A 112,954-nucleotide genomic window follows, 5' to 3' on the forward strand; every position below is an offset into this window, starting at 1 on the left:
GAGGTCAGTGGCGACGGGCAGTTCACCGTCAGTAAGGTCGACGGCACCGGTGGGTTGATCAGCGAACTCAGCGTCGCCGAACAGTTGCTGTATGAAATCGGCGACCCGCGCGCCTATCTGCTGCCAGATGTGATCTGCGACTTCAGCCAGGTCAAATTGCAGCAGCAGGGCAAAAACTGCGTGCGCCTGCATGGCGCCAAGGGCTTGCCGCCCACCGATCATTACAAGGTCAGCGCGACCTACCCGGACGGCTTCCGTTGCACCGCCAGTTGCCTGATCGCCGGAATCGATGCGGTGGCGAAGGCCGAGCGGGTCAGCCAGGCGATCATCGACAAGACCTCGGAGCTGTTCAGCCAACGCGGCTGGGCGCCGTACACCGAGGCGAACATCGAACTGCTCGGCAGCGAAGCGACCTACGGCGCCCACGCAAGGCGCCAGGACTGCCGCGAAGTGGTGGTGAAACTGGCGGTGCGTCACCCGAGTAAACCGGCGCTGGTGCTGTTCGCCCGAGAGATCGCCCAAGCCGCCACCGGCATGGCGCCGGGCCTGACCGGGATCGTCGGCGGACGACCGAGCGTGTACCCGGTGATCCGGCTGTTTTCATTCCTGATCGACAAATCCGCCTGCGAGCTGCTGATCGACTATCAGGGCGAACGCCACGCCTGCCCCCTACCAGTTGCCGACGCCCCCGCCCTGCCCGAAGCACCGATTGACCCGCCCAAACCCCAAGGCCGCGCCGACGCCAGCGTGCCGCTGGTGAAACTGGCCGTGGCGCGCTCCGGCGACAAGGGCAACCACAGCAATATCGGCGTGATCGCCCGCGATCCCGAGTATTTGCCATGGATCGCCGAAACGCTGACCCCGGAAGTGATCGTCGACTGGATGAGCCACGTGCTGGACCCCCTACACGGTCGCGTCGAGCGCTGGTATTTGCCCGGCAGCCACAGCCTCAACTTCCTGCTGGAAAATGCCCTGGGCGGCGGCGGCATCGCCAGCCTGCGCATCGACCCGCAAGGCAAGGCCTTTGCCCAGCAACTGCTGGAAATCCCCATCGCCGTGCCGCAGCACATCGCAGATTCACTCACCTGACAGGAGCCTTGCCGTGGCCTTCGACTCGATCTTCAAAGCCGACCTGTTCCACGGGCGCACCGTGATAGTCACCGGCGGCGGCAGCGGTATTGGCCGCTGCACAGCCCATGAACTGGCGGCCTTGGGTGCCACAGTAATCCTGGTGGGACGCAAGCCGGAAAAACTGCAAAACGTCGCCATCGAGATTGCCGAAGATGGCGGCAGCGCTGCGTGGCAGGCCTGCGACATTCGCGATGAAGAGGCCGTCAAAGCGCTGGTCAAACACATCATTCATGAGCACGGCCCGATCCACGGCCTGGTCAACAATGCGGGGGGCCAATATCCGTCGCCGCTGGCCGCGATCAATCAAAAAGGCTTCGAAACCGTACTGCGCACCAACCTGGTCGGCGGTTTCCTAGTGGCCCGCGAAGTGTTCAACCAATCCATGAGCAAACACGGCGGCGCCATCGTCAACATGCTCGCGGACATGTGGGGCGGCATGCCCGGCATGGGCCACTCGGGCGCCGCGCGCGCCGGCATGGATAATTTCACCAAGACCGCCGCCTTCGAATGGGGCTACGCCGGCGTGCGGGTCAACGCCGTGGCGCCGGGCTGGATCGCCTCCAGCGGCATGGACACCTACGAAGGCGCGTTCAAGGCGGTGATCCCGACCCTGCGCGAACACGTGCCGCTCAAGCGTATCGGCACCGAGTCGGAAGTCAGCGCGGCCATCGTGTTCCTGCTCAGCCCCGCCGCCGCGTTTATCAGCGGCAGCACCCTGCGCATCGACGGAGCGGCCAGCCTGGGCAGCCGCGCCTGGCCGTTGCACAAGGCGCAGGCGCCGAGTGAGCCCTTCAATGGCTTCCACCGCGCCTACCTGCCGGATGTGCTCAAGGCGGAGCAATAAACCATGCCGGTGATTGAATCCTTGATCGACGCCCACAGCGCCCAGTTCGCGCAAAACCGCGAGGCCATGCTGGCGGCCATCGCCCAGCTGCACCAACTGGAACACAACCTGCTCGCCAAGGCCCAGGAAGCCAAGCCCAAGTTCGACAAGCGCGGCCAACTGCTGCCCCGCGAGCGCCTCAACCGGCTGCTGGACCCCGGCGCGCCGTTCCTGGAACTGGCCAGCCTCGCCGGCTACAAGCTGCACGACGACAAGGACGGCAGCGGCGCCGGCGGTGGGTTGATCGCCGGCATCGGCTACGTCAGCGGGGTGCGCACGCTGGTGGTGGCCAATAACAGCGCGATCAAGGGCGGCACCATCTCGCCTACCGGCCTGAAGAAGTCCCTGCGCCTGCAACAGATCGCCCTGGAGAACAAGCTGCCGGTGGTGACCCTGGCCGAAAGCGGCGGCGCCAACCTCAACTATGCCGCCGAGATTTTCGTCGAAGGCGCGCGCAGCTTCGCCAACCAGGCGCGGATGTCGGCCATGGGCTTGCCGCAGATCACCGTGGTACACGGCTCGGCCACGGCCGGCGGCGCGTATCAGCCGGGGCTGTCGGATTATGTGGTGGTGGTGCGTGGCCGGGCCAAACTGTTCCTCGCCGGGCCGCCGCTGCTAAAGGCTGCGACCGGTGAAGTAGCGACGGATGAGGAGTTGGGCGGCGCCGAGATGCACGCACAAATCGCCGGCACAGCCGAATACTTGGCGGAAAACGATGCGGACGGCGTGCGCATCGCACGGGAGATCGTCGGCCTGTTGCCCTGGAATGATCGGCTGCCAATGACGCCAAAACGCACCTACGCAGAGCCGCTCTATCCGATTGAGGAACTGCTGGGGCTGATCCCCGAGGACCCGAAAAAACCCTACGACGTCCGCGAAATCCTCGCGCGCCTGGCTGACGGCTCGCACTTCCTCGAATTCAAAGGCGAGTTCGATGCCCACACCGTCTGCGGCCACCTGCACATCCAGGGCCGCGCCGTCGGGGTGATCGGCAACAACGGTCCGATCACGCCCAAGGGCGCGAGCAAGGCCGCGCAATTTATCCAACTGTGCGACCAGAGCCGCACGCCGCTGCTGTTCCTGCACAACACTACCGGTTTCATGGTCGGCACCGAGTCGGAGCAGCAAGGGGTGATCAAGCACGGCGCAAAGATGATCCAGGCGGTGGCCAATGCCCGCGTGCCTAAACTGACCATTGTGGTCGGCGGTTCTTATGGCGCCGGCAACTATGCAATGTGCGGGCGCGGCCTGGACCCGCGCTTTATCTTCGCCTGGCCCAACAGCCGCACGGCGGTGATGGGCGGTGCGCAGGCGGGCAAAGTCCTGCGCATTGTCACCGAGGCCAAGCAATTGAAGGACGGTCTGGTGCCGGATCCCAAGGTGCTGGACATGCTGGAACAAGTCACCGCGCAGAAGCTCGACAGCCAGTCCACCGCACTTTATGGCAGCGCGAACCTGTGGGATGACGGGCTGATTGATCCACGGGATACGCGAACCTTGCTGGGCTTTCTGCTGGATATCTGCCACGAAGCCGAAGTGCGTGAGTTGCAGGCCAATACCTTCGGTGTAGCGCGTTTTTAGGAGAACCATAAAAATGATCTTTACCCAGGAACACCAGGAACTGCGCCGCACCGTCCGCGCCTTTGTCGACCGCGAGATCAACCCCCATGTGGACGAATGGGAAAAGGCCGGACGCTTTCCCATCCACGATATTTTCCGCAAGGCCGGCGACCTCGGCCTGCTGGGCATTTCCAAGCCTGAGAAATTCGGCGGCATGGGCCTGGACTACAGCTATTCCATCGTCGCCGCCGAAGAGTTTGGCACCATCCGCTGTGGCGGCATCCCCATGTCCATCGGCGTGCAGACCGACATGTGCACCCCCGCCCTCGCCCGCTTCGGCAGCGATGAACTGCGCGACGAATTCCTGCGCCCGGCCATCAGCGGCGAGCAGGTCGGTTGCATCGGCGTCTCGGAAACCGGCGCCGGCTCCGACGTGGCCGGGCTCAAGACCCACGCGCGCAAGGACGGCGACGACTACGTGATCAACGGCAGCAAAATGTGGATCACCAACTCGCCCAGCGCGGACTTCATCTGCCTGCTCGCCAACACCTCCGACGACAAGCCGCACATCAACAAATCGCTGATCATGGTGCCGATGAACACCCCCGGCATCAGCGTCAGCCCGCCCCTGGAAAAACTCGGCATGCACAGCTCCGAGACCGCCCAGGTGTTCTTCGACAGCGTGCGCGTGCCCCAGCGCAACCGCATCGGCCACGAAGGCGCGGGGTTCATGATGCAGATGCTGCAGTTCCAGGAAGAACGCCTGTTTGGCGCGGCCAATATGATCAAGGGCCTGGAGCACTGCATCGACAGCACCATCGAATACTGCAAGGAGCGCCAGACCTTCGGCAAAGCGCTGATCGACAACCAGGTCATCCACTTTCGCCTGGCTGAACTCGCCACCGAAATCGAATGCCTGCGCGCGCTGGTCTACCAGGCCACCGAGCAATACATCAAAGGCCAGGACGTGACGCGCCTGGCCTCCATGGCCAAGCTCAAGGCCGGGCGCCTGGGCCGCGAAGTCAGCGACAGTTGCCTGCAATATTGGGGCGGCATGGGCTTCATGTGGGACAACCCCGTGGCCCGCGCTTACCGGGACGTGCGCCTGGTCTCGATCGGCGGCGGCGCCGACGAAATCATGCTGGGCATCATCTGCAAATTGATGGGCACCTTGCCGGGGAAAAAACCATGAACACCCTGCTGCTCGAACCCCATAACGGCGTACTGCACATCACCCTCAACCGACCGGAATGCCGCAACGCGATGAGCCTGGCAATGGTCAATGAACTGCGCAGCGTGCTCGCGCAGTTGGACAGCCAGACCCGGGCCGTGGTGATCAGCGGCGCGGGCGGGCACTTTTGCGCCGGGGCGGATGTGAAGGACCTGGTCACCGCAGGCAATCAACTGCAAGCGCTGAACCGGGCATTCGGCACTTTGCTGCAGGCAGTGGAAGCCGTGCCGCAAGTGGTGATCGTGGTGCTGCAAGGCGCGGTGCTGGGCGGCGGTTTTGGCCTGGCGTGCGTGAGCGATATCGCCATCGCCGATCACCAGGCGCAATTCGGCCTGCCGGAAACCAGCCTGGGCTTGTTACCGGCACAGATTGCACCCTTTGTGGTGAAACGGATTGGCCTGACCCAGGCACGCCGCTTGGCGCTGACCGCCGCGCGCTTTGATGGCGTAGAAGCCGAGCGACTGGGCGTCGTGCACTTTACCGAGCGCGATCCACAGGCGCTGGCAGAACGATTGGATGAAGTATTGAGCCAGGTCCTGAAGTGTGCGCCAAGCGCCAATGCACGGACCAAAGCGCTGCTGCTTGCGAGCGTGGATGAGCCGCTGGAGGCGGTGCTGGATCGCGGAGCGCAGTGGTTTGCCGAGGCGGTGAGGAGTGAGGAAGGGATTGAGGGGACGCAGGCGTTTGTGCAGAAGCGGAAACCGAAGTGGTGCAGATGACGCCTTCGCGGGCAAGCCCGCTCCCACATTTTGAACCGAGCACACCCCATACAACACCGGTCGGCTACCAGGCCGCCGCGCTTTTGATTTTGGGCGCCCCGTCAAACACGCTGGCCGAACGCAGGCTTGAATCCGTGGGTAACCCGGCAGGACGCCGGGTTAGCCGTCCTGGGCCAAGGATGGCCCATGACGGCGGCCCACGGATTCAAGCCGGAGTGAGGGCACACCGAGCCTAGGCGAGGTGCCGAGTGTTGGGGCGAAGGCCTTTTGGTTACTTTTGGCTGGGCCGGCATTCCGGCCTTTCCAAAAGTGACCCGCTGTAAGAGCGGAACCCATAGCAGCCGTTACCCAAACAACGGATATGTACCCGGAGCAAGAAATGCCAAAGCTCACCAAAATCCTGATCGCCAACCGCGGCGAAATCGCCTGCCGCATCCAACGCACCGCCCAGGCCTTGGGCTATCGCACCGTGGCCATCTACAGCGACGCCGACGCCCAGGCCCTACATGTGCAAATGGCCGACGAAGCCGTCCCCATCGGCCCGGCCCCCGTCCACCAGTCATACCTCAACATCGAAGCCATCCTCAACGCCGCCAAACGCACAGGTGCCGACGCCATCCACCCCGGCTACGGCTTCCTCTCCGAAAACCCCGACTTCGCCCGCGCCTGCCAACACGCCGGCCTCACCTTCATCGGCCCCAGCGTTGAGGCCATCGAACTGATGGGCAGCAAACGCCTGTCCAAACTCGCCATGCTCGACGCCGGGGTACCCTGCATCGCCGGCTACCAAGGCAACGCCCAGGACGACGCCACCCTGCAACAGGAAGCCGACCGCATCGGCTACCCGCTGATGATCAAAGCCAGCGCCGGCGGCGGCGGTCGCGGCATGCGCCTAGTCCACCAATCGAAAGACCTGCTGGACAATTTGCACACCGCCCGCTCGGAAGCCAAAAACGCCTTCGGCAGCGACGAACTGATCCTCGAGCACGCCTTGGTCGACCCGCGCCACGTCGAAATCCAGCTGTTTGGCGACAGCCACGGCCACCTCATTTACCTCGGCGAGCGCGACTGTTCGATCCAGCGCCGCCATCAAAAGGTCATCGAAGAAGCCCCCTGCCCTGTCATGACGCCCGAGTTGCGCCAAGCCATGGGCGAAGCCGCGCTGAAGGCTGGACGTGCGGTGAACTACGTCGGCGCCGGCACCGTGGAATTCCTGCTCGACCGCCACGGCCGTTTCTACTTCCTGGAAATGAACACGCGCCTGCAAGTGGAACACCCAGTGACCGAACTGATCACCGGCCTCGACCTGGTGGACTGGCAGCTGCAGATCGCCGCCGGCCAGCCGCTGCCCCTGACACAGGCCGACGTCACCCTCAGCGGCCATGCCATGGAAGTGCGCCTGTACGCCGAAGACCCGGCCCAGGGCTTCCTGCCGCAAACTGGCGATGTAGTGCGCTGGGAGCCAGCCCCTGGCGTGCGTATCGACCACGGCGTGATCGAAGGCCAACGCATCAGCCCGTTCTATGACCCGATGCTGGGCAAGCTCATCGCCCATGGCGCCACCCGCGAAGAGGCGCGTCGCAAATTGCTCCGGGCGGTGGAAGACACGGTGTTGCTGGGCGTCGCGACCAACCAGCCGTTGCTGGTGGATTTGCTCAAGCATCCGGACTTTGTTGGCGGCGATTTCAGTACCGGGTTTATCGCTGAGCACTTCAGCGATATCCCAACCCTGACGCCGTCACCCGAACAACTCGCCCTGGCCGCCGCGCTGTTTTACCAGCACAGCGCCAACCAGCATCCCCAAGGCCTGGCGGGGTGGCGCAACAACGCCAGCGCACCTTGTATTTATCGCTTGGAGGTCAACGGAGACATCCACACCGTCAGTGCCGCCCCCCTGCAACTCACCACCGACGGTCGCCACGTCACCCTGGTGTTCAACGGCATCCGGCGCCGTATCGCCTATCATCTTGACGCCGACCAGTTGTGGCTGCCCGGCCTGAAGGTGATCAACCGCACCCAGCAAGTCGCCAACCGCCAGGCCGACGCCAGCAGCGGCACGGTCAAGGCGCCGATGGACGGTGCAATCGTCGATGTGCGGGTCAGCGCCGGCGACAGCGTGACCAAAGGCCAGCTGCTGCTGGTGCTCGAAGCCATGAAAATGGAGCATCCGCTGACGGCCGGTATCGACGGCGTGATCAAAGGCGTGCAGGTGATTGCCGGTGATCAAGTGCGCAATCGTCAGGTTCTGCTGGAGATCGTCTGACCCCTAGGCGGAACTACAGGGCCGGGCTACGCTCTATCCCCAACAGAAAGGGAAGAGTACGGGAACCTGCACGATGCCTCATTGGCTGATTATTGACCTTGAAGCCACAACGGATGAAGGCGGCTGGCCCGTGACGGAGATGGAAGTCATCGAGATCGGCGCGAGCCTGGTCAACCGCCAGGGCCGCGAGCTGGACCACTTCCAGCGCTTTGTGCGACCGCTGCGCCGGCCTTTGCTGACGCCCTTTTGCCGCCAACTGACGCACATCACCCAGGCCAACATCGATGGTGCGGCGCCGATTACCGAGGTGTGGCCGCTGTTCGAGCGCTGGCTGGGCCAGCATCAGCCGCGCCTGGAAGGCTGGGCCAGCTGGGGCGACTATGATCGCCGGCAGCTGGAACTGGAATGGCAACGCCATGGCCTGGCCAGCGCCCTCGCCACCACGCCCCATGTGAACCTCAAGCAGCGCTTCGCCAAGGCCCGGCGCCTGGACAAGCCCCTGGGGCTCAATGGCGCCCTGCAATTGGCGGGGATGCAGTTCCATGGCCAGCAACATCGGGCACTGGAGGATGCACGCAATACGGCGCGCCTCCTGCCGCTGATATTGCCGGTCTAGGCAGCTTCCCTGCCCTTGGGCATACTGGCCGACCTTTCCAGACCCTTTTCCGAGGAATCGCCCATGTTTAAAGTCAACGAGTACTTCGACGGCACCGTCAAGTCGATCGCTTTCGGCACCGCAGAAGGTCCGGCGACCATCGGCGTCATGGCCCCCGGCGAATACGAGTTCGGCACCGCCCAGCGTGAAATCATGCACGTGGTGTCCGGCGCCCTGACCGTCAAACTGCCGGATGCCAGCGAGTGGGAAACCTTCGCCGCCGGCAGCCAGTTCAACGTGCCGGCCAACAGCAAGTTCCAGCTGAAGGTTGCCGTGGACACCGCTTACCTGTGCGAATACCGCGGCTAAGGGTTTCCCGGAAGCAAAAAAATGCCCGTCTCGCAGGAGACGGGCATTTTTTATGCGTGAAGAAAACTATTCCAGGATCGTCACCGGCATCCCGACTTCCAACCGCCCAATGCCATCGTTGACCAGGTTCTGGCCGAAAATCGCGCCGTCTTCGGTCTTGCGGTAAGCCTCCAGCGTGGCGAAGGGTTCGCGGTCTGCGCTGCGCTCGCCGGTCTGCGGGTCGATGGTGGTGAGGATACAGCGCGAACACGGCTTGACCGCGCGGAACTCCACGTCGCCGATACGCAGGCGTTTCCAGCCATCTTCGGCGAAGGCTGCGCTGCCTTCGATGACCAGGTTGGGACGAAAACGCAGCATTTCCATGGGGCGGCCGATGCGCTGGGAAAGGTCGTCCAGCGACGCCTGGCCGATCACCAGCAGCGGGTAACCATCGGCAAACGCGACCTGGTCGTCGTCCTTGCCGTAACCGGCCTGGGTGGTGCGGGCACGCTCGACGGGGATCTGCACCAGGCGCGTCGGCTTGCCGATGAAATCGCTGACCCAGGCCGCCGCCGCGTCGCCCGCATCGGGCACGCGCAAGGTGTCACGCCAGATGGTCACGCCACGCAACTCGGCGTCGTTGCCGGGCAGCGCCACGTCCAGCGGCGTGTAGCCCGGCGAGCTCAGGGTGAGGCCGCCGCTGCTGTTCCACAGTGCCGACAGTTGGCTCATCTTCGCCACGGCACGCTGCGTGAGGAAACGCCCACTGCCTTCATCCACCAGCATCCAGCGTCGGTCCCCGTCCACCCCGAGCTTATCCAGGCCGACCTGTTGCAGGGTTTCGGCCTTGCCGGACTTCAAGGGGTAACGGTACAACGCGCTGAGACGAAGCATGGGCCTGCATTCCTGAGGGGCAAAGCCATCACCCTAAGGTCAAGCGGGCACTTCGTCCAGCATCAGACGCTGACGCACCACATCCACCAGCTTGTCGGGCTGGAATTTGGACAGGAAGTTGTCGCAGCCGACCTTCTTGACCATCGAGTCGTTGAAGCTGCCCGACAACGAGGTGTGCAGCACCACATACAGGCCACGCAGGCGCGGGTCGTTGCGGATCTCGGTGGTGAGGCGATAGCCGTCCATCTCGGGCATTTCTGCGTCGGTGAAGATCATCAGCAGCTTGTCGGTCATCACCTGGCCGCTGTCGGCCCAGGCCTTGAGCATGTTCAGCGCCTTGAGGCCGTCGCTGGCGATGTGCATCTTCACCCCCAGTTGACCGAGGGTGTCGCGCAGTTGCGAGAGGGCCACATTAGAGTCATCCACCAGCAGCACTTCGCGGCCACGGGCACGCTCCAGCACCGGGTCTTCGAGTTTTTCACGGGAGACCTTGGCGTTGTACGGCACGATCTCGGCCAGGACTTTTTCCACGTCGATGATTTCCACCAACTGGTCGTCGACTTTGCTGATGGCCGTGAGGTAATGCTGGCGACCGGCGCTGGTCGGCGGCGGCAGGATGGCTTCCCAGTTCATGTTAACGATGCGGTCCACGCCGCCCACCAGGAACGCCTGCACCGAGCGGTTGTACTCGGTGACGATAATGGTGCTGTTGGGGCCCGGCACCAGCGGGCGCATGCCGATGGCCTGGGACAGATCGATTACCGGCAAGGTCTGGCCCCGCAGGTTGACCACGCCACACACGAACGGATGGCGCTGTGGCATCAAGGTCAGCTTGGGCAGTTGCAGCACTTCCTGCACCTTGAACACGTTGATCGCGAACAGCTGACGCCCGAACAGGCGGAACATGAGGATCTCCAGGCGATTCTCACCCACCAGTTGCGTGCGTTGATCTACCGTGTCGAGAATGCCGGCCATTAAAAGCTCCTGATGCGCTAAGGGATTGTGCAGCTCACTTAAGGCTTGTTATCGGCGGCAAGCGCCAGACCTTGACCCGTGTAAAATGCCACGTAAATTCATTGATGTCACACTGACATCATGGTTTACTGCGCTGGCCTCTCCAGAGAGGGGTACAGCGACGTTGCGCGACATTCAATTCGACGCAAGGTTCCGCCATGTAAGGGATTCCCCTACGCACAATCAGGCCCAACCTGATATTCGCAATATCTAATAGCCATTAATGTGACGCCATTCTCAATGCATGAATGGAGTCAGGCTTTTGTTTGCCATCCCAAGCCCTCGGCCCACGGGCCTTCCAGACATTCAACTGTCGGCAATTGAAGGTGTGCAATTGACCCCGCTCATAAGGGCCGCGCACAGCCGTCGCCATCACTCTAATAAGCTTCCTACTGATTATTCAGAAGCGACCTACAGATTCCAGTCATATTTCAGCGCTAGTTTTAAGCCATTCACCCGGTGCGACATCTCATCACCCGACCTTATGTTGTGGAGACTTGCATGATGAACGACGGTAACGAGTGGCAACTTGCACTTCCCGAATTCCTTCAGGAAGCTGAAAAGCTGCTGATCAAATCGGAAGAGTGCCTGAGCCACCTGCATTTGATCCGAAACGACAGTGACGCTATCGACTGCATGAAAATCAGCCTGATCAAGCTCGCCGAAAGAGCAGATTGCCTTGCCCTGCAGGCCATCAGCGAATTCTCGCGGCACATCCAGTACCTGATCGCCAATGCCGAAAGCCCGCTGCAACTGCATGATCAAGCCTTGGACGCCTTGGAAGAATGCCTGAAGTTACTGGCCTGGCAGTTGGAGTTGATTGATGTAAAGACAGGCCAACTGGCATTGGATGAAGCGGAGCAAACGACATTGATCGCCACAGTGACACTGCATATTCCGCAGAAAGACTTCGCCTTTAAACCGCAGCAGCGGGTGCATCACGTGTCTTGAGCGGATATCAGGTCGCATTTAAATCAAAAGTTATCTGAAAACGACTCATCCAGTGGAATTGAATCACGCAGGCAAAGATATCAATTAGCCATTAACGGTAATAACGATACAACCGAACAGAAATAATATAACTACCCCACTCCATGAACTCTGGGAATACCGCCCGGAGCATTTGCGCGGCTAATAACCCAGTCGGACACAGCACCAGGCGACCAACGGTAATAGTGGTGGTACTATGCCCCGCTCGAAGTGACTCAACTTCATCATGCATAAAAACGATTCGATAACGCATTCCAAACAGAGCCCTGTCAGCCGCCGTGACCGGACTTCCCGCAGCGAACCTTCATTGGCTCCATCCGCTATGTACGCCTACCTCAAGACACTCATCGCAAGGTCCGCGTCCCGCAGTAATGCACGCCGTCTGATCCTCGCCCTGTGCCTTGGCTCGCTGCTGCTGAGCCTGTGGGCCTACAGTTTCTCCGCCGCCTTGCCGTTGCTGGTGCTGCTCAACCTGGCCACGCTGCTGGTGGTTGGCCTGCAACAGTGGCACTCGCGCAAATCCATCAAGTTCCAGCCTCAGGAACTGGCCGATCGCCTGTTGCAAGTGCAGGAAAACGAACGCCACCGCCTGAGCCGTGAGCTGCATGACGATATCGGCCAACTGCTCACCGCCGCCAAGCTGCAAAGCGAATGGCTCAAGCGCCGCCTGCCCGAAGACCTGCAAAGCCAGTGCACAGTGCTGTGCAACACCCTGAATGAAACCCTGGCCAAGGTGCGTGACGTCTCAGCCATCCTCAACCCTCGCCAGCTGGCCAGCCTGGGCCTGGAAGCCAGCCTGCGCGCGCACCTGCTCAAGACCCTGGAAAACACCCCGATTCACTGGAGCCTGGAATGCCAACAGCGGCTGACCGGCATCCCGGAAGAAATGGCCGTTGCGGCCTTTCGCATCACCCAGGAAGCGGTGACCAACATGCTACGCCACGCCCAGGCGCGCAATCTGTTGGTACGCCTGCAACGCCTACCCGAGGGCCTGTCGCTGAGTATCTGCGATGACGGCCAGGGTTTTTCGCCGGCCATCAACCCGGGCCTGGAAGGCCAGCGGGGCATGGCCGGCATGTCAGAGCGGATTGATCAGCTTGGCGGTTCGTTATCCGTCAACAGCCAACCAGGCAAAGGGACACGGATCGACGCGCTTTTCCCCTGGGCGCCACGCGCCCTCGAACGGGCCAGTTCCCCTAAGGTTCTCGAGTGACCTGCACATTACTCCTGGTGGATGACCATGCACTGATCCGGGCCGGCGTACGCGCGCTGGTCCAGGACATTCCCGGCTACACGGTGGTCGGTGAGGCCAGCGATGGCGCACAGTTGCTGGAGCAGTTCAGCGCCCTGCTGCCCGATATCGTGCTGTTGGACCTGTCGATGAAACACACCGGCGGCCTGGATGCCCTGCAGCAACTCAAGCGCGCCTACCCCAAGAGTCGCGTGCTGATCCTGTCAATGCACACCGACCCGGAACTGATCATGTGCGCGCTGGAGTCCGGCGCCCATGGCTACCTGCTCAAGGACACCACCGCCAACGAGCTGGAACACGCGCTGTTGGCCCTGCGCAACAACGAGCGCTACCTGAGCCCGGCGATTGCCCACACCGTGATCAACCAGGCGCTGGTACGCAGCCAGGGCCCCACTACCCCGGCCGGCCACAGCCACAACCTTACGGCGCGGCAGTTGGAGATCCTGCGATTGATTGTGCGCGGCAAGTCCACCCGGGAAATCGCCCACGGCCTGGGCCTTAGCATCAAGACCGTGGAAGCGCACCGCTCGCAGATCATGAAGCGCCTGCAGATTTTCGACGTGGCCGGCCTGGTGTTATTCGCGGTGCGCGAGCAGATCATCAGCCTGGACGACTAACGGCGAATCCACCGGCAAGTGCACACGCAAGGCCTTGGGCAGGGCCTCGAAGTGCAAGTCATCGCCCTCCAGCGGTTCGCCATCCAGGTTGATGTAAAGGCCCTGTGCGACCTTGATATTCACCCACGGCAGGCGCGCACGGACGAACATGGTGTCCAGGCCCCAGCCGTTGTTCATCAGCCCTCGCAACGTCCCCACCACTTCCTGGGGCGCGGGCAGGATGCTGACATCCAGCAAGCCGTCATCGGCCATGGCGCCGGGGCATAGCTCATGGCCGCCGCCCGCTTGGCGACCGTTGCCGATGCCCAGGGCGAGCAGCTCGCCTTTCCAGTGGAAATCGGGGCCATCGAGTTCGGCGTAGGCAGCCTTCAGCTCGCTGAAACGGGTCAGGCCGGTGAACAGGTAGGCGGCGCCGCCCAGGACTTTCTTCAAGTCTTCGGAGGTGTTGGCGGTGACTTGGCTGCCGAAACCGCCGGTGGCCATGTTGAGGAAGATTTGCCCGCCGACCTGGCCGAGGTCGATGGCCCTTGGTGGCACGTCCAGCAGCGCCAGGGCCGGGGCGGGTTCGAGCGGCACGCCGGCGGCCTTGGCGAAGTCGTTGGCGGTGCCCAGGGGCATCAGCACCAGGCTGGCGTCGGTCTTGGCCTGGGCCATGGCTTCGGCGACGTCGCGCAAGGTGCCGTCGCCGCCGCCGGCGATGATATGGGTGTAGCCGTCTGCCAGGGCTTCGTTGACCAGGCGTTGGGCGTCGCCGCCTTCCCATGTGACCCGCACCGCCAACTCGCCGCCCTGCTCGCGCCGTGCCTGCACGGCGGTGCGGACGTCCTCGTTGAGGGCTTGCTTGCCGTGGAGGATCAACAGGGCTTTGGGGGTGGTCATTGGTGGGTTACTCCAGGATTCAAAGGTGCTTGGAGGATGGGACCTTTGGGGAGGGGGTTTGGTTTACTTGGGGCATATCCATTTTTTTGGCAACGGCTGATATTGGTTCCGCCCTTACGGCGGGTCACTTTGGAAAAGAGCCGGAATGCCGGCCCAACCCAAAGTAACCAAAGGGCTCTTGCCCCAACACTCGGCACCTCGCTTAGGCTCGGTGTGCCCGTAATCCGACAGTGATTTGGGGGGCCGCCTAAGATCAAAATCAAAAGCAAAAGCACAGCGGCCTGACAGCCGGCTTGAGTGGTGTAGAGCATCTGGATAAACACGGCGTCTTCACGTTTTTCGCCGGCAAGCCGGCTCCTACAGAGGACAAAAAACGTATCCACGATGCGAAGCGAGTCGCTCTTGATCTTGATTTGAGGCGCCCCGTTAAACACGCTGGCCGAACGCAGGCTTTGGAGCGTGGGTAACCCGGCAGGACGCCGGGTTAGCCGCGCTGGGCCAAGGATGGCCCATCGCGGCGGCCCACGCTCCAAAGCCGGAGTGAGGGCACACCGAGCCTAGGCGAGGTGCCGAGTGTTGGGGCAGAGACCTTTTGGTTACTTTTGGGGCGTTTGCCAAAAGTGACCCGCTGTAAGAGCGGAACCATAGGCAGCCGTTACCTAAATAACGGATATGTACCCAGTCAACTCTTGTGAAGCTTACTCATCAGTTGCGCCTCAGCCTGAGTCAACCCACAAGACTGCGTCAACTCATCCACCGTAGCCCCCATCCCCACCAACTTGGCAGCCTGGGCAAACGAAAGACTCGAAGGATCCCGCTGCTCAATCTGCGCCAACTTATCCGGCAACGGCGCAAGAATCGCGCGCAATTCATGCACCTCGTCCCCGACCTTCACCGCACTCTGCTGAAAGTGATCAACCCGCTTGACCAGCTCCAACACACGCCGATCACGCACTGCATCACGCTCAGCCTGCTGCAACAACAGTTCACGCTGCTGACGCACATAGCGCAACAGAAATGCCAAAGTCCCGGCCCACAACAGGGCCAGGACAATCACCGCGGCCTCAAGGAACAATCAGATGCTCTCCAGTTCCGACCATTCTTCTTCGCTCATCATCTTGTCCAGCTCAACCAGAATCAGCAGCTCGCCGTTCTTGTTGCACACGCCCTGGATGAACTTGGCGGACTCTTCGTTACCCACGTTCGGCGCGGTTTCCACTTCCGATTGGCGCAGGTAGACCACTTCGGCCACGCTGTCGACCATGATCCCGACCACTTGCTTGTCGGCCTCGATGATGACGATACGCGTGTTGTCATTGACTTCAGTCGGCACCAGGCCGAAACGCTGGCGGGTGTCGATCACCGTCACCACATTGCCGCGCAGGTTGATGATGCCCAGCACGTAGCTCGGCGCACCCGGCACCGGGGCGATTTCGGTGTAGCGCAGCACTTCCTGCACGCGCATCACGTTAATGCCGTAGGACTCGTTGTCCAGTTTGAAGGTCACCCATTGCAGGATCGGATCATCCAAACCTTGTGCGGACGCTGACTTGTTCATACCCCTGACCCCTTCAAATGCCGTATGACACGGCGTGTGTGCTTCACTGACCGCATTCGCATGCGGCCCTTATTGTTCAATCAACTGTGTTTGTTCAGTGGCATCGACTTGACGGCACCGCTGGCGATCAACTCGGCCAGTTCGGCAACGTCGAGCAACGCGCACATGTGTTCGATCACGGTGCCCGCCAGCCAAGGCCGTTGGCCGCGGTGGCTGCGCCATTTGATTTCGTTCGGGTCCAGGCGCAACGAGCGGCTGACTTGATGCACCGCCAGCCCCCACTCGTAGCCCTGCACCGAGATCACGTATTGCAGGCCCTGGCGGAAGTCATCGCGGTAGCGGTCGGGCATGACCCAGCGCGCGGTGTCCAGGACTTTGAGGTTACCGGCCTGGCTGGGCAGGATGCCGAGGAACCACTCCGGTTGCCCGAACAACGGCGTCAGCTCCTGGCCTTCCAGCGAATAGATCGAGCCCAGGCACACCAACGGCACTGCCAGGGTCAAGCCGGCGACGTCGAACAGCAGGCATTCGAACGGCTCGGCAGCCCAGTTTGGGCGGCCATCACCGGTCACCGGCGGCGGCGTGATGCTCGGCGGCAGATGCACTTCCACCACGGGCTCGACCACGACAGGAGCAGGGGCAACCACCACAGGCGCCACCACTACCGGCGTAATCGGCACTACGACCTGCGCATCACGGGCTTGTTCTTCCAGCACCGCCAACTGGAATTCATCCAGCGCGGCTTCGGGTTCGACAGCCGGTTCCAGCACCAGGATCGGCTCCGGCAATTCTTCGGCGGTCGCATCTTGCAGCAGGGCATCCAGGTAGGATTCCAGCGCCAGTTGCGGCCGGGTCTTGAGTTCGACAGGACGGTTCATCACGCCACCTGCGCCACAAGCTGTTGCGACAACAGGTGCTTGAGCAGCGCCCGGTAGGCGAGTACGCCACGGCTCTTGCCGTCGAACTGCGACGGCGCAAGGCCCGCACGGCTGGCGTCACGCAGGCGCGTGTCCACCGGGATGTAGCCGTTCCAGATGGTGTCCGGGTAGGCATCGCGCAGCACGCGCAGGGTGCCAAGGGACGCTTGGGTGCGGCGGTCGAACAGGGTCGGCACGATGCTGAACGGCAGCGCTTGTTTGCGCGAACGGTTGATCATCGCCAGGGTGCTGACCATGCGCTCCAGGCCTTTGACGGCCAGGTGTTCGGTCTGCACCGGGATCACCAACTGCTGGCTCGCCGCCAAGGCGTTGACCATCAACACGCCGAGCAACGGCGGGCTGTCGATGATTGCGTAGTCGAAGTCCTGCCACAGTTGCGCCAGGGTCTTGGCGATCACCAGGCCCAACCCGCTCTGCCCCGGCGACTGACGCTCAAGGGTGGCCAGGGCGGTGCTGGACGGCAGCAGGGAAATGCTTTCGTTGCTGGTAGGCAGCAGCAGTTGCCCCGGCAGATCAGCCGGTACGCTGCCCTTGTGCAGGAACAGGTCGTAGTTGCTGTGCTCCAGCGCGTCCGGGTCGTAGCCGAAATAGCTGGTCATGGAGCCGTGCGGGTCCAGGTCCACCACGACCACGCGCTTGCCCGCCTCGGCCAGCAAGCCAGCTAAGGCGATGGACGTGGTGGTCTTGCCGACCCCACCTTTTTGATTGGCAACTGCCCAGACTCTCATTCGGTTGGTTCCTCCCGGCAGGCACAGGCGCGACCGAGACATTGCATAAGGTTATTGAGCCGGCGACGGAGAATTGACGGCGCTCTGACGAACCGGCGGTTTTACAGGGGGCGGTGCAGTTTGTGTGCCAGCCCGCTTCAGGGCCGCATCCGGTGTTGCATTGGCGGTGCCGGTGCCGGTCAGGCTGCGGCGCACATCCAGGTTGCGCGACACCACCAACACCACTCGACGGTTCTTTGCGCGGCCCTCTACCGTGGCGTTATTGGCCACCGGCTGGAACTCGCCATAGCCTACCGACGCCAGGCGACCTGGGTTCACACCCTGCATCGCTAGCATGCGCACGATGCTCGCGGCACGCGCTGACGACAGTTCCCAGTTGGTCGGGTACTGCGCCGTGCTGATCGGAAAATTGTCGGTAAAACCTTCGACGTGGATCGGGTTCTCGAACGGCCGCAGAATCGCCGCCACCTTGTCGATAATGGTGAACGCCTGGTCGCTGGGCATCGCATCGGCACTGGCGAAAAGCAGGCTGGAATTGAGCTCGATCTCCACCCACAACTCGTTGCCGCGCACGGTCATCTGGTTGGAACTGATCAAGTCGCCAAACGCGGCACTGATGTCGTCGGCGATGCTTTTCAGTGGATCGCTGGTGCCACCCACGCCGGCAGCGGTTTCATCGCTGTCGTTGACCAGCGGCTTGGCCGGCGTCACGGTCTTGGGCCGCTCTTCGCCGATCGGGATCGGCTTGAGCGCGCGGTCGGCGTCGTTGAACACGCCGATCAACGCCTGGGAAATAACCTTGTACTTGCCTTCGTTGATCGACGAGATGGAGTACATCACCACGAAAAACGCGAACAGCAAGGTGATGAAGTCCGCGTAGGACACCAACCACCGCTCGTGGTTGACGTGTTCTTCAGGCTCGCGACGGCGACGGCTCACAATGAATACCTCCCATCAATCCATGAAGCCCTGAAGCTTCAATTCGATGGAGCGCGGGTTCTCACCCTCGGCAATCGACAAGATGCCTTCAAGCAACATCTCGCGGTAACGCGACTGGCGCATGGCAATCGACTTGAGTTTGCTCGCCACCGGCAACAACACCAGGTTGGCACTGGCCACGCCGTAGATGGTGGCGACAAACGCCACGGCAATACCGCTGCCCAGTTGCGAAGGGTCGGCCAGGTTGCCCATCACGTGGATCAGGCCCATCACCGCACCGATGATGCCGATGGTCGGCGCGTAGCCGCCCATGCTTTCGTAGACTTTCGCGGCGTTGATGTCGCGGCTTTCCTGGGTGTAGAAATCCACCTCCAGGATGCTGCGGATCGCTTCCGGTTCGGCACCATCGACCAGCAATTGCAGGCCTTTGCGTGCGTAGCTGTCGGGTTCTGCATCGGCCACACCTTCCAGGCCCAGCAGGCCTTCCTTGCGGGCGGTGAGGCTCCAGTTGACCACACGGTCGATGCCACCCGGCAAGTCGACACGCGGCGGAAAAATGATCCAGATAAGGATCTGCATGGCGCGCTTGAACGAGCTCATGGGCGACTGCAACAACGCCGCGCCCACGGTGCCGCCGATCACGATCAACGCGGCCGGACCGTTGGCCAGGGCGCCGAGGTGACCGCCTTCGAGGTAGTTGCCGCCAATGATCGCGACAAACGCCATGATGATACCGATCAGGCTCAAGACATCCATTAGAGGCAGGCCTCCACCAGATGCTTACCGATGTCGTCCAGGCTGTAGACGGCGTCGGCCAGGTCGGCCTTGACGATGGCCATGGGCATGCCATAGATCACGCAGCTGGCTTCGTCCTGGGCCCAGATGGCACTGCCGCCCTGCTTGAGCAGGCGCGCGCCTTCACGACCGTCGGCGCCCATGCCGGTGAGCACCACCGCCAGAACTTTGTCGCCGTAGGACTTGGCCGCCGAACCAAAGGTGATGTCCACGCATGGTTTGTAGTTCAGGCGCTCATCGCCCGGCAGGATTTTGATCGCGCCACGGCCGTCCACCATCATTTGCTTGCCACCCGGCGCCAGTAACGCCAGACCAGGACGCAGGATGTCGCCATCCTCGGCTTCCTTGACGCTGATGCGGCACAGCTTGTCCAGGCGCTCGGCGAACGCTTTGGTGAAGGCTGCGGGCATATGCTGGATCAACACGATCGGCGCCGGGAAGTTGGCCGGCAGTTGGGTCAATACCCGCTGCAGGGCCACCGGGCCGCCGGTGGAGGTGCCGATAGCCACCAGCTTGTAGGCTTTGCGTTTTGGCGCAGGCGAGTGGGCAGCCGCAGGCGCAGCGGCGCGAACCGGTGCGACGGCAGGCCGTACAACCGGCGCAGGCGCTGGGCGAGCAAACGATGACGTCGGCGCAGCCGGTGCCGCAACCGGTGCAGGCGTCGGCGCGGGCGCGCTGAACAGGCTACGACGGTTGCTGCGCGAAATGCTGTGCACTTTCTCGCACAGCAGTTGCTTGACCTTCTCGGGATTGCGCGAGATGTCTTCGAAATTCTTCGGCAGGAAGTCCACCGCACCAGCGTCCAGCGCATCCAGGGTGACCCGGGCGCCTTCGTGCGTCAGCGAGGAGAACATCAATACCGGGGTCGGGCAGCGTTGCATGATATGCCGGACTGCGGTGATGCCATCCATCATCGGCATCTCGTAGTCCATGGTGATCACGTCCGGTTTCAACGCAATGGCTTGATCAATCGCCTCTTTGCCGTTGGTGGCCGTGCCGACCACCTGGATGCTTGGATCGGCGGAAAGAATTTCCGAGACGCGGCGGCGGAAGAAACCCGAATCGTCCACCACCAGGACCTTGACTGCCATAAACACTCCGTTAGGCGGGGCGGGCAATACCGCCCTGCCCCACCAGAATCAAATACGCCGAGCGGCGTAACGCTTGAGCATGCTCGGAACATCGAGAATCAGCGCGATCCGACCGTCACCGGTGATGGTCGCACCCGACATGCCCGGGGTTCCCTGCAGCATTTTGCCCAAAGGCTTGATGACCACTTCTTCCTGGCCCACCAGCTGATCGACCACAAAGCCGATGCGCTGGGTGCCCACGGAGAGAATCACCACATGGCCTTCGCGCTGCTCTTCATGCTTGGCCGAGGCCACCAGCCAACGCTTGAGGTAGAACAGGGGCAACGCCTTGTCGCGCACGATCACCACTTCCTGGCCGTCCACCACGTTGGTGCGCGACAGGTCGAGGTGGAAGATCTCGTTGACGTTGACCAGCGGGAAGGCGAACGCCTGGTTGCCCAGCATCACCATCAGGGTCGGCATGATCGCCAGGGTCAACGGCACCTTGATCACGATCTTCGAGCCCTGGCCCTTGGTCGAGTAGATGTTGATCGAGCCATTGAGCTGGCTGATCTTGGTCTTCACCACGTCCATGCCGACGCCACGGCCGGACACGTCGGAAATCTCGGTCTTGGTCGAGAAGCCCGGGGCGAAGATCAGGTTGTAGCACTCGGTGTCGGTCAGGCGGTCGGCGGCGTCCTTGTCCATCACACCACGCTTGACCGCGATGTTGCGCAGGATGGTCGGGTCCATGCCTTTGCCGTCGTCAGTGATCGACAGCAGGATATGGTCGCCTTCTTGCTCCGCCGCCAGGATCACTTTGCCGCCACGGGACTTGCCCGAGGCTTCGCGTTCTTCCGGGGTTTCCACGCCGTGGTCGACGGCGTTGCGCACCAAGTGGACCAACGGGTCGGCCAGGGCCTCGACCAGGTTCTTGTCGAGGTCGGTTTCTTCACCCACCAGTTCCAGGTTGATTTCTTTCTTCAGCTGACGCGCCAGGTCGCGGACCAGGCGTGGGAAGCGGCCGAAGACTTTCTTGATCGGCTGCATCCGCGTTTTCATCACGGCGGTCTGCAGGTCGGCCGTCACCACGTCGAGGTTCGACACGGCCTTTTGCATGGCTTCATCACCGCTGCTCAGACCCAGACGCACCAGGCGGTTACGCACCAGCACCAGTTCGCCGACCATGTTCATGATGTCGTCCAGGCGTGCGGTATCAACCCGTACGGTGGTTTCGGCTTCACTGGCAGGCTTCTCGGCCACCGGTGCGGCGGCGGCACGTGCCGGAGCAGGCGCCGGAGCAGGCGCAGGCTTGGCGGCCGGAGCCGGCGCGGCTGCCTTGGCAGCGACCGGTGCAGCCGTGGCAACAGCAGCAGCGGCCGGGGCCGCTTCGCTGAACTTGCCCTTGCCGTGCAATTCGTCCAGCAGCGATTCGAACTCATGATCGGAGATCAGGCCGTCGCCAGCCGGTGCTGCACTCGCGGCGGCAGGCGCTGCGGCCGTGGCGGCGACTTCCGGCAAGGCGTCGGCCACGAAGGTGCCCTTGCCGTGCAGTTGGTCGAGCAACGCTTCGAATTCGTCGTCGGTAATATCGGTGTTGGCTTTAGCAGCAGGTGCCTCGGGCACAGCGGCAGGTGCCACGGCGTCGGCCGCGAACTGGCCTTTGCCGTGCAACTGGTCGAGCAGGGATTCGAACTCAGCGTCGGTGATGTCTTCGCTGGTTGGCGCAGCGACAGGCGCCTTTGGCGCGTCTGCCTCGGCCTTCACGGCACTGAGGGAGTTGAGCAGTTGTTCGAACTCGCTGTCGGTCACATCCGGTTCGGCCTCGGCCACAGGCTCGGGCGCGGCCTCGACCACAGGCGCAGCCGAGGTGTCCGCCGGTTCCGCCAGGCGCGCCAGGGCGGCCAGCAGTTCCGGGGTGGCGGCGGTAATCGGTGCACGGTCGCGCACCTCGCTGAACATGCCGTTGACCGCATCCAGTGCTTCGAGAATCACGTCCATCAATTCCGAATCAACGTGACGCTCACCCTTGCGCAGGATGTCGAACACGTTCTCGGCGATGTGGCAGCACTCCACCAGCTCATGGAGCTGGAGGAAGCCGGCGCCCCCTTTTACAGTGTGAAAACCGCGAAAAATTGCATTGAGCAGGTTCGCATCATCCGGTCGGCTTTCCAGCTCGACCAGTTGCTCGGACAACTGCTCTAAAATTTCGCCGGCCTCTACAAGGAAATCCTGAAGGATTTCTTCATCGGCGCCGAAGCTCATGTGGGTGCTCCTTAGAAGCCTAAACTGGATAACAGGTCATCGACATCATCTTGACCCGATACAACGTCTTCACGTTTATCGGCATGAATCTGCGGACCTTCACCCTTGGCGAGATGTTTTTTTGGATCTTTTTCCGAGAGGATCGCTTCGCGGTCATGTTCAATACCGGCAAAACGGTCTACCTGGCCTGCCATCAGCACTAATTTGAGCAAGTTGCTTTCCACTTCGGTGACCAACTGGGTCACACGCTTGATCACCTGACCGGTGAGGTCCTGGTAATCCTGGGCGAGCAGAATGTCGTTGAGGTTGCTGGAAACCGTGCGGTTTTCCTGCTCGCTGCGTGACAAGAACCCTTCGACCCGACGCGCCAATTCACGAAACTCTTCAGCGCCCACTTCGCGGCGCATGAAACGGCCCCAGTCGTTGCTCAGGGCCTGGGCTTCGTTGGCCATGCCGTTGACCAGGGGCGTGGCGTTTTCCACCAGGTCCATGGTGCGGTTGGCCGCCGCCTCAGTCAGCCTGACCACATAGGACAAGCGTTCGGTGGCATCGGTGATCTGCGAGATTTCCTCGGCCTGGGGCATATGCGGGTCAATCTGGAAATTGACGATCGCACTGTGCAGCTCGCGTGTGAGCTTGCCCACTTCCTGGTACAGGCCGCGGTCACGGGTCTGGTTGAGCTCATGGATTAACTGCACCGCGTCGCCGAACTGGCCTTTTTCAAGGCTGTCGACCAACTGGTGAGCATGCTTTTTCAGGGTCGACTCGAAGTCTCCCTGTGACGTTTCTTTATGCTCCATAGCTCCCCCGCGATGGCATTAGCCGTGGATGCGTTCGAAGATTTTCTCGATCTTCTCTTTCAAGGCCAATGCAGTGAATGGCTTGACCACGTAACCGTTTACCCCGGCTTGGGCGGCTTCGATGATCTGCTCACGCTTGGCTTCGGCGGTCACCATCAACACAGGCAGGCTGCGCAGTTTTTCGTCAGCGCGCACGTGGCGCAGCAAGTCGATACCGGTCATGCCCGGCATGTTCCAGTCCGTTACCAGAAAGTCGATGCTCCCGCTGTTGAGGATCGGAATCGCCGTAATGCCGTCATCCGCCTCGACCGTGTTAGTGAACCCAAGGTCACGCAACAGGTTTTTTATGATCCGCCGCATCGTTGAGAAGTCATCAACGATGAGGATTTTCATGTTCTTGTCCAATTCGACCTCCAAGCAGTCTTAAACGCGCCCAGCACCTGGACGCGCCATTTCAATCAACAGGCATTACACAAAAAGGACTGCCGGGGCACCACGGGTCGAACCCGCAAAGGCTGGTTGCCCTCGCGGTCTCGTCTGCAGTGTCCCCACACTGCCTGTCAGCGCGCTCGCCACTCTCCCAAACGCCCCCGCAAGCGGGCTGCGCACTGGCTGTGCAACTGGCTGACCCGCGACTCGCTGACCCCCAGGACCTCACCGATTTCCTTGAGGTTCAGCTCTTCGTCGTAGTACAGCGCCAACACCAGCCGCTCACGCTCCGGCAAATTGGCAATCGCGTCCGCCAACGCCCCCTGGAAACGCTCATCTTCCAGGTCACGCGATGGCTCCATATGAGCGCTCGCGCCATCCTCGTGCAGCCCTTCGTGTTCGCCGTCCTGCAACAGGTCGTCGAAACTGAACAGGCGGCTGCCCAAGGTATCGTTCAAAATCCCGTAGTAATCGTCGAGACTCAATTGGAGTTCGGCCGCAACTTCGTGATCTTTAGCGTCGCGACCGGTTTTTGCTTCAATTGCGCGAATTGCGTCACTGACCATGCGCGTATTGCGATGCACCGAACGCGGCGCCCAGTCGCCTTTACGCACCTCATCGAGCATCGCGCCACGGATACGGATACCCGCATACGTCTCGAAACTCGCACCCTTGCTCGCGTCGTACTTGGTCGACACTTCGAGCAGGCCGATCATGCCCGCCTGGATCAGGTCTTCGACCTGGACGCTGGCGGGCAGGCGTGCCAGCAAGTGATAGGCAATGCGCTTGACCAAGGGCGCGTAGCGCTCGATCAACTCGCCCTGACTGTCACGGGCAGACTTCTTGTACGCGTTGTAGCCAGTCGCTGTCATAGCACGGGTCCTGCGCTCGTCTGATGCACCAATCGCTCGACGAAAAACTCCAGATGCCCACGCGGGTTGGCAGGCAACGGCCAGGTATCGACCTTCTGGGCAATAGCCTTGAACGCCAATGCGCATTTGGAACGAGGGAACGCTTCGTAGACTGCACGCTGCTTTTGCACAGCCTTGCGCACACACTCGTCGTAGGGAACTGCGCCGACGTATTGTAAGGCGACATCGAGGAAGCGATCCGTGACCTTGGTCAACTTGGCGAACAGGTTGCGCCCTTCCTGCGGGCTCTGGGCCATGTTGGCCAGGACGCGGAAGCGGTTCATGCCGTAGTCACGGTTAAGCAGTTTGATCAGGGCGTAGGCGTCGGTGATCGAGGTGGGTTCATCGCAAACCACCAGCAACACTTCCTGCGCGGCGCGCACGAAGCTGACCACGGACTCGCCGATCCCGGCGGCGGTGTCGATCACCAGCACGTCGAGGTTGTCGCCGATATCACTGAACGCCTGGATCAGGCCGGCATGCTGCGCCGGGCTCAGGTGCACCATGCTCTGGGTACCCGAAGCGGCCGGCACGATACGGATGCCACCGGGCCCCTGCAGCAGCACATCGCGCAGCTCACAGCGGCCTTCGATCACATCGGCAAGCGTGTGTTTGGGTGTCAGTCCCAGCAGAACGTCCACGTTCGCCAAGCCCAGGTCAGCATCCAGCAGCATGACACGACGGCCAAGCTCTGCCAGGGCCAGGGACAAATTCACTGACACGTTAGTTTTCCCGACGCCACCTTTGCCGCCGGTCACCGCGATCACCTGTACGGGATGCATGCTGCCCATTTTATTTCTTTACCTTGTCTTGCTTAGACGCAGGCTACATGGCTTGGCCGCGTGAATCGCTTGCAGACCATCGATGTAGATACATTTCACGGTGTTCATCCTGCCTCAACCCACCCGTTTTGCCGGGTTGTGGTAGAGGTCGGCGAACATATCGGCCATCGCTTCCTCGCTAGGCTCTTCTTGCATTTGCACGCTGACTGCACGGCTGACCAACTGATGACGGCGCGGTAGATGCAGATCATCCGGGATCCGCGGCCCGTCGGTCAGGTAGGCGACCGGCAATTCATGACTGATGGCCAGGCTCAGCACCTCGCCCAGGCTCGCGGTTTCATCGAGCTTGGTGAGGATGCAACCGGCCAGGCCGCAGCGCTTGTAGCTGTGATACGCAGCGGTAAGAACCTGTTTCTGGCTGGTGGTTGCAAGCACCAGGTAATTTTTCGATTTGATGCCACGCCCGGCCAGGCTTTCCAGTTGCATGCGCAATGCCGGATCGCTGGCCTGCAGGCCGGCGGTGTCGATCAAGACCACGCGTTTGCGCAGCAGCGGGTCGAGGGCATTGGCCAGGGACTGGCCCGGGTCGACGTGGGTCACCGGCACATTCAGAATGCGGCCCAACGTCTTGAGTTGCTCCTGGGCACCAATACGGTAGCTGTCCATGCTCACCAGCGCGATATTCTGCGCGCCGTATTTGAGGACGTAGCGGGCCGCGAGCTTGGCCAGGGTGGTGGTCTTGCCCATGCCGGCGGGGCCGACCATGGCGATCACACCGCCTTCTTCCAGGGGTTCGATTTCCGGGGTAACGATCATCCGCGCCAGGTGGGCCAGCAACATGCGCCAGGCCTGGCGAGGCTCTTCGATTTCAGTGGTCAGCGCCAGCAGGTCGCGGGACAACGGGCCGGACAGGCCGATGCGTTGCAGGCGACGCCACAGGTTGGCCTGCTGCGGCTTGCTGCCTTGCAACTGGTTCCAGGCCAGCGAGCCCAACTGCACTTCCAGCAGTTCACGCAGGCCGTTGAGTTCAAAGCGCATCGAGTCGAACACCCGCTGGTCAACCGCAGGCGCCGGAGCAGGCGCAGCAGGACGCGGCGGTTCTTTGAAGGTCGGCTCGACCAGCGGCTCGGCAGCCGTTAGCGGCAAGCCGGCGAACAACTGGCGATTGGTGGTGGCATCGCTGTCGCCGCGCATGCTCAGTTCAGCCTGGGCCGAGACAATGCGCGAAGCGGTCTTGCGCAGCTCGTCTTCGAGCTCCATGTTCGGCACACGCGGCGCCAAGGCCTGGGGGGTGTAATCCAGGGCAGCCGTCAGCTCGACACCGCCGGCAATACGACGGTTTCCGATAATCGCGGCGTCGGCGCCCAGCTCATCACGCACCAGTTTCATGGCCTGACGCATATCGGCGGCGAAAAAACGCTTCACTTGCATAACCCACTACCCTCAGCCGTTGGGCCCTACTGTCGCGACGATAGTCACTTGCTTGTTGTCAGGAATTTCCTGATAAGCCAAAACGTGCAAATTCGGTACTGCCAGGCGTCCAAACCGCGACAACATCGCCCGGACGGGGCCTGCCACCAGCAGAATCACCGGTTGGCCCTGCATTTCCTGGCGCTGTGCGGCGTCGATCAACGAGCGCTGCAGCTTCTCAGCCATGCTTGGCTCCAGCAGAACGCCCTCTTCCTGGCCTTGTCCTGCCTTCTGAATACTATTGAGCAATATTTGTTCCAACCTGGGTTCCAAGGTGATCACAGGCAGCTCGGAGTCAAGCCCTACAATGCTTTGGACGATTGCACGCGACAATCCGACGCGCACCGCGGCCACCAGGGCGGCAGTATCTTGACTCTTGGCGGCATTGTTGGCGATGGCCTCGGCAATGCTGCGGATATCGCGGACCGGCACCTGTTCGGCCAGCAGTGCCTGCAACACCTTGAGCAACTGCGAGAGCGACAGAATGCCTGGCACCAGTTCTTCGGCCAGTTTTGGCGACGCTTTGGCCAGCAAACCCATCAATTGCTGGACTTCCTCGTGGCCGATCAGCTCGTGGGAGTGCTTGTACAGGATCTGGTTGAGGTGCGTCGCGACCACGGTGCTGGCGTCCACCACGGTGTAACCGAGGGATTGCGCCTGGCTGCGCTGGCTGATTTCGATCCATACCGCGTCCAGGCCAAAAGCCGGATCTTTGGCGGTGATGCCGTTGAGGCTGCCGAACACCTGCCCTGGGTTGATCGCCAGTTCGCGGTCCGGGTAGATCTCGGCTTCCGCCAGGATTACGCCCATCAGGGTCAGGCGGTAGGCACTTGGCGCCAGGTCGAGGTTGTCGCGGATGTGTACGGTGGGCATCAAGAAGCCCAGGTCCTGGGACAGTTTCTTGCGCACGCCCTTGATCCGCGCGAGCAGTTGGCCGCCCTGGTTGCGGTCCACCAGTGGGATCAGGCGGTAGCCGACTTCCAGGCCGATCATATCGATCGGGGTCACGTCATCCCAGCCAAGCTCCTTGGTTTCCTGGGCGCGGGCCGGGGATGGCAGCAGTTCCTGCTGGCGTGCGATTTCCTGCTGGGCAATCACTTTGACCTGGTTCTGCTTCTTCCAGAACAGGTACGCAGCACCGCCAGCCAGGGCCGCCATGCTCAGGAATGACACGTGCGGCATGCCCGGCACGATACCCATGATCGCCATGATGCCCGCCGCTACGGCCAGCGCCTTGGGCGAAGCGAACATCTGCCGGCTGATCTGCTTGCCCATGTCCTCGGAGCCCGAAGCACGGGTCACCATGATGGCCGCAGCTGTTGATAACAACAGTGATGGCAATTGCGCCACTAAACCGTCACCGATGGTCAGCAAGGCGTAGACCTTGCCCGCATCGCCAAAGGTCATGCCGTGCTGGAAGATACCCACGGCCATGCCGCCAATGAGGTTGATGAACAGGATCAACAAGCCGGCGATGGCGTCACCGCGCACGAATTTGCTGGCACCGTCCATGGAACCGTAGAACTCGGCTTCCTGGGCCACTTCCAGGCGGCGCGACTTGGCCTGGTTCTGGTCGATCAGGCCGGCGTTGAGGTCGGCGTCGATAGCCATCTGTTTGCCGGGCATCGCGTCGAGGGTAAACCGCGCGCTCACCTCGGAAATCCGCCCGGCGCCCTTGGTCACCACCACGAAGTTGATGATCATCAGGATCGCGAACACCACGATACCGACCACGTAGTTACCGCCGATCACCACCTCACCGAAGGCCTGGATCACCTTACCGGCAGCGGCATGGCCGTCCTGGCCGTGGAGCATGACCACACGCGTCGACGCCACGTTCAGCGCCAGGCGCAGCAGGGTCGCCACCAGCAGAATGGTCGGGAATACCGCGAAATCCAATGGCCGCAGGGCGTATACGCACACCAGCAGGACCACGACGGACAGGGCAATGTTGAAGGTAAAGAACACGTCCAGCAGGAACGGCGGCATCGGCAACATCATCATTGCCAGCATCACCAGCAACAACAACGGCACACCCAGATTGCCTCGCGAGAGGTCAGTCAGGGTGCTGCGGGCGTTGCCGAGCATTTGAGAGCGATCCACCACCGGTATTCCTCGTGTCCTTTGAAGCAAAGTTTTGACGCCTGGAGGCGTCCTGGAGGCGGTATTGCAAGAAGCCTTCCAACTTTGGTTTTGAGGCTCAGATGACTCGTAAGCAACCGGTACTACCGGGTGTACAGCGAATCAGATGTGGGAGCGGGCTTGCTCGCGAATACGGTGTGTCAGGCGACTTTTTGGTCAACTGACAGAATGCATTCGCGAGCAAGCCCGCTCCCACATTTGGATCTATGTACTTCCGCTGCTACTCAGGAGTTTTCTGACAAGGTTTTACACAAGACCTGCTGGTCAACCTCACCGAAACCCTCGCCTCGGCCGAAGCGCTGATGAGTGACTTTGCGTTTGAATGGGACGGGACAAAACGCGAAGGTGCGCTGGGCGTTGCACAGTTGATTAGGCTGGCAAAGCTGCTGGCTGACAGAGTGTTGGCGGACAGCGAGCACTTGATGGCCTGAGGACGGATCGTTCCTGTACTACCCTGCGGGAACGACCATCAAGCTCATACGACGCGGACGTTCTCGGCCTGAGCGCCTTTGGCCCCCTGCGTTACCTCGAACTCCACTTTTTGGTTCTCTTCAAGCGTCCTGAAACCGTCGCCCGTGATGGCCGAGAAGTGGACAAATATATCGCCCCCACCGTCTTGAGTGATAAACCCAAACCCCTTCTCCGCGTTAAACCACTTCACCGTACCTGTTGCCATTGCCGCTCTCCTGACTTACGGGATAACGCGAACGTCGGATGCATAGACCGCATCGCGCCCATGGACTCTCTTGACCTCAACCCGCAGGCCCACGGCAAGCCGAATACCTCGCGAACCGATGAAATTCACGCGCACGTCGTCTTCACCGTTTTCCAGGACAATCAAACCCATCCCGGATTTCTGGTCGTAATATTTGACAGCGCCTCTGACCGCCTTCAAAACCCCTCTCCCTGCATCTCATCTACAGCTTTCGCGCAGTGCTTTAAGCAATGGAACCGCGAGAACGAGCTTCTGGCTACTGTCAAAGTTGACAGGTAGACAGGCATTCAAGACGAGTGGTAGGGCGTAGTAACTCAGGAATCGCGGCGCAAATCCGGCGGAATCGGCAGATCCTTGAGCGGGTCCGGACGCTTGCCCTTGCCCGCGCGGTATTGGCGGATCTGATAGACATACGCCAGCACCTGGGCCACGGCCAGGTAGAGCCCGGCCGGGATTTCCTGGTCCAGGTCGGTGGAATAGAAGATCGACCGCGCCAACTCCGGCGACTCCAACAACAGAATGTCGTTGGCCACCGCAATTTCGCGGATCTTCAGCGCGGTAAAGTCACTGCCCTTGGCCAGCAGCATCGGCGCGCCGCCCTTCTCCGGGTCGTATTTGAGCGCCACAGCGTAGTGGGTCGGGTTGGTGATGACCACGTCGGCGTCGGGCACCGCGCCCATCATCTTGCGCTGGGACATTTCCCGTTGCAGTTGGCGAATACGCTGCTTGACCTCGGGACGGCCCTCCTGGTCCTTGTGCTCATCGCGCACTTCCTGCTTGGTCATCAGCAGTTTCTTGTGGCTTTCCCACAACTGAATCGGCGCATCCACTGCGGCAATGATGATCAGCCCGGCGGCCATCCAAAGCGCGCTCCAGCCCACCACCTGCACGCTGTGGATGATCGCCGACTCCAGCGGTTCATGGGCGATGCGCAGCAGGTCGTCGATGTCGGACGACAACACCATCAGCGCCACAAACAGGATCAGGATGAATTTGGCCAGGGCCTTGAGCAGCTCCACCAAGGCCTTGGCGGAAAACATGCGCTTGAGTCCCGCAGCCGGGTTCATGCGGCTGAACTTGGGCGCCAGGCTGCCAGCAGCGAACAGCCAGCCGCCGAGGGCAACCGGGCCGATCAGCGCAGCCAACAGCAAAGTGATCAAAATCGGCTGCACCGCCAGGATCGCGATCTTGCCCGAGTGCAGCAGGTACTGGCCCATGGCATCGGGGTTGAGCAGTACTTCACGGGGCAAGGTGAAGTTGTGTTTCATCAACTCCATCAAGTCCAGCGCCAAACCGCCGCCGTAGATCAACAAGGCGCCGGCGCCGGCCATCATGGTGGCAACGGTGTTCAGCTCTTTGGAGCGCGCAATCTCGCCCTTTTCCCTGGAGTCCTTTTTGCGTTTCTCCGTGGGGTCTTCTGTTTTGTCCTGACCACTCTCGCTCTCGGCCATGGCTCAGCGCGCCCGTGCCAGATCACGTAAGAACTGCAAGGCGTCGGTCGCCAGCGGTTGATACTGATTGAGAATGTCGGCCAGGCCGACCCAGAAAATCCCCATGCCCAATACCAGGGTCAACGGGAAACCAATCGAGAAGATGTTCAACTGCGGCGCCGCACGGGTCATCACGCCGAACGCGATGTTGACCACCAGCAACGCGGTAATCGCCGGCAACACCAGCAACAGCGACGCGCCGAAGACCCAGCCCAGGCGCCCGACGATTTCCCAGAAATGATTGACCACCAGCCCCGAGCCCACCGGCAAGGTGGTGAAGCTTTCAGTCATCACCTCAAAGGCCACGAGATGGCCGTTCATTGCCAGGAACAGCAAGGTCACCAGCATGGTCAGGAATTGCCCGATCACCGCCGCCGACACACCGTTGGTAGGGTCGACCATGGAGGCGAAGCCCATGCCCATCTGGATCGAGATGATCTGGCCGGCCACCACGAAGGCCTGGAAAAACAGCGTGAGGGAAAAGCCCATTAGTGCGCCGATCAGGATCTGTTCGGCAATCAGCAGCAAGGCGCTGAGATCAATGGCATTGACCGGCGGCATCGGCGGCAAACCCGGCACGATCACCACGGTAATCGCCACTGCGAAGTACAGGCGCACGCGACGTGGTACGAGGGTGGTGCCGAACACCGGCATGGCCATCAACATCGCCGTCACGCGAAACAGCGGCAGGATGAAGGACGCCACCCAGGTGCTGATCTGGGTGTCGGTCAATGCCAGCAACGACTGCATCCGGTCAGCCGATCAACTGCGGAATACTGCCGTACAACTGCAGGATGTATTCCATGAAGGTCTGTACCAGCCACGGGCCGGCCACGATCAGGGTGACCAACATCACCAGCAAACGCGGCAAAAAGCTCAAGGTCTGTTCGTTGATCTGGGTCGCGGCCTGGAACATCGCCACCAGCAGGCCCACCAACAAGCTCGGCACGACCAGCACGGCGACCATCACGGTGGTCAGCCACAGCGCTTCACGGAACAGGTCGACAGCTACTTCTGGCGTCATCGCGCTATACCCCGCCGAAACTGCCGGCCAACGTGCCGATAATCAGTGCCCAGCCGTCCACCAGCACAAACAGCATGATCTTGAACGGCAACGAGATGATCAGCGGCGACAGCATCATCATACCCATGGCCATCAGCACGCTCGCCACCACCAGGTCGATGATCAGGAACGGGATGAAGATCATGAAGCCGATCTGGAACGCGGTTTTCAATTCGGAGGTGACGAACGCCGGCACCAGGATGGTCAGCGGTGCCTGGTCCGGAGTGGCAATGTCGGTGCGCTTGGACAGACGCATAAACAGCTCAAGGTCGCTGGAGCGGGTCTGCGACAGCATGAAGTCCTTGATCGGCCCCTGGGCCTTGTCGATCGCATCCTGGGCGGTCATTTTCTCCGCCAGGTAGGGTTGCAGGGCTTGCTGGTTCACCTTGTCGAACACCGGCGCCATGATGAACAGCGTCAGGAACAAGGCCATGCCGGTGAGGATCTGGTTCGACGGCGTCTGCTGCAGGCCCAGGGCCTGGCGCAGAATCGAGAACACGATGATGATCCGCGTGAAGCTGGTCATCAGCATGACAAACGCCGGGATAAAGCTCAGCGCGGTCATGATCAGCAGGATCTGCAGGCTGACCGAGTATTCCTGCGCACCGGCCGCGTTGGTGCCCAACGTGATCGCCGGGATCGACAACGGGTCGGCGCCAAACGCCAATGGCGCCGCCAGCAACAGCATGAGCGTCAATAAAACGCGCATTACTTCTTATCCTTCTGATCCTTGCCCAGCAACTCCATCAGGCGCTGGGCGAATTCTGGCGTGGCGGGCTTGGACTGATCCACGTTCACCGACGTCTTGAGCACGTGCAGCGGGGTGATGCGGCCAGGGGTGATGCCCAGCAGAATCTGTTCTTCGCCAACCTGTACCAGCACCAGACGATCACGCGGGCCGAGGGCACGGGAGCCGATCATTTCGATCACCTGCACGTTGCCCGGGCCCACGCGCTGCACGCGACGCATCAGCCAGGCCAGCGCAAAAATCAAGCCGACCACCAGCAACAAGCCCAGCACCAACTGAGTGAGCTGCCCGCCGACACTGCCAACGGGCGCAGCGGCGGCCTGGGCCTGGGCCACGGGCTCAGCGGCCCAGGCGTCCAGGGGCAACGCGACTAACAGCCCCACTATCAGCCGTTTCATATCAGCGCAACTTCTTGATGCGTTCGCTCGGGCTGATCACGTCGGTCAGGCGGATGCCGAACTTCTCGTTGACCACCACCACTTCGCCGTGGGCAATCAGGGTGCCATTGACCAGCACGTCCAGCGGCTCGCCGGCCAGGCGGTCCAGCTCGATCACCGAACCCTGGTTGAGTTGCAGCAGGTTGCGGATGTTGATTTCGGTGCTGCCGACTTCCATGGAGATCGACACCGGAATGTCGAGGATCACATCCAGGTTCGGGCCATCGAGGGTCACCGGGTCGTTGTTCTTCGGCACGCTGCCGAATTCTTCCATCGGCAGGCGGTTGCCGGCCGGCGCGGTGGCGGCATCAGCGGCCAACAGCGCATCGATGTCGTCCTGGCCGACATCGCCGGTTTCTTCCAGGGCAGCCGCCCATTCGTCAGCCAGGGCCTGGTCTTCGGCGGAAGTGTTTTCGTGTTCGGTAGCCATTACATGTCCTCGGCGGAGCAGAAATTAGTGTTGATCAGCGACGATTGATCGGTTCAACCACTTGAAGAGCCAAGTTGCCCTTGTGGGAACCGAGCTTGACCTTGAACGATGGCACCCCGTTAGCGCGCATGATCATTTCGTCCGGCAATTCGACGGGAATGATGTCCCCCGGCTGCATGTGCAAAATATCGCGCAGGCGCAACTGGCGACGGGCCACGGTGGCGCTCAGTGGGACGTCGACGTCCAGCAGGTCTTCGCGCAGGGCCTTGACCCAACGCTCGTCCTGGTCGTCCAGGTCGGACTGGAAGCCAGCGTCGAGCATCTCGCGCACCGGCTCGATCATCGAGTACGGCATGGTCACGTGCAGGTCGCCGCCACCGCCATCGAGTTCGATGTGGAAGGTGGAGACCACAATGGCTTCGCTGGGGCCGACGATGTTGGCCATGGCCGGGTTCACTTCCGAGTTGATGTACTCGAAATTGACTTCCATGATCGCCTGCCAGGCTTCCTTCAAGTCGATGAAGGCCTGCTCCAACACCATGCGCACCACCCGCAATTCGGTCGGGGTGAACTCACGGCCTTCGATCTTGGCGTGACGGCCGTCGCCGCCAAAGAAGTTGTCCACCAGCTTGAACACCAGCTTGGCATCCAGGATGAACAGCGCGGTGCCGCGCAGCGGCTTGATCTTGACCAGGTTGAGGCTGGTGGGCACGTACAGCGAGTGCACGTATTCACCGAACTTCATCACCTGCACGCCGCCCACCGCCACGTCCGCCGAGCGGCGCAGCATGTTGAACATACTGATGCGGGTGTAGCGGGCGAAACGCTCGTTGATCATCTCCAGGGTCGGCATGCGTCCACGGACGATACGATCCTGGCTGGTGAGGTCATAACTTTTGACGCTGCCGGGCTCGGCAGCCATTTCGGTCTGTACCAGACCATCGTCGACGCCATGCAGCAGCGCGTCGATCTCATCCTGGGACAGCAGGTCTTGCACGGCCATGTCGTGATCCTACTGCAATACGAAGTTAGTGAAGAGCGCCTGCTCGACCACGACTTTGCCGAGTTCCTTCTGGGCCACTTCCTGCACGCTGGCGGTGACCTTCTGGCGCAGCATTTCCTGGCCCACCGGGGTGGCAAGTGTGTCGAAGCTCTGGCTGGAGAACAGCATCACCAGGTTGTTACGGATCACCGGCATGTGCACCTTGAGGGCGTCCAGGTCCGAGGCATTACGCGCCAGCAAGGTGATGCTCACCTGCAGGTAGCGTTGGCGACCGTTCTGATTGAAGTTGGCGACAAAGGCCGGAAGCATCGGCTCGAAGATTGCCGGTTGCTTGACGTTACTGGCGGTTTCGGCGGCAGGTGCCGGCTTGCTGGCACTGCTGTGCATGATGTACCAGGTGCCGCCGACCGAGGCGCCGATGGCCAGGAGCAGGCCCAGGACTATCAACAGGATAAGCTTGAGCTTACCTTTGCCTGCGGGTGCTTTTGCTGCGTCGTCGCTCTTCGCCATGCCAATAATCCGTCACTATTCGGGGATTCATAGATCTACGGAAAGGCAAGAGCAAGTGTTATGCCAGAGTTGTCTGGCGCATCCCTGTAGGAGCGAGCTTGCTCGCGAAGGTCGTTAACGATATCGCGGAAAACCTGACAGCCCGCGGCGCTCTCAGGTTCTTCGCGAGCAAGCTCGCTCCTACAGTGGGGGCGAGCTAGGCGTAGTAGTCGACGGCGCTGGACCCGATCACGGTTGAGGTGACCGGCGCCACGGCTTCAGCCACGTCAACGTGCGCGCCGTTGTCGCCGCTGTCACTACGTCCGCCGCTGCGGCTCACGCCACCGGTCTGGGCCTGCTGCTGTTGTTGCTCCTGGCCACGGGACTGGTCGGACACGTTCACATCCACCTGCCCCATGCCCTGCTGAGCGAACATCTCCCGCAAACGGCCCGACTGGCTTTCCAGCGCCTCACGCACCACCGGGTGGGCGCTCATGAAGTTGACCTGGGCTTGCTGGTCGGCGGTCATGTTGACTTTGATATCCAGGCGACCGAGCTCGGCCGGCTGCAACTGGATCTCCGCCGACTTGAGGTTGGCGCTGGACAGGTACATCACGCGGTTGACGATTTCGTCGGTCCAGCCGCTCTGGTGCATGGCCAACGGCGCATTGGTCACCGGCGGCAAAGCGTTGGCGGTTTTTGGCGTGGCGGCCTGGGTCAATGCCGCTAGGCGGTTGGCGAAGTCATCGACACGGGTGTCGCTGCTGGCGTTCTTCAGGTCCTTGAGGCCGTCTTCGATCAGCCCGCCGAAGGCCTTGTCACCGCCCGTGTCAGTGCTGTCCTTGGTGGCTTGCTGGTCGACCATATTGGCCAGGCCGGCGGCAAAGTTCTGGGCGGCGGTGGGTTGATCCTGGGTCGGTGCCGGAGCAGTTTTGGCCTGGGCCTGACTGCTGGCCGAGACGTGACCGCCCTGCTCCATCGCCAGACGCACGGCGGGCATGGCGTCCAAAGGATCGGCTTCCGGATCGAAGACTGGCTTGGCTTCCTCGGTCGCCGCTACCGGTGCCGCGACCACCGGCTGGGCCTTGTCATCCTTGGCCGTGGTGACTGGCGCCGGGGTTTCCACTGGCACTGGCACAGCTACCGGAGTGACGGTGGCAATCAGGGCCGGGTCGACCACCGGGTCAGCCGGAGGCTGCTGCACCAGGGTCGGGTCGGTTGGCGCATCATCATCTTTGCTGGCGCTGTCGTCGGTCTTGGCCGGTGGGGTGGCAGGCAAGGGTTTGCCGCTATCGGCAACGGCTGGCGTGCTGGCGGCAGGTTTGTCGCTGCTGGCCGCTGGCTTGGCGCTGGCATCGGAGGACTTGCCGGCGGTGGGCTTGGGCGAGTTGTCGTCGGACTTGACCGTGGGTTTGGAAGCCTGGTTGGCGAACACTTGAGCGAAGCCAGGGCCCTTGTCCCGTGGGTCCGCAGCCACTGCCGGTGGGTTGGCGGCGGGCGCTTGAGGCTTGGCCGCGGGGGCAGCCTGAAGGAGCGAATTCGGGGCGACTGGCATAGATAAAGGTCTCCACTGCATGGGGGTCGGGGATGCAGTATTGGGAGGTATAGCAAGAGTTGGGCCAGGTTTGGGTTTTGGCGTGTATATCCGTTATTTGGGTAACGGTGGGTATTGGTTCCACCCCTACGGCCAGCCCTTTCAAGGTCTTTAGGTAGAACTGGCGATAAGCACCCTGTGGCGAGCGGGCTTGTCCCGCGTTGGGCTGCGAAGCAGCCCCAGAACCAGCGGCCGAAGAGTGCCTGACTCACCGCATTTATCCTTCTAGGGTCGCTTCGCAACCCAACGCGGGACAAGCCCGCTCGCCACAGTTGCAGTGTTCGCCTTTAATGGGAGGGTATCAGCCAGATATCGCCGGATTTTCAAAGACCTTGAAAGGGCTGGCCGTAAGGGCGAAACCATAGGCCGCCGTTACCGCAGTAACGGATATGCACTCAATCAAATCTGAAACCGCTGCCGCTCCGACTCATACAACGGCTTCACCAACGCAAACTCATGATCAATCAGATCCACCAATGCCCCCAAATCTGCATTGGACTCAACAGACTCCACCTCCAACCGCTGACACAACTGCGCCAACCGCACCGCCCCAAGGTTCCCACTGCTCCCCTTGAAACTATGCGCAATCCGCCCCAACGCCTTGGCATCATCCCTGGCCTTGCGCAACGCCTCGACACGCTTCTGGGAATCATCAAGAAAGGTATCCAGCAACTTCGGATACTCGCCTTCCATGACTTCCTGCAAACCCGACAACACCTGCGGGTCCAGATGTAGATCAACCACTTGCTCGCTCCCTGATCAAGAATCGGCGAATTATGCCAGAGCCCCCCAGCAAAACTCCACGCACACACTGCGCCCGCCATCCGACCAGCCTACATGGCTGCTCAACTGACGGACCAGGCTCAAGCCCCGGCCAGACAGACGGTCGATATCCAGCGGCCGCGCCAGCACCTGGTCCACATCAAACCCCGGACCGCTGTCTTCGATGCGCAGGGTCATCTTCCCACCCGCCGCCGTCGGCACCACCTGCACATGCACCCGGATATACCCGCTGTCGAGTTGCGCCAGGCGGTCATTACGCTGGCGGTAATACTCGGCAAATCCCAGGGCATCACGCTTTAGCCGCGAATCCAGCCCCAGCACCCCATGCTCCAGCGCATTCGAATACAGTTCCGCCATCACGCTGTACAACGCCCCGCTCTGCTCGCGCAGACCATGGATTTCCAGCAACAGTTGCAGCAGATACGGCAACGGGTTGTAGCGCTTCAAGGTTTCAGCGCGGAATTCGAAACTCACCGACCAATCCAGCGGGCACGACTGCCCACTGTCCGCATACAACGGCCCGGAGGCACGCAGTGGCTGGCCAGGCTGCAAGGTGATTTCCACCAGGCTCACGTCATCGCGCACTTCACAGCGAAATGCCGCCAGGGCCTGTTCGATCTCTTCAAACAAACGATCAGGCTCGCGATTGGCGGCAAACACCTGCTGCAAACGTTCGGCGCCGAAGAGTTGGTCGTTGGCATCGGCGGTATCCAGCACCCCATCGGACAACAGGAACACCCGGTCGCCCAGGGCCATCGGCCAGACTTCAGTACGATCATCAAAGGCTTCGGCCGAGAGCACACCCAACGGCAAATGCCGCGATTCCAGCGGCGTGCGTTTGCCGCTGGCGATTTCATGCACGTAGCCTTCGGGCATGCCGCCGTTCCACACCTCCACGACCCGCCGCTGCGTGCTCAGACACAACAGAGTGGCGCAGCAGAACATGTCCACCGGCAGGATGCGCTTGAGCTTGGCGTTCATCTCGCGCAGGGTCTGTGCCAGGCCGTAGCCCTTGGCCGTCATGCCGTAGAACACTTCAGCCAGGGGCATGGCACCCACTGCCGCTGGCAGGCCATGGCCGGTGAAGTCACCAAGCAGCACGTGCATGTCGCCGGACGGCGTGTAGGCGGCCAGCAGCAAGTCACCGTTAAACAGCGCATAGGGCGATTGCAGGTAGCGGATATTCGGCGCGGCGTTGATGCAGCCCGAATGCGCGACCTTATCAAACACCGCCTTGGCCACCCGCTGCTCGTGCAGAAGATAGTCGTGATGCTTGGCGATCAGGTCGCGCTGCTGCAGGACCGTGGCCTGCAACCGGCGCAGGCGGTCCATGGCGTTGATCTTCGCCGCGAGAATCAGCTGGTTGTAGGGTTTGGGCAGGAAGTCATCGCCGCCGGCATCCAGGCACTGGGCCAGGGCTTCGCTCTCGCGCAAGGAGGTGAGAAAAATCAGCGGTACCAGCTCTTCACCCGCCAACTGCTTGATCCGGCGTGCCGCTTCAAAGCCGTCCATCACCGGCATCAGCGCATCCATCAACACCAGTTGCGGGCGCTCACGGGTAAACACTTCGACTGCCTCAGCGCCGTTAGTGGCCGTGAGCACCTGATGACCCTGGCGCCGGATGATGGTCGACAGCAACAGCAGGTCGGCGGCGCTGTCTTCGGCGATCAGGATCGTCAGCGGTTCGATGATCGGGGCCAGGGCGCTCAACTGATGTCGAACAGTTTGTCGAAGTTGGAGATGGCGAGGATCTTGCGCACGTCTGAGTTGCTGTTGATCACCTGAACTTCAGCATTATCGCCACCGGCATGGTCGCGCAACAGCAGGAGCATGCCCAGGGCGGAACTGTCCATGTAGGTGGCCTCTTTCAGGTCGACGACGTACAACTCAGGCACTTTATAGAAACGCTCGTAGGCATCGCGAAACGCCTGATGGCTGCCGAAATCAAACCGGCCCTTGACCGCTATCGTCAACTTCGTCCCGTCCAGGGATACTTGTGACTCGACTGACATGCGACTGCTTCCTTGTCATTGGCAATGACACAAGGTTTAGCAGGAGAAGGAGATGTGGGCAACTCTCAATAGACGTCTTTGCGCGGCATGCGCTGAGACAGCTCGTCGAGCAACTTCTGCTCGCGCTTATCTTCCAGTGCCCGCGCTTCGTCGATATAGCGCTGCACCAGTTTGCGCAGGCCTTCAACCCGTGCAAACGCGGCCTGCCAGCTTTCGCGGGCTTTATCGAGGTTGTTCTGGTGCCAGGCCAGGCTTTGGCGCTGCTGGCCGACGGCCGTTTCCAGTTGGTTGAGAAAGCCCTGGTAGCCCATCAGCCATTGGCCGGACACACCTTTAGAGCCCCGCTCGATCCACTGCTGTTGGTATTCGCCACGAAAGCGCTCGAGGTCGCCCAGCTTGCTTTCCGCCAGGCGCACCTGACCCTGGAAGTAACCCAGGCGCTGCACGGCGGTTTTCTCGGCCTTTTCGGCCATGTCCACCACCGGAGCCAGGCGCGCGGCGCGGCTGTTGGCCATGGCTTAGCCGCCCGGCGCCGGGGCGAAGATCGACTGCAAGTGCGCTTCGCTTTCGCCCATGCTGATCTTGTCGTTGAGGCCCTGGCGCAGGTAGGTCACCAACTGCGGTTGCAGGGCAATGGCCAGGTCGGTGTCGCGATCGCCGCCCGCCACGTAGGCGCCGACGCTGATCAGGTCACGGCTCTGTTGGTAGCGCGACCACAACTGCTTGAACTGTTGCGCACGGATCATGTGTTCCGGCGTCACCACCGCCGGCATCACCCGGCTGATGGACGCTTCGATATCGATGGCCGGGTAGTGCCCCTCTTCAGCCAAGCGCCGCGACAGCACGATGTGACCGTCAAGCACGCCCCGCGCCGAGTCGGCAATCGGGTCTTGCTGGTCATCGCCTTCGGACAGCACGGTGTAGAACGCGGTGATCGAGCCGCCCCCGGCTTCGGCGTTACCGGCACGCTCCACCAGTTTGGGTAGCTTGGCGAACACCGACGGCGGATAGCCCTTGGTGGCCGGCGGTTCGCCGATGGCCAGGGCGATTTCCCGCTGGGCCTGGGCGAATCGGGTCAGCGAGTCCATCAGCAACAAGACATTCTTGCCCTTGTCGCGGAAATATTCGGCGATGCGCGTGCAGTACATGGCGGCGCGCAGGCGCATCAGCGGCGCATCGTCCGCCGGGGACGCAACGACGACCGAGCGCTTGAGGCCCTCTTCACCGAGGCTGTGCTCGATAAATTCCTTTACCTCGCGGCCCCGTTCGCCGATCAGCCCGACCACGATGATGTCGGCCTCGGTAAAGCGCGTCATCATGCCCAGCAGCACTGATTTACCTACGCCGGTACCGGCAAACAGGCCCAGACGCTGGCCACGGCCGACCGTCAATAATCCGTTGATGCTGCGAATGCCCACGTCCAGCGGCACGCTGATGGGGTTACGGTTGAGCGGGTTGATGGTGGGGCCGTCCATCGGCACCCAGTCTTCGGCCTTCATGCCGCCTTTGCCATCCAGCGCGCGACCGGCGCCGTCAAGCACGCGACCGAGCATGCTCATGCCCATCGGCAGGCGGCCGGTGTCGGCCAAGGGCACCACGCGGGCGCCAGGGGCAATGCCCGCCAAACTGCCCACAGGCATCAGGAAAATCTTGCTGCCGGAGAAGCCCATCACTTCGGCTTCGACCTGCACCGGGTGGTAGCTGTCGTCGTTGATCACCATGCAGCGGCTGCCCATGGCGGCGCGCAGGCCTTCGGCTTCGAGGGTCAGGCCGACCATGCGCAGCAGGCGCCCTTCAAGGATCGGCTGGCCAGGCAACTCGGCGGCTTCGGCATAACCGCTCAAGCGCTTGGCGAAGCTGGTGCGATCAAGGCGCATCTGGGGCGTCCAGGTCCACGCTCAGGTCAGGCTCGGCAGGGTTCAACACCTGCTCATGGGCCTGATCCAACAGCTTGGCCATGATCTGGCTGATGCGGGTTTCCACCGTGGCATCGATGCGGCTATGTTCGGTCTCGACGCGGCAACCACCGGGTTGCAGCGACGCGTCCTCGACGATGCGCCAGGTTTCTTCATGGCGCTCGCGCAGGGCTTTGACCTGTTCGAAATCCTGCGGATTGATGTACAGCCGTACATTGCCGACGCCCAGGGGCAGCAGCTTGAGGGCTTCGCGCATCACGCTTTCGATATGGCTGGAGTCCAGCACCAGCTCACGCTGGATCACCTGGCGGGCGATGTGCTGCACCAGCTCGACCATGGCTTTTTCGATCTGCGCATCCTGCTCGGCGATAGGGTCGAACAGCCCGCCCATCAAGCGTTCCAGGCTGGCCAGTTTGACGCTCAGCGCCTCCTCGGCTTCCTGGCGGACCTTGAGGGTGGTGCTGCGAAAACCATCTTTTTCACCTGCCGCGAAGCCCTCGTTGTAGGCCTCCTGGCGGATGGCTTCCAACTCTTCCAGGGTCAGTGGCTGGACTTCATCCAGCGGCACTTCTTCCATTTCCGCCGGTGGCTCTTCAACCGGTTCAGGCTCGGGCTCGGGCACATGCGGATCGAAGCTGGGCAACGACCAGATGTCGAACCCACCGACGTCCCGTGCGCGAATCAGATCGCTGGGCGCCTCATCTTTGTTCGACATGAGAGGCGCCTTAGATCATTTCTTCGCCGCCCTTCCCGCCGAGAACGATTTCTCCGGCTTCGGCCATACGGCGGGCAATGGTGAGGATTTCTTTCTGCGCGGTTTCCACGTCGCTGACGCGTACCGGGCCTTTGGCTTCCAGGTCGTCGCGCAACAGTTCCGAGGCGCGCTTGGACATATTCTTGAAGATCTTTTCCTTGACGCCTTCGTCCGATCCCTTGAGGGCCAGCACCAGCACATCGGAGGACACTTCGCGCAGCAACGCCTGGATGCCGCGGTCGTCGACATCGGAAAGGTTGTTGAACACGAACATGAGGTCTTCGATCTGGCCGGACAGGGTGTCGTCGATCTCGCGGATCGAGTCCATCAACTGGCCTTCGACCGAGCTGTCGAGGAAGTTCATGATGTCGGCCGCGCGCTTGATACCGCCCAGGGTGGTACGCGAGGCATTCGAGTTGCCGGAGAACTGCTTCTCCAGAATCGTGTTGAGTTCTTTCAGGGCCGCCGGCTGCACGGTGTTCAGCGACGACACGCGCAGGATGATGTCCAGGCGCACCTTATGGTCGAAGTGGCCGAGCACTTCACCGGCCTGGTCCGGGTCGAGGTAGGCCACCACGATTGCCTGGATCTGCGGGTGCTCGTAGCGGATCACGTCGGCCACGGCGCGCGGTTCCATCCATTTCAGGCTGTCGAGGCCGCTGGTGTTGCCACCGAGCAGGATGCGGTCGATCAGGCCGTTGGCCTTGTCTTCGCCCAGGGCCGAGGTAAGCATCTTGCGGATGTAGCTGTCGGAGCCGACGCCCAGGCTGGTCTGGTCGCCGACGATCTCGACGAATTCGCTCATCACCTGCTCGACTTGTTCGCGGTGCACATTGCGCATCTGCGCCATGGCCACGCCGACACGCTGAACCTCTTTGGGGCCCATATGGCGCAGCACTTGGGCGGCGTCGGTTTCACCGAGGGACAGCAGCAAGACTGCGGCTTTGTCGACCTTGGTGAGCTTGGCAACAGCGGCTCGATTATCACTCATCTGCGTTGATCCACTCTTTCACGACCTGGGCCACACGGCCCGGGTCTTCTGCCACCAGACTCTTGATTGCGTTCAGCTGAGCGTCGTAACCCTCGCTCGGGCTTGGCAACAGGATGCTTTGCGGGCCGCCGAGGCTGACGCGGTCGTTGGCCAGTTCGCCGTCGAGGCCGCCCATGCCACCCAACTCCACGTCGCCACCGGCCAGGGCCAGCTGTTTCTTGCCGTTGCCGGTGATGTTGTTAAGCACCGGACGCAGCACACCGAACACCAGTACCAGGATGAACAACACACCCAGCACTTGCTTGACGATGTCCCAGAACCACGGCTGCGAGTAGAACGACGGTTCAGCGATCACTTCGCCACGCTCGGCGGAGAACGGCATGTTGATCACGCTGACACTGTCACCCCGACTGGCGTCGAACCCAACGGCGTCCTGCACCAGGCGAGTGAAACGCGCCAATTCGTCGGCGGTCCAGGGGGCACGGGTAACGGCGCCGTCAGCGGCATTGACCTTGACCTGGTCATCCACCACCACCGAGACCGACAGGCGATTGACGCGGCCCTGCTGCTGCTTGGTGTGGCTGATGGAACGGTCGAGTTCGAAGTTCTTGGTGGACTGGTTACGTTTGTCCGCCGGGTACGGGGCGAGCATTGGCTGGCCGGTGGCCGGGTCCATGATCTGCTGGCCGTTGGCGTCCAACAGTGGCTGGCCTGGCTGGATCGCACCCGCGCCGGCAGCAGTGCCACCGGTGGTTTGCGGTGCGGAAGCCGGGGCTGGCGGCTGGTTGCTCAACGCGCCCGGCACACCTTGCGGCGGGCCATTGGCGGCGGTGCGTTGTTCGCTGGTGGACTGCTCGCTGCGCAAAGCAGGCTGGTCCGGGTTGAATTGCTCGGAGGTCGACTCGACCGCGCTGAAGTCCACATCGGCCGACACTTCAGCCTTGTAGCGGTCGTTGCCCAACACCGGTTGCAGGATGTTGTGCACACGCTGGGTGAGCATGCTTTCCACACGACGACTGTAGTCGAACTGCTTGCCAGCCTGGGTCAGCGCGGAGTTTTCGCCCTGATCGGACAGCAGGTTGCCCTTCTGGTCCACCACGGTGATCTGCGATTTGCTCAGCTCGGGCACGCTGGTGGCGACCAGGTTGACGATCGCCAAGACCTGGCCAGGCTCTAGGGAGCGGCCGGCAAACAGTTCCACCAAGACCGAAGCACTTGGCTTGCGCTCGTCGCGCACAAACACCGAGCTTTTCGGAATGGCCAGGTGCACGCGGGCGCCCTTGACGTTGTTCAGGCTGGAGATGGTGCGCGCCAGTTCGCCTTCCAGGCCACGACGGTAGCGGGTGGCTTCCATGAACTGGGAAGTCCCCAGGCCCTGGTCCTTGTCGAGGATCTCGAAACCGATATTGCTGTCGGACGGGGTCACGCCAGCGGCGGCGAGTTTCATGCGCGCACGGGCCACGTCGTCGGCCTTGACCAGCAGGGCCCCGGAGTTGGGCTCCACGGTGTAGGCGATGTCGGCGGCGGCCAGGGTTTCCATGATCTGCTTGGAATCCATGCCCGCCAGGCTGCCGTACAGCGGCCGGTAATCGGGTTGCTGCGACCACAACACCACGGCAAAACCAATCGCCACGCTCGCTGCCAGGCCGACCATCAGGCCCACCTGACGCAGCATGGTCATTTCGGAGAGGTTTTCCAGGAACGACAGGCCAAACAGCGGCGGCTTGCCGTCTGCCTTGGCGGGTGCGTTGTCCACGACTGCTTCTGCCATGACTTAAATCTCGTCCTTAAACCGGCATCTGCATGATGTCTTGGTAGGCCTGAACCAGCTTGTTACGCACTTGGGTCAGGGCCTGGAAGGAAACGCTGGCTTTTTGCGAGGCGACCATCACATCGGTGAGGTCCACGCCGCTTTTGCCGATTTCAAAGGCGTTAGCCAACTGGCTGGAGGCTTGCTGGGTGTCACTGACTTTGTTGATGGCCTGGCCGAGCATATCGGCGAAGCTGCTTTGGCCCAATTCCGGCGCTGGCACGACGGATTTCGGTTGAGCCATGGCATCCATTTGCATGGAGCGCATATCCAACATCAACCGATTGAACTCAATACCCTGGCTCATGAACTTCTCTCTCCGACAACCCGCATGTTTTTTGACGCTACGCCGCAATTACTAGGGAGGTAGCAACAAGGGTGCCAGCTCTGTACCAACTCGTAAGAAAAGGCGACAAACCTTGTCGACCTTGTTACCGGTTATGTGGCGAATAGATACGCTTCCACATCCATCCCGGCGTCGCGCATCTGCGCCAGCTTGTAGCGCAGGGTGCGCGGGCTTATCCCTAAGCGCTCAGCAGCCTCTTTGCGACGGCCGCGCTCGGAGCGCAGGGTGTCGATGATCATCTGGAATTCACGGCGACGCAGGTCGTCGCCCAGGGCGCCAGCGGTCTCGGTTTCGACCACCACGGGCGCCGGCGCCAGGGTCGGCAGTGGCGCGACACCACTGCCCATGGCCAGGCAGAAATCCTGGGGCTGGATCAACCCGCCCTGTTGCAGGATCAACGCGCGCTGGATCGCGTTATCCAGTTCACGCACGTTGCCCGGCCATGGATAGGCGATCAGGCAGGCTTGGGCCTCGGCCGACAGGCGCGCCTGGGCATGCTTCATTTTTTTGACGTGGTTGTTCAGCAGGCGCTCGGCCAGCGGAATGATGTCTGCCGGGCGTTCGCGCAACGGGCGCCAGGCCAGCGGGAACACCGAGAGCCGGTAGAACAGGTCTTCACGGAAACGCCCCGCCGCCACTTCGCCCGCCAGGTCGCGGTTGGTGGTGGCGACTACACGGATATCCAGCTGGATCGGCTTACGCGCGCCGACGCGCTCAACCTCACGCTCCTGCAGCACCCGCAGCAACTTGGCTTGCAGGCCCAGGGGCATTTCCGAAATCTCATCGAGCAGGATGGTGCCGCCGTCGGCCTGTTCGAACTTGCCTGCCTGGGCTGCGATGGCGCCGGTGAACGAACCCTTTTCGTGACCGAACAGCGTCGCCTCGAGCATGTTGTCAGGGATCGCCGCGCAGTTGATCGCGATAAACGGCTGCTTGGCGCGGGTCGATTGCTGGTGGATGTAACGTGCCAGCACCTCTTTGCCCGTGCCGGACTCGCCGGAAATCAACACAGTGGAATCGCTGCGCGCCACGCGGGCCGCCAGCTCCAACAATTGTGCACTGGCCGGCTCAAAGGCAATCGGGCCTTCGCCTTCACTGGCCGAGATCACGCCCAGGGCATGCCGCGCGACCAGTTCGATCAGGGCTTTAGGTTCGAAGGGTTTGACCAGGTAATCCGCCGCGCCCTGGCGCATGGCGTCGACCGCCCGCTCGACGGCGCCGTGGGCGGTCATCAGCAACACCGGCAATTGCGGCTGACGTGCGCGCAACAGACCGAGCAATTGGTGACCGTCCATGCCGGGCATGTTCACATCACTGACCACCAGGCTGAAGGACTCCTGCTCGACCGCCTCCAAGGCGTCCTCGGCAGAACCGACCGCCCGGTAGTCATGGCCCGCCAACAGCAGCGTGTCAGCCAATGCTTCACGCAGGGCGCGATCGTCTTCCACCAACAGAACCTTGATAGCCATAACTACTCCGCGCTTGCCGCGCTGGAAAACAGCGGCAAGGTCATCAATGCACAGGTGCCACGCCCAATGCGGGAATGCAGTTGCAATTCTCCCTGATGGGCACGTGCCACTGCTTTGACCACGGTCAGGCCCAGGCCCGTACCGTTGGTCTTGGTGGTGAAAAACGGTTCGCCCAGGCGCTGCAACACGGTGGGCTCGATACCACTGCCGCTGTCGCTGATGCACAGGCGCAGGTTTTGCCCACGGTTGTACAGGTGCACCTTGAGCCGCGCGCCGGGGCCGCTGGCCTGGGTGGCGTTTTCGATCAGGTTGAGCAGCGAACCCACCAGCGTGTCGCGGTTGCACAGCAACTCACCGAGATGGCTGTCGCACTGCCAGCGCACCTGGACGTCCTGGATATGGGTGGCGGCGGCCGCTTGCAGGGCCTGCATCAACGCGGACGGCGTGATGCGGTCGGTGAGCGGCAATTCGCCACGGGCAAACACCAGCATGTCGCGCACCTGGTGCTCCAACTCATGCAGACGCTCCTTGAGGCGACCGGCAAACCGTTGATGGGTGGCGGCGGGCAATTGCTCATCAGTCAAATGACTGGCGTAGATCAAGGCAGCCGACAGCGGCGTGCGGATCTGATGCGCCAAAGAAGCGACCATGCGCCCCAGGGAAGACAAACGCTCATGCCGGGCCAACTGGTCTTGCAGGTGACGGGTTTCAGTCAGGTCGTTGAGCAGCACCAGCTGACCCGGCTCCGCGTCCAAGGAACGGGTGGCGATGGACAAGCGGCGGCCGTCTTTCAGGGAAATTTCGTGACCGTCATCTTCCCGCGGCGCAAAGCAGCGGGTGATGACATGCCGCCACAGCTCGCCTTCCAGCGGCAGCCCAAGCATGTCGCAGGCAGCCGGGTTGGCTTCGCGCACACGGCCTTCTTCGTCGATGACGATCACACCGCCGGGCAGCAGTGACAGCAGGTTTTGCAGACGGTTGGCCAGGCGCTCTTTCTCGGCCAGTTCTTCCATGCGCTGTGCGCTGACCACCGCCAACTCGCCTTTAAGCTCGGACACCCGGGCTTCAAGCAGGCTGTAGGAATCGGTCAATTGGCTGGACATCTGGTTGAACAGCGAAAAGGCCTGTTCCAGGCCCTGGCGACTTTGCTGTTCTACAGAAGGAACCAGCCCCGCAATCGCAGGACTGGAAGAGTGTTGGGCGGCGTGGGGCATCATGCTCTCTCGCTTGGCTGACCGTCAGTTAAACGGAACGTTGCGAGGGCTGTAGCAATACTTGTGCCGAAAAAAAACCGCTGATAAATCAGCGGCTTGAAAAACAGGCGTCAATCATCCGCCTGTTCATCACCTTCTTTGCGGCTCATACCGTACTTGCGCATCTTCTCCACCAGGGTGGTTCGACGGATGCGCAGGCGCTCGGCGGCACGGGCGACGATGCCGTTGGCGTCGTCCAGGGCCTGTTGAATCAGGCCTTGTTCCAGATTGCCGAGGTAGTCCTTCAAGTCCAGGCCTTCGGGCGGCAGCATGGCAGTGGAACCGAAGTCCGGGGTATGGCCGTTGATGGCTACCCGTTCTTCCATGTCGCTGCGCAGGCTGTCGACCAGCTGCTCGTCTTCATCGTCGACGTAGCGGAATTTCTTCGGCAACTCGACCACGCCGATCACGCCGTAGGGGTGCATGATCGCCATGCGCTCCACCAGGTTGGCCAGCTCGCGGACGTTGCCCGGCCAGCCGTGGCGACACAGGGACATGATCGCGGCAGAGTTGAAACGGATAGAGCCGCGCTTTTCGTGCTCCATGCGCGAGATCAGTTCGTTCATCAGCAGCGGGATGTCTTCCACGCGCTCGCGCAGCGGGGCCATCTCGATCGGGAATACGTTGAGGCGGTAGTACAGGTCTTCGCGGAAGCTGCCGACCTCGATCATGCTTTCGAGGTTCTTGTGGGTGGCCGCGATGATGCGCACGTCGACGCTCTGGGTCTTGTTGCTGCCCACGCGCTCGAAGGTGCGTTCCTGCAGTACACGCAGCAGCTTGACCTGCATCGGCAGCGGCATGTCGCCGATTTCGTCAAGGAACAGCGTGCCACCGTTGGCCAACTCGAAACGCCCGGCACGGCTGGTGATCGCACCGGTAAAGGCGCCCTTCTCGTGGCCGAACAGTTCGCTTTCAAGCAGCTCTGCCGGGATCGCCCCGCAGTTGACCGGCACAAATGGCCCGTCGCGGCGCTTGGAGTGGTAATGCAGGTTGCGCGCGACCACTTCCTTGCCGGTGCCGGACTCGCCGAGGATCAGCACGCTGGCGTCGGTGTCGGCCACCTGCTGCATCATCTGGCGCACATGCTGGATGGCACGGCTAGTGCCGACCAGACTGCGGAACAGGTTGGGTTCGCGATGGCGACCGCGCTCGCGGGCCTGGTCGTACATCTCGCGGTAGACCTGGGCACGGTGCAGGGAGTCGAGCAATTTGCTGTAGCTGGGGGGCATTTCCAGGGTGGAAAGTACCCGGCGGCGCTGGTCTTCAGGCAGGTCGACGGAAGAAATATCGCCCATTAGCAACACGGGAAGGAACTCATCCCAGGTTGACAGTGTCTTTAACAAGCCCAAAACAGCGCCAGGAGCGTTTACCGTCCCGATCAGCACACAAATGACTTCACGGCTCGATGACAATGAGCTGACCGCCTGCTGCCAATCATGGCTGCCGCAGGGCAAATTTTCTTCGCCAAGAAAATTCAAAATCACCGCTAAATCGCGGCGGCGGACGCTATCGTCATCAATCAGCAGAATTTTGGTTTCACGCCACATGCAATAGCAACTTCCCTAGTAAAACTTCCTGCCCAGGAATGCGGGCAATCGAGACGTTTGTAAGATTAATTACTTACTAGACGTCTGAAATCTGAAAACAGCACTAGTTAAGTCAAAAATGCTGGCACAGTCAAATATATGACGCACCGATCGGACCAACTGACGCTTTTCAGCCGAACAGATGGTAAACCTTTGACGCATTTTTCGCTTGGTTGATCTGCGACATCTCTTCAAAAATCGCTTGGCGTTCGCCAGTCGTCACCTCAAGCAACTGCTGATAAACCGCCAGCAGGCTCTCAAGCTTTTCGCGCAACGCATCCTCATCGACCGGCGCTTCACTAAGCACCTGCTCGATGACGTCGCGACAGCCCATGTCCAGTTCGCCAATGGCGTCCCAGTTACGGTCCGCCAGCGCGCCCATCAGCGCCTCACGGGTTTCATCAATGCGTTGCAATGCTTGACTCATGACGTATTCCTCAAGGCCTTCAGGCCTTTTTCTGCTGCGCCTTATTCGGTGACAGCCGGCGCTGCGATGGCATCCCAGCCCTCTTTTACGGTAATCAGCAAACGCGCCACTTCGTCGATCATGTCGGCATCGTTGTGCAGGTTTGCTTCCATCAGACGGTTGGTCATGTACGCGTACAGACTTTCCAACTGCTGGACGTAAGCCGGGTTATCACTCTTTTCAGCATCCAAGCCGTCACGCAGGCCGATGACGATATCGATCGCCTTGCCGAGCATCAGGCCCTTGGTCGCGATGTCGCCGCGCGCCAACGCGCCTTTGGCCTGGGCCATGCGGTCGAGGCCGCCTTCCATCAGCATCTGCACCAGACGATGAGGGCTGGCTTCGGAGATCTGAGCATGGGAATTGACCTTCTGGTATTGGCGAAGGGCTCTCATGGGATTCATGTTTCTACCTCGTGACAGGCGACAGCGAAAAGGGTTTCAGTAACCAATATGTCGACTGGGTCGCAAAAAGCTTTAGCGCCAGTCGTCCTCCGATACAAAAAGGCCAGGCAGGTTGCCTGGCCTTTTGCATTCACCTGGAATCAATTATTGGTCTTAGGGTTGTTCAAGGCGTTGAGCGTGGTCATGACGCTGGTGCTTTGCTGGCGCAGTTGGGCCACCAGGGTGTCCATGGCGTTGTATTTGTCGGACAGGCTTTTGGTCAGCAGGTCCATGCGCTCGTTCAGGGTTTCCTGCTGCTTGGACAGATCTTTCAGGCTGTCAGACAGCGAGGTGGAACGTGTGGCTAGAACGCCCGTGGTTGCCTTGGCGAAGTCATCGGTCGCGCTTTTCATGCGCGCCAGCATGCCGTCTTTGCCGGTGAACATGCTGTTGATGTCGGCACCGTTGGTTTTAACCGCCGCATCCCACTTTTTGTCATCAATTGTCAGCAGACCGGTGGTGGAGCTGGTGCTGATACCAAATTGAGCCAACGACTTGAATTGACCGGTCCCGGACAGCTCGTTGAACTCATTCCGAATCGCGGCCTGCAGCGAGCGCATGGTCGAGTCGCCCGTCAGGGCTGCCGGCGTGGTGCTGCCGTCCAGGTTCTTGGTGACCTTGGTTTCGGCATTCATGGCCGTTATCAGCGCGTTGTAGGAATCCAGGAAACCCTTGACCCCGGACTTGAGCGCCGCATTGTTGGTGCTGACGGTGATCAAGGTCGCGTTTTTGTCGCCAGTCGTGCCGGTTTTGAAGGTGGAAACCGCCACCAGCTTGATGTTCACACCACTGAGCGCGCCCTCGATATTGTTGGTCTTGGAGACCGACGCAACACCATCAATGCTGTACTCCGCATCCTTGGGATAATCGACAACAGTGGAACCCACGTCCAGCCCCGATGTACCCGAAAGCGTGAGGTCCGAGCCGGTGCCCATGGTGGTCGAGGTCAGGATCAGGCGAGAACCATTGGAGTCAGTCTGAATGTTGGCACTCAACCCCGAGGTACCAAACTGGGTATTGATCGAATCCCGCACCTGCTGCAAGGTCGCGCCGGGCGGCACGCTGACATCGTAGGCCTTACCGGACTGAGTGATGGTCAACGTAGTCGCTTTGTCTGTGGAGTTGACCACGGTCGAGGTGCCGCTGGCGAAGTTTTTGCTCGACAACTTCGACGCCTGGGCCAACTGGTCGACGATCAATCGAAAACTACCGTTCGAGGCCGTATTGCTGGCCGTCATGGTCGCGGTCTTTTCATCCGAGGACGAACCGGTCAAACCGGTGAAACTGCTGTCCTTGGTCATGGCGTCCAGCGCACCACGGAACGCATCCAGCGCTGCTTGAATCTTGCCGATCGAAGACAGCGTGGTGGTCGCCTTCTGGGACGCGGTATTGATCTGTGTCTGCTTGGGCACCTTTTCGGCGTCCACCAAGGACTTCACGATCGCTTGCGTATCGATGTTCGAACCGATACCACTTACCGTTGAACCCGCCATCATCTATCTCCTGTTCGGTGGCTGCCGTTATCTTGACTTATTACGCCTCAAGACCTGACAGCAACAAGTTTCATGCCAGCTCACGCCTTGTCGTCAAACAACACGTTGCTTGCGCTGGAAAGGCTTTGTGCCAGTTTCAATGCGGTTTCCGACGGAATCTGGCGAATCACTTCACCATTGTCGGTATTGATGACCTTGACCACCACACGGTGGGTGGAATCATCAATGGAAAAATCCAGGCTGCGCTGCGCAGCTTGTACGAATTCGCGAATATCAGTGACTGCTTTTTCCAGGTCCGCGCGCTCAGGCTGCTTGCCAATGGCGGGTGTTTCCTGGACGTTGTTGATGCTTTTGTCGGCAGTTACCGGTGCTGGTGCGCTTTGAGGTGCAACCGGCGGATAAGACTGGTTCAGCTTTACACTCATGTCCATGTCCAATCTCCTCTAAACCGAAAAAACGGAAGGGCACGTAGACGCGCCCTTCCGTTAGTTACCAAGCGCCGGGATTACTGAAGCAGCTTCAGTACAGCGGATGGCAGCTGGTTAGCCTGCGACAGGATCGCGGTGGAAGCCGACTGCAGGGTTTGTTGCTTGGTCAGCTCGGCGGTTTCGGAAGCGAAGTCGACGTCCTGAACGGTGGAACGTGCAGCAGTGGAGTTCTTCTGAATGTTCTGCAGGTTGTCTGCAGTGGTAGTCAGACGGTTCTGGGTAGCACCCAGGCCCGAACGTACGCTGTCGATGGTGCCGATGGCTTTGTCGATAACCGACAGAGCGTTTTGAGCCATGTCAGCGCTTGTGACGTCTGTGTTGGCGATAGTGGTTTTGGCGGAAGCAGCAGTTGTGGCGGCAGCAGCACCGAACAGGCCGCCAACACCGTCACCGGACAAGGAGTAGCCCTTGGAGGAGTCCAGCGATACCTGGCCAGTGGCGATCATCACGTCAGTTTCCAGCAAAGCGGTGCCTGCACCGGTAGGAAAACCGCCAGCACCATCTTTGGATTTGATTGTAACAGCGGCTGCACCGGCGGCGTTGCCTGTAACAGCACCGAATACGACGTTCTCACCGGTATCGGACTTGATCGAAAGCGTCTTCTTGGATTCGTCGAAGTTGACGCTGATGCCCAGCTTGGCGGCGTTGGATTTCAGCTGATCAGCCAAACCAGCCTGGCTGGTTACACCGGTCATGGTGACTTTCTGACCACCAATGGTGAGGTCAAAGGTCGCGCCAGCAGCAGGGGTGGCACCGGTAAACGCGGCAGCGTTAACTTCGAGTTGGACTTCAGTGCTTGCTGTGGCAGTCAAACCACCAATGGCACCGTTCAACTTGCTTGCGATAGATTGTGCCGACGCTCCGACCGGTACGGCGATCGCATCGCTCACCTGGCCGTTACCGGTCACGGTGATAGTGCCAGCAGCGCTACCGATACCTGCGGTAGTCGGAGTGATCGCAACGCTCTTGATCTGCTGCGAACCAATGTTGTTGGCTGCAACGTTTTCCAGGCTCAGGTTGATGGTTTCGTTGGCGTTGGCGCCAACCTGGATAGCTTTGGTACCGTACGAACCGTCCAGCAGCTTCTGGCCACCGAAAGTAGTGGTTTGCGAGATACGGGTCAGTTCCGAAGTCAGAGCCTGGTATTCGTCGTTGTTCGACTTACGGTCGTCAGCGCTGAGGGAGCCAGTAGCGGAAGACAGAGCCAGGGTACGCATTTTTTGCAAGATGTCGGTCGAAGCCTGCATCGCGCCTTCAGCGGTCTGAGCGATGGAGATACCGTCGTTCACGTTTTTGACTGCTTGGCCCAGGCCGTTGATTTGGCTGGTCAGGCGGTTGGCGATCTGCAGGCCGGCAGCGTCGTCTTTAGCGCTGTTGATACGCAGGCCGGAAGACAGGCGCTGCATGGAAGTGGCCAGGGCGCCGCCAGCTTTGTTCAGGTTGCCCTGAGTAGTGATCGAAGCAATGTTGGTGTTTACTGTTAAAGCCATGACGAAATCCTCGTTGGATGGATACTGCGGCTTCCGGCCCTGGCAACCGCCGGGTGTGGCCTGAGAACCTACGTAATAGTTATCGTCGTGGTGGCCGGTTGCTTGAGGATTTTTTTTGATTTTTTTACTGGCGCCGTGCCACCCTTTGCAATTCAAGGGTTTAGGTGGGTGCGAAACCCCGCTTTCACGGGGTTTTCTGGCGCCAAATAAAAAACGCCGAGAGTCTTTCGACCCTCGGCGTTTTTTATGGAAGCTATCAAGGCATCAAGGGCGATAGAGAATCGCCGAACCCCACGACAGGCCCACACCAAAACCGCTGATGGCGACGCGCTTCCAGGCGGCGTCCATCACGTGCTTTTCCAGCAGCAGCGGAATACTCGACGACACCGTATTACCGGTCTCGACCATATCCTTGATGAACTTGTCCACGGGCGCATCTTCAAAGCGACGCGCCACGGCGTCGACAATCGCCGCACTGCCCTGGTGGATGCAGAACGCGTCAATCTCGTCTGCCTTCAGGTCCGACTCATTGAGCAGCTCATGCAAATGCGCCGGCACTTTGAGCAGTGCGAAGTTGAACACCTGACGACCGTTCATGAAGAACACGCCATCGCTGACCTTCAGGTGCGGCGCACCGGAACCGTCGGTGCCGAACTTCGACTTGCCCAGCAACCACGGCGCGTCTTCGCCCATCCAGGTGGCCGTTGCAGCATCGCCAAACAGCATGGTGGTGTTGCGATCTTCCGGGTCGACAATCTTCGAATACGGATCGGCGGTGATCAACAGGCCGTTTTTCAGGCCGGCGGCTTCCATGAAGCCCTTCATCGCGTAGATGCCGTAGACATAACCGGAGCAACCCAGGGAGATATCAAAGGCCGCCACGTGGGTCGGCAGGCCGAGTTTGTCCTGGACGATGGCCGCCGTGTGCGGCAAGCCCTCTTCATCGCCATTCTGGGTGACGACGATCAGCGCGTCGATCGACTCGCGTTTCAAATCCGGGTTGTTGGCAAACAAAGCGTTGACCGCCTCGACACACAGATCGGAGGTTTCCTGCGCGGCTTCCTTGCGCGGCAGGAACGCCGAACCGATCTTGCCAATGATGAATTCTTCATCCTTGGCGAATTTGGCACCCTGGGCGTAGTTATCGATCCCGTCCGCCGGCACGTAACTGGCGATGCTTTTTATGCCAATCATTGTGGCTTCCCAATACTAAATAGCTGGAGAACACCCCTGGGCCACGCCCGGAGTGCTGACAATAAAGGGGATAACCCCATAAAAATCCCGCTGAAAGCCGCCTCGCAAGGACCCTGTGACGACTTATCCTTTTCACACGATACAGTGAAGATGCGCTTTATGACTCACAGGTCACTCAATTTTGTGTGCTTTGTGCAAAACCTTCAAACAATTAAATCCCAGAAACGACAACGGCCCGCCCTGTTTCCAGAGCGGGCCGCTTGACGTAAAGGTACTTACATCTTGTTGAACAGGCTCAACTGCGAGATTTTCACGAAGGCCAACTGCGACGCTTCCAGCATGGTTTGCTGCAGGGTCAGGTTAATCGCCGCTTCCCCCATGTCGATGTTCGCCAGGGCGCTCATTGTGGATTTGTTGGCCAGGCCGACACTTTCGTTTTCGCTGGACTGCACGGTGAGCGCATTCTGCCGCGCACCGATGGAGCCGCGCACGTTGTCCACCTGGTCCGCCGAGCTGGTCAGGTTGCTGACAGCCGCGTTGAGTGCATCCTGCAGCTTCACCCGTGCGCCTGGAATACCATCGGCCGGTTGTTCCAGGGCCTTGCGCAATTGGCTCAAGGTGTCGAGGGCACTCTGGGTCTTCTGGGTGCTGGCGCCCACCGCGAACTGATCGCCCACATTAGGCGCGCCGCTCAGGCCAAAGGTCACACCGGCCACTGTGATCGAGCTCGGCGTGGTGGTGGTGTCGATGACGCCCGAATCAATCGGCTTGCTGTTGGCGTTGTAGGGCTGTGCAAACACCTGGAAGGCCGACGAGTCAGTGTCGCTGAACTTGACCAGCACACCGCTGTTGGCCGGGAAGGTGCTGGCATATTTAGCGGGATTACTGACCGTGGCATTGGTCAACTGCGTCGACGAGGTGTTACTTGCGGTACGGGAGACGTTAAAGGTGTCCGGCTTGGCGGCCAGGGTGAACTCGCGACCTTTGACCATGGCATCGGCATCAGGGCCGGTGGCCTTGTCGGTCAGGTCGACGGTGATGTCGAACTTGACCCCGCGCACGTTGATACTGGCACTGCCTTCCTTGGTGGAGTCGAACGTGCCATTACCCGGGAGCTGCGAGGTAATGTCGTTGTTGTCCTTGTCAGTCACCACGTACTGGGTGCTGCTGGTGAAGGTCACCTTGTACGGCTGGCCGTCGGCGAACGACTTGTTGTAGTCGACGCTCGATGTCACCAGACCGGCCGAAATGGCGACTTTATGGTCATCCACTTGCGACGGTGTGGTTGCCGGTGGCACGGGCGCAGGCGTGGTGTACTTGGATTGGGTGCGGCTGTTGTTGGCCGCCCCTTCCAGAATAGTCTTGCCGGTGTCGCCCGTGCGCACGGTCAAGGTCTCGGACACCTGCAGGCTCAACTCATTTTCGTCGCCCTGATAGTTGTAGGTGCCGTCGATGTTGCGCGAGTACGGCGGCGTATCGGTCTTGGAGCCGGAGAACAGATAGTTGCCCGCCGCATCCTTGCTGTTGAGCAAGCCCAGCAGTTGGTCTTCAAGGGCACCCACTTCGACCGAGATGGATTTGCGGTCGGCATCACTGGTCACGCCACCGGCCTTCAACGCCAATTGGCTGGCGGCCTGGATCGTTGCATTGATCGCCGTCAGCACGCTTTCTTCGTTGGTCAGCGAGCTGTTGATGTTGGAGATATTGCCGCTGAACTGCGCCAGCATGTCTTTCTGCTGCTGCAGCATCAGCAAACGCTGCGCCGCCACCGGGTCATCCCCAGCGGTTTGCACACGCACGCCGGAACTCGCCTGCTGCTGAGCCTGCACCACGCCGGAATAGTTATTCTGGTACTTGGCGGCACTGGTGTCGAAATACTGCTGTGTAGAAATGCGCATCGTCCCAGACTCCCTTAAAGACTATTGATCAGCGTGCTGAAAGTTTCTTGCGCAGCCTTGATGATCTGCGACGACGCTGTGTAGTACTGCTGGAACTTGATCATGTCGCCCGCTTCCTCATCCAGGTTGACCTGGGACACGGAGTTGCGCGCATTTTTGTTGGCCGTCAGCAACGCGTTGGTGGCGGTTGTGTCCGTGGTGGCCGCTGCAGCCTTGGCGCCGACCGTGGACACCAACTTGCTGTTGGCGCCAACCAGGCTGGTGCCGCCGCTGCCATCGGCGGCAACACCCACCGTTGCCTTGGTTTGCAGGTTCAGCAGCTCCTGCGCGTTGCGGTTATCGGACTTGCCGCTGGCGTTGAACGAAAAGGTGGTGCTGTCGCCATCGGTCGGCGAGCCGGCCACCGAGGTGTCAAAGCTGAAGCTCTTGGCCGGCACCACCAGGGCGCCGCTGGCATCGCGCATTGGCACGTTGATGCTGATTTTGTTGGACTGCCCCGGAATGATGGTGCCGGTGCCGATCGGATCGCCCTTGGCGTCGTTGATCGTGTAACTCTGGGTGCCGTCGGCGGCGGGCTTGCCAAATACCATCTTCACCGGCATCGAGTTTTCAATGCCGATGCGCAGTTGCGCGGTATTGGCGCCGCCCTGAAGATCCAGCGGCACGGTCAGGGTTGGCGGCGTGAAGCTACCGGTGCCCTGGTTGGTTTTGCTGGCCTCGCCTTTGAGCGGTGCGGCAAAGGCAATCTTGCTCGGGTCGGTGAGGACTGTGCCGATATCCTTCGCGCCGCTGGCGGTCGGACTGACCTTGAAGCTGTCACCGGCCGACATCGGGCCGTTTTTAAGCTCAAGTGTGAAGCCGTCGATCACCGAAGGCGGTGTGGCGGAAATATCAAAGGTGCCCATGGCTTTGCCATCGGAGCGCTGCACCGTCACTTTGTTGGGGTCGCCCGGATCGCTGAAGGTGACCTTGTAGTCATAGTTGGTCAGCTTGCTGGTGTCCTTGATCGTCACACCCAGGCTGCCGGCGCCTTGGTTGCCTTGACCGGCCACACTGCGCAAAGCGACCGCCGCCGCGCTGTTGATGTCCTTGAACATCGACGCGCCGAACTCACCGTTGAGGTCGATGCCCTGCCCCAATTGGCTGTTGATCGTATCGGCGGTGACGATGGCGATGCGACCCAAGTCGTTGATGGCCGGCATCAACACGTCACTGCGATAGCGCATCAGGCCGCCGATGCTGCCACCACTGATCACATTGCCGATGTCGACGGCCGTGTTACCCGGCATGTTCATCTGTATGGTGTACTGGCTCGGATCATCTTTGCCGGGCACCGCAGAAATCGAGTTGGACTGATCGCCCAGCACCAGGGATTGACCCGTGCCGGTGCTGACACTGAACACACCGTTTTTCTCGCTGGCGGTCACGCCGATCAGCTCATTGAGCGAGCGCACCGCCTCGGCACGCGCATCCAGCAGGTTGGCCGGCGTGGTATTCGACGCGCCCTGAACCTGGTTGATCTGCTTGTTGAGGGACGCAATCGACGAGGTCAGTTGGTTGACCTGGTCAGCCATGGAGGTCAGCTGGCTGTTGATGGTTTCTTTCTGCTGGCTCAACTGGTTGGAGATCGAGTTGAAGCGATTGCTCAAGGTCTGGGCGCTGGTGAGCAGAATCTGACGTGCCGACGTGTCGCTCGGGTTGGCCGAGGCGGTCTGAGCCGCGGCGAAGAAGGCGCTGAGCACAGACGACATGCCGGTGGTCTTGTCCGACAGCGTCTTGTCGACGGCGCTGACTTGGTCCAGATACGCCTTGGCATCGCTGTTGAGCGAGGTGCTGTTCTGATACGCCGCGTCGAGAAACTCGTTATACACCCGGCGCACATCGGCCAGGGTGGTGCCACTGCCGATGAACACACCACCGAATTGGTTCGCCGCGTTGGCGTTCTGGGTAGTCTGCTGCCGTGAGTAACCCGCTGTGTTGGCGTTGGCAATGTTGTTACTCAAGACCGACAACGATCCTTGAGCGGAATTGAGCCCTGACATCCCGATACTGAGCAAACTCATGGTTCAGACCTTATAAATGTGTGGTTGCGCCAGCGGCAGCGTAATTCTGGTAACTGTCCATCGTTTTGGCGATCTGCGAAATCTTGCTGGCATAGGCCGGGTCGGTTGCGTAACCGGCTTTTTGCAACTCGCGTACAAACTGTTCCGGGTTGTCGGCCGACTTCACAACTTCTTTATAGCGATCATTGCTTTGCAGCAACGTCACCAGGTCATGGAAGCTGTCCTGGTAAGAGTCGTAGGAACGGAACTGCGCCGTTTCCTTGACCATCGCGCCATCGCGGAACTCACTGGTGATTGCGCGAGCCTGGCCGCCCTGCCAACTCTGGCCGGCCTTGATGCCGAACAGGTTGTGACTGCTGCTGCCGTCTTCGGCGCGCATCACCGATTTACCCCAACCGGTTTCCAGAGCGGCCTGGGCCACCAGGTACTTCGGATCGACACCAATCCGCGCGGCGGCCGCCTTGGCCATCGGCAACATGGTGGCGACAAATTCATCCTGCGAACTGAAGGCTTTCTTCGCCGGCGCCAACGGTGGCTGGGCCACGGCGCGGCCGTAGACCTGCATGCGCCCGCTCGGCACGGCGAAGGTACGCGCCGCACTGTTGACGACGTTATCGTCAGCGGCGCTGTTGCGCAGTGGCGCGGCCTTGGCTTCGCCGGTCACCTGGGTGCTCGGCACGATGCCAGCCAACAGGCGATCGGTCAGCTTGCTCGGCAAGGCGATGCGCCGCTGGTTCATCAATTCCATGTCATTGCTGTGGGCCGCCGGGGCGCCCGCCTGTGGCTCAGCCACGCGGTAAGCCCACAGGGGTCGCTGGCCGTTGGAGCGGCCCAACGGGCCTTCGGCCTGGGTGCCCGCCGCGATCTCTGTCGGCACATCCACTTTTTTCGCAGGCTCCGCAGCCGCTGGGCCTTGCAGGGTGGCGGCCTGGGCCTCCACCGGTTTGTTCTTCTGCATCTGGCGCATCAGCACGTCGGCCAAGCCGATACCACCGCCTTCGCGGGACATCGAGACCGCCAGTTGCTGGTCATACATTTCCTGGTACTGCTTGGCGGCCGGCGTGTTCATCGGGTTGTCTTTGCCCAACGCCTCGGTGGCCGAACGCATGGACTTGAGCATCTCGCTCAAGAACAACGATTCGAACTCCTGCGCCACTTTGCGCATGTTGCCTTCGCTGTTCTTGTCGGCACCCACCTTGAGCTGGTTAAGCCGGTTCAAGTCGGAGTAGGACCCCGAATCCGCCGTGCTGCTGATGCCGCTCTTGCGCATATCCATGGCCATGGCCTCAGATCACAATCAGGTCGGCTTGCAAGGCGCCGGCCTGTTTCAATGCTTCGAGGATCGCCATCAAGTCGCCGGGCGCTGCGCCCACCTGGTTCACCGCGCGGACAATCTCATCCAGGGTGGTGCCGGGGCCGAACTTGAACATCGGCTTGGCTTCTTGCTGAGCATTCACACGCGAACGCGGCACCACCGCCGTCTGGCCGTTGGACAACGGACCAGGCTGGCTGACGATCGGGTCTTCGGTGATGGTCACGGTCAGGCTGCCGTGGGTCACCGCAGCGGGCGACACCTTAACGTTCTGACCAATCACGATGGTGCCGGTCCGCGAGTTGATGATGACTTTGGCGACAGCCTGGCCTGGGTCCACTTCTAAGTTTTCCAGGATCGACAGGTAGTCGACGCGCTGGCTTGGGTCCAGCGGCGCGGTCACACGGATGGAGCCGCCGTCGATGGCCTGGGCCACACCTGGGCCGAGCATGTCGTTGATCTTGTCGACCACGCGCTTGGCGGTGGTGAAGTCGGAACGGTTGAGGTTCAAGGTCAGGCTGTTGCCTTGGTTGAAGCCGCTTGGCACGGTGCGTTCAACCGTGGCGCCACCTGGGATCCGACCGGCCGACGGCACGTTGACGGTAATCTTCGAACCGTCACGACCTTCGGCGTCAAACCCGCCCACCACCAGGTTGCCCTGGGCGATGGCGTAGACGTTACCGTCGATACCCTTGAGCGGCGTCATCAGCAAGGTGCCGCCGCGCAGGCTCTTCGAGTTACCGATCGACGACACGGTGATGTCCACTACCTGGCCCGGCTTGGAGAACGCCGGCAAGTCAGCACTGATCGACACCGCCGCGACGTTTTTCAGCTGCACGTTGCCCGACCCTGCCGGCACCTTGATACCGAACTGCGAGAGCATGTTGTTGAAGGTCTGCAGGGTGAACGGGGTCTGGGTGGTCTGGTCACCCGTACCGTTGAGCCCCACTACCAGGCCGTAGCCGATCAACTGGTTGGAACGCACGCCGGAGATGCTGGCGATGTCCTTCAGCCGTTCGGCCTGGGCGACAGCGCTCAAGGAAAGCAGGAGTGCGGCCGCCATCAGCTGTTTGAGTTTCAAAGTGGCCACCTAGAAAGGGAACAGCGGGCTAAGGAAGAAACGGTCGAACCAGCCCGGCTGGCTCGCGTCAGCAAACGAACCCGTACCCGAGTAGGTAATGCGCGCGTCGGCGATTCGCGTCGACGGCACGGTGTTGTCAGTGGAGATGTCATCAGCGCGGACCATGCCGGCAATGCGCACCAGCTCGTCACCGGTATTAAGGGTCATCCACTTTTCACCGCGTACGGCAATGATGCCGTTGGGCAATACATCGGCCACGGTCACCGTGATCGAACCGGTCAGGCTGTTGCCCTGCCCTGCCGCGCTCTTGCCGTTGGTGGCGCGGTCGCCGCTGTAGCCGGCGCTGAGACTGAGGTCACCATCACCGAGCGGGTTATTGGTGTTGGGCACTGCGCCGAACAACGAGGTCAAACCGATGTTGGCCTTGCTGGTCTTGCCGATCTGAGAGTTGGCGTTCTTGCTCGCCTGGGTACGCTCGTTCAGGGTGATGGTGATGATGTCACCGACCCGGAACGCCTTGCGGTCGCTGTACAGGTTCTGTTCGAAACCGGCCTGGTAGATCGAGCCATTGTTGGCGGCCGCCGGCAACGGCGTGCGTGGCAACACCGGCGCGTAGTACGGGTCATTGGGTTTTGGCGTCGGGGCGACACAGCCCGCGAGCACGGCAATCCCACTCAATGCCAGAACAGAAACATAGCGATTCATGACCCTTACCTCACGGTGTTGCAGGCGCCCTCAAGAGCGCCCCATAGACTTGATTACAGATTCTGCGTTACGAACGAAAGCATCTGGTCGGCGGTGGAGATCACCTTGGAGTTCATCTCGTAGGCGCGCTGGGTGGTGATCATGTTGACCATCTCCTCAACGGTGCTCACGTTGGAGGTTTCCAGGGTGCTTTGCAGCGTGGTGCCGAAACCGTTCAGGCCAGGGGTGCCGATTTGCGGCGCGCCGCTGGAGGCGGTTTCCAGGAACAGGTTGTTGCCCATGGCTTGCAGGCCGGCCGGGTTGATGAAGTCGGCGGTCTGCAGGTTGCCGATTACTTGCGACGCGGGGTTGCCGGCCACGGTGATGGACACGGTGCCGTCGTTGCCGACGGTGAAGGTTTTGGCGTCGGCGGGAACGACCACGGCCGGCTCCAGGGCAAAACCGTTGGCGGTGACGATCTGGCCGTTGGAGTCCAGGTGGAAAGTACCGTCACGGGTGTAGGAAGTGGTGCCATCCGGTTGCAGGATCTGGAAGAAACCACGGCCGTTGATGGCCATGTCCAGCGGCTGGCCGGTCTGTTGCAGGTTACCGGCGCTGAAGTTCTTCTGGGTGCCGACGATCTGCACACCGGTACCCAATTGCAGGCCCGACGGCAGTTCGCTGTCCTGGGTCGACTGGGCGCCTGGCTGCTTCTTGATCTGATAGAGCAAGTCCTGGAACTCGGCACGATCACGCTTGAAGCCCGTGGTCGACACGTTGGCCAAGTTGTTGGAAATCGTGGTCAGGTTGGTGTCCTGGGCGGACAGACCGGTTTTGGCAACCCATAGAGCCGGAAGCATGCTGTTCTCCTCTGCGCGCCTGTTTGTTGGCGCTACATCACAAATTAATTAGTAGGCTGCAATCAGCTCATCTGCATGACGCGGGTCATGGCCTGGTCGTCTTCCTTGGCGCTGTTCATCATCTTGATGTGCAGCTCGAACTGCTTGGAAAGCGCCAGCACTGCGGTCATTTCTTCCACCGCATTGACGTTGCTCGCCTGCAGGAAGCCCGAGGTCAGCGTGACCGTCGCGTCAGCCTGGGCCGGCTGGCCATCCTTGGTGTGAATGGTGCCGTCGAGGCCTTTATTCATGTTCTTCAGGTCCGGCTGGACCAGCTTGATGCGGTCCACTTCCGCCATCACGCGCGGGCCTTCACCCATGGCGCGGATGCTAATGGTGCCATCAGCCCCCACTTCGATTTTCTGCTGCGGCGGCACGGCAATCGGACCACCATTGCCCATGATCGGCATGCCGTTGCCGGCGCGCAGCACACCCAATGCGTCGACGTTCATGCTCGCGCTGCGCACGTAGGCTTCGCTGCCGTCCGGGGTCTGCACAGCCATCCAGCCATTGCCGCTGACGGCAACGTCCAGGTCACGGCCCGTCTCGATCATCGCGCCAGGCGTGAAGTCGGTGGCTGGACGCTCGGTCATGGCAAACGCGCGCGCCGGAAAGCTGTCACCGAACACCGGCATCGAACGCGCCTGCTCCAGGTCACGTTGGAAGCCATTGGTGGAAATGTTCGCCAGGTTGTTGGCATGGGCCTTCTGCGCCAGAGCATTCTGGCTGGCACCGGTCATTGCCACATAAAGGTACTTGTCCACGCTCTTTCCTCTTTCTGACGGACGCTTGCCGCCCACCGCTGTACTGATGAGGCTTAAGCAATTTGCGAACCAACTTTTGAAAAGAGGATGAAGTGCAGGAGGGACGGGGGTTTGCCGGCAGGCGTCAAGAAATGACGCCCCCTCGATAGTCGAAAAAACGGCGGACTACTGCCGCCTGCGGCAAGCGCAGGTTACTTGTCGGCCTTGATCACTTCGTAATCGCGCAGCTTATTGGCGATGGTGGTGTGAGACACCCCCAGGCGCTTGCCCAACTGTCGGCTGCTGGGGTGCTCGGCGTACAAGGCTTCCAACACCGCCTTCTCGAATCGACCGACGATCTCTTCCAGGCCGCCCTCCAGGGAAAAATCGCCAAGGGGCTGACGCACGCCATAATCCGGCAGCCGAATATGTTCGGCCTTGACTGTCCCGCCGTCACACAACGACACCGCCTGGAACAGCACGTTTTCCAACTGCCGTACGTTGCCCGGCCAGTGGTAGTGGCTCAGGCGATCCATGGCGGCCGGCGCCAGCTTGGGCAACGGGCAGCCGATCTGGCGACTGGCCTGGTCGAGAAAGTGGTCAACCAGCGGCGCTAGCCCGTCGAGACATTCACGCAGCGGTGGAATATGCAGGGACAGCACGTTGAGACGGTGATAGAGGTCCTGTCGGAATTCGCCACGGGCGCACAGCTCGGACAAGTCCACCTGGGTGGCGCAGATCACCCGCACGTCCAGGTACACCTCTTCATCGCTGCCTACGCGACGGAAGCAGCCGTCCTGCAAAAAGCGCAGCAATTTCACCTGCAAGCGCGCGCTCATCTCCCCGACGCCATCGAGAAACAATGTACCGCCCGCCGTCAGTTCCAACAGTCCCAACTTGCCTTCGGCCCGTGCACCTTCGAACGCGCCAGGGCCGTAGCCGAAGAGCTCGGTCTCGGCCATCGACTCGGGCAGGCCCGCGCAGTTAAGCGCCATCAACGGCGATTGCCCACGCGGGCTGGCCAGGTGACAGGCACGCGCCAACAGCTCTTTGCCGGTGCCGGTTTCGCCTTCTATTAATAGAGGCGCATCCAGCGGCGCCATACGACGGGCTTCGCGCACCACGGCGGCCATGACTTTGGAGCTTTGGAAAATGCTGTCGAAGCCACGCAGTTCCTGCTTGCGCACGTTGTAGATGCGCTCACCGACGCGGTCGGCCCGATGCAGGGTCAGCACGGCGCCGGCCATGGCCTCGCTGTCGTCATGTTCGGAGGATTGCAGCGGCGCGATGTCCGCCAGGAACACGTCACCCTTGACCTTGACCCGCAAGCCGTTGATCCGCGATTTGCTGGCGCGCACCAGTTCCGGCAAATCGAAGTCCTCGGCATACCGCGACAACGGAATGCCTGGCACCTCATCCACCCGCACCCCAAGCAACTGCGCCGCCGCGCGGTTGGCAGCAACGATCGAGCCGCCCATGTCGATGGACAGCACTGGGAACTCCAGCGCGCCGAGCAGTGCATTGAGCTCCATATGCCGTCGCTCGCTGGGCATCAGCCCTACCCTTTTGACGCCGAATACTCCGGCAATCGCCTCGAACTGCGGGCGCAACGCCTGGAACTGCATATTCACCAGGTTCGGGCAAAACAGGTAGATGGCATTGCCATGCTCACCGCCCACCTCGCCCTTGGCGACGTTGACGCCGTATTCCACCAGCAGGTTGAGAATGTCCCGCAGGATGCCGATGCGGTTCTGGCAATGCACTTTGATACGCATGAAGAGGCCCGAAAAGTGGGGAGGCGCCGCGTCTTTTTGTCGCTGGGCGCAGATAGTCGTCAAGATTATGTGACAGCTTGCGGGCTTTTCCCAGCCCAAGCCAGCGGACAGCCTTACAAGCGTAACGAATACTTTACGGAAACTGGTAAGTTTTCCTACTTAAAAGCGTTTTAAACAGATGGAATCTGGCCGCGCACGGGTTATCAATAAGCTCATCGCAGGACATAACAAGAACGAATGCCTAGCAGGAGAGCCGTATGAAGCAGACGCAGTACGTGGCCCGCGAGCCCGATGCGCAAGGTTTTATCCACTACACGCCGGAAGAACATGCGGTGTGGAACACCCTGATCACTCGCCAATTGAAAGTGATCGAGGGGCGCGCCTGCCAGGAATACCTGGACGGCATCGACAAGCTCGGCCTGCCCCATGACCGCATTCCGCAACTGGGCGAAATCAACACGGTGCTGGCCGAGACCACCGGTTGGCAGGTCGCCCGCGTGCCGGCGCTGATCCCCTTCCAGACTTTTTTCGAGTTACTCGCCAACAAGCAGTTTCCTGTGGCGACGTTTATCCGCACCCGCGAAGAACTCGACTATCTGCAAGAACCGGATATTTTTCACGAGATCTTCGGCCACTGCCCATTGCTGACCAACCCCTGGTTCGCCGAATTCACTCACACCTACGGCAAGCTCGGCCTGGCGGCCACCAAGGAGCAACGCGTGTACCTGGCGCGCCTGTATTGGATGACCATCGAATTCGGCCTGGTGGACACGCCCGAAGGTCGACGCATCTACGGTGGCGGCATTCTGTCGTCGCCCAAGGAGACGGTGTACAGCCTGTCGTCCGAGCCCGAGCATCAAGTGTTCGACCCGCTGGAGGCGATGCGCACGCCGTATCGCATCGACATCCTGCAACCGTTGTACTTCGTGCTGCCCGACCTCAAGCGCCTGTTCGAAGTCGCACAGGAGGACATCATGGGCATGGTGGAACGTGGCATGCAGCTGGGTCTGCACGCACCGAAGTTTCCACCCAAGCCCAAGGCGGCTTGAACCTTACATCTTGAGGCCAGGTGAGTCTGTTCCCTGGCCGCGCGTTGCTTTAGGGTAACGCTACTGATCTTCATACCTTCGAATTCAGGACACCCTCATGACCACCTTGAACCAAGCCCACTGCGAAGCCTGCCGTGCCGATGCCCCGCAAGTCAGCGACGAAGAACTGCCGGTGCTGCTCAAGCAGATCCCCGACTGGAACATCGAAGTCCGCGACGGCGTGATGCAACTGGAAAAGGTTTTCCTGTTCAAGAACTTCAAATTCGCCCTGGCCTTCACCAACGCCATGGGTGACATCTCCGAAGCCGAAGGCCATCACCCTGGCCTGCTCACCGAGTGGGGCAAGGTCACCGTGACCTGGTGGAGCCATTCCATCAAAGGCCTACACCGCAACGACTTCATCATGGCCGCGCGCACCGACGAAGTGGCCAAGGACGCCGAGGGCCGCAAGTAATGCATTTCGATGCCATTGGCCGCGTGCCCGGCGACCCGATCCTCGGGCTGATGGACCTGTACGCTCAGGACAGCAACCCGAACAAATTCGACCTGGGCGTGGGCGTCTATAAGGATGACCAGGGCCTGACCCCGATTCCGCACTCGGTGAAGCTGGCCGAGCAGCGCCTGGTGGACACACAAACCACCAAGACCTACATCGGCGGCCACGGCAATGCGGCGTTCGGCAGACTCATCAGCGAGCTGGTGCTCGGCGCGGACTCCGCGCTGATCCGCGAGCGCCGCGCCGGCGCCACCCAGACACCGGGCGGCACCGGGGCCCTGCGCCTGAGCGCCGACTTCATCGCGCACAACCTGCCCGGTCGCGGCGTCTGGTTGAGCAACCCGACCTGGCCGATCCACGAAACCATCTTTGCCAAGGCCGGGATCCCGGTCAGCCATTACCCCTACGTGGGTGCGGACAACCGCCTGGACGTGGCGGCCATGCTGGCGACCCTGTCCAGCGTACCCAAGGGCGACGTGGTGCTGTTGCATGCCTGCTGCCATAACCCGACTGGTTTCGACCTGTCCCAGGACGACTGGCGCCAGGTGCTGCAGATCGTGCGCGAGCGCCAGTTGCTGCCGCTGATCGACTTCGCCTATCAGGGCTTTGGCGATGGTTTGGAGCAGGACGCCTGGGCCGTGCGGTTGTTTGCGGCCGAACTGCCGGAAGTGCTGGTCACCAGTTCCTGCTCGAAGAACTTCGGCCTGTACAGCGACCGTGTCGGCGCCTTGATCGTGTGTGCGGCGGATGCCGAAAAGCTCACGGATGTGCGCAGCCAGTTGGCCAACACGGCGCGCAACCTGTGGTCGACGCCGCCGGACCATGGTGCTGCGGTAGTGGCGACCATCCTGGGGGATGCCGAGCTGAAAAAGCGCTGGAGCGACGAGGTCGAAGCCATGCGCTCACGGATCGCACACCTGCGTTCCGGCTTGGTGGAGGCATTGGCGCCCCACGGTCTGTCGGAGCGGTTTGCGCACATCGGGGCGCAGCGCGGGATGTTTTCCTATACCGGCTTGAGTGCCGAGCAGGTGAAGCAGCTGCGCGAGAAACACAGCGTGTATATGGTGAGTTCGGGGCGGGCCAACGTGGCGGGCATTGATGCGACACGCCTGACTCTGCTGGCGCAAGCCATTGCCGATGTCTCCAACTGAAGAAACCGAATCAAAACTGTGGGAGCGGGCTTGCTCGCGAAAGCGGTGTGTCATCCGACACATCAGGTGACTGACCTACCGCATTCGCGAGCAAGCCCGCTCCCACATTTTCGACCGAGTCAGGCTCTAGCCCGCTACCATCTCTGCTTTCAGCAGTGCCTCTTTCGCCTGCGCATCCGCCAACCGATACAACTCGATGCTCCCATCCCAGTGTTCGATCAACGCCGTGCACGACTCCACCCAATCCCCGCAGTTCAGGTAATCCACCTCGCCCACCTTGCGAATCTCCGCATGGTGGATATGCCCGCAGACCACGCCATGCAACTCGCGCTTGGTCACCTCGTGGGCGATAGCTTCTTCAAAATCACTGATGAAGTTCACCGCCGTCTTGACCTTGTGCTTGAGGTACGCCGACAGCGACCAATAGCCATAACCGTAGCGCGCACGCCAGTGGTTCAGCCAGCGGTTCAGCGTGAGGGTGAACTCGTAGGCCGAGTCACCGAGGAACGCCAGCCAGCGGTGGTAACGGGTGATCACGTCGAACTGATCGCCGTGGATCACCAGCAGATGCCGGCCGTCGGCAGTCACGTGGATTGCTTCGTCGACCAGCTGGATATTGCCCAGGATCAGCTTGGAATAGCGACGCAGGAATTCGTCGTGGTTGCCGGTGACGTAGATCACCTCGGTGCCACGCTTGGCCATGGTCAGCAAGCGGCGGATCACGTTGGTGTGGGCCTGGGGCCAATACATGCCGCCGCGCAGTTTCCAGCCGTCGATGATGTCACCGACCAAGTAGACCTTGTCAGCGTGATAGCCCTTGAGGAACTGCGACAAATGTTCGGCCTGGCAATCCCGGGTGCCCAGGTGCACATCGGAAATCCACAGGGTACGAACCCGTTGCTTGCGGCTGGGCTTGGCGAACTCGGCACTGGTCATGGGCATCCCTCGACGGTGTTTTCGCGAGCTTGCGCCCTGGCGATTAATAGCCCATGACAACTGTGCGTCAGTCTGATGACAGCGCTCAGGGCCCGCAAAGCGTTGTAGACTGCCCGCTTGCTGCCCAGGAGACCACAATGGGACCCACCCTCACCCTACGCCACTACGTCGAAGCGCCCCTCGCCCACAGCCATGACCATGCGCAGTTGGTGTTCGGCCTGTCCGGGCACCTGGACCTGGAAGTGGACGGCCGTGGCAGCCAGGTGCGCGAAAGCAGCGTGATGGTGCTGCCCTTCTCGGCCCACCATGCGTGCGGCAGTCGCGATGGCAGCCGTTGCCTGGTGCTGGATGTGCCGACCGAGCATTGGGTGCTGCAATCGCTGGGCGAGCATGCCGATGCCAGTCGCCGCCTGCTCGACCAGCCCGCGCGGCTGACCTTGGACTCGCGGCAAAGCCAACTGGTGCAATGGCTGGCACACAGCCCGGTACATGACCCATTGATCGTGCAGCAAGGCGCGGTGCTGTTGCTGGCCAGCCTCAATCATCCGCTGGCCCCACCGCAGCCGGGCCGACGCTTACCGTACGCAGCCTTCAATCAACATATCGAGCGACACCTTGCACATCCGTTGCAGGTGGCTGACCTGGCGCGTATCGCTGATTTGTCAGTGGCGCGCCTGCACGCACGGTTCATGGCGGAATGCGGGCAAACCCCCATGGACTACATCCGTAGCCGTCGCCTGCACATGGCCCTGGACCTGTTGCGCAAAACACCGCTGCCTATCGGTGAAATCGCCGATCGCGTCGGTTACGCCTCGCAAAGTGCCTTCGCCGCCGCAATGCTGCGGGAATTTGGCGCCTCGCCGGGTGCTTTACGGCGTAAGCCGTAGGAAGAGTCTCGCGATAAACATCGCGAGCCGGACGACAGACACCGATGCGGGCCACCCACTAGACTGCGGTTCTGTCACACCAAGACTCAAGGATCGCAATGACTCCCCGCTCAGCCCTCGGCGCTCTGCATATCGGCGCATTGATGTTTGGCCTCACCGGCGTATTCGGCAAACTGGCGGCCGCCTCCCCGGCCATCATCGTTTTTGGTCGCGCCGTGTTTGCCGTGGTGGCGCTGGCGGTATTCGCACGGTTCGCCAGCAGCACCGCCTGGAAAACCCTGGAGCTGCGCGACTGGCGCCGGCTGCTGATCAGCGGCGTATTGTTGGCGGCGCACTGGGTGACCTTCTTTATTGCCGTGAAAGTCGCCGGCGTGGCAGTGGCGACTTTGGGCTTCACCGCATTTCCGGCCTTTACCGTGATCCTCGAAGGGCTGATTTTCCGCGAGCGCATCCGCGCCAACGAAGTGGTCCTGGTCGTGCTGGTCAGCGTCGGCCTGGTGTTGGTTACCCCGGACTTCAACCTTGCCAGCGAAGCCACCGGCGGATTGCTCTGGGGCATCGCCTCGGGGTTGCTGTTTTCCCTGTTGTCACTGAATAACCGCGCCAGCTCCGGACGTATCCCGGCGGTGCAGGCGGCGCTGTGCCAGAACGTGGTGGTCGCCGTGTGCCTGTTGCCCGTGGCGGCGCCCGGCCTGACAGAGGTGCGCGCAATCGACTGGTTGTGGATCGGTTTGCTCGGCGTGTTCTGCACCGGCCTGGCCCATAGCCTGTTTGTTGCCAGCCTCGCGGTGATCAAGGCGCGTACCGCTTCGGTGGTGTTCGCCATGGAGCCGGTCTACGGCATCACCGCGGCTTGGCTGCTGTTTGCCGAAACCCCGACGCTGCGCATGCTCTTGGGCGGTGTGTTGATCATCGTCGCGATCGTGCTGTCAGGGTTGATGGGCGGTGCCAGCCAGGCCAAGCAGCCCGCAACCACGGCCTGATCTATACTTTAAACATCCGCAACAGTCTGCAGTCGTTCAACGGATAACCGACAGCTCGACGACAGCCTGGGTGTGTTCTGAAGTTGCTGCACGCGAGTGGTCACAACTCAACGCGATGCGGGAGCTTTACCATGGAAATGCTCATCAATTTGTTAGTGCAGATCATCAGCGGGGCCGTCGGCGGCAACATTGCCGGTATGACCAAACAGAGCCTCGGGACCGGGCTCAATACACTGATCGGTGGTGTCGGCGGGCTGGTGTTGGGCCAGGTCGTCGCGGCACTCACCGGCACCTCGGGCGGTGAAGCGCTGGATGTGGCGGCGGTTGGCAGCAACATTGTCGGGGGAGGTGTCGGCGGCCTAGTGTTGACGTGGCTGATAGGTTTCATCAAACAAAAGATGGCCGCCAAATAGGACTGCGCTGCAGGGTCACCGCCTTTACAAGGCGGTGACTTTCACTGTGTGCGGTCGTTATGCCCCAGGTCCCTCTGCGGGTCGATCTGATCGCGCACGCGCTGCTTGAGTACCTTGGCCTCGGGAAAACCGCCGTCGACCTTGCGCTCCCAGATCTGCACCCCATCACAGGTGATGCGAAATGCGCCACCGGTGGCCGGTTCCAGCGCCACTTTGCCCAGGTCATCCGCAAACGTACTCAACAGTTCCTGCGCCAACCACGCGGCGCGCAGCAACCACTGACACTGGGTGCAATAGGTGATGACGATCTCGGGTTTGATCAGCGACATGATTTGAAAGGCTCCTGGCGTAACGGGCTAGGCGGATCGAGTGGCTATAATACCGGCCTTTATCGCCCAGTCCCGAGATTCATGATGCGCCGCCTGCTGTCCTGCCTGTTTCTGTGCTTGCTCCCCCTTGTTGCCGATGCCATTGAACCGCCACGCCCGAAGATCGGCCTGGTGCTGTCCGGCGGTGCCGCCCGTGGGCTGGCCCATATCGGTGTGCTCAAGGCACTGGAAGAGCAAGGCATCCAGATCGATGCGATTGCCGGCACCAGCATGGGCGCGGTGATCGGCGGGCTGTACGCCTCGGGCTACAAGATCGATGAGTTGGAAAAGCTGGCGCTGAGCATCGACTGGCAACAGGCACTGTCCGACGCACCGCCGCGGGAAGACGTGCCGTTCCGGCGCAAGCAGGATGACCGGGATTTCCTGGTCAAGCAGAAACTCAGCTTTCGCGACGACGGCAGCCTGGGCCTGCCACTGGGCGTGATCCAAGGCCAGAACCTGGCGCTGCTGCTGGAAAGCATGTTCGCCCATAGCAGCAACACGCGTAACTTCGACAAGCTGCCGATCCCCTTCCGCGCGGTGGCGACCGATATCACCACCGGCGAGAAAGTGGTATTCCGCAAGGGTCACCTCCCCCAGGTGATCCGCGCCAGCATGTCGATCCCGGCGGTGTTCGCGCCGGTTGAGCTGGATGGCCGACTGCTGGTGGACGGCGGCATGACCGATAACATCCCGCTGGATGTGGCGCGGGAAATGGGCGTGGATATCGCCATTGTCGTCGACATCGGCACCCCGCTGCGCTCGCGCAAGCAACTGGCGACGGTGGTGGACGTGCTCAACCAGTCGATCACCCTGATGACCCGACGCAACTCTGAAGAACAACTCAAGGACCTGCACCCCAAGGATGTGCTGATCCAGCCACCCCTCGCCGCCTATGGCGTGACCGACTTCGGCCGCGCCAAGGACATGATCGACGCCGGCTATCGCGCCACCCGCGCCCTCGACGCGCGCCTGGCCCACCTGCGCCCCGCCGAGCCGATCGACCCGCAACTGGTGGCCGCCCGCACACCCGGTGAACGCACGCCGGTGATCACCGCCATCAACGTGGAGAACGACTCGAAAGTCAGCGACGACGTGATCCGCTACTACATCCGCCAACCCTTGGGCGAGCCGCTCAACCTAGGGCGCCTGCAAACCGACATGGGCACCTTGTACGGCCTGGATTACTTCGAGCAGGTGCAATACCGCGTGGTGAAAAAGGGCCAGGACAACACCCTGGTGATCAGCGCGCGCGGCAAACGCAGCGGCACCGACTACCTGCGCCTGGGCTTGAACCTGTCGGACGACATGCGCGGCGACAGCGCGTTCAACCTCGGCGCCAGCTACCGCATGAACGGCATCAACCGCCTCGGCGCCGAATGGCTGACGCGGGTGCAGATTGGGGATCGACAAGAGCTGTACAGTGAGTTCTACCAGCCAATGGACACGGGTTCGCGTTACTTTGTCGCGCCGTACATCAGCGCCCAGGCCCAGAACGTCGAGCTGATCCTGGACAACGACCCCATCTCCGAATATCGCCTGGAACGCTACGGTTTCGGCTTGAACGTCGGACGGCAGATCGGCAACAGCGGCGAAATCCGCTTCGGCGTCGGCGAAGCCTGGGGCAAGGCGGACGTGCGCATCGGCGACCGGGATCTGCCCAGCGTGAGTTTCAGCGAAGGCTTCTATGAACTGAAGTACTCCTTCGACTCCCTGGACAACGTGTACTTCCCCCATACCGGCGAAGACATCGGCCTGGCCTACCGCGAATTCGAACCGGGACTGGGCTCGGACCAGCGTTACCGCCAGTGGGAGTTCAAGCTCGACAAGGCCATGAGCCACGGCCCGGACACCCTGGTGCTGGGCGGGCGTTACGGGCGCACCCTGGATGATTCGGACGTGGTGATTTCCAGCTTCCTGCTGGGTGGTGCGCGGCAGCTGTCGGGCTTCCGCCAGGATGCAATCTCGGGGCAGAACATCAGCCTGATGCGCGCGGTGTACTACCGCAGGCTCACACCGCGTTCGTACCTGCCGCTGGATTTCCCGCTGTACCTGGGCGCGTCACTGGAACGCGGCCGCGCGTGGAACAATGACAATGAGTTCGACAGTGGGTATATCAACGCGGCGAGTATTTTCCTGGGGTTTGATACACCGTTGGGGCCGCTGAACTTCAGCTATGGGTTCAATGATGATAATCAGAAGGCGGTGTATCTGAACCTGGGGCAGACGTTCTGACGGTTTGAACAGAACCCTTTTGTAGTGAGCGGGCTTGCCCGCTTACTACAACAAGCCCGTGCGGTGTTTGCTTCAGGACTTTTCCAGGTTCGACAGGATGTGCGCATGCACGCGCATGCACACACTCAAATCAGCTTCATCCACCCCCACGAACAGCTCATGCCGCAGGGCCGTGGCGATGGTTTCGATCTGTTCGATCAACGGGCGGGCGGTGTCACACAGCAGAATGCGCTTGGCACGACGGTCTTCCACCACGGCCTGGCGTTGCACCAGGCCCTGGCCTTCCAGGCTGTCCAGCAGGCGGGCCAATGTCGGCCCTTCTACACCCACACTCTGCGCCAACTCACGCTGGGTGGGGGCCTCTTCAAAACGGGCCAGGTGCAGCAGCACCAGCCAGCGCGCCTGTGACAGGCCAAGCCCAGCCAGACGGCGATCCAGCTCGGCGCGCCAACCACGGGACATTTGCGCCAGTTGCATGCCAAATCGGTGTTGATCGGTTAACGGCATAAAAAACTCATGTTTTAGACTGAAAATAAAGTGTGGCTAATTATTAGTCAGCTAAGCATGAGCTTTGCCCATAGGCAAGAGTTGCTATGTACTGATTCGTTACATTGTCGTAATTGGCGCACTAAATTTCGAATTCAGACTGCAAAGCCGCCCGCACGCAGTACAAAACACCTTCAGGAACGCGCCCGGTGAACAGCGGGGCAATCTCCGCCACAGGTGGCAATTCGCCCTCCCCGTCCAGGAATGCATCCTGGATTTCGCCGAGCAGATCCTCGGGTAAATCAAGGGCTTGCTCCAGCGACAACTGCTGCTTGCCGATGGATTCAGCGAGCAAGGTGTAGACGTTCTTTTCAGAGCATTGCAGCTGGTTGGCGATCTGGACCGGAGTCATGCCAGCACGTGCCAGGCTGATCAGTTCGTGGCGGATATCGGCGACTTCCTTGGGCGCTTCGGCCTGGCCGCCGAGGACTTCGAGGAAGGCCTGGCCGTAACGCTCCAGCTTGCGCGCGCCCACACCACTGACCCGCGCCATCTCGGCCATGCTGGTGGGTTGCTCGCGCAGCATCTCCAGCAGGGTGGAGTCGGGGAAAATAACGTACGGCGGCACGCTGTGTTCCTGCGCCAGTTTGCGACGCAGGGTGCGCAAGGCTTCCCACTGCTCGCGTTCTTCGCCACGAACAAGCTGGCTGGCCTGGCTGGTGCTGGTCTTGGCGGTGGTCTGCGGCTTGAGGTCGCGGCGCAGCTCCAGGCTGACTTCGCCCTTGAGCAACGGCCGGCAGCTGTCATTCAGGCGCAGGCCGCCATAGCCTTCGATGTCGATGTCCACCAGGCCGCGCGCCACCATCTGCCGGAACAGCGAGCGCCACTCGCCTTCCGCGCGGGCCTTGCCGACGCCATAGACCGAGAGTTTTTCGTGGCCGAAGCTGCGCACCTTCTCGTTGTCCTTGCCCAGCAACACATCCACCAAGTGACCGACGCCATAACGCTGGCCGGTGCGATAGATGGCGGACAAACCCTGGCGCGCCGGTTCAGTGGCGTCCCAGGTCTGCACGCCGTCGACGCAGTTGTCGCAATGGCCGCACGGCTCGGGCATGTCTTCGTCAAAATACGCCAGCAAAGTCTGGCGACGGCAGCGGGTCTCTTCACACAGCGAGAGCATGGCGTCGAGCTTGTGCTGCTCAAGCCGCTTATGGCGCTCGTCACCCTCGGAGTTCTGCAGCATCTGCTTGAGCATCACCACGTCTTGCAGGCCGTAGACCATCCACGCATCCGCCGGCAAACCGTCACGGCCGGCGCGCCCGGTTTCCTGGTAGTAGGCCTCGAGGGATTTGGGCAGGTCCATGTGCGCGACGAAGCGCACGTTGGATTTGTCGATGCCCATGCCGAACGCGATAGTGGCCACCATGATCAGGCCTTCCTCGTTGAGGAAGCGCTTCTGGTGAGCCGAACGTGTTTCGTTGGGCAGGCCGGCGTGATACGGCAACGCTGGGTAGCCTTGTTCACAGAGAAACGCGGCCACCTCATCGACCTTCTTGCGCGACAGGCAATAGACGATGCCCGCATCGCTGCGCCGCTCGGAGAGGAACGCCAGCAACTGTTTGCGCGGCTGCTCCTTGGGCACGATGCGATAGAAAATGTTCGGACGGTCAAAGCTCGACAGGAAGCGCTCGGCGTTCTGCAGGTGCAGGCGCTCGACGATTTCTTCGCGGGTGCGCTTGTCGGCCGTGGCGGTCAGGGCAATGCGCGGCACATCGGGGAACAGCTCAGCCAATTGGCCGAGCTGCAAATATTCGCGGCGGAAGTCATGGCCCCATTGGGAGACACAGTGGGCTTCGTCGATGGCGAACAGGGCGATTTCCAGGCTTTGCAAAAAAGCCAGCATGCGCGGCTGCACCAGGCGCTCGGGGGCCAGGTACAGCATCTTCACTTCACCGCGCTTGATCCGCGCGGCCAGGTCGCGCTGCTGCTCGGCACTGAGGGTGGAGTTCAACGACGCGGCGGCGACACCGAGTTCTTCAAGGGTGGCCACCTGGTCGTCCATCAGTGCGATCAGCGGCGACACCACCACGGCCAGTCCATTGCGCAACAGCGCTGGCACCTGGAAGCACAATGATTTACCACCGCCGGTAGGCATCAGGACCAGTGCGTCACCGCCATTGGCCACGCGCTCAATGATCGCACCCTGGCGGCCACGAAAACTGTCGTAGCCGAAGATGTCCTTGAGGACGCGTTGTGCCTGCTCGAGCATGTAAAACTCCAAAATAGTGCCGAAATCCCTCTGTACAGGCTGGCCGAAAAAAACCGCTTTCACGGGAAATAATCCGTAAGCGAAGTTTTCGCGCACTGGCGCTTGGCCTGCAAGGGCATCACAAAACGCGGCAGTATACCCGAGCGCTACCCGGCAAAGGGCGCCACTGACGAACAGCGAGCGCTATCTAAAACCTGGCAAATATGCAGTGCGGCTGGCCTGGGCGCTCAAGAAAGCCTAGAATTCAGCATCGTTTATTCCCAAGGTAGTCCTTCAATGTCCTTCGCTGAGCAACTAACCCGCCTGCAAGCCTTCCTCGACGCCGATGAGCTGCATGACGAGGCGCTGGACTACGTGGCCGCCCACGGCTACCTGACCGCCCTGTCGATCTGCTCCGACGTCGTCCCCGACCGTGAATGGATCGATGCACTGTTCGCCGAAGAGCCGCACTACACCGACGCGGCCCAACGCGAAGAAATCGAATCCACTCTACTGGCCCTCAAGGCCCACATCGGTCGCCAACTGGCTTCCGACGAAGAATTCGAGCTGCCGTGCGAACTGGATCTGGGCGAAGAACCGGATGACTCCGACCTGCGCGGCTGGTGCATCGGCTTCATGGAAGGCGTTTTCCTGCGCGAAGCCGCGTGGTTCGAAACCGCCGAGGAAGAAGTCAGCGAAATGCTGCTGCCGATCATGGTCGGTTCCGGCCTGTTCGACGACCAGCCTGAATTCGCTGACATCGCCGCCGACGCCAACCTGATGGACGACATGATCGTTCAGATCCCGGAAGCCCTGACCGCGCTGTACCTGCTGTGCAACGCACCTGACGAAAAACCGGCGATCCTCAAACCACGTCACCACTGAGTCGCTTGCCCGTGACACCCATGGGCAATCGTCCTCTGCTCCTGCGCTACCTGTTGCTGGCCATCGGCTGGCTCAGTGTGGCGTTGGGGGTGATCGGGATTTTCCTGCCGGTATTGCCGACGACACCCTTCCTGCTGCTCGCTGCCGCCTGCTTCGCCCGAAGCTCCCCACGTTTCTACCATTGGCTGGTGCAACACCCACGCCTGGGACCGTGGATCCGTGATTACCTGGATGGCAATGGCATTCCTCTCAAAGCCAAGGTCTACGCCATCGGCTTGATGTGGCTGAGTATCGGCGTGTCCTGTTACCTGGTGCCACTGCCGTGGGCGCGGGGTTTCATGCTGACCAGTGCGGTGCTGGTGACTATTTACATCCTGCGCCAGAAAACCCTGCCACCCCGTTAAGCCGCGACATCACGTCGCGCTCAGACCTTGGTCGACACTGACTAACCCCAAGCATTCTGCGAGACTGTCCAACCGGGCCTGGAATGCCCGGGTGTTCTTATGCGCGGAGTTACCATGACGTTGTCCAGCGGGCTGATTGCCGCCGTTGCCCTGGCCTATATGGCCATTATGTTTGCCATCGCCTTCTACGGTGATCGCCGCCGTGCGCCGCTGCCGCCGCGTATGCGTGCCTGGGTGTACAGCCTGTCGCTGGCCGTTTACTGCACCAGTTGGACATTCTTCGGCGCCGTAGGCCAGGCCGCCGAACAGTTGTGGGCGTTTTTACCGATCTACCTGGGACCGGTGTTGTTGCTGGTGTTGGCACCTTGGGTGCTGCAGAAGATGATCCTGATCAGCAAGCAGGAAAACATCACCTCCATCGCCGACTTTATTGCGGCACGCTACGGCAAATCCCAATCCCTGGCCGTGGTGGTTGCACTGATCTGCCTGGTCGGCGTGCTGCCTTATATCGCGCTGCAACTCAAAGGCATCGTGCTGGGCGTCAATCTGCTGATCGGCGCTGGCGCCGACACCACCGGCACCCGCGCCCAGGACACCGCGCTGATTGTGTCGCTGGTGCTGGCGCTGTTCACCATTGTGTTTGGTACGCGCAACCTCGATGCCACGGAACACCACCGGGGCATGGTGCTGGCAATTGCGTTTGAATCTCTGGTCAAACTGTTCGCGTTTCTCGCGGTCGGCGCGTTTGTGACCTACGGGCTGTACGACGGTTTCGGTGATCTGTTCAGCCAGGCCATGCTCGCGCCCCGCCTGGATGAATACTGGAAAGAGACCGTCAACTGGCCCTCCATGGTGGTGCAGACCGGCGTGGCCATGATGGCGATCATCTGCCTGCCTCGGCAGTTTCATGTCACGGTGGTGGAGAATATCGACCCCCAGGACCTACGCCTGGCCAAGTGGGTGTTTCCCGCCTATCTGATTCTTGCCGCACTGTTTGTAGTACCGATCGCCTTGGGCGGCAAGATGATGCTACCCAGCTCGGTACTGCCGGACTCCTACGTCATCAGCCTGCCCATGGCCGAAGCCCATCCGGCGCTGGCTGTATTGGCCTTTATCGGGGGGGCGTCAGCGGCCACCGGCATGGTCATCGTGGCGAGCATTGCGTTGTCGACCATGGTGTCCAACGACATGCTGCTGCCTTGGTTGCTGCGTCGCTCCAGCGCCGAGCGGCCGTTCGAAGTGTTTCGCCACTGGATGCTCTCGGTACGCCGCGTAAGCATCGTGATCATTCTGTTGCTGGCCTACGTCAGCTATCGCCTGCTGGGCTCCACCGCGAGCCTGGCGACCATCGGCCAGATCGCCTTTGCCGCCGTGACCCAACTGGCTCCCGCCATGCTCGGTGCGTTGTATTGGAAACAAGCCAACCGACGCGGGGTATTCGCCGGGCTGGCAGCCGGTACTTTCCTGTGGTTCTACACCCTGGTCCTACCGGTGACGGCGAAAAGCCTGGGCTGGTCTCTCAGCCTTTTCCCAGGGTTGACGTGGATGCATTCCCACCCGCTAGGCCTGTCTGTCACCTCATTGACCTTGGGTACCGTGTTTTCCCTGGCCGGCAACTTCACGCTGTTTGTGTGGGTGTCGATGCTGTCGCGCACGCGCGTGTCCGAACACTGGCAAGCCGGGCGTTTCATCGGCCAGGAAATCAGCCAACGTGCCAGCGCCCGTTCGATGTTGTCGGTGCAGATCAGCGACTTGCTCAGCCTGGCAGCGCGCTTTGTCGGTGAAGAACGCGCCCAGCAGAGCTTTATCCGCTTCGCCTATCGCCAGGGCAAAGGCTTCAACCCCAACCAGAATGCCGACAACGATTGGATTGCCCACACCGAGCGATTATTGGCCGGCGTACTGGGCGCCTCGTCGACACGTGCGGTGGTAAAAGCCGCCATCGAAGGGCGGGAAATGCAGTTGGAGGACGTCGTCCGCATCGCTGACGAAGCGTCGGAGGTTCTGCAGTTCAACCGCGCGTTGCTGCAAGGGGCCATCGAAAACATCACCCAGGGCATCAGCGTGGTCGACCAGTCCCTCAAGCTGGTGGCCTGGAACCGGCGTTACCTGGAGCTGTTCAACTACCCGGACGGGCTGATCAGCGTGGGCCGGCCGATCGCCGACATCATCCGCTACAACGCCGAACGCGGGTTGTGCGGGCCGGGCGAGGCCGAAGTGCACGTGGCGCGACGCCTGCACTGGATGCGCCAAGGCCGTGCACACACGTCCGAACGTTTATTTCCCAATGGACGGGTGATCGAACTGATCGGCAACCCGATGCCGGGCGGCGGTTTTGTCATGAGCTTCACTGACATTACCGCGTTCCGCGAAGCCGAGCAGGCACTTACCGAGGCCAACGAAGGCCTGGAACAAAGGGTGACCGAGCGCACCCATGAACTGTCCCAACTCAATGTGGCACTCACCGATGCCAAGGGCGTGGCCGAATCCGCCAGCCAGTCGAAGACCCGCTTCCTGGCGGCGGTCAGCCATGACTTGATGCAACCTTTGAATGCTGCGCGCCTGTTTTCCGCCGCCCTCTCCCACCAGAACGACGGCCTCTCCACCGAAGCCCGGCAATTGGTGCAGCACCTGGACAGCTCCTTGCGCTCCGCCGAAGACCTGATCAGCGACTTGCTGGATATCTCGCGCCTGGAAAACGGCAAGATCAATCCGCAGCGCCAGCCCTTTGCACTCAACGAACTGTTCGACACCTTAGGCGCAGAGTTCAAGGCGCTGGCCAACGAGCAAGGTTTGCGTTTCCGCCTGCGCGGCAGTCGCTTGCGCGTCGACAGCGATATCAAGTTGCTGCGGCGCATCCTGCAGAATTTTCTCACCAACGCATTCCGTTATGCCGACGGCCCGGTGCTGCTTGGCGTACGCCGACGCAAGGGCGAGCTGTGCCTGGAAGTGTGGGACCGTGGCCCCGGCATCCCGCTGGATAAACAGAAGGTGATCTTCCAAGAGTTCAAACGCCTGGACAGCCACCAGACCCGCGCGGAGAAAGGCTTGGGACTGGGCCTGGCAATCGCCGATGGCTTGTGCCGCGTACTCGGCCATCGGTTGAGCGTACGCTCGTGGCCAGGCAAAGGCAGCGTATTCAGCGTGCGCGTGCCGTTGGCGCGCAACCAGGCCAGCCCACAGGTCAAGACACCCCAGGAAACCGGCCTGCCGTTGAGCGGCGCACAGGTGCTGTGTGTGGATAACGAAGAGAGCATCCTGATCGGCATGCGCAGCCTGTTGACCCGCTGGGGCTGCGAGGTGTGGACCGCCACCGACCAGGCGCAATGCGCGGCGTTGCTCGCCGACGGCGTGCGTCCGCAGTTGGCCCTGGTGGATTACCACTTGGACCATGGCGAAACCGGAACTGAGCTGATGGGGTGGCTGCGCGCACAATTGGCCGAGCCGATTCCCGGTGTGGTGATCAGCGCCGACGGCCGCCCGGAGATGGTGGCCGAAGTGCATGCGGCGGGGTTGGATTACCTGGCCAAGCCGGTGAAGCCAGCGGCGTTGCGGGCATTGTTAAGCCGACATCTTCCCTTGTAACTCAGTTACTCGGGTAGGTGCGCGACACCGTCTGAATCCGTCATCGCCCGCTCGAGCAAATCCGCCGGCAGGCTTTTACTCGCCCGCGCCCCCAGCAACCTCAATTGCTCGGTGCGGCTGACCAGATTTCCGCGTCCATCTGTCAGCTTGTTTCGCGCCGCACTGTAAGCCTTATCCAACTGCTGCAAACGGTTACCCACTTCATCCAGGTCCTGGATAAACAGCACAAACTTGTCGTACAGCCAACCGGCGCGCTCGGCGATTTCCCGGGCGTTCTGGCTCTGGCGTTCCTGTTTCCACAGGCTGTCGATCACACGCAGGGTCGCGAGCAAGGTGGTTGGGCTGACAATCACGATATGACGGTCGAACGCTTCCTGGAACAGGTTGGGCTCGGCCTGCAACGCAGCGGAAAATGCCGCTTCGATCGGCACGAACAGCAACACGAAATCCAGGCTGTGCAGGCCTTCCAGGCGTTTGTAATCCTTGCCGGCCAGGCCTTTGACGTGGTTGCGCAGCGACAGTACGTGCTGCTTCAGGGCCGCCTGGCCGATCACTTCATCGTCTGCTGCCACATACTGTTGATAAGCGGTGAGGCTGACCTTGGAGTCCACCACCACCTGCTTGTCGCCGGGCAACATGATCAGCACGTCGGGCTGGAAACGCTCGCCGTCCGGGCCCTTGAGACTGACTTGGGTCTGGTACTCACGGCCCTTCTCCAGCCCGGCATGCTCCAGCACCCGCTCAAGGATCAGCTCACCCCAGTTGCCCTGGGTTTTCTGGCCCTTGAGCGCGCGGGTCAGATTGGTGGCTTCGTCCGACAGACGCAGGTTCAACTGCTGTAGGCGCTCCAGCTCCTTGGCCAGAGAAAAACGCTCACGTGCCTCGTTCTGGTAGCTTTCTTCCACGCGTTTTTCGAAGGACTGGATGCGCTCTTTCAGCGGATCGAGCAATTGACCCAGGCGCTCCTGGCTGGTTTCGGCGAAGCGCTGTTCACGCTCGTCGAAGATCTTGCCGGCCAACTCGGCGAACTGCGCACGCAGCTCATCACGCGAGCCTTGCAGGTCGGTGAGGCGTTGTTGATGACTGTCCTGTTGTTCACGCAATTCGGCGCGCAGAGCGGCCGACAAGGCATCGAGGCGGCGTAGCTCGACTTCCTTGGCGCTGCGGTCGAGATTCCAGGCGTGGGCGGCGTCGCGGGCATTGTCACGGTCGATCTGCAGCAACTCGACTTCGCGACGCACAGCGGCCAGGTCAGCCTGCTTGGCGGCGTTGGCCTGGCTCAAGTCGCTGATCTCGTCGCGGCTGGCATCCAGCTGAGCGGCCAGGCCTTCCTGGGCCAGCTGTGCAGTGGCCAGGCGCTCTTCGAGCAGTTCCCAGCCGGTCATGCGTGCGCTCAGGCGTCGCTGGAGCTGCCAGCACACGGCCAATAAAGGCACAGCAGCGCCAGCCAGGCCCAAGGCAATACTGGTCCAGTCAAAAACCATAGACATGTCTGCCATCACCGAAAAAAACCAAGGTTAGCGGAGCACAAGGCCTGAGGACAGCTCAGTCTTCGACCTGGCCCAGTTCGCGCTGGGCGCGGCGGTCACCGGCGCGGGCGGCCAGGCGTAGCAGGTCGTGGCCGATGCGGCGGTCGCGGGCATTCCCGCATTCGCGGCACATCAGTTGGCCCAGGCGGCTTTGCGCGGCAACCACACCCTCACGGGCCGGCTGCTTGAGCAAACGCCCGGCGAAGTGCTTTACATTGGTGTTGTGACCCAGGCGCGGACTGTCGAGCAACCACAAGGCAACTTTCAACGAGAAGCGCTTGGGGGCGGTAACAGTTTGAGGGGTGTCGGTAACAGAAGGTGATACTGAGCGAAACTTCATAAAGCACTGTGGGACAGAACGGAAGGCGCGCCACTCTACTCTTTTTTTCGTACAGGTAAAGCTGAAAAAACTCGGCACGCCCGTTCTAGAGCAAGCGCTCGGGACAATCCACAGAAGCTGTGGATAACTCAGTGGACAACCCCCCTTTAACTCGCGCAAAGCCCCATGGAATGGGGGCCGCAGTCAAACTGACGATTTTTTCACCAATAAAAAAAAGCCAGATTTTTCATTGACTTAAATTTCCATTACAGGCAAATGGCGGCCCTGCAGTGCAGTTGACAACGCGGTTACACACGCCGCAACTAATGTGCACAAGTACCCATTCGATGGTTATATCCCCGGCTTTTTTTGAAGCGACTCGCTGAAAAAATGTTACCGCGAGGGCCAAGCGGGGACTTTTCAAATCTTTCCCGGCTCGCCACACTCCCCCACCTACATCGCAACGGTGGGTTGGTTGATGAAAGGAATTCTATTATTCGCCATGTTGCTGCTGGCCATCTGCGCCGTTTCCTTGGGGATCAATGCCGCACTGCCGTCACCGGATGGGGCGGTGTTCGCCATCGCGATCCTGCTGTCGGCGGCGTTCACGGCCGTGAGCCTCTGCATCGAACTGGGTGAAGGCCGGATAAACGACATGGGCGACGTGATGAAGGTGGTAGAAACCGGTCAATCCTTACGCCTGACGCTTGCCGCCTACGGGCTGGGCTGCTCCCTGGCGGCAGCGAGCACCGTACTGGTCTATCGCGGCCTGTTGGGCGGCTGATGAAAGTTTTTTGGCTAACACACTTCCCTTACCTGTTTCAATCCGTTACTATCCGCGGCGTTAGTACCAAGCTGAAAGTCAATTCTGGTCGAACAACTCCCCTGTCCAACACGGGATCGACCACCTCGATGGTTTCCAGGTATCACTTGCGACGACACGGCCTTTGAACAAGCAAAGGGTGTCGCGAAGTTTCCTTACTCTGACCGAACCAACCTGCAAATTGATCAGGATCTTCACCCCGGGCCCAGAACCTTTGCCCCTGTTGTGTTGCCTGCCCTCCTAAGTACCTACCTGCCAGCCCAAGCGCGCCTAACTTATCAGCGCTTCAAACTGGCTGCTTTGTTCCAGTCGGTTTCTTCGTTCGATCAATAGTGGTCAACGTCGCTGGAACGTTTTAATACGGCACGGTTCTTATCCGTGTCATTTGTAGGAACACCAATAATATGAACGCTCAAATCCATACTCAGGATGCCATTCGCACCCTCACCAACGCTTTTGCTCCAATGAACTGCCTGATCATGGCCGCTCGCAAAGGCTGCTTCAGCTTCACCCTGGTCAACGAACACGGCATCGCGCGTCACAGCGAACGCCTGTACCCCGATCAATACTCCAGCGCAGAACCGCTGCAGGCCGTGATCGAGCGTACCCGTCAGGCACTGACTGCCTGATCGACCCGAGTCGCTGAAACACAAAAACCCTGTTTAAAACGCAGGGTTTTTATTGCCCGGAATTTGCCTATTGAGCTTTTGCACTAAGTTCGAATAGATATAAACGTTATAACTAAATGAAGAAGATGTTTTAAAAACAGTCCTTTACATCACAAATATGACACTACACTTCAACTCAAGCGGCATGATCCGCTTCCGGCGAGCCTGAGATCCGATCCACTGCTGCCAAGCCCCCACCTTCTCAGGCTTCGTCGACCACTTTCACGGATTGAGGCGTGTATGGGTATCGCTGCCAGCGAATTGTGTCGTTATGTGATCCGGCCAACCTTGATGTACCTCGGCCGCCATAACCCGACGGCCGAGTCCCTGCTGCTGGGCATTGCCGCCAGCCAGTCGGAACTCGGTTCCGCGCTGCACGACCGCCGTGGGCATGGCCTGTACAGCATCACCGAACCGCGCCACCGCGCCTTGTGGGATAACTACCTGGCGCTGGACCCCGAGCGCGCCAGCCTGGTACGCGGGCTTGCGAGCCAGCACGCGTTCCTCAGCGCCCCGCAATTGGAGCTCACCGTCAACCTGCGTTACGCCACCGCCATTGCCTGGTTGTTGGTCGAACAACACACCCCCGCACTGCCTCCGCCCGGTGACGTGCTGGCCATGGCGCGTATCTGGAAAGAAATTTTTCATCCACAAGGACGGCTGCGCGATTTCACTCAAGCCTGGCAAACCTGTGTTTCACCCATGAATCACGTGGTTTGCTAACCGGGCAATTTGCAAGATTCGCCAAAAACCCCGGAATTTGGTCGGATTGTCCTACAAAACCGCTCTATCTCCTACATTACAGCCTATAGCGCGATCTTAAAATTATTGTTACTTTCCGCAGCGGTGATCACCACGGAGTTCTAATAATGAAAAAAGTAATGCTCAAGACCACACTTAGCCTCGCCGTTGCCATGGCATCCTCCCACCTGTTCGCAAGCGGTTTCGCACTGAACGAACAGAGCGTCAGCGGGATGGGTACGGGTTTCGCAGGTCGCTCCTCTTCTGCCGATGATGCAAGCACTGTTTACGGTAACCCTGCCGGCATGTCTCGCCTGAATGGCCAGCAAATCACCGGTGGTGTTGCAGCGATTGACGCCTCGACTGACATCAGCAGCACAGGTGGCAACTCTCGCGGCTCCAACAAAGGTGACATGGTTCCGTTCACCGCGGTGCCATTTGGTTTCTACACCAACAAACTCAATGACCAGTGGGCTATCGGCTTCGGTGTCTACGCACCGTTTGGCCTGGTGACCGACTATGAAAGCGGCTTCCAAGGCCGTGGTTTCGGCAGCAAGAGCGAAGTGAAGGTCATGACCTTCCAGCCAACTGTCAGCTATGCGTTCAACGACCGCGTGTCCATCGGCTTTGGTCCGACCATCAATCGGATTTCCGGTGTGCTGGAGTCGGATAAGACACTGGTTGCTGGCGCCCCATTCGGTGACACCAATGTCAAGATCAAGGGTGACGATACCGCGCTGGGCTTCAACGTTGGCGTGTTGGTCCAGGCGACCGACACCACCCGCGTCGGCCTGACCTACCACTCGAAGGTCAAGTACAAGCTGGAAGGTCACACGACCGTCAGCGGCCCGGCGCAAACTCAAGGAGTCCTGCGTAATAACCGTTACGACGCCTCCCTGAAAATCGACACTCCAGAATCCTACGACCTGTCGGTGACACAAGATCTGACTGACGCATGGAAACTGTATGGCGGTGCAACCTGGACACGCTGGAGCCGCCTGAAGGAAATCACCGTCAACAACGACGGCGTAACCGCTGCGGGCGGCATTTTGGCACCTAGCCAACTCAGTGCCATCACCGAGAAACAAGACTGGCACGACACCTGGGCTTACGCCGTGGGTACCTCGTATCAGTTGACCAAACAAGTGGTACTGCGTACCGGCCTGACGTTCGACCAATCGCCTACCAACAACACTGATCGTTCGCCACGTATTCCGACTGGCGATCGCACGATCTTCAGCGTGGGCCTGGGCTACAAAGTCATGGATAACATGACCATCGACCTGGCCTACTCGTACCTGAAAGAAGAAGATGTGAAGGTCAACAACACGGCCAACCCACCTTCTACCGCCAGCTACCGCGCCAAGTATGAAAACAGCGCCAACGGTTTCGGCCTGGGCATGACTTACACCTTCTGATCCAGACCGGTGTAAAAAAGCCCCGCTCTTCTGCAAAGGAGGCGGGGCTTTTTAATGGCTGACGATCAAGGCTTGGACGCTATCGCCTCCTCCACCGCCTTGATCATGTCCGGACTGTCCGGCTTGGTGAGACTGGAAAAATTGGCAATCACCTTGCCCTGCCGATCCACGACGTACTTGTAGAAATTCCACTTCGGCGGCGCGTCGGTCTGCTGCGCCAACACCTTGAACAGGTGCACCGCATCCGGCCCCTTGACCTTCTGTGGCTCGGTCATGGTGAAGGTCACGCCGTAATTCACGTAGCAGACCTTGGCGGTTTCTTCGCCGGTCTTGGCTTCCTGCTTGAAGTCATCCGATGGCACGCCGATCACTTCCAGGCCTTCGCCCTTGTAACGCTGGTACAAGGCTTCGAGGCTTTTGAATTGTGGAGCGAACCCGCAAAAGCTGGCGGTGTTGACGATGACCAAGGGCTTGCCGGCGAAGCGCTGGCACAGGTCGATGGATTCCTTGGCGCGCAGCTTGGGCAATTGGCCTTCCAACAGCGGCGGGCAACTGGCGGCCATGGCGGCACTGCCAATGGCCATCAGGACGGGTACAGCGAGCCAGCGCATCTGCATGTCGTGTGTCCTTGAAAGTATTCAGATCACGAACTTAACAGATCGACATGCCCAGTTGCATCAATGCCAGCCCGCCGTTTTGCCAGCCCCACCAGGCGAGCAACATCAAAACCAAGACTGCGGCGAGTATCAACCCGCGTACCGCTATGCTCATGCCGCCTCCATCTGTGCCTGCAATCGCGCCACTGGCCGCTCGCGTACCGGCCAATTCAGGGCCGCGGCGAGCAGGCTCAACAGGATCGCCACCTGCCAGATCAAATCGTAGTTGCCGGTTCGATCATAGACCACCCCGCCCAACCAGCCGCCCAGGAACGAACCGAGCTGGTGGAACAAGAACACGATCCCACCGAGCATGGAGAGGTTTCGCACACCAAACAACGTAGCGACGGTACCGTTGGTCAGGGGCACGGTGGACAGCCACAGGAAGCCCATCGCCATACCGAACAGGTAGGCCGTGACCTCGGTGACCGGCGCCCACAGGAACAACACGATCACCACTGCGCGCAGCAGGTACAGCCCGGTCAGCAAACGCGGCTTGGACATGCGCCCACCGAGCCAGCCGGCGGTGTAGGTGCCGAAGATGTTGAACAGCCCAATCAACGCCAGCACCGTTGTACCGACGGTGGCCGGCAAGTGCTGGTCCACCAGGTAGGCTGGCAAATGCACGCCGATAAACACCACCTGGAAACCGCAGACAAAAAAGCCGAAGGCCAACAGCCAGAAACCGGAATGGGAACAGGCTTCCTTCAAGGCTTCGCGCAAGGTTTGCTGACCGGCCAGCACCGGCAATGGACGATCCTTGAGCATGGCGACCAGCGGCAGAATCAGTGCCACCATCAGGCCCAGTGCCAGCAGTGCTGCGGACCAGCCCAACCAACTGATCAAACCCAGGGTGCCCGGCACCATGGCGAACTGGCCGAACGAACCTGCAGCACTCGCGATGCCCATGGCCATGCTGCGTTTTTCCGGCGCCACGGCCCGGCCGACCACGCCGAGAATCACCGAGAACGACGTGCCGGACAGGCCGATACCAATCAACAGGCCCGCACTGAGGGACAGCGACCACGCCGAATCGGACATACCCATCAACACCAGGCCCGCCGCGTAAAGGACGCCGCCGACAAACACCGCTTTAGTCGCACCAAAACGGTCGGCCAGGGCGCCGGTGAACGGCTGCGCCAGGCCCCAGATCAGGTTTTGCAAGGCGATGGCAAAGGCGAAGGTTTCACGGCCCCAGCCGAATTCGCTGCTCATCGGCGCCAGGAACAGGCCAAAACCGTGCCGCACGCCCAACGACAACGCCAGGATCAGCGCACTCCCTACAAGAATCCAGCCACTGGTGCGCCACATCGAGGTCATTTCTTATTCTCCGCTCGCGGGTATATACCCGCTTGTATTCGAACCAACCCGCGCTCAGGCGAGTTCGTCCAGCAAGGCCAACAAGGTTTCGCGTTTTTCCGCGCCGAGTTGATCGATCAATTTCTGCTGCGCCGCTTCCCAGGCGGGTAATGCCGCGGCCAGTCGTGCTTCACCGTCCTCGGTCAACATCACCAGACGGTTGCGCAGGTCATCGCCTTCCACCAATTTCACCAGGCCCTCGCCTTCCAGCACCCGCAGGTTGCGCCCCAACGTGCTGCGATCCAGGCCCATGGCTTCCGCCAGGCTGGAAATGCTCGGCTGATCGAGGCGCTGCAAGTTACACAGCAAAGAATACTGGGCGACATTGATCCCGAAGCCATCAAGAGCGCCGTCGTAATGCCTGCTGACGCCACGGGCGGCACGTCGCAGGTTGGTACACAAACATTGGGAGGCAAGCATGGAAGGTGTATATACCCGCGATTGAGGGAATGCAAGAAAGTGTTACAGCGCCAGGCCAACCAGAACCGCGACTTCCAGCAGCTCCAGCAAGGCGCCTGCGGTATCACCCGTGGTGCCGCCCAGGCGGTTGACCATCAAATGGCGTAGCCCGATAAAGCAGATCGCAGCGAGCAATACAGCCATCCCACCGCTGAAGCCACCGATAAGAATGCAGGCCAAACCGCTGAGGATCAGTACCTGTTGGCCGACGATTCTCGGTAAATGATCCGACAAGGCCTGACCCAATCCACCAGCACGCACATAGCGCGTGGTGAGAAACAGCGCCAGCATCGAGGCGCGGCCGATCAGCGGCGCCAGGATCAGTGCGGCGCCGTTGCGCTGCTCGATCAAAGCCACCAACGCGGTGAACTTGAGCAGCAGCACCAACCCGAGCGTGACCACGGCAATCGGACCGCTGCGTGGATCCTTCATGATCGTCAGCGTGCGCTCGCGGTCGCCAAAACCGCCGAGCCACGCATCGGCGCTGTCCGCCAAGCCGTCCAGGTGCAGGCCACCACTGAGCAACACCCAGGCCGTCAGCAACAATGCGGCATGCAGCAGCAACGGGGCGCCCATCAATACCGAATTCAAGCCCCACAACAGCACGCCGAACAACAAACCCACCAACGGATAAAACAGCAGTGAGCGTCCCAACTCCTGAGGCTGCGGCATACCCGGCAGACGAATCGGCAGGCTGCTGAGAAATTGCAGGGCGATCCAGAACGGCAGCATGTCTACACCCCTTCCGTCAGTGTGCCGTCAGCATCGACGTGCAGGCTGAACAACCCGCCATGGCCCACTTCGACATTCAGCAGTTGCTCCCTTGGCAGGCCACGCGCTCGCGCCAATAACAGACGCATCACACCGCCATGACTGATCAACAGCACACGCTCACCGGCATAGGCCTGATGCAAGCGTGCGACAGCGCCCAGGACCCGGTCGGAAAAGGCGCTGACAGGCTCCCCTTCCGGTGGCGTAAAGCTGTAGGGGTCAGCCCAGAACAACCCCAGCCCTTCGGCGTCGGTCTCCATCAAGGCCGCTGCACTGTGCCCTTCCCAGGCACCGAAGTGCAGCTCTTGCAGATCTTTTTCCAGGCTCACCGGCAGCTTGAGTTGAGCCCCCAATTCCTCGGCAAACCGCGCGCAGCGTTGCAGCGGCGAGCTGACCAGACGGTCCCACGGCCCCTGCGCCACCACGGCCGCGCGCATCTGCGCCCAGCCGTTGGTGGTGAGAGCATCGTCCAGGCTGCCGCGCAGGCCGCCGCCCAGCTCGGTTTCACCGTGACGCAGCAAGTCCAGGCGCAAGGTCATGCCGGGCGGTCTGCCACGGCGGCTTCGGCGAAGGTCGCCATCTGCCCGTGTAATGCACAAGCCAGACGCAACAACGGAACCGCCAACGCCGCGCCGCTACCTTCGCCCAAGCGCAGGCCCAGTTCCAGCAGCGGCTGTGCGTCGAGACTTTGCAACACATGGCGATGACCCGGTTCGGCGCCGCGATGGCCAAACACCAGCCAGTCACGGCAGGCCGGGCTCAAGCGTGTCGCGACCAGCGCCGCGACGCTGCAGATAAAGCCATCCACCAATACCACGATGCCTTCCTGGGCGCAGGCCAGGTACGCGCCCACCAGCGCGGCAATTTCAAAGCCACCAAGGTTGAATAGCGTCTGCAACGCATCACCACGCTGACTAGCATGCAGCGCCAACGCACGTTCGATCACGGTCACCTTGTGGCTGACGCCGTGGGCATTCAACCCCGTCCCCGGCCCAGTGAGGTCACTGACCGGGCAATCGAGCAAGGCACACGCCAACGCACTGGCGGCGGTGGTGTTGCCGATGCCCATCTCGCCGCCGATAAACAGCTGCGCCCCACCTGCCAACGCACGCCGCGCACTGTCGCGACCGGCTTGCAGGGCGAGTTGCCCTTGGGTCTCGGTCATCGCCGGGCCGCTGACGAAGTTGGCGGTGCCCGCGCCGATATTCAGGTGACGCACACCGGGCAGGTCCAGAGACGGCGTGACCGTGCCGAGGTCGACCACTTCCAACTGCGCGTCCAACTGCCGCGCCAACACACTGATGGCGGCGCCACCGCTGACAAAGTTGTGCAACATCTGCCCGGTCACTGCCTGGGGAAACGCCGACACACCTTCCGCGACCACGCCATGGTCACCGGCAAAGATGGCGATCCACACGTGATCGACCGACGGTTTGACCTGGCCCTGCAAGCCCGCCAATTGCACCGCCAGCGCCTCCAACTGCCCGAGGGAGCCGGCCGGCTTGGTCAATTGCTGCTGACGAGTCAGGGCGTGTTCGTACGCTTGAGCGTCAATCGCCTTACAAGGGTTGAGCCACCAGGTGTCAGTCATAACGCAGTACCTTTCAAAGTCAGGGGCAGGCCGGCAACCGTCAGGACAACACGCTGACAGCGCTCGGCCAAGGCTTGATGCAGCCAACCGGCTTCATCCACATAGCGGCGAGTCAATTCGCCCAGCGGCACGACACCCAGACCGGTCTCGTTGCTGACAAAAATGATTTCACCCGGCAGCGTGGCCAGGGTTTCCAGCAGTTGGTCGCGCTCAGACGCCAGGCGATTAGCGTCTTCAAGCATCAGCAGATTGGTCAGCCACAGGGTCAGGCAATCCACCAGCAAACACTGTGCAGGCGCCGCGTTTTCGCGCAGCACGCGAGCCAGTTCCACAGGTTCTTCGATCAGGCCCCAATGCTCGGGTCGACGCTGGCGATGCAGCGCGACGCGCTCATTCATCTCACCATCCAACGGCTGGCTGGTGGCGATATAAGTGACGGGCAAACCACTGTCGCTGGCGAGCTTTTCGGCGAGACGACTTTTGCCGGAACGGGCGCCGCCGAGGATCAGTTGAAGCATGGGGTCGCACCTTGATCTGGCTGAAATGTATCGGCCATCAGGCCGCCTTCGCGAGCAAGCCCGCTCCTACAGAAAAGCTGATCAGCGTTTGATCGGCTGTTGATGTTGATCTCAAGCGCCCCGTAAAACCACGCTGGCCGAGCGCAGGCTTGAATCCGTGGGTAACCCGGCAGGACGCCGGGTTAGCCGTCCTGGGCCAAGGATGGCCCATGACGGCGGCCCACGGATTCAAGCCGGAGCGAGGGCACACCGAGCCTAGGCGAGGTGCCGAGTGGTGGGGCGAGAGCCTTTTGGTTACTTTTGGGCTCTTCCAAAAGTGACCCGCTGTAAGAGCGGAACCATATTCAGCCGTTACCGCAGCAACGGATATGCACACCGAAACACCGCCTTCGCGAGCAAGCCCGCTCCCACATTGGGACCGTGTACTCACCGTCAAACCCCGCACAACTTGCGTAACAAATCGGTATCCAAGTGGTTTTCCACCAAGTCCGCCAAGCGCTCGATATCGCGCTCACGCAAAGCGTGGTAATCCACAGATTGCACATCCTGCAACCCCGCCCAACGCAGCAAAGCGCTGCACGCCGCCGGGCTTTCAAACAAACCATGCAGATAGGTCCCAAGAATTTGCCCATCAGCACTTTGCGCGCCATCCCGGCGACCGCCTTCCAGGATCACAGCAGCATTCGACAACGCATCCCCCGTCGTCACGCCCGCATGAATCTCATAGCCGCTGACTTCAGCATCCTCCAGCAACAGACGCCCACGTACATTACGCAACTGCTTCTCTTCTTCCAGCGTAGTGCTGAACGCCAGCAGCCCAAGGCCATCGCTGGAACCGGCAGCCCCTTCCAGGCCCAACGGGTCATGCACCTGCTCGCCAAGCATCTGCAGGCCACCGCAAATACCCAGCACCTTGCCGCCATAGCGCAAGTGCCGCGCCACGGCGGTATCCCAGCCGTTGGCGCGCAAGTACGCCAAGTCGCTGCGCACGCTTTTCGAGCCGGGGAGGATGATCAGGTCGGCAGCCGGGATCGGCTGGCCTGGCCCGATAAATTGCAGATCCACTTGGGGATGCAGGCGCAGTGGGTCGAAATCCGTGTGGTTGCTGATGCGCGGCAACACCGGCACCACCACCTTGAGTACCTGGGCTGCCTTGTCGATCTGGCGCCTGTCGATGCCGTCTTCAGCTTCCAGATGCAGGTCCATCACATAGGGCAACACGCCGACCACCGGCTTGCCGGTGCGCGCTTCCAGCCAGTCCAGGCCGGGCTGCAACAGCGCGATGTCACCGCGAAAACGGTTGATGATGAAGCCTTTGACCCGCGCCTGCTCCGTGGGCGACAGCAGTTCCAGAGTGCCGACCAGATGGGCAAACACGCCGCCGCGATTGATATCGGCGATCAGCAACACCGGGCAATCCACCGCCTCAGCGAAGCCCATGTTGGCGATGTCATTGGCGCGCAGGTTGATCTCCGCCGGGGAGCCCGCGCCTTCCACCATCACCACTGGGTAGGCCTGGCTCAACCGGGCGTGGGAGGCCAGCACCGCTTGCATCGCGATGGCTTTGTAGTCGTGATAGGCCACTGCGTTCATGCTGGTGACGGCGCGACCATGGATGATCACTTGGGAGCCGGTGTCGCTATTGGGCTTGAGCAACACCGGGTTCATGTCGGTGTGCGGCGCCAGGTGGGCGGCCTGGGCCTGCACGGCCTGGGCACGGCCGATCTCGCCGCCTTCGGCGGTCACGGCGCTGTTGAGCGCCATGTTCTGCGGTTTGAACGGCGCCACCGCCACGCCCTGGCGGACCAACCAGCGGCACAGCGCCGTCACCAAGGTACTTTTGCCGGCGTCGGAGGTGGTGCCTTGCACCATCAGCGTACTCATGTGGCGTCCTTATAGGCGACCAAGGCTTGGTCCAGGCGCAGCCAGTCAGCTTCGGTATCGGGCAGGCCAAAGCGCAGGCTGCTGTCGTGGACAAACAGCCGCAGCAAAATGCCGCGTTGGGCCATGAATTCGTGCATGCGTTCGGCGTGGGGCGTGATCAGCCATTGAAACAACGCGCAGCCGCCCTGGGGCTGGAAGCCGTGGCGCTCCAGCAAGGCAAACAGACGCTGGCCCGCCTCGATGCACCGCGTGCGTTGCCGCGCATGCCCGGCCGTGTCGCGCAGGCATACCTGGCCCAACACCCGCGTCGGCCCGCTGACCGCCCAGGGGCCGACCTGTTCGGCCAGCAACTTGAGCAGTTTGCGCTCGGCCAACACAAAACCCAGCCGCACCCCGGCCAGGCCGAAGAACTTGCCGAACGAGCGCAACACGATCAGGCCGACCTGGTGGGCCTGGCCCGCCAGGCTCAGTTGCGGGGTGACGTCCATGAACGCTTCGTCCACCACCAGCCAACCGCCGCGCTGGGCCAGCCGCGAATGCCAGTCCAGCAAGCGTTGCGGGGTCAGGCTCAGGCCGGTGGGATTGTTGGGGTTGACCACCACCAGCACGTCGAGGCCATCGAGAAAGAAGTCGACTTCCTGCTCCTGCACTTCGCGCACCACGTAGCCGGCACGACGCCAGGCTTCGGCGTGTTCGGCATAACACGGCGAAAGCACACCGACTTTGCCCGCGCGGCGCAGGCGTGGCAGCAACTGGATGGCCGCCTGGGAACCGGGCACCGGTAACAGGTGCGCAGCGCCGTAGTATTCGCTGGCGGCCTGCTCCAGACCATCGTCGGCTTCCGGCAGGCGCGCCCAGGCCCGCAGCGGGATCTCGGGGATCGGCCAGGGCCAGGGCGCGAGGCCGCTGGACAAGTCGAGCCAATCGGCCTCGGCAATCCCGTACTGAATCGCTGCCTTACGCAGCCGGCCACCGTGCTCAAGCATAGAATTGCGCCCCCGCGCATAGGATCAGCAGCCACAACCATACGCCGCGCTGCACCAGTTGCCAGCCTCGGTCGATGGAATCGGCATCCGCCGGAGGGCCTTCGCCCAGTTGCGGACGCTGATGCACTTCGCCGTGATAGATCGCGGCGCCGCCCAACTCCACGCCCAGGGCGCCAGCACCGGCCGCCATGACCGGACCGGCGTTGGGGCTGTCCCAGGTCGGGCCTTGGGTGCGCCAGCATTTGAGCGCCAGGCGCGTCTTGCCCAGTACGGCGTAGGTCAACGCCACCAGGCGTGCAGGAATGTAGTTCAGCACATCATCGATCTTTGCCGCCGCCCAGCCGAACCGCTCGAAACGTTCGTTGCGATAGCCCCACATGGCGTCAAGGGTGTTGCTCAGGCGGTAAAGCACCACGCCCGGCACACCCGCGACAACAAACCAGAAAATCGCAGCAAAGACCGCATCGCTGCCGTTTTCCAGCACCGACTCGGTGGCGGCGCGGGCGACTTCGGTGCGGTCCAGCTCACTGGTCTGACGGCTCACCAGGTAGCTCACGCGCTTGCGTGCTTCCTCGAGGTCATCACTGCGCAAGGCCTGGGCCACCGGGATCACATGTTCACCGAGACTGCGCATGCCAAGGGCGCAATACAGCGCCAGAATCTCCAATACCCAGCCGATGTAAGGTGCCCAGGATAACGCCGTGGCCAGCAGGGTCAGCGGCACCACGGCGATAAACCACGCGGTCACGCCATGGCTGCGCCAGCCGCGACCACCGGTATTGAAACGTTGCTCGATGCGCCCGGCGAAATTGCCGAACGCCACCAGCGGATGCCAGCGCCTGGGTTCGCCCAGCAGCGCATCCAGCGCGACTGCAGCGACACACAGCAAGGCCACACTCATTGACTGACTCCCCACCCATTCTCATACACCATGTCACTCAGCGGCCGAGGCTCGGTCCAGCCCTCGAGTTGCAACATCGGTGCCGGGTAGAACTCGGCCACCGGTCCCAGGCACAGCACGGCCAAGGGTTTCGCGCCGGACGGCAAGCCCAGCAGATCGGCCAGGGCCTGGGGCTCGAACAGCGAGACCCAGCCCATGCCCAGGCCTTCGACACGGGCCGCCAGCCACAGATTCTGGATAGCACAGGACAATGACGCCATGTCCATTTCCGGCAAGGTGCGCCGGCCGAAAATATGCCGCTCGCGATCATCCATCAACGCCGCCACCAGCACTTCGGCGCAGTCGTGAATGCCTTCGACCTTGAGCTTCATGAACTCGTCGGAACGCTCGCCCAGGGCTTCGGCGGTGCGTACGCGTTCTTCTTCCACCAACTGTTGAATCTGACCACGCAACTGACGGTCGCTGATACGGATAAAACGCCAGGGCTGCATCAGGCCCACGCTGGGTGCCTGGTGCGCGGCCTGGAGCAGGCGGTGCAGCAATTCGGGGGCGACGGTGCCGCCGCTGAAATGGCGCATGTCGCGGCGTTCGGCGATGGCACGGTAGACGGCGTCGCGGTCGGCCTGGGGGAAGGCGTTGTCGCTCATAGTGCTGGATCGGGCGCGAACAATGCAGCCACCGCCTGGGGATTCGAGGGGAAATAGAAGTGTACGTAAGACGCCGTCATCCGCCCCTGCCGATAAACTGCCTCGGCACCGCGCCCGCCATTGGGGCTCAGGCCACGGGCAATCGGCTGCCATTCGGTGGTGGTCAGCGAGTGGTGATAGGTATGGCCGCGCAGTGTGCCTTCGGGCAATTCGACATTTTGCAGCGCCAAGGCCGCGAGTTTCTTCTGCATCACGGCATCGCCTTGCAGCAGGCCCACCAGCTCTGCGCGAGTGCCGTCGACATCGGTCAGCGAGTCCAGCAGGTAGAGCATGCCGCCGCATTCGGCGAGCAGCGGTTTGCCGGCGGCATGATGAGCACGGATGGCGTCTAGCATCGGGGTATTTTGCGACAGCGCCTGGTGGTGCAGTTCCGGGTAACCACCGGGCAGGTAGAGGCTATCGGCGTCCGGCAATTGGAGATCGTGGATCGGCGAGAAGAACTTCAGCTCAGCGCCCATTGCCCGCAACAGGTCAAGGCTGGCGCCGTAGGTGAACGCGAAGGCTTCGTCGCGGGCCACGGCGATGCGCACGCCGTTAAGCAGTGGCTCGGCGTCGATCACTTCAGGCGCGGCAAAGGTGACCGGCGGCGGCAAGGCGACTTCGCAACTGCTGCCCAGCGCTTGAGCGGCGGCATCCAGGCGTACATCAAGGTCATTCAGTTCGCTTGCCTGCACCAAACCCAGGTGACGGCTAGGCAGCTCGATACCGGTCTCGCGAGACAACGCGCCGTACCAACGCAGGCCTTCGGTAAGGCTGCCTTCAAGCAATTGTGCATGGCGCAGGGTGCCGACGCGGTTGGCCAGCACGCCAGCGAACGGTAAGTCCGGCTGATAACGCGCCAGACCCAGGGCTAACGCGCCAAAGGTCTGGGCCATGGCGGTGCCGTCGATCACACCAAGCACCGGCACACCAAAGTGTCGCGCCAGGTCGGCGCTGGACGGCGTGCCGTCGAACAGACCCATCACGCCTTCGATCAGGATCAGGTCCGCCTCCCCCGCCGCCTCCCACAGCAAGCGGCGACTTTCCTGCTCGCCCACCATCCACATGTCCAATTGATACACCGGCGCACCACTGGCGCGTTCGTGGATCATCGGGTCGAGGAAGTCCGGGCCGCATTTGAACACGCGCACCTTGCGCCCCAGGTTGCGGTGCAAGCGGGCCAGTGCGGCGGTGACGGTGGTTTTGCCCTGGCCGGACGCCGGTGCGGCGATCAAGACGGCCGGGCAATGACGGGGCTGATTCAAAGTTCGACGCCCTTCTGTGCCTTGATACCGGCCTGGAACGCGTGCTTGAGCATGCCCATTTCGGTGACGGTGTCGCCCATTTCGATCAGTTCAGGCTTGGCGCCACGGCCGGTGACCACCACGTGTTGCATCGGCGGGCGGGCTTGCAGGTCGCTGAGTACCTGGTCCAGGTCGAGGTAGCCATGCTTGAGGGCGATGTTCAGCTCATCCAGTACGACCAGGCCGATGGAAGGGTCCTGCAGCAACTCGCGGGAAACCGCCCAGGCGGCTTCGGCGGCGGCGATGTCGCGCTGGCGATCCTGGGTTTCCCAGGTGAAGCCTTCGCCCATGACGTGGAAACGCACTTGCTCGGGGAAACGGCGGAAGAACAACTCTTCACCGGTACTGTTGCGCCCCTTGATGAACTGCACCACACCGCACTGCATGCCGTGGCCCATGGCCCGGGCCAGCATGCCAAACGCGGAGCTGCTCTTGCCTTTGCCGTTGCCGGTCAACACCAGCAGCAGGCCGCACTCGTTCGGGGAATTGGCGATGCGTTCATCGATCACGGCTTTTTTGCGCAGCATGCGCGCCAGGTGGCGTTCGTCGCGGTCGGGGGAATCGGTCATGGCAGCTCTCCGTTGGGGCTGGACAAAAACGGCGGGCAGGAAAAAGAATAAACAGACAGCCAAGCATCGCCCACCGTGATGCTGTTGGATGTTGCAGGCCGGTCTCCGGGCTCATGAGTGGCGAGCGCCTTATAGACGCGCAGACCGACGCTGCGCCTTCCCATATCGCGAGCGATACAGTGGCAAAAGGCAGCGTCTTGACTCATTTACCGTTGCGGGGGCAGCGCCGGAATCGCGGCGGCACTGTGTACAAGTGCGCTCACTCACCGGCTTCCCTGTTTCACTCCGTCGACCCATGGGTCACAGAGCACCTGGAACAAGCGGCGAAGGGTAGTAGGTTGAGGGGCGAGCTGCAAGCTTCAAGCAGATAGCTGCAAGCAGGTATCCCCTCCTTGCAGCTTGAAGCTTGAAACTTGCCGCTGCTTCTTACGGATTACGCGCCAGGTTGCCCGGCAACACGCGCTTGGCACTCAGGTAGGCATTCTGCCAATACGCCTTGGACAAGGTGTCCAGCTTCACCGTACCGCCGGTTTGCGGCGCGTGAACGAAGCGGCCTTCACCGACGTAGATCCCGGCGTGACTGACCTGTGAACCGCCACCTGTAGCGAAGAACAACAAGTCGCCGGTCTGCAGATTCTGCTCGCTGACATCCTGGGCGCGCATCACGATCAGTTCGCGGGTGGTACGCGGCAGGGAGATGCCGGCAGCATCGCGGAAGACAAACCCGATCAGGCCGCTGCAATCAAACCCGGAGTCCGGTGTGTTGCCGCCCCAACGATAAGGCGTGCCGACCAGGCCCAGCGCGCGGAAGAGCACATCTTCGGCCGCAGGCGAGAAATTCTGGGTGGAGTAGTTGAACACCGGCTTGGGCTTGACGGCCACAGGCGCGGGCGGCGGGCGGCTTGCGCAGGCGCTGAGCAGCGCGGCGCAAAGAATAAGGATCAGGCGGGCCGAGGTCGACATGGGCAGAACAATCCTGGTCTGGATGCGGCTTTCGCTGCCGAACGCTGAAAACCAGAACGCGCAAGCAAAGCTCGCGCGAACGGATTACAACAATGTCCAGAGATTCTAGCGCTTACACGTCAAACTTCAAGTATCACTTTAAGTTTACTTGCTAGCGGTAACCGTCGTCGGGGCCATGGCGAGTGCGCGCTTGGCTTCGATGAAGGTTTTGCTCCAGTAGCTGTCACCCAGGTTATCGACCCGGACACCGCCACTGCGACGGCTGCTGGAGTGGATAAACTGGTTATCGCCCAGGTAGATACCGGCATGGCTTACACGACCACGACCCGCTGTACTGAAGAAAAGCAGATCACCGGGCTTGAGGTTGTTGCGCGCGACCAACGGTGCATCCACGTTGATCATTTCGCGGGTGGAGCGTGGCAGGTTCATGCCAGCTTCTTCGCGAAACAGGTAGCCGATGAAACCGCTGCAGTCGAAACCGGCTTCAGAGGTGCCGCCGAAACGGTAACGGGTACCGATCAGGGACATGCCGCGTTCGAGGATGCTGTCGGCCAGAACGGGCAGCTGGTAAGGCTTGCTGCCATTGAAATTGGCCAGTTCTTTTTCCGTTGCCAGCTCTTCTTCATAAACAGAAGCAGACTGTGCAGCAACGAATTTTGCCTGATTTTGAACCTGTGGTTTTTGCTGTTCTGCCACCTGTTGAGGGTGGGAGGCGCAACCAAACAACAGGGTAACGAGTGCGAGGGGCACGAGGGGTGCGAAGCGATTTAGCATGGGCACGACCGTGGCTGATATGTAAAGAAGACGAGACTATGCCCTCTATCACATCGATTTGCAAATTCAATCGTGATCTATGTGACTTCTTGTTTGGACTATGACATCTAAGCCCTTAACACCCTATATCTGCCTTTTGCGTAGCCAAACCGGCTCAAACGCAGGTTTTCTGGCGCCTGGAATTTGCCGAAAGCCGCGAAAACAGCGGGCCGGCTACCAGCCGAGGGTTTCTTTCAAGAAGGGAATGGTCAGCTTGCGCTGGGCCTGCAGGGAGGCCTGATCGAGCTGTTCGAGCAGCTCGAACAACGCGCTCATGCTGCGCGTGCCACGGGTGAGGATGAAATGTCCCACTTCGTCGGTGAGGTGCAGACCGCGACGGGATGCGCGTAATTGCAAGGCACGCAATTTGTCTTCATCGGACAGCGGGCGCATCTGGAAAATCAGCGCCAGGGTCATGCGCGACTTGAGGTCGGCCAGCTTGATCGGTAACTCGCGTGGCGAGGTGGACGCAGCAATCAGCAGGCGCCGACCGCTGTCACGCAAGCGGTTGAACAGGTGGAACAGCGCCTCTTCCCACTCCGCCTTGCCGGCGATGGCTTGCAGATCGTCCAGGCACACCAGCTCGTACTGCTCAAGATGGTCGAAGATGCCGATACCGCGATCCATCAACTCCGCCAGGGGCAGGTAAACCGCTGGCTCGCCCATCTGCTCGAACCGCAGGCACGCGGCCTGCAACAGGTGGGTACGCCCTACGCCGTGCTTGCCCCACAGATAGATCAGGCTTTCGGTCCACCCGGCGTCGGCTTCGCAGAGCCGCTCGACATAGCCGAGTGCAGCGGCATTGGCGCCTGGGTAGTAGTTGATAAAGGTGGCGTCGTCACGCAGACGCACACCCAAGGGCAGCTGAATCGGTTTCATGCTGACTGAACGGCTCCAAACGAACCGTTAGTGGCCTCTGTGTAAAGTTTGCAAAGTTTATACCCGTGACGCTGGGCGCACAATGCAACAGACCCCAAGCAAAATCAAAGGTTTGCGTTAACTTGTTGGATTTACGCAGATTGTTTGACGCACCGGCTCCAGAAACAACAAACCCGGCCTGGGCCGGGTTTGTGGCGGAGTGATTACAGATCGGGGTCTTCAACCCCCGTGTACACCTCCGAATCCTTATACAAATCGTGTACATGGCGCACCAGCACCATGATCACCGCCGCCACCGGCAGCGCGAGCAGAATGCCAGTGAAGCCGAACAACTCACCGCCCGCCAGGATCGCAAAGATCACCGCCACAGGGTGCAAGCCGATCCGATCACCCACCAGCAACGGCGTCAGCACCATGCCTTCCAAGGCCTGGCCGACCATAAATACCGCCACGATCCCCAGCATCGGGTACAGGTCACCGCCGAACTGGAACAACCCCGCCACCAACGCCGCACCGATACCAATCACAAATCCCATATAAGGCACGATGGCGGCGAGACCGGCGATCAGGCCGATCAACAGGCCCAGTTCCAGGCCGATGGCCATCAGGCCAGCGGCGTAGATAATCCCCAGTGCCAACATCACCAGCAACTGCCCCCGCACGAATGCGCCGAGCACTTCATGACACTCCTCGGCCAGAGACACGATGCGCTCCTCACGATTGCGCGGCAGCAGGCTGCGAATCTTGGCCATCATGATGTCCCAGTCACGCAGCAGGTAGAACGCCACCACCGGGATCAGCACCAGGTTGGTCAACCAGCCGATCAACGCCAGGCTGGAGGCCGTCGCCTGGCTGAGGACCACACCGACGATATCGGTGGTCTGGCCCATATGCTCGCTGATCGCCGCCTTGACCTTGTCGAACTTCCAGAAACCATCCGACAACCCCAACTTGGCCTGGGCCCACGGCATTGCCGTGTGTTGCAGCCAATCGAGCATCTGCGGCGCCAGCTCATACAGCCGGAACAGTTGTTTGGCCAGCATCGGCACCAGCACCAGCACCAGCGCCGTGATGATCAGGGTAAACAGCGCGAACACCGCCACCACGCCCCAGGTGCGCGACAACCCGGCCTTCTCCAGGCGATCCACCACCGGATCGAACAGATAGGCCAGCAGCAACGCGACCAGGAACGGCGTCAGGATCGAATGCAGCAGGAACACAAAAACGCACAGCAGGACAATCCCGCCAAGCCACACCCAACGACGCGTATCCGCCATAAACCACTCCACCTATATAAAGAAGAAAACTGCTACCAACGAAAACGCAGTTGCACCTGAGGTTCAGGGGTAACCGCTGGCTGCGTGCCATCCACTACGGGTTGCTGGACCGGCGCTTCACCCGCAGGAACCTCCTGCAACTTGGCCAGGCTCAACTGGGTACGTAATTGATCGGCACTGCCATTGACGCGGTACACGATGCGATTGCCGTCCACGAGTTGTGGTTGAGCGCCAAAAGGTTCAAGCAGATGACCGAGTGCGGCGTAACGCTCCAGGGTCATGCCCTGTACTTCCAGCAGTTGTTCGGTGCTCACGCCGGGTTTGACCGCAAAGCGTGGCGCGAGCTTTTGGCTGACCGCCAGCATCACCGCGTCGGCCACAGCGCCGGTGTCGGCCCCTTGCGCGGTGCCCTGCTCGCTCTTGTCGCCCAGCCACAAACGCCATTTGGCCTGCCATTGGCTGCCTTCCTGGCGCGCATGCACGGCCAGCAAGGCGTCGGCGCCATAACGCTCGGAGGCGGCGCGCAGCGGTGTGGCGTCAGCACTTTCCAGGTTCGGTGCGGTGGCGACCACCTGCTCATCCAGGTCGCCTAGGGGCAAGCGCAACGGCAAGCCACGGTGTTGCGCGGCACGGCGCAACGCCTGGGCGACGGTCTGTCCATCACCCACCAGACTGCTGCCTTCGGTGGAGTCGTTCAGCCACCAGCCAAGGATCGACGGCCGGTTGCTGCCCCAGATCGACAAGCCGGCTTCACGCAAGACGCGATCAGTGCTCACCGGGTCGAAATCCACTTGCAGGCTTTCCGGCGGGCCGGCGTCGTAGCCATATTGGCTGATGATTTGTTGCGGATCTTTACGAACGGCCGCCAGGCCCGGGCCGTCGGCAGCCTTGGCGTCGCCGGTCAGGCGAATCACCAGGGTCTGCACGGCGCGCTGGGTCGCCTGGTCACGCTCTTGGGGCGACTGGCTGCTGACGGGTTCGAGTACTTGATAGAGGCCATTGAGGGTTTCGGCATGACTCGCCAGGCTGACCAACGACAAGCAGCCTACAAAGAAGAATTTACACAGACGCATGGAAGATTCCCGAACGACAAATTTAGCGGCTGGAACAGACCGCGTGAACTCGGTTTGCCAAGGCTGTGACCACGGCGACCGGTAAAACATTCACAGGGTCTTGGTAAGTTTTCGTACTGTCACAACGCTAGCGCCGTAAAGGCTATACCTTAATACGCGCCAAAGCAGACCCGATTAGCATTTTTTTAACACCATATGCCCCTGCCCGTCGGCCCGAGGATGGCCGCTGCCCCTCAAGCCTGATAAAATCGCGCGCCTTCGCAGACCGTCAACGGCGTGGCCTTTATAAAAGCCCCCGCCCGCTCGGTCGTTACCCCTGAATCCCCCCTAAAGGCCTGGATCATGAGCAAGCAACCCTCCCTGAGCTACAAGGACGCCGGTGTAGACATCGACGCCGGTGAAGCATTGGTCGAACGCATCAAGAGCGTCGCCAAGCGCACTGCGCGCCCCGAAGTCATGGGCGGCCTGGGCGGTTTTGGCGCCCTCTGCGAAATCCCGGCCGGCTACAAGCAGCCTGTACTGGTTTCCGGCACTGACGGTGTGGGCACCAAGCTGCGCCTGGCACTGAACCTGAACAAGCACGACACCATCGGCATCGACCTGGTTGCCATGTGCGTCAACGACCTGGTGGTGTGCGGCGCCGAGCCGTTGTTCTTCCTGGACTACTACGCTACCGGCAAGCTGAACGTCGACACCGCTGCACAAGTGGTGACCGGTATCGGCGCTGGCTGCGAACTGTCGGGTTGCTCCCTGGTCGGCGGCGAAACCGCTGAAATGCCAGGCATGTACGAAGGCGAAGACTACGACCTGGCCGGCTTCTGCGTCGGCGTCGTGGAAAAAGCCGAAATCATCGACGGCTCCAAGGTTGCCGCCGGTGACGCCCTGCTGGCCCTGCCTTCTTCCGGCCCGCACTCCAACGGTTACTCGCTGATCCGCAAGATCATCGAAGTGTCCGGCGCCGAGATCGAGAACACCCAACTCGACGGCAAGCCGCTGACCGACCTGCTGATGGCCCCGACCCGCATCTACGTCAAGCCTCTGCTCAAGTTGATCAAGGACACTGGCGCCGTCAAGGCCATGGCCCACATCACCGGTGGCGGCCTGCTGGACAACATCCCGCGCGTCCTGCCAAAAGGCGCCCAGGCGATCGTCGACGTGGCCAGCTGGCAGCGCCCTGCGGTATTCGACTGGCTGCAAGAGAAAGGCAACGTCGATGAAACCGAAATGCACCGCGTGCTGAACTGCGGCGTGGGCATGGTCATCTGTGTGGCGCAAGAGCACGTTGAAACCGCGCTGAACGTACTGCGTGAAGCGGGCGAGCAGCCTTGGGTCATCGGTCAGATTGCCACTGCCGCCGAAGGCGCGGCTCAGGTCGAACTGAAGAACCTCAAGGCTCATTAATGTCTCAGACCTGTGATGTCGTGGTGCTGCTTTCCGGCACCGGCAGTAACTTGCAGGCCCTGATCGACAGCATGCGCACCGGCGACAGCCCGGTGCGCATCGCTGCGGTGATCTCCAACCGCAGCGACGCCTACGGCCTGCAACGCGCCAGGGACGCGGGGATCGACACCCGTTCGCTGGATCACAAGGCTTTCGAAGGTCGCGAGGCCTTCGACAGCGCCTTGATCGAACTGATCGACGCCTTCAATCCCAAACTCGTGGTACTCGCCGGCTTCATGCGCATCCTCAGCGCTGATTTCGTGCGACATTTCGAAGGGCGCCTGCTCAATATCCACCCTTCCCTGCTGCCCAAATACAAAGGCATGCACACGCACCAGCGTGCGCTCGATGCCGGCGACAGCGAGCATGGCTGCAGTGTGCACTTTGTCACCGAGGAACTCGATGGCGGGCCTCTGGTCGTACAGGCAGTGGTTCCGGTAGAGTCTGACGACTCGGCGCAGACGCTTGCGCAACGGGTTCACACCCAGGAACACAGGATTTACCCGCTGGCGGTTCGCTGGTTTGCCGAGGGGCGGTTGATTCTTGGTGACCAGGGTGCATTATTGGACGGTCAGTTACTTGCGGCCAGCGGCCACTTGATTCGAACCTAGGAGATTTTATGCGTCGCGCCTTGCTCTTCGCTTTTGCGCTGTTCGCCTTGCCAGCCGTGCAAGCAGCAGACCTTCACCCTTTCTCCGTAAGCTACACCGCCGACTGGAAACAGTTGCCCATGAGTGGTTCGGCTGAACGCAGCCTGGCCAAGAATGGCGACGGCACTTGGACCTTGAATTTCAAGGCCTCGATGATGATCGCCAGCCTCACCGAAACCAGCGTGATCCAATTCGACAAGGACACCCTGCAACCGAAGAGCTACACCTTCGAACGCGGTGGCCTGGGCAAGGCGAAGAAGATCAACCTGGACTTCGACCAGACCGCCAAGAAAGTCACCGGCTTTGAAAACAAAGACGCGGTCAACGTGCCCCTGCAAAGCGGCATGCTCGACAAGTCGACCTATCAGTTGGCCCTGCAGCGCGATGTGGCGGCCGGCAAGAAGAGCATGAGCTACAACGTGGTGGAAGGAACTGACGTCGACACCTACGACTTCCGCGTGATCGGCCCGGAAAAGGTCCAGACCAAGGTCGGCTCCATCGACGCGATCAAGGTCGAGCGCGTACGTGATCCGACTCAGAGCAAGCGCATCACCCAGATGTGGTTTGCCAAGGACCAGGGCGGCATCCTGGTTGCACTGCGTCAGGTAGAAACTGACGGCAAGGAATACAACATCATGTTGCAGGACGGTACTGTTGACGGTAAGGCTGTCAAAGGTAGCTGATCGGTAGCTGGAACAAAGAGCCTCGCGAATGCGGGGCTTTTTTTCGTCTGTCGATTGGGTTCCACCCTGACGCGAACATGAAACTTTTGTCATAAAACTCAGCGCCCTGCGGCGCAATGTCGCGGTTTACGCGGCCTGCAGCACTGTTGCATTGGCTGCAATGAATTGTTGCGCGAAAAGTCGGTTTACTTAGCAAGCTAACAAATCATATAACAAAGGCCTGCGACGACTTGCCGCAGATCCACCAGAGATTGGAGCAAGCAGATGACTGTAAAAGTAACTGAACGCGACGACGAACATATGTCCCACGAAGCACTGGGCCATGGGATTCACATCTGGGATGTACACCAACAAGACCTGTTGGTCGGCATGTTTCACAACGAGAGCGACGCTCATAATTATAAAAACGAGCTCGAAGCCCTTGAAATGAGACGCCAGGCGCAAGGCTCCTGAGACTCTGAAATTCGGCAGGCATCCAGCCCCACACAGCAGCTGGATTGCCTGCAAACAAAAACCCCGCCTTTTGAGCGGGGTTTGTTGTTTCTACAGCCTTACCACATCAGATCATCCGGGATCTGGTACGCCGCGTACGGGTCATCCTCGTCCGGCACCTGGCTTTCCGTCAGGATATTGAGCTGCACGATACGCTCCGGTGCGCGCTCCTGGATCTTCAGCGCCGCTTCGCGCGGGATTACCTCGTAGCTGCCGCCGTGATGCACGATAGCCAGGGAGCCGTTGCTCAGCTTGTTGCGCATCAGCGTGTTGACCGACAGGCGCTTGACCTTCTTGTCATCCACGAAGTTGTAGTAGTCCTCGGTGGTCAGCTTGGGCAGGCGCGACGTCTCGATCAGTTGCTTGACCTGGGCGGTGCGGGCCTTGGCCTCGGCTTTTTCCTGCTGCTGGCGGTTCAGTTCCTGGTCGCGCTTGACCTTCTCGGCGTGCGCTTCGGCCGCCAGGCGGGCCTGGGTGTCATCCGCCTCGATCTGGCCTTTGTGGACCAGGCGCTGCTGCTTCTGCTTGTCTTTGCCGACCTGCTTGGCCTGCTTTTGGTTGACCAGACCTGCTTTGAGCAACTGGTCGCGAAGGGAAAGGCTCATGGTGCTTACTCACTTAGGCAACTGCTCAACCGCAGCTGGACACATTCTTTTCCTGACGTTTGGCTTCGCCCCACAGGGCGTCCATCGTTTCGAGGGTGCAATCTTCTATGGATTGGTGCGTATCGCGCAATGCCTGTTCGATAAATCGGAAGCGTCGTTCGAACTTGGCATTGGCGCCACGCAGCGCGGTTTCCGGGTCGACCTTGAGGTGACGGGCCAGGTTGACCGCCGCGAACAGCAGGTCACCAACCTCATCGGCAATCGCCGCAGAATCGTTGTCGGCCATGGCTTCGAGCACTTCATCCAGCTCTTCGCGCACGTTATCCACCACCGGCAGGGCCGACGGCCAGTCGAAGCCGACCTGGCTGGCGCGCTTCTGCAATTTGGCGGCGCGGGACAGGGACGGCAGCGCCGTGGGCACATCGTCCAGCAGGGAAAGTTGCTCCGGCGCGTCGGACTTTTCCGCACGTTCCTCGGCCTTGATCTGCTCCCAGCGCTCCTTGACCTGTTCTTCACTCAGCTGCGGGATGTCCAGCGGTGCATACAGATCGCCCGTGGGGAACACGTGGGGATGACGACGGATCAGCTTGCGCGTGATGCTGTCGATCACCCCGGCGAATTCGAAGCGCCCTTCTTCCCGTGCCAACTGGCTGTAATACACCACCTGGAACAACAGGTCGCCCAACTCGCCTTGCAGGTGATCGAAGTCGCCGCGCTCAATGGCGTCGGCCACTTCGTAGGCTTCTTCCAGGGTGTGCGGGACGATGGTGGCGTAGGTTTGCTTGATGTCCCACGGGCACCCGTATTGCGGGTCCCGCAGGCGGCTCATCAAGTGCAGCAGGTCTTCAAGCGAATACATCATGGGGTTCGGTTACGCCGCGTCTCGATGATATTCGGTAGCTGGGAAATCCGCCCCAGCAACCGCCCCAATGCGTCCAACCCCGGAATCTCGATAGTCAGGGACATCAGCGCGGTATTGTCCTCTTTATTCGAACGGGTGTTGACCGCCAGCACGTTGATCCGCTCATTGAGCAATACTTGCGACACATCCCGCAGCAAGCCGGAACGGTCGTATGCACGAATGATGATGTCCACCGGGTAGGTGAGCACCGGCACCGGGCCCCAGCTGACCTGGATGATCCGCTCCGGCTCACGCCCGCCCAGTTGCAGCACCGAGGCGCAATCCTGGCGGTGAATGCTCACGCCACGGCCCTGGGTGATGTAGCCGACGATAGCGTCGCCCGGCAACGGCTGGCAGCAGCCGGCGATTTGGGTCATCAGGTTGCCCACGCCCTGGATCTGGATATCGCCGCGTTTGCCGGGCTTATAGCCGGTGGCTTTGCGTGGGATCAGTTCCAGCTGTTCGCTGCCGCGTTCCGGCTCGACCAGTTGTTGCGCCAGGTTGACCAGCTGGGCCAGGCGCAAATCGCCAGCACCGAGGGCGGCGAACATGTCTTCGGCGATCTTCATGTTGGCTTTTTCGGCCAACTTGTCGAAGTCCACCTGAGGCAGGCCGAGGCGCCCCAGCTCGCGTTCGAGCAAGGTTTTACCGGCGGCGACGTTCTGGTCGCGCGCCTGCAATTTGAACCAGTGGACGATCTTCGCCCGTGCCCGCGAGGTAGTGATGTAACCCAGGTTCGGGTTCAGCCAGTCGCGGCTCGGCGTACCGTGCTTGCTGGTGATGATCTCGACCTGTTCACCGGTCTGCAGGCTGTAGTTGAGCGGCACGATGCGCCCATTGATCTTGGCGCCCCGGCAGTTGTGGCCGATCTCGGTGTGCACGCGGTAGGCAAAGTCCAGCGGCGTGGCACCCTTGGGCAAGTCGATGGCGTGGCCGTCCGGGGTGAAGATGTAGACCCGGTCCGGCTCGATATCCACGCGCAGCTGTTCGGCCAGTCCGCCGATGTCGCCGAGTTCTTCGTGCCACTCCAGCACTTGGCGCAGCCAGGAGATTTTCTCTTCGTACTGGTTGGACCCGGCCTTGACGTCGGTGCCCTTGTAACGCCAGTGCGCACACACGCCCAGCTCGGCCTCTTCGTGCATGGCGTGAGTGCGGATCTGCACTTCTAGCACCTTGCCTTCGGGGCCGATTACCGCGGTGTGCAGCGAGCGATAGCCGTTCTCCTTGGGGTTGGCGATGTAGTCGTCAAACTCTTTGGGAATGTGCCGCCAAAGGGTGTGGACGATGCCGAGCGCGGTGTAGCAGTCGCGCATTTCCGGCACCAGCACGCGCACGGCCCGCACGTCATAGATCTGGCTGAACGCCAGGCCCTTGCGCTGCATTTTGCGCCAGATGGAATAGATGTGCTTGGCGCGGCCGCTGATGTCGGCTTCGACGCCGGTGGCCTGCAACTCGGAACGCAACTGGTTCATCACGTCGGCGATGAAGCGCTCACGGTCCAGCCGCCGCTCATGCAGCAGCGTAGCGATCTGTTTGTATTGATCGGGTTCGAGGTAGCGGAAGGACAAGTCCTCCAGCTCCCACTTGATATGGCCGATACCCAGGCGGTGCGCCAGCGGTGCGTAGATATCGAAGACTTCGCGGGCGACGCGGTTACGTTTTTCGTCGTCGGCGGTTTTCACCGCACGGATCGCGCAGGTGCGCTCAGCCAGCTTGATCAGGGCGACACGCACGTCGTCGACCATCGCCACCAGCATCTTGCGCAGGTTCTCGACCTGGCCCTGGGTGCCCAGCACCATGGACTGACGTGGGCTGAGGCTGGCGCTGATCGCGGCCATACGCAGCACGCCGTCGATCAACTTGGCCACCACGGCGCCGAAACGCTGGCTGACGGTGGGCAACTGAATATGCCCTTCACGCACGCCGCGATACAGCACGGCGGCAATCAGTGAATCCTGGTCCAGCTTGAGATCGGCGAGGATCTCGGCGATTTCCAACCCGGTGCGAAAGCTCGATGTGCCTTCGGCCCACAGGTTCTTGGCCGCATTGTCTTGCTGCTCAGACTCGCGAGCGAACTCGCAGGCTGCTTTCAAGGCTTCACGGTCCAGTGCCGGGTCGACACTGATGGCATGATCCAGCCATGCCTCGAGATTGATACTGCCGTCGGTGTTGATCGGCTGGTGTGCTCTCACCTGTACCATCTTGCTTACCTTCCCTACGACGCACCTTCGATGCGCCAGAATTCATCGCCGACCTTCTACTGCTCCCTGGCAGATCACAGGCCCTGGAGACGACAGGCCGGTCGGATTAAACGGGCATCCTAGCCCGCTTCAAATAACGCCATGGCCTCGACATGCGCGGTTTGCGGAAACATGTCGAGGATCCCGGCACGTTTTAGCCGGTAGCCTTGCTTGACCAACTCAACCGTGTCCCGCGCCAGCGTGGCCGGGTTGCAGGACACATACACCAGACGCTTGGCTCCCAGGGTCGCGAGCTTGCGCACAACCTCCAGGGCACCATCACGGGGTGGGTCCAAGAGTACCGCAGAAAAGCCCTGCTTGGCCCATTCCGCGTCAGTCAAAGGCTGAGACAAATCGGCCTGAAAAAACTGCGCATTATGCAAATCGTTGCTGACGGCGTTGACGGCCGCGCGGTCCACCATGGTCTGCACGCCTTCCACCGCCACCACTTCACGCACTTGGCGCGCCAGTGGCAGGGCGAAGTTGCCCAGGCCGCAAAACAGGTCCAGCACCCGTTCGTCGGGTTGTGGCGCCAGCCATTCCAGGGCCTGCGCGACCATCGCTTCGTTGACTCCGGCGTTGACCTGCACAAAGTCGCCAGGTCGATAGGCCAACTCCAGATCCCATTGTTCCAATCGAAAACCCAAGACCGAATCGACTTCGACCGGCTCAGGTTGACCCTCGCCATGCAGCCACAATTGAGCTTCGTGGAAGGCGCAAAACTCTTTCAATACCTGCAGGTCCGCTTCCGACAGCGGCGCCATGTGCCGCAGCAACACGGCGATGGAGGTGCCGCTGAACAGCTCCACGTGCCCCAGGGCCTGCGGCTTGCTCAGGCGGCGCAGCATGTTCGGCAGGCGCTGCATGATCGGTTGCAAGGCCTGTACCAGCACCGGGCAATCGTCAATGGCAACAATGTCCTGGCTGGCCACGGCGCGAAAACCCACTTCCAGCTGTTTGGCCTTGGCATCCCAGCGCACGGCCACGCGGGCGCGGCGACGGTAACCAAACTCCGGACCGCTCAAAGGCTGGGCCCACTCTTGCGGTTCGACACCGGCCACACGGGACAGTTGCTCGGCGAGCATGCGCTGTTTCAGGGCAAGCTGTTCGGTATGGGGCAAGTGCTGCACGCTGCAACCGCCGCAGCGGCCGACATGGGCGCACGGCGCCGGGCGGCGCAATTCGCTGGCCTTGAACACACGCTCGGTGCGCGCCTCGACAATCTTGCCGTGGGCGCCCAACACCCGCGCTTCGACTTCTTCGCCGGCCAGCGCGCCGTTCACAAACCAGGTACGACCTTCAAAGAACACGATGCCACGGCCGTCGTTGGCCAGGCGCTCGATGGTCAGGCGCTGTTTCTTGCCTACAGGAATCTGCGGGGCCCGGCTGCCGCCCGTCGGTTGGAAGCGCAGGCCTCTCTCGTGCTTGGCCATCAGTTGGGTTCGTCGAAGATGCCGGTCGACAGGTAGCGGTCGCCTCGGTCACAGATGATCGCGACGATCACCGCGT

112 protein-coding genes, 2 pseudogenes and 1 riboswitch (2 of these 115 only partly in view) are annotated in these 112,954 nt (G+C 61.1%); of the genes and pseudogenes, 31 read left to right on the forward strand and 83 right to left on the reverse strand.

The genetic code is table 11. The annotated features are described in order from the left end of the window. The 8 genes from ACP7EW_RS04605 to ACP7EW_RS04640 all read left to right on the forward strand — a co-directional run. On the forward strand, positions 1-1,089 hold the 3' portion of the coding sequence (locus ACP7EW_RS04605) for an acyclic terpene utilization AtuA family protein (protein WP_426215615.1). Its footprint begins 690 nt before the window's first position; only the last 1,089 of its 1,779 coding nucleotides appear in the window; the start codon falls outside the window, past its left edge; the stop codon is at positions 1,087-1,089. 13 nt (positions 1,090-1,102) lie between these two features. Continuing rightward, positions 1,103-1,975, forward strand: a complete 873-nt coding sequence (locus ACP7EW_RS04610; protein WP_426215617.1) for an SDR family oxidoreductase — start codon at positions 1,103-1,105, stop codon at positions 1,973-1,975. A gap of 3 nt (positions 1,976-1,978) precedes the next feature. Next, positions 1,979-3,595, forward strand: coding sequence for a geranyl-CoA carboxylase subunit beta (gene atuC / locus ACP7EW_RS04615; protein ID WP_426215619.1), 1,617 nt, complete (start codon positions 1,979-1,981; stop codon positions 3,593-3,595). A gap of 13 nt (positions 3,596-3,608) precedes the next feature. Then, positions 3,609-4,766 (forward strand): citronellyl-CoA dehydrogenase, encoded by a 1,158-nt coding sequence (atuD, locus tag ACP7EW_RS04620; RefSeq protein WP_426215621.1) that lies wholly within the window; start codon positions 3,609-3,611, stop codon positions 4,764-4,766. Beyond that, positions 4,763-5,524: an enoyl-CoA hydratase/isomerase family protein gene (locus tag ACP7EW_RS04625; RefSeq protein WP_426215623.1), complete on the forward strand. Its 762-nt coding sequence runs from the start codon at positions 4,763-4,765 to the stop codon at positions 5,522-5,524. Before atuD ends, ACP7EW_RS04625 begins: the two co-directional genes overlap by 4 nt. A gap of 379 nt (positions 5,525-5,903) precedes the next feature. After that, a complete protein-coding gene (locus ACP7EW_RS04630; RefSeq protein ID WP_426215625.1) occupies positions 5,904-7,787 on the forward strand; it encodes an acetyl-CoA carboxylase biotin carboxylase subunit in 1,884 nt (627 codons plus the stop codon). A 73-nt stretch (positions 7,788-7,860) separates the two neighbouring features. After that, positions 7,861-8,403, forward strand: coding sequence for an exonuclease domain-containing protein (locus ACP7EW_RS04635; RefSeq protein ID WP_033900803.1), 543 nt, complete (start codon positions 7,861-7,863; stop codon positions 8,401-8,403). 63 nt (positions 8,404-8,466) lie between these two features. Then, positions 8,467-8,751 carry a pyrimidine/purine nucleoside phosphorylase gene (locus ACP7EW_RS04640; RefSeq protein WP_010208796.1) on the forward strand — a complete coding sequence of 95 codons (285 nt, stop codon included), beginning with the start codon at positions 8,467-8,469 and terminating at the stop codon, positions 8,749-8,751. 66 nt (positions 8,752-8,817) lie between these two features. Here ACP7EW_RS04640 and ACP7EW_RS04645 read toward each other — a convergent pair whose 3' ends face one another. Together ACP7EW_RS04645 and ACP7EW_RS04650 are read right to left on the reverse strand one after the other, a co-directional pair. Next, on the reverse strand, positions 8,818-9,624 hold the full coding sequence (locus ACP7EW_RS04645) for an MOSC domain-containing protein (protein WP_426215628.1): 807 nt from the start codon (positions 9,622-9,624) through the stop codon (positions 8,818-8,820). 39 nt (positions 9,625-9,663) lie between these two features. Next, the gene (locus tag ACP7EW_RS04650; protein ID WP_010208794.1) at positions 9,664-10,599 is read right to left on the reverse strand and encodes a chemotaxis protein CheV; all 936 of its coding nucleotides are present in this window, start codon (positions 10,597-10,599) and stop codon (positions 9,664-9,666) included. A gap of 540 nt (positions 10,600-11,139) precedes the next feature. Here ACP7EW_RS04650 and ACP7EW_RS04655 point away from each other — a divergent pair. The 3 genes from ACP7EW_RS04655 to ACP7EW_RS04665 all read left to right on the forward strand — a co-directional run bounded on the left by ACP7EW_RS04655 (position 11,140) and on the right by ACP7EW_RS04665 (position 13,497). Beyond that, a complete protein-coding gene (locus tag ACP7EW_RS04655; RefSeq protein WP_177076911.1) occupies positions 11,140-11,589 on the forward strand; it encodes a hypothetical protein in 450 nt (149 codons plus the stop codon). A gap of 361 nt (positions 11,590-11,950) precedes the next feature. Next, positions 11,951-12,841 carry a sensor histidine kinase gene (locus ACP7EW_RS04660; RefSeq protein ID WP_033900800.1) on the forward strand — a complete coding sequence of 297 codons (891 nt, stop codon included), beginning with the start codon at positions 11,951-11,953 and terminating at the stop codon, positions 12,839-12,841. Beyond that, positions 12,838-13,497, forward strand: coding sequence for a response regulator transcription factor (locus ACP7EW_RS04665; RefSeq protein WP_061449176.1), 660 nt, complete (start codon positions 12,838-12,840; stop codon positions 13,495-13,497). Before ACP7EW_RS04660 ends, ACP7EW_RS04665 begins: the two co-directional genes overlap by 4 nt. Here ACP7EW_RS04665 and yegS read toward each other — a convergent pair. The 15 genes from yegS to flhA all read right to left on the reverse strand — a co-directional run bounded on the left by yegS (position 13,456) and on the right by flhA (position 29,149). Beyond that, a complete protein-coding gene (gene yegS / locus ACP7EW_RS04670; RefSeq protein WP_426215630.1) occupies positions 13,456-14,376 on the reverse strand; it encodes a lipid kinase YegS in 921 nt (306 codons plus the stop codon). The genes ACP7EW_RS04665 and yegS overlap by 42 nt on opposite strands. Before the next feature lie 682 nt (positions 14,377-15,058). Beyond that, a complete protein-coding gene (locus ACP7EW_RS04675) occupies positions 15,059-15,451 on the reverse strand; it encodes a DUF2802 domain-containing protein (RefSeq protein ID WP_058427218.1) in 393 nt (130 codons plus the stop codon). After that, on the reverse strand, positions 15,452-15,934 hold the full coding sequence (locus tag ACP7EW_RS04680; protein WP_010564003.1) for a chemotaxis protein CheW: 483 nt from the start codon (positions 15,932-15,934) through the stop codon (positions 15,452-15,454). It abuts the gene before it with no gap. 80 nt (positions 15,935-16,014) lie between these two features. Then, positions 16,015-16,812 (reverse strand): CheW domain-containing protein, encoded by a 798-nt coding sequence (locus tag ACP7EW_RS04685; protein WP_426215632.1) that lies wholly within the window; start codon positions 16,810-16,812, stop codon positions 16,015-16,017. Beyond that, positions 16,812-17,600 (reverse strand): ParA family protein, encoded by a 789-nt coding sequence (locus ACP7EW_RS04690; protein WP_028617310.1) that lies wholly within the window; start codon positions 17,598-17,600, stop codon positions 16,812-16,814. The genes ACP7EW_RS04685 and ACP7EW_RS04690 overlap by 1 nt, the downstream gene beginning before the upstream one ends. Positions 17,601-17,651: 51 nt before the next feature. After that, the gene (gene motD, locus ACP7EW_RS04695) at positions 17,652-18,539 is read right to left on the reverse strand and encodes a flagellar motor protein MotD (RefSeq protein ID WP_426215634.1); all 888 of its coding nucleotides are present in this window, start codon (positions 18,537-18,539) and stop codon (positions 17,652-17,654) included. Between the two features lie 15 nt (positions 18,540-18,554). Continuing rightward, positions 18,555-19,295: a flagellar motor protein gene (locus ACP7EW_RS04700; RefSeq protein WP_033900785.1), complete on the reverse strand. Its 741-nt coding sequence runs from the start codon at positions 19,293-19,295 to the stop codon at positions 18,555-18,557. Next, positions 19,295-20,425, reverse strand: a complete 1,131-nt coding sequence (locus ACP7EW_RS04705) for a protein-glutamate methylesterase/protein-glutamine glutaminase (RefSeq protein ID WP_426215636.1) — start codon at positions 20,423-20,425, stop codon at positions 19,295-19,297. Before ACP7EW_RS04705 ends, ACP7EW_RS04700 begins: the two co-directional genes overlap by 1 nt. A gap of 48 nt (positions 20,426-20,473) precedes the next feature. Beyond that, on the reverse strand, positions 20,474-22,669 hold the full coding sequence (locus ACP7EW_RS04710) for a chemotaxis protein CheA (protein ID WP_426215638.1): 2,196 nt from the start codon (positions 22,667-22,669) through the stop codon (positions 20,474-20,476). Between the two features lie 11 nt (positions 22,670-22,680). Next, positions 22,681-23,469 carry a protein phosphatase CheZ gene (locus ACP7EW_RS04715; protein ID WP_028617314.1) on the reverse strand — a complete coding sequence of 263 codons (789 nt, stop codon included), beginning with the start codon at positions 23,467-23,469 and terminating at the stop codon, positions 22,681-22,683. 18 nt (positions 23,470-23,487) lie between these two features. Next, on the reverse strand, positions 23,488-23,862 hold the full coding sequence (locus tag ACP7EW_RS04720) for a chemotaxis response regulator CheY (protein WP_015885173.1): 375 nt from the start codon (positions 23,860-23,862) through the stop codon (positions 23,488-23,490). A gap of 167 nt (positions 23,863-24,029) precedes the next feature. Further along, positions 24,030-24,770 (reverse strand): RNA polymerase sigma factor FliA, encoded by a 741-nt coding sequence (fliA, locus tag ACP7EW_RS04725; protein WP_016976604.1) that lies wholly within the window; start codon positions 24,768-24,770, stop codon positions 24,030-24,032. Next, positions 24,767-25,600: a flagellar synthesis regulator FleN gene (fleN, locus tag ACP7EW_RS04730; protein ID WP_003192912.1), complete on the reverse strand. Its 834-nt coding sequence runs from the start codon at positions 25,598-25,600 to the stop codon at positions 24,767-24,769. The genes fliA and fleN overlap by 4 nt, the downstream gene beginning before the upstream one ends. Before the next feature lie 105 nt (positions 25,601-25,705). Then, on the reverse strand, positions 25,706-27,022 hold the full coding sequence (flhF, locus tag ACP7EW_RS04735; protein ID WP_038849364.1) for a flagellar biosynthesis protein FlhF: 1,317 nt from the start codon (positions 27,020-27,022) through the stop codon (positions 25,706-25,708). A 12-nt stretch (positions 27,023-27,034) separates the two neighbouring features. Next, positions 27,035-29,149: a flagellar biosynthesis protein FlhA gene (flhA, locus tag ACP7EW_RS04740; protein ID WP_420492080.1), complete on the reverse strand. Its 2,115-nt coding sequence runs from the start codon at positions 29,147-29,149 to the stop codon at positions 27,035-27,037. Positions 29,150-29,451: 302 nt separating this feature from the next. On the opposite strand from flhA, the pseudogene ACP7EW_RS04745 reads away from it, so the two are divergent. Further along, positions 29,452-29,634, forward strand: a pseudogene (locus ACP7EW_RS04745) (DUF6124 family protein); the annotation flags it as partial. 44 nt (positions 29,635-29,678) lie between these two features. On the opposite strand, the gene ACP7EW_RS04750 reads toward ACP7EW_RS04745, so the two are convergent. The 10 genes from ACP7EW_RS04750 to fliL form a co-directional block, all read right to left on the reverse strand. Beyond that, positions 29,679-29,879, reverse strand: a complete 201-nt coding sequence (locus tag ACP7EW_RS04750; RefSeq protein WP_426215640.1) for a cold-shock protein — start codon at positions 29,877-29,879, stop codon at positions 29,679-29,681. A 15-nt stretch (positions 29,880-29,894) separates the two neighbouring features. Then, complete coding sequence (locus ACP7EW_RS04755; RefSeq protein ID WP_240040353.1) at positions 29,895-30,050, reverse strand: cold-shock protein; 156 nt, start codon at positions 30,048-30,050, stop codon at positions 29,895-29,897. 182 nt (positions 30,051-30,232) lie between these two features. Then, the gene (flhB, locus tag ACP7EW_RS04760) at positions 30,233-31,369 is read right to left on the reverse strand and encodes a flagellar biosynthesis protein FlhB (protein WP_033900771.1); all 1,137 of its coding nucleotides are present in this window, start codon (positions 31,367-31,369) and stop codon (positions 30,233-30,235) included. 3 nt (positions 31,370-31,372) lie between these two features. Then, positions 31,373-32,158, reverse strand: a complete 786-nt coding sequence (fliR, locus tag ACP7EW_RS04765; RefSeq protein WP_426215642.1) for a flagellar biosynthetic protein FliR — start codon at positions 32,156-32,158, stop codon at positions 31,373-31,375. A 4-nt stretch (positions 32,159-32,162) separates the two neighbouring features. Continuing rightward, entirely contained in the window at positions 32,163-32,432 is a 270-nt protein-coding gene (gene fliQ / locus ACP7EW_RS04770; RefSeq protein WP_010208761.1) for a flagellar biosynthesis protein FliQ, read from the reverse strand. A 4-nt stretch (positions 32,433-32,436) separates the two neighbouring features. After that, complete coding sequence (gene fliP, locus ACP7EW_RS04775; RefSeq protein ID WP_016976565.1) at positions 32,437-33,180, reverse strand: flagellar type III secretion system pore protein FliP; 744 nt, start codon at positions 33,178-33,180, stop codon at positions 32,437-32,439. Beyond that, positions 33,180-33,617 carry a flagellar biosynthetic protein FliO gene (gene fliO / locus ACP7EW_RS04780; protein WP_426215644.1) on the reverse strand — a complete coding sequence of 146 codons (438 nt, stop codon included), beginning with the start codon at positions 33,615-33,617 and terminating at the stop codon, positions 33,180-33,182. The genes fliP and fliO overlap by 1 nt, the downstream gene beginning before the upstream one ends. A 1-nt stretch (position 33,618) precedes the next feature. Beyond that, a complete protein-coding gene (gene fliN, locus ACP7EW_RS04785; protein ID WP_033900765.1) occupies positions 33,619-34,086 on the reverse strand; it encodes a flagellar motor switch protein FliN in 468 nt (155 codons plus the stop codon). A gap of 34 nt (positions 34,087-34,120) precedes the next feature. Next, the gene (fliM, locus tag ACP7EW_RS04790; protein ID WP_027603859.1) at positions 34,121-35,089 is read right to left on the reverse strand and encodes a flagellar motor switch protein FliM; all 969 of its coding nucleotides are present in this window, start codon (positions 35,087-35,089) and stop codon (positions 34,121-34,123) included. A 9-nt stretch (positions 35,090-35,098) separates the two neighbouring features. Then, positions 35,099-35,599 carry a flagellar basal body-associated protein FliL gene (gene fliL / locus ACP7EW_RS04795; RefSeq protein WP_033900763.1) on the reverse strand — a complete coding sequence of 167 codons (501 nt, stop codon included), beginning with the start codon at positions 35,597-35,599 and terminating at the stop codon, positions 35,099-35,101. A gap of 98 nt (positions 35,600-35,697) precedes the next feature. Between fliL and ACP7EW_RS04800 the strand changes: the two are divergent. Then, positions 35,698-35,787: pseudogene (locus ACP7EW_RS04800) on the forward strand (outer membrane lipoprotein carrier protein LolA); the annotation flags it as partial. 8 nt (positions 35,788-35,795) lie between these two features. Here the strand turns inward: ACP7EW_RS04800 and ACP7EW_RS04805 are convergent. The 27 genes from ACP7EW_RS04805 to ACP7EW_RS04935 form a co-directional block, all read right to left on the reverse strand. Further along, entirely contained in the window at positions 35,796-37,133 is a 1,338-nt protein-coding gene (locus ACP7EW_RS04805; RefSeq protein ID WP_426215646.1) for a flagellar hook-length control protein FliK, read from the reverse strand. 438 nt (positions 37,134-37,571) lie between these two features. Next, entirely contained in the window at positions 37,572-37,916 is a 345-nt protein-coding gene (locus ACP7EW_RS04810) for an Hpt domain-containing protein (RefSeq protein ID WP_426215648.1), read from the reverse strand. Between the two features lie 30 nt (positions 37,917-37,946). Next, the gene (locus tag ACP7EW_RS04815) at positions 37,947-39,665 is read right to left on the reverse strand and encodes an ATP-binding SpoIIE family protein phosphatase (RefSeq protein ID WP_426215650.1); all 1,719 of its coding nucleotides are present in this window, start codon (positions 39,663-39,665) and stop codon (positions 37,947-37,949) included. Then, the gene (locus ACP7EW_RS04820) at positions 39,662-39,967 is read right to left on the reverse strand and encodes an STAS domain-containing protein (RefSeq protein WP_426215652.1); all 306 of its coding nucleotides are present in this window, start codon (positions 39,965-39,967) and stop codon (positions 39,662-39,664) included. The genes ACP7EW_RS04815 and ACP7EW_RS04820 overlap by 4 nt, the downstream gene beginning before the upstream one ends. Positions 39,968-40,032: 65 nt before the next feature. Beyond that, entirely contained in the window at positions 40,033-40,482 is a 450-nt protein-coding gene (fliJ, locus tag ACP7EW_RS04825) for a flagellar export protein FliJ (protein WP_016975640.1), read from the reverse strand. Positions 40,483-40,485: 3 nt separating this feature from the next. After that, positions 40,486-41,844 (reverse strand): flagellar protein export ATPase FliI, encoded by a 1,359-nt coding sequence (gene fliI, locus ACP7EW_RS04830; protein WP_010208746.1) that lies wholly within the window; start codon positions 41,842-41,844, stop codon positions 40,486-40,488. Further along, the gene (gene fliH / locus ACP7EW_RS04835; protein WP_269131562.1) at positions 41,834-42,598 is read right to left on the reverse strand and encodes a flagellar assembly protein FliH; all 765 of its coding nucleotides are present in this window, start codon (positions 42,596-42,598) and stop codon (positions 41,834-41,836) included. The genes fliI and fliH overlap by 11 nt, the downstream gene beginning before the upstream one ends. 10 nt (positions 42,599-42,608) lie before the next feature. Continuing rightward, entirely contained in the window at positions 42,609-43,628 is a 1,020-nt protein-coding gene (fliG, locus tag ACP7EW_RS04840; protein ID WP_010563975.1) for a flagellar motor switch protein FliG, read from the reverse strand. Continuing rightward, positions 43,621-45,399 carry a flagellar basal-body MS-ring/collar protein FliF gene (fliF, locus tag ACP7EW_RS04845; protein ID WP_426215654.1) on the reverse strand — a complete coding sequence of 593 codons (1,779 nt, stop codon included), beginning with the start codon at positions 45,397-45,399 and terminating at the stop codon, positions 43,621-43,623. Before fliF ends, fliG begins: the two co-directional genes overlap by 8 nt. A gap of 16 nt (positions 45,400-45,415) precedes the next feature. After that, positions 45,416-45,745 carry a flagellar hook-basal body complex protein FliE gene (fliE, locus tag ACP7EW_RS04850; RefSeq protein WP_426215656.1) on the reverse strand — a complete coding sequence of 110 codons (330 nt, stop codon included), beginning with the start codon at positions 45,743-45,745 and terminating at the stop codon, positions 45,416-45,418. A 131-nt stretch (positions 45,746-45,876) separates the two neighbouring features. After that, positions 45,877-47,253 carry a sigma-54-dependent transcriptional regulator gene (locus tag ACP7EW_RS04855; protein WP_061449188.1) on the reverse strand — a complete coding sequence of 459 codons (1,377 nt, stop codon included), beginning with the start codon at positions 47,251-47,253 and terminating at the stop codon, positions 45,877-45,879. 2 nt (positions 47,254-47,255) lie between these two features. Beyond that, positions 47,256-48,467, reverse strand: a complete 1,212-nt coding sequence (locus ACP7EW_RS04860; RefSeq protein ID WP_426216388.1) for a sensor histidine kinase — start codon at positions 48,465-48,467, stop codon at positions 47,256-47,258. Between the two features lie 110 nt (positions 48,468-48,577). Then, a complete protein-coding gene (locus ACP7EW_RS04865) occupies positions 48,578-50,053 on the reverse strand; it encodes a sigma-54 dependent transcriptional regulator (protein ID WP_033900748.1) in 1,476 nt (491 codons plus the stop codon). Between the two features lie 169 nt (positions 50,054-50,222). Beyond that, on the reverse strand, positions 50,223-50,519 hold the full coding sequence (gene fliT / locus ACP7EW_RS04870; RefSeq protein WP_028617332.1) for a flagellar protein FliT: 297 nt from the start codon (positions 50,517-50,519) through the stop codon (positions 50,223-50,225). A gap of 41 nt (positions 50,520-50,560) precedes the next feature. Continuing rightward, positions 50,561-50,962: a flagellar export chaperone FliS gene (gene fliS, locus ACP7EW_RS04875; protein ID WP_269131565.1), complete on the reverse strand. Its 402-nt coding sequence runs from the start codon at positions 50,960-50,962 to the stop codon at positions 50,561-50,563. A gap of 140 nt (positions 50,963-51,102) precedes the next feature. Further along, entirely contained in the window at positions 51,103-52,494 is a 1,392-nt protein-coding gene (fliD, locus tag ACP7EW_RS04880) for a flagellar filament capping protein FliD (RefSeq protein ID WP_426215659.1), read from the reverse strand. Between the two features lie 80 nt (positions 52,495-52,574). After that, positions 52,575-52,925: a flagellar protein FlaG gene (locus ACP7EW_RS04885; protein WP_177074164.1), complete on the reverse strand. Its 351-nt coding sequence runs from the start codon at positions 52,923-52,925 to the stop codon at positions 52,575-52,577. Positions 52,926-52,999: 74 nt separating this feature from the next. Next, entirely contained in the window at positions 53,000-54,472 is a 1,473-nt protein-coding gene (locus ACP7EW_RS04890) for a flagellin (RefSeq protein WP_426215661.1), read from the reverse strand. Positions 54,473-54,736: 264 nt separating this feature from the next. Further along, positions 54,737-55,666, reverse strand: coding sequence for a ketoacyl-ACP synthase III (locus ACP7EW_RS04895; protein WP_311893323.1), 930 nt, complete (start codon positions 55,664-55,666; stop codon positions 54,737-54,739). A gap of 275 nt (positions 55,667-55,941) precedes the next feature. Beyond that, on the reverse strand, positions 55,942-57,564 hold the full coding sequence (locus ACP7EW_RS04900; protein ID WP_426215663.1) for a flagellar hook-associated protein 3: 1,623 nt from the start codon (positions 57,562-57,564) through the stop codon (positions 55,942-55,944). A 14-nt stretch (positions 57,565-57,578) separates the two neighbouring features. After that, the gene (gene flgK / locus ACP7EW_RS04905) at positions 57,579-59,627 is read right to left on the reverse strand and encodes a flagellar hook-associated protein FlgK (RefSeq protein WP_038847731.1); all 2,049 of its coding nucleotides are present in this window, start codon (positions 59,625-59,627) and stop codon (positions 57,579-57,581) included. A 10-nt stretch (positions 59,628-59,637) separates the two neighbouring features. After that, positions 59,638-60,909 (reverse strand): flagellar assembly peptidoglycan hydrolase FlgJ, encoded by a 1,272-nt coding sequence (gene flgJ / locus ACP7EW_RS04910; protein WP_426215666.1) that lies wholly within the window; start codon positions 60,907-60,909, stop codon positions 59,638-59,640. Between the two features lie 4 nt (positions 60,910-60,913). Next, entirely contained in the window at positions 60,914-62,002 is a 1,089-nt protein-coding gene (locus ACP7EW_RS04915) for a flagellar basal body P-ring protein FlgI (RefSeq protein WP_033901075.1), read from the reverse strand. A gap of 27 nt (positions 62,003-62,029) precedes the next feature. Further along, complete coding sequence (flgH, locus tag ACP7EW_RS04920) at positions 62,030-62,725, reverse strand: flagellar basal body L-ring protein FlgH (RefSeq protein ID WP_033900737.1); 696 nt, start codon at positions 62,723-62,725, stop codon at positions 62,030-62,032. Positions 62,726-62,778: 53 nt separating this feature from the next. Further along, positions 62,779-63,564, reverse strand: a complete 786-nt coding sequence (flgG, locus tag ACP7EW_RS04925; protein ID WP_005790105.1) for a flagellar basal-body rod protein FlgG — start codon at positions 63,562-63,564, stop codon at positions 62,779-62,781. 62 nt (positions 63,565-63,626) lie between these two features. Beyond that, positions 63,627-64,367: a flagellar basal body rod protein FlgF gene (locus ACP7EW_RS04930; RefSeq protein ID WP_038847726.1), complete on the reverse strand. Its 741-nt coding sequence runs from the start codon at positions 64,365-64,367 to the stop codon at positions 63,627-63,629. A 191-nt stretch (positions 64,368-64,558) separates the two neighbouring features. After that, positions 64,559-66,121 carry a sigma-54-dependent transcriptional regulator gene (locus ACP7EW_RS04935; RefSeq protein WP_426215668.1) on the reverse strand — a complete coding sequence of 521 codons (1,563 nt, stop codon included), beginning with the start codon at positions 66,119-66,121 and terminating at the stop codon, positions 64,559-64,561. A 257-nt stretch (positions 66,122-66,378) separates the two neighbouring features. On the opposite strand from ACP7EW_RS04935, the gene phhA reads away from it, so the two are divergent. The 3 genes from phhA to ACP7EW_RS04950 all read left to right on the forward strand — a co-directional run bounded on the left by phhA (position 66,379) and on the right by ACP7EW_RS04950 (position 68,817). Further along, entirely contained in the window at positions 66,379-67,170 is a 792-nt protein-coding gene (gene phhA / locus ACP7EW_RS04940; RefSeq protein ID WP_177074159.1) for a phenylalanine 4-monooxygenase, read from the forward strand. A 97-nt stretch (positions 67,171-67,267) separates the two neighbouring features. Further along, complete coding sequence (locus tag ACP7EW_RS04945) at positions 67,268-67,624, forward strand: 4a-hydroxytetrahydrobiopterin dehydratase (RefSeq protein WP_016976549.1); 357 nt, start codon at positions 67,268-67,270, stop codon at positions 67,622-67,624. Next, positions 67,624-68,817, forward strand: coding sequence for an amino acid aminotransferase (locus tag ACP7EW_RS04950; RefSeq protein ID WP_314529021.1), 1,194 nt, complete (start codon positions 67,624-67,626; stop codon positions 68,815-68,817). Before ACP7EW_RS04945 ends, ACP7EW_RS04950 begins: the two co-directional genes overlap by 1 nt. Positions 68,818-68,943: 126 nt before the next feature. On the opposite strand, the gene ACP7EW_RS04955 is transcribed toward ACP7EW_RS04950, so the two are convergent. Beyond that, on the reverse strand, positions 68,944-69,753 hold the full coding sequence (locus tag ACP7EW_RS04955) for a UDP-2,3-diacylglucosamine diphosphatase (protein WP_061449193.1): 810 nt from the start codon (positions 69,751-69,753) through the stop codon (positions 68,944-68,946). A 137-nt stretch (positions 69,754-69,890) separates the two neighbouring features. Here ACP7EW_RS04955 and ACP7EW_RS04960 point away from each other — a divergent pair, with 137 nt between their 5' ends. The 3 genes from ACP7EW_RS04960 (at position 69,891) to ACP7EW_RS04970 (ending at position 72,036) form a co-directional block, all read left to right on the forward strand. Further along, positions 69,891-70,640 carry an AraC family transcriptional regulator gene (locus ACP7EW_RS04960; RefSeq protein WP_033900730.1) on the forward strand — a complete coding sequence of 250 codons (750 nt, stop codon included), beginning with the start codon at positions 69,891-69,893 and terminating at the stop codon, positions 70,638-70,640. Between the two features lie 98 nt (positions 70,641-70,738). Beyond that, positions 70,739-71,623 (forward strand): DMT family transporter, encoded by an 885-nt coding sequence (locus ACP7EW_RS04965; RefSeq protein WP_426215672.1) that lies wholly within the window; start codon positions 70,739-70,741, stop codon positions 71,621-71,623. Positions 71,624-71,754: 131 nt separating this feature from the next. Continuing rightward, a complete protein-coding gene (locus ACP7EW_RS04970; protein ID WP_061449194.1) occupies positions 71,755-72,036 on the forward strand; it encodes a hypothetical protein in 282 nt (93 codons plus the stop codon). Positions 72,037-72,077: 41 nt separating this feature from the next. Here ACP7EW_RS04970 and ACP7EW_RS04975 read toward each other — a convergent pair whose 3' ends face one another. Then, the gene (locus ACP7EW_RS04975) at positions 72,078-72,365 is read right to left on the reverse strand and encodes a SelT/SelW/SelH family protein (protein ID WP_033900727.1); all 288 of its coding nucleotides are present in this window, start codon (positions 72,363-72,365) and stop codon (positions 72,078-72,080) included. Between the two features lie 84 nt (positions 72,366-72,449). Here ACP7EW_RS04975 and ACP7EW_RS04980 point away from each other — a divergent pair, with 84 nt between their 5' ends. Further along, positions 72,450-74,639: a patatin-like phospholipase family protein gene (locus ACP7EW_RS04980; RefSeq protein WP_033900726.1), complete on the forward strand. Its 2,190-nt coding sequence runs from the start codon at positions 72,450-72,452 to the stop codon at positions 74,637-74,639. A gap of 72 nt (positions 74,640-74,711) precedes the next feature. Here ACP7EW_RS04980 and ACP7EW_RS04985 read toward each other — a convergent pair whose 3' ends face one another. Further along, positions 74,712-75,146, reverse strand: coding sequence for a MarR family transcriptional regulator (locus tag ACP7EW_RS04985; protein WP_010208708.1), 435 nt, complete (start codon positions 75,144-75,146; stop codon positions 74,712-74,714). A gap of 121 nt (positions 75,147-75,267) precedes the next feature. Beyond that, complete coding sequence (gene recQ / locus ACP7EW_RS04990; protein WP_426215675.1) at positions 75,268-77,394, reverse strand: DNA helicase RecQ; 2,127 nt, start codon at positions 77,392-77,394, stop codon at positions 75,268-75,270. Positions 77,395-77,670: 276 nt separating this feature from the next. Here recQ and ACP7EW_RS04995 point away from each other — a divergent pair, with 276 nt between their 5' ends. The 3 genes from ACP7EW_RS04995 (at position 77,671) to ACP7EW_RS05005 (ending at position 82,247) form a co-directional block, all read left to right on the forward strand. Then, the gene (locus ACP7EW_RS04995; protein WP_016976541.1) at positions 77,671-78,258 is read left to right on the forward strand and encodes a YecA family protein; all 588 of its coding nucleotides are present in this window, start codon (positions 77,671-77,673) and stop codon (positions 78,256-78,258) included. A 20-nt stretch (positions 78,259-78,278) separates the two neighbouring features. Further along, a complete protein-coding gene (locus ACP7EW_RS05000) occupies positions 78,279-78,662 on the forward strand; it encodes a YbaN family protein (RefSeq protein WP_038849156.1) in 384 nt (127 codons plus the stop codon). A gap of 114 nt (positions 78,663-78,776) precedes the next feature. Further along, positions 78,777-82,247, forward strand: a complete 3,471-nt coding sequence (locus ACP7EW_RS05005; protein WP_426215677.1) for a hybrid sensor histidine kinase/response regulator — start codon at positions 78,777-78,779, stop codon at positions 82,245-82,247. A gap of 5 nt (positions 82,248-82,252) precedes the next feature. On the opposite strand, the gene rmuC is transcribed toward ACP7EW_RS05005, so the two are convergent. Together rmuC and ACP7EW_RS05015 are read right to left on the reverse strand one after the other, a co-directional pair. Next, positions 82,253-83,617 carry a DNA recombination protein RmuC gene (rmuC, locus tag ACP7EW_RS05010; RefSeq protein ID WP_177112173.1) on the reverse strand — a complete coding sequence of 455 codons (1,365 nt, stop codon included), beginning with the start codon at positions 83,615-83,617 and terminating at the stop codon, positions 82,253-82,255. Positions 83,618-83,792: 175 nt separating this feature from the next. Further along, the gene (locus ACP7EW_RS05015) at positions 83,793-84,116 is read right to left on the reverse strand and encodes a hypothetical protein (protein WP_025855837.1); all 324 of its coding nucleotides are present in this window, start codon (positions 84,114-84,116) and stop codon (positions 83,793-83,795) included. 457 nt (positions 84,117-84,573) lie between these two features. On the opposite strand from ACP7EW_RS05015, the gene ACP7EW_RS05020 reads away from it, so the two are divergent. The 4 genes from ACP7EW_RS05020 (at position 84,574) to ACP7EW_RS05035 (ending at position 87,745) form a co-directional block, all read left to right on the forward strand. After that, the gene (locus ACP7EW_RS05020; RefSeq protein ID WP_426215679.1) at positions 84,574-84,879 is read left to right on the forward strand and encodes a hypothetical protein; all 306 of its coding nucleotides are present in this window, start codon (positions 84,574-84,576) and stop codon (positions 84,877-84,879) included. 443 nt (positions 84,880-85,322) lie between these two features. Continuing rightward, positions 85,323-85,547: a hypothetical protein gene (locus ACP7EW_RS05025; RefSeq protein WP_005790139.1), complete on the forward strand. Its 225-nt coding sequence runs from the start codon at positions 85,323-85,325 to the stop codon at positions 85,545-85,547. Between the two features lie 279 nt (positions 85,548-85,826). Then, positions 85,827-86,309 (forward strand): hypothetical protein, encoded by a 483-nt coding sequence (locus ACP7EW_RS05030; RefSeq protein ID WP_177074152.1) that lies wholly within the window; start codon positions 85,827-85,829, stop codon positions 86,307-86,309. A 146-nt stretch (positions 86,310-86,455) separates the two neighbouring features. Then, a complete protein-coding gene (locus tag ACP7EW_RS05035) occupies positions 86,456-87,745 on the forward strand; it encodes an OmpP1/FadL family transporter (protein WP_426215682.1) in 1,290 nt (429 codons plus the stop codon). Positions 87,746-87,810: 65 nt separating this feature from the next. On the opposite strand, the gene ACP7EW_RS05040 is transcribed toward ACP7EW_RS05035, so the two are convergent. The 18 genes from ACP7EW_RS05040 to ACP7EW_RS05125 form a co-directional block, all read right to left on the reverse strand. After that, entirely contained in the window at positions 87,811-88,362 is a 552-nt protein-coding gene (locus ACP7EW_RS05040) for a glutathione peroxidase (protein ID WP_033900714.1), read from the reverse strand. Positions 88,363-88,512: 150 nt separating this feature from the next. Further along, the gene (locus ACP7EW_RS05045) at positions 88,513-89,712 is read right to left on the reverse strand and encodes an MFS transporter (RefSeq protein ID WP_161630248.1); all 1,200 of its coding nucleotides are present in this window, start codon (positions 89,710-89,712) and stop codon (positions 88,513-88,515) included. Between the two features lie 63 nt (positions 89,713-89,775). Beyond that, positions 89,776-90,180: a MarR family winged helix-turn-helix transcriptional regulator gene (locus tag ACP7EW_RS05050; protein WP_010208689.1), complete on the reverse strand. Its 405-nt coding sequence runs from the start codon at positions 90,178-90,180 to the stop codon at positions 89,776-89,778. Positions 90,181-90,222: 42 nt separating this feature from the next. Further along, on the reverse strand, positions 90,223-90,951 hold the full coding sequence (locus ACP7EW_RS05055; protein WP_426215685.1) for an adenosylcobinamide-GDP ribazoletransferase: 729 nt from the start codon (positions 90,949-90,951) through the stop codon (positions 90,223-90,225). Between the two features lie 2 nt (positions 90,952-90,953). After that, positions 90,954-91,529, reverse strand: coding sequence for an alpha-ribazole phosphatase family protein (gene cobC / locus ACP7EW_RS05060; RefSeq protein WP_426215687.1), 576 nt, complete (start codon positions 91,527-91,529; stop codon positions 90,954-90,956). Beyond that, entirely contained in the window at positions 91,526-92,581 is a 1,056-nt protein-coding gene (cobT, locus tag ACP7EW_RS05065) for a nicotinate-nucleotide--dimethylbenzimidazole phosphoribosyltransferase (RefSeq protein ID WP_426215689.1), read from the reverse strand. Before cobT ends, cobC begins: the two co-directional genes overlap by 4 nt. Further along, a complete protein-coding gene (gene cobU, locus ACP7EW_RS05070) occupies positions 92,578-93,099 on the reverse strand; it encodes a bifunctional adenosylcobinamide kinase/adenosylcobinamide-phosphate guanylyltransferase (protein WP_177052481.1) in 522 nt (173 codons plus the stop codon). Before cobU ends, cobT begins: the two co-directional genes overlap by 4 nt. Before the next feature lie 432 nt (positions 93,100-93,531). Beyond that, on the reverse strand, positions 93,532-94,983 hold the full coding sequence (locus tag ACP7EW_RS05075) for a cobyric acid synthase (RefSeq protein WP_426215691.1): 1,452 nt from the start codon (positions 94,981-94,983) through the stop codon (positions 93,532-93,534). Then, complete coding sequence (cobD, locus tag ACP7EW_RS05080) at positions 94,980-95,969, reverse strand: threonine-phosphate decarboxylase CobD (protein ID WP_426215693.1); 990 nt, start codon at positions 95,967-95,969, stop codon at positions 94,980-94,982. Before cobD ends, ACP7EW_RS05075 begins: the two co-directional genes overlap by 4 nt. Next, complete coding sequence (gene cbiB, locus ACP7EW_RS05085; RefSeq protein WP_033900697.1) at positions 95,962-96,870, reverse strand: adenosylcobinamide-phosphate synthase CbiB; 909 nt, start codon at positions 96,868-96,870, stop codon at positions 95,962-95,964. The genes cobD and cbiB overlap by 8 nt, the downstream gene beginning before the upstream one ends. Then, complete coding sequence (gene bluB / locus ACP7EW_RS05090; protein WP_426215694.1) at positions 96,867-97,517, reverse strand: 5,6-dimethylbenzimidazole synthase; 651 nt, start codon at positions 97,515-97,517, stop codon at positions 96,867-96,869. Before bluB ends, cbiB begins: the two co-directional genes overlap by 4 nt. Further along, positions 97,514-98,821 carry a cobyrinate a,c-diamide synthase gene (locus tag ACP7EW_RS05095; protein ID WP_426215695.1) on the reverse strand — a complete coding sequence of 436 codons (1,308 nt, stop codon included), beginning with the start codon at positions 98,819-98,821 and terminating at the stop codon, positions 97,514-97,516. The genes bluB and ACP7EW_RS05095 overlap by 4 nt, the downstream gene beginning before the upstream one ends. Continuing rightward, on the reverse strand, positions 98,818-99,429 hold the full coding sequence (cobO, locus tag ACP7EW_RS05100) for a cob(I)yrinic acid a,c-diamide adenosyltransferase (RefSeq protein ID WP_010208674.1): 612 nt from the start codon (positions 99,427-99,429) through the stop codon (positions 98,818-98,820). Before cobO ends, ACP7EW_RS05095 begins: the two co-directional genes overlap by 4 nt. Before the next feature lie 79 nt (positions 99,430-99,508). Next, positions 99,509-99,759, reverse strand: a riboswitch (cobalamin riboswitch). Between the two features lie 96 nt (positions 99,760-99,855). After that, a complete protein-coding gene (locus tag ACP7EW_RS05105; RefSeq protein WP_028617370.1) occupies positions 99,856-100,392 on the reverse strand; it encodes a C40 family peptidase in 537 nt (178 codons plus the stop codon). Positions 100,393-100,536: 144 nt separating this feature from the next. Continuing rightward, the gene (locus ACP7EW_RS05110) at positions 100,537-101,166 is read right to left on the reverse strand and encodes a C40 family peptidase (RefSeq protein ID WP_033900694.1); all 630 of its coding nucleotides are present in this window, start codon (positions 101,164-101,166) and stop codon (positions 100,537-100,539) included. A 213-nt stretch (positions 101,167-101,379) separates the two neighbouring features. Beyond that, positions 101,380-102,084 (reverse strand): DnaA regulatory inactivator Hda, encoded by a 705-nt coding sequence (gene hda / locus ACP7EW_RS05115; protein ID WP_126570612.1) that lies wholly within the window; start codon positions 102,082-102,084, stop codon positions 101,380-101,382. 203 nt (positions 102,085-102,287) lie between these two features. Then, a complete protein-coding gene (locus tag ACP7EW_RS05120) occupies positions 102,288-103,361 on the reverse strand; it encodes an AI-2E family transporter (protein ID WP_177004463.1) in 1,074 nt (357 codons plus the stop codon). Between the two features lie 32 nt (positions 103,362-103,393). Next, the gene (locus tag ACP7EW_RS05125; protein ID WP_426215698.1) at positions 103,394-104,434 is read right to left on the reverse strand and encodes a DUF2066 domain-containing protein; all 1,041 of its coding nucleotides are present in this window, start codon (positions 104,432-104,434) and stop codon (positions 103,394-103,396) included. A gap of 342 nt (positions 104,435-104,776) precedes the next feature. On the opposite strand from ACP7EW_RS05125, the gene purM reads away from it, so the two are divergent. From purM to ACP7EW_RS05145, 4 genes are all read left to right on the forward strand, one after another. Continuing rightward, positions 104,777-105,835, forward strand: coding sequence for a phosphoribosylformylglycinamidine cyclo-ligase (purM, locus tag ACP7EW_RS05130; RefSeq protein ID WP_016976515.1), 1,059 nt, complete (start codon positions 104,777-104,779; stop codon positions 105,833-105,835). Next, on the forward strand, positions 105,835-106,485 hold the full coding sequence (purN, locus tag ACP7EW_RS05135; RefSeq protein WP_426215700.1) for a phosphoribosylglycinamide formyltransferase: 651 nt from the start codon (positions 105,835-105,837) through the stop codon (positions 106,483-106,485). Before purM ends, purN begins: the two co-directional genes overlap by 1 nt. Before the next feature lie 8 nt (positions 106,486-106,493). Next, complete coding sequence (locus tag ACP7EW_RS05140; protein WP_033900686.1) at positions 106,494-107,207, forward strand: DUF3108 domain-containing protein; 714 nt, start codon at positions 106,494-106,496, stop codon at positions 107,205-107,207. 264 nt (positions 107,208-107,471) lie between these two features. After that, positions 107,472-107,660 (forward strand): hypothetical protein, encoded by a 189-nt coding sequence (locus ACP7EW_RS05145; protein WP_010208657.1) that lies wholly within the window; start codon positions 107,472-107,474, stop codon positions 107,658-107,660. Between the two features lie 98 nt (positions 107,661-107,758). Here the strand turns inward: ACP7EW_RS05145 and ACP7EW_RS05150 are convergent, their stop codons facing one another. From ACP7EW_RS05150 to cysM, 5 genes are all read right to left on the reverse strand, one after another. After that, on the reverse strand, positions 107,759-108,304 hold the full coding sequence (locus tag ACP7EW_RS05150) for a DUF2058 domain-containing protein (RefSeq protein WP_033900683.1): 546 nt from the start codon (positions 108,302-108,304) through the stop codon (positions 107,759-107,761). Between the two features lie 25 nt (positions 108,305-108,329). Next, on the reverse strand, positions 108,330-109,163 hold the full coding sequence (mazG, locus tag ACP7EW_RS05155) for a nucleoside triphosphate pyrophosphohydrolase (RefSeq protein ID WP_038847693.1): 834 nt from the start codon (positions 109,161-109,163) through the stop codon (positions 108,330-108,332). Further along, a complete protein-coding gene (gene relA, locus ACP7EW_RS05160) occupies positions 109,163-111,406 on the reverse strand; it encodes a GTP diphosphokinase (protein WP_033900680.1) in 2,244 nt (747 codons plus the stop codon). The genes mazG and relA overlap by 1 nt, the downstream gene beginning before the upstream one ends. A gap of 119 nt (positions 111,407-111,525) precedes the next feature. Beyond that, positions 111,526-112,878, reverse strand: a complete 1,353-nt coding sequence (rlmD, locus tag ACP7EW_RS05165) for a 23S rRNA (uracil(1939)-C(5))-methyltransferase RlmD (protein WP_177074141.1) — start codon at positions 112,876-112,878, stop codon at positions 111,526-111,528. After that, positions 112,878-112,954: the end of a cysteine synthase CysM gene (cysM, locus tag ACP7EW_RS05170; protein WP_426215703.1), read on the reverse strand. The gene runs 826 nt beyond the window's last position; the window shows 77 of its 903 coding nt (coding positions 827-903); the start codon falls outside the window, past its right edge — the gene reads right to left on this strand; its stop codon occupies positions 112,878-112,880. Before cysM ends, rlmD begins: the two co-directional genes overlap by 1 nt.

Source organism: Pseudomonas sp. DWRC2-2 (genome assembly GCF_049897885.1).
Taxonomy (GTDB): domain Bacteria; phylum Pseudomonadota; class Gammaproteobacteria; order Pseudomonadales; family Pseudomonadaceae; genus Aquipseudomonas; species Aquipseudomonas azotoformans_A.

Excerpts from the sequence above, each read along its gene's own strand:
- ACP7EW_RS04660 (WP_033900800.1), top strand. The coding sequence starts at position 11,951 with ATGTACGCCTACCTCAAGACACTCATCGCAAGGTCCGCGTCCCGCAGT.
- fliD (WP_426215659.1), bottom strand. The coding sequence starts at position 52,494 with ATGGCGGGTTCAACGGTAAGTGGTATCGGTTCGAACATCGATACGCAA.
- ACP7EW_RS05105 (WP_028617370.1), bottom strand. The coding sequence starts at position 100,392 with ATGTCGACCTCGGCCCGCCTGATCCTTATTCTTTGCGCCGCGCTGCTC.
- ACP7EW_RS05035 (WP_426215682.1), top strand. The coding sequence starts at position 86,456 with ATGAAAAAAGTAATGCTCAAGACCACACTTAGCCTCGCCGTTGCCATG.
- ACP7EW_RS04805 (WP_426215646.1), bottom strand. The coding sequence starts at position 37,133 with ATGCCAGTCGCCCCGAATTCGCTCCTTCAGGCTGCCCCCGCGGCCAAG.
- ACP7EW_RS04995 (WP_016976541.1), top strand. The coding sequence starts at position 77,671 with ATGTCCTTCGCTGAGCAACTAACCCGCCTGCAAGCCTTCCTCGACGCC.
- ACP7EW_RS04625 (WP_426215623.1), top strand. The coding sequence starts at position 4,763 with ATGAACACCCTGCTGCTCGAACCCCATAACGGCGTACTGCACATCACC.
- fliG (WP_010563975.1), bottom strand. The coding sequence starts at position 43,628 with ATGAGTGATAATCGAGCCGCTGTTGCCAAGCTCACCAAGGTCGACAAA.
- fleN (WP_003192912.1), bottom strand. The coding sequence starts at position 25,600 with ATGGGCAGCATGCATCCCGTACAGGTGATCGCGGTGACCGGCGGCAAA.
- hda (WP_126570612.1), bottom strand. The coding sequence starts at position 102,084 with ATGAAACCGATTCAGCTGCCCTTGGGTGTGCGTCTGCGTGACGACGCC.
- ACP7EW_RS05075 (WP_426215691.1), bottom strand. The coding sequence starts at position 94,983 with ATGAGTACGCTGATGGTGCAAGGCACCACCTCCGACGCCGGCAAAAGT.
- fliA (WP_016976604.1), bottom strand. The coding sequence starts at position 24,770 with ATGACAGCGACTGGCTACAACGCGTACAAGAAGTCTGCCCGTGACAGT.
- mazG (WP_038847693.1), bottom strand. The coding sequence starts at position 109,163 with ATGTATTCGCTTGAAGACCTGCTGCACTTGATGAGCCGCCTGCGGGAC.
- purN (WP_426215700.1), top strand. The coding sequence starts at position 105,835 with ATGTCTCAGACCTGTGATGTCGTGGTGCTGCTTTCCGGCACCGGCAGT.
- cbiB (WP_033900697.1), bottom strand. The coding sequence starts at position 96,870 with ATGAGTGTGGCCTTGCTGTGTGTCGCTGCAGTCGCGCTGGATGCGCTG.
- ACP7EW_RS05145 (WP_010208657.1), top strand. The coding sequence starts at position 107,472 with ATGACTGTAAAAGTAACTGAACGCGACGACGAACATATGTCCCACGAA.
- flgK (WP_038847731.1), bottom strand. The coding sequence starts at position 59,627 with ATGAGTTTGCTCAGTATCGGGATGTCAGGGCTCAATTCCGCTCAAGGA.
- fliN (WP_033900765.1), bottom strand. The coding sequence starts at position 34,086 with ATGGCTACCGAACACGAAAACACTTCCGCCGAAGACCAGGCCCTGGCT.
- ACP7EW_RS04935 (WP_426215668.1), bottom strand. The coding sequence starts at position 66,121 with ATGCGTATCAAAGTGCATTGCCAGAACCGCATCGGCATCCTGCGGGAC.
- ACP7EW_RS04860 (WP_426216388.1), bottom strand. The coding sequence starts at position 48,467 with ATGCCCCACGCCGCCCAACACTCTTCCAGTCCTGCGATTGCGGGGCTG.
- fliO (WP_426215644.1), bottom strand. The coding sequence starts at position 33,617 with ATGAAACGGCTGATAGTGGGGCTGTTAGTCGCGTTGCCCCTGGACGCC.
- ACP7EW_RS04710 (WP_426215638.1), bottom strand. The coding sequence starts at position 22,669 with ATGAGCTTCGGCGCCGATGAAGAAATCCTTCAGGATTTCCTTGTAGAG.
- ACP7EW_RS05140 (WP_033900686.1), top strand. The coding sequence starts at position 106,494 with ATGCGTCGCGCCTTGCTCTTCGCTTTTGCGCTGTTCGCCTTGCCAGCC.
- ACP7EW_RS04700 (WP_033900785.1), bottom strand. The coding sequence starts at position 19,295 with ATGGATGTCTTGAGCCTGATCGGTATCATCATGGCGTTTGTCGCGATC.
- relA (WP_033900680.1), bottom strand. The coding sequence starts at position 111,406 with ATGGTACAGGTGAGAGCACACCAGCCGATCAACACCGACGGCAGTATC.
- flhF (WP_038849364.1), bottom strand. The coding sequence starts at position 27,022 with ATGCAAGTGAAGCGTTTTTTCGCCGCCGATATGCGTCAGGCCATGAAA.
- ACP7EW_RS04690 (WP_028617310.1), bottom strand. The coding sequence starts at position 17,600 with ATGAGAGTCTGGGCAGTTGCCAATCAAAAAGGTGGGGTCGGCAAGACC.
- ACP7EW_RS04985 (WP_010208708.1), bottom strand. The coding sequence starts at position 75,146 with ATGCCGTTAACCGATCAACACCGATTTGGCATGCAACTGGCGCAAATG.
- ACP7EW_RS04895 (WP_311893323.1), bottom strand. The coding sequence starts at position 55,666 with ATGATTGGCATAAAAAGCATCGCCAGTTACGTGCCGGCGGACGGGATC.
- ACP7EW_RS05125 (WP_426215698.1), bottom strand. The coding sequence starts at position 104,434 with ATGCGTCTGTGTAAATTCTTCTTTGTAGGCTGCTTGTCGTTGGTCAGC.
- yegS (WP_426215630.1), bottom strand. The coding sequence starts at position 14,376 with ATGACCACCCCCAAAGCCCTGTTGATCCTCCACGGCAAGCAAGCCCTC.
- ACP7EW_RS04955 (WP_061449193.1), bottom strand. The coding sequence starts at position 69,753 with ATGACCAGTGCCGAGTTCGCCAAGCCCAGCCGCAAGCAACGGGTTCGT.
- ACP7EW_RS05150 (WP_033900683.1), bottom strand. The coding sequence starts at position 108,304 with ATGAGCCTTTCCCTTCGCGACCAGTTGCTCAAAGCAGGTCTGGTCAAC.
- ACP7EW_RS05050 (WP_010208689.1), bottom strand. The coding sequence starts at position 90,180 with ATGCTTGCCTCCCAATGTTTGTGTACCAACCTGCGACGTGCCGCCCGT.
- cobD (WP_426215693.1), bottom strand. The coding sequence starts at position 95,969 with ATGCTTGAGCACGGTGGCCGGCTGCGTAAGGCAGCGATTCAGTACGGG.
- recQ (WP_426215675.1), bottom strand. The coding sequence starts at position 77,394 with ATGCTCGAGCAGGCACAACGCGTCCTCAAGGACATCTTCGGCTACGAC.
- fliF (WP_426215654.1), bottom strand. The coding sequence starts at position 45,399 with ATGGCAGAAGCAGTCGTGGACAACGCACCCGCCAAGGCAGACGGCAAG.
- fliI (WP_010208746.1), bottom strand. The coding sequence starts at position 41,844 with ATGCGCCTTGATCGCACCAGCTTCGCCAAGCGCTTGAGCGGTTATGCC.
- flgJ (WP_426215666.1), bottom strand. The coding sequence starts at position 60,909 with ATGGCCATGGATATGCGCAAGAGCGGCATCAGCAGCACGGCGGATTCG.
- ACP7EW_RS05120 (WP_177004463.1), bottom strand. The coding sequence starts at position 103,361 with ATGGCGGATACGCGTCGTTGGGTGTGGCTTGGCGGGATTGTCCTGCTG.
- cobC (WP_426215687.1), bottom strand. The coding sequence starts at position 91,529 with ATGACCTTGCGCCTGGACTTGCTGCGTCACGGTGAAACCGAGCTGGGC.
- cobO (WP_010208674.1), bottom strand. The coding sequence starts at position 99,429 with ATGACCGATTCCCCCGACCGCGACGAACGCCACCTGGCGCGCATGCTG.
- ACP7EW_RS05030 (WP_177074152.1), top strand. The coding sequence starts at position 85,827 with ATGGGTATCGCTGCCAGCGAATTGTGTCGTTATGTGATCCGGCCAACC.
- flhA (WP_420492080.1), bottom strand. The coding sequence starts at position 29,149 with ATGCTCGGCAACGCCCGCAGCACCCTGACTGACCTCTCGCGAGGCAAT.
- ACP7EW_RS04945 (WP_016976549.1), top strand. The coding sequence starts at position 67,268 with ATGACCACCTTGAACCAAGCCCACTGCGAAGCCTGCCGTGCCGATGCC.
- ACP7EW_RS04865 (WP_033900748.1), bottom strand. The coding sequence starts at position 50,053 with ATGTGGCGTGAAACCAAAATTCTGCTGATTGATGACGATAGCGTCCGC.
- cobU (WP_177052481.1), bottom strand. The coding sequence starts at position 93,099 with ATGCTTCAACTGATCCTCGGCGGCGCCCGTTCCGGCAAAAGTCGTCTC.
- ACP7EW_RS04975 (WP_033900727.1), bottom strand. The coding sequence starts at position 72,365 with ATGTCGCTGATCAAACCCGAGATCGTCATCACCTATTGCACCCAGTGT.
- ACP7EW_RS04980 (WP_033900726.1), top strand. The coding sequence starts at position 72,450 with ATGCGCCGCCTGCTGTCCTGCCTGTTTCTGTGCTTGCTCCCCCTTGTT.
- ACP7EW_RS04915 (WP_033901075.1), bottom strand. The coding sequence starts at position 62,002 with ATGGCGGCCGCACTCCTGCTTTCCTTGAGCGCTGTCGCCCAGGCCGAA.
- ACP7EW_RS05005 (WP_426215677.1), top strand. The coding sequence starts at position 78,777 with ATGACGTTGTCCAGCGGGCTGATTGCCGCCGTTGCCCTGGCCTATATG.
- cobT (WP_426215689.1), bottom strand. The coding sequence starts at position 92,581 with ATGACTGACACCTGGTGGCTCAACCCTTGTAAGGCGATTGACGCTCAA.
- ACP7EW_RS05045 (WP_161630248.1), bottom strand. The coding sequence starts at position 89,712 with ATGTGGCGCACCAGTGGCTGGATTCTTGTAGGGAGTGCGCTGATCCTG.
- ACP7EW_RS04715 (WP_028617314.1), bottom strand. The coding sequence starts at position 23,469 with ATGGAGCATAAAGAAACGTCACAGGGAGACTTCGAGTCGACCCTGAAA.
- purM (WP_016976515.1), top strand. The coding sequence starts at position 104,777 with ATGAGCAAGCAACCCTCCCTGAGCTACAAGGACGCCGGTGTAGACATC.
- ACP7EW_RS04820 (WP_426215652.1), bottom strand. The coding sequence starts at position 39,967 with ATGTCAGTCGAGTCACAAGTATCCCTGGACGGGACGAAGTTGACGATA.
- ACP7EW_RS04970 (WP_061449194.1), top strand. The coding sequence starts at position 71,755 with ATGGAAATGCTCATCAATTTGTTAGTGCAGATCATCAGCGGGGCCGTC.
- ACP7EW_RS04950 (WP_314529021.1), top strand. The coding sequence starts at position 67,624 with ATGCATTTCGATGCCATTGGCCGCGTGCCCGGCGACCCGATCCTCGGG.
- fliS (WP_269131565.1), bottom strand. The coding sequence starts at position 50,962 with ATGAATCCCATGAGAGCCCTTCGCCAATACCAGAAGGTCAATTCCCAT.
- fliR (WP_426215642.1), bottom strand. The coding sequence starts at position 32,158 with ATGCAGTCGTTGCTGGCATTGACCGACACCCAGATCAGCACCTGGGTG.
- ACP7EW_RS04720 (WP_015885173.1), bottom strand. The coding sequence starts at position 23,862 with ATGAAAATCCTCATCGTTGATGACTTCTCAACGATGCGGCGGATCATA.
- ACP7EW_RS05020 (WP_426215679.1), top strand. The coding sequence starts at position 84,574 with ATGAAAGGAATTCTATTATTCGCCATGTTGCTGCTGGCCATCTGCGCC.
- ACP7EW_RS04645 (WP_426215628.1), bottom strand. The coding sequence starts at position 9,624 with ATGCTTCGTCTCAGCGCGTTGTACCGTTACCCCTTGAAGTCCGGCAAG.
- ACP7EW_RS04680 (WP_010564003.1), bottom strand. The coding sequence starts at position 15,934 with ATGAACAAGTCAGCGTCCGCACAAGGTTTGGATGATCCGATCCTGCAA.
- flhB (WP_033900771.1), bottom strand. The coding sequence starts at position 31,369 with ATGGCCGAGAGCGAGAGTGGTCAGGACAAAACAGAAGACCCCACGGAG.
- flgG (WP_005790105.1), bottom strand. The coding sequence starts at position 63,564 with ATGCTTCCGGCTCTATGGGTTGCCAAAACCGGTCTGTCCGCCCAGGAC.
- fliE (WP_426215656.1), bottom strand. The coding sequence starts at position 45,745 with ATGAGCCAGGGTATTGAGTTCAATCGGTTGATGTTGGATATGCGCTCC.
- ACP7EW_RS04755 (WP_240040353.1), bottom strand. The coding sequence starts at position 30,050 with ATGGGTTTGATTGTCCTGGAAAACGGTGAAGACGACGTGCGCGTGAAT.
- ACP7EW_RS05000 (WP_038849156.1), top strand. The coding sequence starts at position 78,279 with ATGGGCAATCGTCCTCTGCTCCTGCGCTACCTGTTGCTGGCCATCGGC.
- ACP7EW_RS04855 (WP_061449188.1), bottom strand. The coding sequence starts at position 47,253 with ATGGCTATCAAGGTTCTGTTGGTGGAAGACGATCGCGCCCTGCGTGAA.
- ACP7EW_RS05055 (WP_426215685.1), bottom strand. The coding sequence starts at position 90,951 with ATGCTGCCGTTCTGGATCGCCCTGCAATTTCTCAGCAGCCTGCCGATT.
- ACP7EW_RS04685 (WP_426215632.1), bottom strand. The coding sequence starts at position 16,812 with ATGAACCGTCCTGTCGAACTCAAGACCCGGCCGCAACTGGCGCTGGAA.
- fliT (WP_028617332.1), bottom strand. The coding sequence starts at position 50,519 with ATGAGTCAAGCATTGCAACGCATTGATGAAACCCGTGAGGCGCTGATG.
- fliL (WP_033900763.1), bottom strand. The coding sequence starts at position 35,599 with ATGGCGAAGAGCGACGACGCAGCAAAAGCACCCGCAGGCAAAGGTAAG.
- atuD (WP_426215621.1), top strand. The coding sequence starts at position 3,609 with ATGATCTTTACCCAGGAACACCAGGAACTGCGCCGCACCGTCCGCGCC.
- ACP7EW_RS04900 (WP_426215663.1), bottom strand. The coding sequence starts at position 57,564 with ATGCGCATTTCTACACAGCAGTATTTCGACACCAGTGCCGCCAAGTAC.
- ACP7EW_RS04640 (WP_010208796.1), top strand. The coding sequence starts at position 8,467 with ATGTTTAAAGTCAACGAGTACTTCGACGGCACCGTCAAGTCGATCGCT.
- ACP7EW_RS04885 (WP_177074164.1), bottom strand. The coding sequence starts at position 52,925 with ATGGACATGAGTGTAAAGCTGAACCAGTCTTATCCGCCGGTTGCACCT.
- ACP7EW_RS04750 (WP_426215640.1), bottom strand. The coding sequence starts at position 29,879 with ATGGCAACAGGTACGGTGAAGTGGTTTAACGCGGAGAAGGGGTTTGGG.
- ACP7EW_RS04705 (WP_426215636.1), bottom strand. The coding sequence starts at position 20,425 with ATGGCAGTCAAGGTCCTGGTGGTGGACGATTCGGGTTTCTTCCGCCGC.
- ACP7EW_RS04650 (WP_010208794.1), bottom strand. The coding sequence starts at position 10,599 with ATGGCCGGCATTCTCGACACGGTAGATCAACGCACGCAACTGGTGGGT.
- ACP7EW_RS04960 (WP_033900730.1), top strand. The coding sequence starts at position 69,891 with ATGGGACCCACCCTCACCCTACGCCACTACGTCGAAGCGCCCCTCGCC.
- fliH (WP_269131562.1), bottom strand. The coding sequence starts at position 42,598 with ATGTCGAACAAAGATGAGGCGCCCAGCGATCTGATTCGCGCACGGGAC.
- fliQ (WP_010208761.1), bottom strand. The coding sequence starts at position 32,432 with ATGACGCCAGAAGTAGCTGTCGACCTGTTCCGTGAAGCGCTGTGGCTG.
- ACP7EW_RS04890 (WP_426215661.1), bottom strand. The coding sequence starts at position 54,472 with ATGGCTTTAACAGTAAACACCAACATTGCTTCGATCACTACTCAGGGC.
- ACP7EW_RS04635 (WP_033900803.1), top strand. The coding sequence starts at position 7,861 with ATGCCTCATTGGCTGATTATTGACCTTGAAGCCACAACGGATGAAGGC.
- ACP7EW_RS04655 (WP_177076911.1), top strand. The coding sequence starts at position 11,140 with ATGATGAACGACGGTAACGAGTGGCAACTTGCACTTCCCGAATTCCTT.
- ACP7EW_RS04965 (WP_426215672.1), top strand. The coding sequence starts at position 70,739 with ATGACTCCCCGCTCAGCCCTCGGCGCTCTGCATATCGGCGCATTGATG.
- ACP7EW_RS05025 (WP_005790139.1), top strand. The coding sequence starts at position 85,323 with ATGAACGCTCAAATCCATACTCAGGATGCCATTCGCACCCTCACCAAC.
- ACP7EW_RS05040 (WP_033900714.1), bottom strand. The coding sequence starts at position 88,362 with ATGCAGATGCGCTGGCTCGCTGTACCCGTCCTGATGGCCATTGGCAGT.
- atuC (WP_426215619.1), top strand. The coding sequence starts at position 1,979 with ATGCCGGTGATTGAATCCTTGATCGACGCCCACAGCGCCCAGTTCGCG.
- fliJ (WP_016975640.1), bottom strand. The coding sequence starts at position 40,482 with ATGGCCAACAGCCGCGCCGCGCGCCTGGCTCCGGTGGTGGACATGGCC.
- ACP7EW_RS05110 (WP_033900694.1), bottom strand. The coding sequence starts at position 101,166 with ATGCTAAATCGCTTCGCACCCCTCGTGCCCCTCGCACTCGTTACCCTG.
- rlmD (WP_177074141.1), bottom strand. The coding sequence starts at position 112,878 with ATGGCCAAGCACGAGAGAGGCCTGCGCTTCCAACCGACGGGCGGCAGC.
- ACP7EW_RS04630 (WP_426215625.1), top strand. The coding sequence starts at position 5,904 with ATGCCAAAGCTCACCAAAATCCTGATCGCCAACCGCGGCGAAATCGCC.
- fliM (WP_027603859.1), bottom strand. The coding sequence starts at position 35,089 with ATGGCCGTGCAAGACCTGCTGTCCCAGGATGAGATCGACGCGCTGCTG.
- bluB (WP_426215694.1), bottom strand. The coding sequence starts at position 97,517 with ATGAGCGACAACGCCTTCCCCCAGGCCGACCGCGACGCCGTCTACCGT.
- fliP (WP_016976565.1), bottom strand. The coding sequence starts at position 33,180 with ATGCGCGTTTTATTGACGCTCATGCTGTTGCTGGCGGCGCCATTGGCG.
- phhA (WP_177074159.1), top strand. The coding sequence starts at position 66,379 with ATGAAGCAGACGCAGTACGTGGCCCGCGAGCCCGATGCGCAAGGTTTT.
- ACP7EW_RS05015 (WP_025855837.1), bottom strand. The coding sequence starts at position 84,116 with ATGAAGTTTCGCTCAGTATCACCTTCTGTTACCGACACCCCTCAAACT.
- flgH (WP_033900737.1), bottom strand. The coding sequence starts at position 62,725 with ATGAATCGCTATGTTTCTGTTCTGGCATTGAGTGGGATTGCCGTGCTC.